This is a genomic window from Paenibacillus sp. QJM3NY_38 (assembly GCF_056173265.1).
In genome coordinates this window covers 7,136,544-7,251,886 of record NZ_CM149665.1, presented here as the reverse complement: position 1 = coordinate 7,251,886, position 115,343 = coordinate 7,136,544, and the positions used below count along the sequence as shown (strand labels likewise).

The following is a 115,343-nucleotide window of genomic DNA, read 5'->3' as shown; positions in this document are numbered from 1 at the left end:
TTCATTATATTCGAGGATCAGTTTGCAGTAGGCGACGTAATCAAGAGTGGTGAGTACCGGGGAACTGTCGAAATGATCGGACTTCGCACATCGCGAGTTAAGGGATTGAATGGGGAGACCTATATTATTCCGAACGGAATGATTACCAGCGTCACGAATTACTCCCTTTCCAATTCATTAGCCATTGTAGATTTACCCGTAAAGAACGACCAGCAGGTGAAGGATACGATTACGCTGATTCAGTCGGCCCTTACGGGAATCATGGACCGTCGCCCAGAGGTCCAGCGGACACCGGATGTATTAGGAATCCAGTCATTGAATACTTCTGAATATGTTGTTCGTATTGTGGCCGAATGCAATCCCAATGCAAGGGAAAACGTGGAGCGCCAGATATTTACGGATATCAAACAGGCTATTGAAGAACGGGATATGGGACAAGAACGCGTTCAGGCTTGATCTAATCGGTTATCCAATGATATATAATAGATAGAAGAAGTAATAGAAGTAAAAGGGAGCGATAGCCATGGAGCGCAAGGTATTTCAGTTAGGGGATATCGTTCAGATGAAGAAGCCTCATCCCTGTGGAAATAATGAGATGGAGATTATTCGCATGGGGATGGATATTCGGATCAAATGTACCAAGTGTCAGCATAGCGTGTTGATTCCCCGTGTAAAGTTTGAGAAGAATATGAAGAAGGTTTTGCGTTCGGCTCAGGAGACGGAAGGGGCGGGAGATACACCGTAATATCTCCTCTCCTAAGCGTTCCAAGCGGTCATTGAAATCCAAGGAACAGTGAGATCGACAAGCTATTGACCAGATAACGTTTCCATGATATAATCAATTCTGCTGTGGAAAGGTACCCAAGAGGCCCAAGGGGGCTGACTCGAAATCAGCTAGGCGTCGCAAGGCGTGCGTGGGTTCGAATCCCACCCTTTCCGCCACCAATCGTTTAAAGTTCCGCTGTTATGGATATAAACGATGTTTGATACATAAGTTAGGCATTAAGCTGTAAAGCGCCCTTGAATAAAACACCCTCATGCAGATCATCTGCATGAGGGTGTTTTTCGTTGCCAACAAGCCTGACCTAAACTCCCGAGCTTTGAACGAAAAAAGAAGGGCCCGATTGGGCCCTTCTTTCTGGGTAGGCGGTGCTTGTGAATTGGAATCATTTTATCAGCACTTCTGCGAACCTTGTCAATAGCTTCACTTGTCCAAGCGGTCAAGCATTCGGCTCATTTCCTCAGCTTGCAATCCGTGTGACGATCAGAAACCTCATGCGTCGTTCTGCTGCAACGTTCAACGGAACCACACCTCTCTCATGCACCGCCTGATTATAATGTGCGCATAAAGGTCGGTTTGTATACATGCGAATTTCACTGGATGAAAATCCCAACATTAAATGTTTAGTTTACATGGATTAGCTGACAGTTTTCAAGCCATGTTCTGACAACTCCCACCGCACAAGATGCCGTAGGCACGATGTGCAAAGGCTCCTGAGGCTGATCACTTCAGTGCTATTACTTAGGCTGCACTCGGCGTTTGTTTAACCATACACGATCATCATTTTGGGTTTCGGGAAAGGTGTCGCCCTTGCTCATTTTGATTTGACGCGGGTTCTCGATGCCCATGATGTGGTCTCTAACGCCCACTTCCATATAAATACCGTTGTTTGGGGCTTTGTCACCCGCACGAAATTCGGACTGTTCTCCCATTGTGGAATTCCTCCTCATTATGATGGATGGACTGCATGTATTATCATGCGCCATTGGACCCTAAATCATTGCAGGGAATGTGAGAAAGGCGCGGGAATAAAGGGAAGAGCGCAGATTCAGCACCGAAAAGAAACTTGCATCCGATCACCCGTTCTGATATAGTATTATGGTGCGAGTTAGACTCGCTCCTTGCTCTCAACAGAGATTGAGGGCCGAAGTCCATAAGGAGGTGAAACATATGCGCAAATATGAAGTGATGTACATTATTCGTCCTGACATTGAACAAGAAGCTGTTCAAGCTGCAGTCGATAAATTCCAAGGCATCATCTCCAACGGCGGAGAAATTACAAAGCATGACGTAATGGGTAAACGCCGTCTTGCGTATGAGATCAAGAAATTCCGTGATGGCGTCTACGTTCTGGTAAACTTCAACGCAACACCTGAAGTTGTAGCTGAGCTTGAGCGTCTCATGAAGATTTCTGACGAAGTTATTCGTTATCTCATCACGAACGACGTTGCTTAATACGTAAAAAAACTTTGTAATTGATTTCGTTCTAAGGAGGGGATTGGATTGTTGAACCGTGTCATTTTGATTGGCCGACTGACTAAGGATCCCGAGCTGCGATATACTCCTTCAGGTGTTGCTGTAACGCAATTTACACTTGCTGTCGATCGTCCGTTTACCGGACAAGGCGGGGAGCGCGAAGCGGATTTCATTCCGGTCGTGACCTGGAGACAGCTTGCGGAGACTTGTGCAAACTATCTGCGTAAAGGCCGTCTGACGGCTGTAGAAGGGCGCATTCAAGTGCGGAATTACGAGAATAACGAAGGTAAGCGTGTATACGTCACCGAAGTCATTGCCGATAATGTTCGCTTCTTGGAGTCAAACCGTGAAACAAGCGGTGGCGGAGGAAATCGTGAGGAATCATCGTTTAGCGGAGGAAGCAACAGCAATAGCAGTGGCGGAAACCGCGGAAACAATAACTACTCGCGAAACAACAATCAGGATCCTTTTTCCGATGAAGGAAAACCGATCGATATTTCGGATGATGATTTGCCATTTTAATACGGAAAGGACTGACAACACATGGCTTTTAAACAAAGAGAAGGCGGAGACAACGACAAAAGACCGGCACGCCGCGGCGGCCGTAACAAGCGTCGTAAAGTATGTTTCTTCACTGTGAACAAAATTACTCACATTGACTATAAAGATACAGACCTGCTCAAGAAATTCATCAGCGAGCGCGGCAAAATTTTGCCTCGTCGTGTAACAGGTACTAGCGCTAAATATCAGCGTGCCCTGACGATTGCGATCAAACGCTCCCGTCAAATCGCATTGCTTCCATATACAACTGAGTAATCATTTGTGTCAAAGCGGATCAGCCTAATCATAGGCTGGTCCGCTTTTTTATTATGGAAGAACCCAGGGTTGGCTTAATGAGAGATGTGATGAGAATTGTTAGAGACGAGGGCCATATAAGTAAAACCAAGCGTACCTCACAAGTATGAAAGCTCAGGGCTTTGAAGCAATATTCATTTCGGCGTTAAAAGGAGTTATCCAAATGTTGGGACGCACAATGTCTCCACGGAAGAATCGTGTCTCCCCAGAGTGTACACTAAAGAAGAATAATAGCTGCCGACAAATACAAGCTTGGTGTAAAGCTTTCCAGTTTTAAAGCCCTGAAATGGTGTCTTCTTTAAACGGACAGTGTCTATTGTAAGCAATACACTTTTATACATAACGGAGTACTCCATGTAAGAAATAAAAAACCGGTTATGAAGGTGAAAAAGAAGCAACCTGAAAAAATTCCTTCTATTATATATAGGTATGTACCAGCTCATCAAATGAACGCTGGGGCGATCTCCACTTTGAAAGTAATATACCCTCGAAAAGATGCCTAAGAAAAGAGAACGATTTATACAGCCCCCCATGCATACACACTCAAGAATGATGTCTATCGTATACAAACATGATAGAAAAACATTGCCACGACAGAGTGGTACAGAAAATTTAATATTGTGATTACATAAAACTTGCAGAAACCTTTCAATTTTATGATGTCCACTCCAGGGATACAAGCGTACAAGCAGTGGAAGCTCCATGTTGTTAGTCTTATTATGCATATTCCGCCTCCATTATCCAAACGATAAAGGAAAAAGGAGGTAGTTATATGTGTAGACGATTCTCGCTGTCCGCAGGGATCGATGAAGTGAATCAACGCTTTGGCATTAATCGGGTAATGTATTACTACAAGAGCCGGTACAACATTAGCCCTACCCAAACCATGCCGGTCATTATACAAGAACAGGGAGAACGAGTGCTTGATGAGTATCGATGGGGGTTAGTGCCCTATTGGGGTAAAGACGCAGTCAATGCTGATATTACAACCGTTGATCAAAATCCCACTTACCGTAAAGCGATTGACACAAGACGCTGTGTGATCCCTTGTAACGGTTTATATTACTGGCGAACGGTTGGTAAACGAAGTTATGCGTTACGGACCGTAATCGGGGATCATGAAATATTCGGTATGGCTGGTTTATACGAGACATGGCGCGATGCCAGGGGAAATGAAATGAGAACATGCACGGTTCTAATGACAGAGGCCAATGAAGCGATTCGAGAGTTCGAAACACGAATGCCGGCGATTCTGTCAGAGGAAAACATGGAAAAGTGGCTGAATCCGGAGATCCAAGGAAAACATGCGGTGCATCGGCTGCTTCATACGTATCGCGGGCAGATGCGAATGTACCCGGTGACGCCTTTAGTGGCTGACGATACGCATGATCACCAGCAGTGCATTGAAGAGATGGATTTAAAGCTCGCTTGGGTGAAGAATCTGTAGTTCGCAAGTATGAAAGAGCAAGGTTGATTTATCTGACATGGAATTCAACATAAAAGCAATCCGGACCACAGTCCTGGATTGCTTTTTTTAAGCGTTAACGCTGTAGGAGGCTAAACTATGAGAAAGCAGAAGCATAAATACACGTCATCTAATACCGAATTGAAGCATATCGCAAGGATAATATATTACATAAAAATGGTTTCTAGTTGTAATCAAGGAAGACAATCGTAGAATACGTAAAATAATATAACATATACATAACTTATATAACCCGACCAATGAAGAAATAGATAAAATTTTAGATTTTGTGTAATAAAATATTACACAAACACTATTAAACCACAAGTGATTATAGCTATAAATTGTAAATAAATCTTGATATTACATACATTTTCAGTAAACTAAGGATATACAACGGAGATAAACTTAATTATTAACCTCAAAAACGACGTTAAAAACATGATTTTTGAGAAATATGAAAAAAAGTAATTGACGTTACCTAAATTTACACGTATCATAACATTAATTTTATAGGCAAGAAGATTTTGCTAGAGACTTTGGCACTAATTGACCAATGGTATATTTTCTGTAAAACTTTCAAATTATTTCACATCATGCAATGACATCCTAGAGAACTTTAATACCGAAATTATTTAAGGATGATTTCAATATTCGTCCTGATAATTTATAATGCAACAACATTTTTTAAGAGGAGGATTCGCATGAAGAAAAGAATGTCACTCCTGCTTGCAATCATGCTTTTGGCCATCACGGTACTGGCAGCATGTTCGAGCGGAGGAACAGCAGAACAGCCAAGTCAAGGGGAGCAAACAGAGCAAACACCACCAGCTGAAGGCGACAAAGATACTACAGAACCGCCGGCTGAAACTGGAGACGACAGCCAGGGTTATTTCGAGGCAACAGATCCATCTGCTAATCCCGCGACTGCGTTGGCACGTAAAGACACACTCGTTGTTGGTATGACAGCACCTAAAGGGGTATTTAGCCCATTCTACTGGCAAACAGCGTACGACCGTTATGTTGTAGACGCAATTTTCGATTCTTTTTTCGCTCTGAATGGGGATGGAACTTACAGTAATCGCCTGGCTGAGAGCGTTGAAGTGTCGGAAGACAAATTAAAATACACGTTCAAATTGAAGCCGGGTGTGACATACTCCAATGGCGATCCGGTTACTGTAAAAGACTATGCTTTCGCCATGAAAGTTTTACATGACAAAAGCTATGACGGACAATCCGACATTCTGTCTGTTAACATTAAAGGCGGAAAAGATTATTACGATGGTAAAGCTGACGAGATTTCCGGTATTAAAATCATCGATGACAATACCGTTGAAATCGAAGTTACAGAAGCAAATGCCATGACCAAGGATAATCTGGGTACTGTATATTTTGTTCCAGAATCCATTTATGGCAAAGATTACAAGCAAGGAAACCTGGAGTACATGAAAGACCTGCATGCCAAACCAGTCGGCAGTGGTCAATATGTACTGAAAAGCTTCTCTCCTGGACAAGAAGTAGTATTGGAAGCTAATCCCAACTATTTCTTGGGCGCACCAAAAATTAAGAACGTCATCTACAAGACTACAACCGACGAAACCAAATTGGCTATGTTCCAATCCGGTGAAATCGATATGGATATGATTTCCGTGAGCGAAGATAACGTAGAAGCTGTTAAAGAAATGGGCTTCTTGGACTATAACATGTTCCCATACAATGGTTACGGCTATGTTGCACTGAACCATAAAAATCCTAAATTCCAAGATCCTAAAGTTCGTCAGGCTTTGATGTACGGTTTGAATCGTGCTGAAGCTGTTGAAATCATCTATGGTAAATATGCGAACGTAATTAATATTCCACAATCCAGCGAATCATGGGCTTACACGAATGAAGGTATTGAGCCGTACGAGTTTGATATGGAGAAAGCGAAGCAGCTTCTTGATGAAGCAGGCTGGGCTCCAGGTGCTGACGGAATCCGCGAGAAAGACGGCGAGAAATTCGAAATTCATTTCTCAGCAACTGCTGACAACCCGGTAATTGATGCTTTGATTCCGATTATGACAACGAACTACCAAGAGCTGGGCATCAAATTGACAGCTGAAACTTTGGACTTTAATGCAATCATGGATAAGAAGGATAAAGGCGAGTTCGATATGTTCTTTGCTGCTTGGGGCTTGACTCCAGACCCAGACTCCACGGTGTATATCACAGATGGACAGCAAAATGACCTCGGTTATTCCAATCCTGACTATGATGCAGCTATGAAGAAAGGTCTGAATGCCTTTGATTTGGAAGAGCGTAAAGTGGCTTATGCGGAAGCATACCAAATTCTGAACAAGGACGTTCCAGATCTTCCGATCTACCAAAGACGTGATATGTGGGCAATCAACTCCAGATTGAACGGCATTGACATCACACCTTACAAAAACTTCGTAGTTGACCTGTACAAAGCAGAAATTCAACAATAGCATCAAGAAACATATGCTCAGCTCGCAAGAGCTGGGCATATGCACTTATAAGCCGGGAGGAATATTATGAAGCAGTACATTATCCGGAGGCTGCTGCAGATCATCCCGACCATGATCGGGATTTCGATTCTCATATTTGCTATATCATCTTTGGTACCAGGTGATTATATCACTGCAGTGAACAACCCGACGATGACTGCTGAGAAAGCAGCTCAGCTTCGGGAAATTTATGGTTTGGATAAGCCGCCTGTTGAGCGTTATCTTACATGGGTCGGTAATATGTTAAAGGGTAATCTCGGAGATTCCCTTGTGCACAAACAACCTGTCACAACCGTAATGAATAATTACGTATGGAATTCCTTTTTTGTTGCGATTTTCAGTTTAATATTAAGTTGGATTATAGCTGCTTTTGCTGGCGTGTTCTCAGCGAAGTTTCAGTATTCGTTGTTTGATAAGATCGTAACTTTATTAGTCTTCTTGTGTATGTCACTGCCGTCTTTCTTTATCGGACTCTTACTTATCAAGTTGTTTGCCTTGGATTTAGGGTGGTTTCCTGTTGGCGGAATGAAGACTTCAGGACTGAACGGAAGCACATGGGATCAACTCATCGATATTGCATGGCATATGTTCTTACCAGTTACCGTACTTACGATGCTGAGCACAGGTAGTTTGACGCGGTATTTCCGTACAAGCATGCTGGAGGTTATCCGTCAGGATTACATCCGCACAGCCCGTGCAAAGGGATTGAAGGAGCGCACGGTAATATTTAAGCATGCGCTGCGCAATGCGATGCTTCCTGCTATTACTCTCATGGGTTTTGAACTTCCATCCTTGTTTGGTGGAGCCATCATCATGGAGAAAATCTTCATCTGGCCCGGGGTCGGTCAAGTTTATTTGGAATCGATCAGTATGCGGGACTATCCGTTCATGCTTGGGTTCACAGTATTCATATCCGTACTGACACTTCTGGGCAACCTGTTGTCTGACGTTCTATATGGAGCTGCAGATCCAAGAATTCGCTTAAAGTAGGAGGAGATTCACTTGTCCGCAGAGACTGCACCATTAAAAACGAATCTACCAGTTCCGAAGAAGCGGCCGGATTCCCCATGGCGAATTGCTATTCGTCGTTTTTCCAGAAACCGTCTCGCTGTCATCGGACTTTTCATAATTGTATTTATGTTTTTGTTGTGTTTTGTTGGCCCTGTATTTTCACCTTATTCCCTTTATGATTACAGTGTGCTTGACAAGAATTTGCCTCCAAGCTCGAAGTATTGGTTAGGAACCGATAAACTGGGACGCGACATTCTCCTGCGCATGATGCTCGCAGGTAGAATATCCCTTACTGTTGGACTTGTAGCCACAGGTATTTCCATTATTATCGGTGCTACCCTTGGCGCTTTGGCAGGATTTTATCGTAAATGGGTAGATACGCTGATTATGCGTATGGCCGACATCTTTATGGCATTGCCTACGCTCCCAATCCTCATCATCTTGGGCGCTATTTTGTCAGACTTGAAGGTAGAACCGTCAGATCGTATCTATTTCCTGATGTTAATTATCGGGGTACTCGGCTGGAGTAGTATATCCCGTCTCGTTCGCGGTCAAATTTTGGGGCTCCGCGAGCAGGAGTTTATGCAAGCGACCGAAGCTTTGGGACTTAAAGATCGCCGAAAAATCTTCCGCCATCTGCTTCCTAATACGATTCCAATCATCATTGTATCTGCAACCCTTGGTGTAGCAGGGGCTATCCTGTATGAATCGGCACTGAGTTTCCTAGGAATTGGGGTTGTTCCACCAACACCATCCTGGGGAAATATGATTTCTGCGGCAAACAACTTGATTGATTTCCGGAAGAGACCATGGCTATGGATTCCGCCAGGTATGTGTATTCTGGTTACCGTAGTTGCAATCAACTTGATCGGTGACGGGCTTCGCGACGCACTTGACCCGAAAATGAAGAAGTAGGAGATGCGAATATGGCAAAAGAATTAGTTGAATTCCGCAATTTAAAAACGCATTTTCAAACCTCCGCAGGCACCGTGAAAGCCGTCGACGATGTAAGCTTCAAAATCCGTGAGGGTGAAACACTGTGCGTGGTGGGTGAGTCGGGCTGTGGTAAAAGCGTAACAGCCATGTCTCTTATGCGTTTAATTGACACACCTCCAGTAGGAGGAGAGATTCTATATGAAGGCAAGGACCTGTTGAAGATGAGCAAGCGCGAAATGAGTTTGATTCGCGGTAACGATATCGCCATGATCTTCCAGGAACCGATGACCTCACTGAACCCGGTATTAACGATCGGGGAACAGATTGTAGAGCCGATTCTGTTGCATCAGCTCGTAAACCGCAAAGAAGCTAAACAACGTGCCATCGACCTCATCAATCTGGTAGGAATACCGCGTGCGGAGAAGATTTTCGACTCCTATCCGCATGAGCTCAGCGGCGGTATGCGCCAACGGATTATGATCGCGATTGCACTTAGCTGTAATCCCAAGCTTCTGATAGCTGACGAGCCAACAACAGCGCTTGATGTTACGATTCAGGCCCAGATTTTGGATCTGATGCGCGACATCAAGGGGAAGTTGAATACATCTATTATGCTGATTACGCATGACCTGGGTGTCGTAGCGGAGATGGCGGACTATGTTGTTGTTATGTATGCAGGAAAAGTTATTGAGGAAGCCCCGGTCATTGAGCTTTTCAAGCAGCCGAAGCATCCATATACCAAGGGGCTTTTGAAAGCTAAGCCCATCATTAATCAGACCCAGGAACGTCTGTATTCGATTCCGGGACAGGTACCCAATCCGGTAGATCTTGGAGACAACTGTCATTTCCATGATCGCTGTGAATCATGCATGCAGATTTGTAGAGAGAAGACGCCTCCGCTCGGTACGGATCCCAACGGCCATAAGGTCGCTTGCTGGTTGTATGAAGAGGAGGGGAAAGCGTAATGAGTCAAGCACTGATCGAAATCGATGGTTTGAAGAAATACTTTCCCATCACCGGCGGCATATTGCAGCGGACGGTGGGTAATGTAAGAGCAGTTGACGGAGTCAGCTTTTCCATTAACAAAGGTGAATCCTTCGGGCTTGTAGGTGAATCCGGCTGCGGCAAGAGCACCATTGGCCGAACCATTCTCCGTCTGCTGGAGAAAACGGAAGGTAAGGTTATCTTTAATGGTCAGGATATCCATACCTTGTCCAAAGAGAAAATGCGTGCACTGCGTCCGAAGATGCAGATCGTGTTCCAAGATCCTTTCAGCTCCCTAAACCCAAGAATCAAGGTTGGCGAAGCGATCGGCGAAGCACTCATTGACCATGGCTTAGTTAACCGTAGGGATCTTAAGGATCGCGTGATTGAAACACTTGAGATTTGCGGCCTTGCTGCCTATCATTATGATCGTTATCCGCATGAATTCTCCGGTGGACAGCGTCAACGGATCGGGATTGCCCGCGCATTGATTCTGAATCCAGACTTTATTGTAGCGGATGAGCCGGTTTCCGCGCTGGATGTATCGATTCAAGCGCAAATCATCAACTTGCTTAGTGATTTGCAGCGCGATAAACAGTTGACTTACTTGTTCATTTCACATGATCTCAGTGTTGTAGAGCATTTGTGCAACCGAATTGGGGTAATGTATCTGGGATCGATGGTGGAAATGGCCAGCAAGGAAGAATTGTTCCGCAACCCGCTGCATCCCTATACGAAAGCCTTGCTATCGGCTGTGCCAGTACCGGATCCAACGCTGAAGCGCGATCGGATCGTACTGCAGGGAGACATCCCAAGCCCGGCGAACCCGCCTTCCGGCTGCAAGTTCCATACTCGCTGTCCGCTGGCTTCAGACCTGTGCAAGCAGGAGATTCCAGAGTATCGCGATATGGGTAACAACCACTTCGTTGCTTGTCACTACGCTTAATATGACTCTTCATATCTAAAGTTTCTGACAGCAACCAGAGCGATTATTAGATAAAAATTTCTAGGGGGACTTCCTCCGTCTGCGGACGGGTGGGGGTCTTTTTCATTTCAGAGGACCAACGGACCATTTTACAAAAATTCCTAAATAAAATTTTCGAAAAAAAGCAGACCAAAAGCCCTTTTTATCCGTCTATTATTATGGAGGGCTAATTCTATGAAAAAATGGTGGCTTTGGTTGGTCATGATGTTGTTAATAATTGTCCCGATCGGGGCAATTGTCATAGGAAATATAGAACGAGCGGGGTTTAAACCGAAGGTGGACGCGCGAGCGATTGTCTTGATGGATTTAAACACCGGGCGTATTTTGCTCAGCGAAAATGGCGATATACCCTTACCGCCTGCAAGCATGTCCAAGCTGATGACCGAGTTGGTTATTCTGGATGATATTAAAACTGGGAGCAGATCCTGGGACGATGAAGTCAAGATAAGCGATACCGCAAGCGACGTAAGCGGCGTTAAAATCGCCTTGAAATCCGGCGAAATTGTGACGGTACGCGAATTGTTCCAGAGCATAACGGTTTATTCAGCCAATGATGCGGCCGTAGCGCTTGCTGAGCATTTTGCAGGCTCCGAGGAAGCGTTTGTCCGAAAAATGAATGCCAAGGCAAAAGAGATTGGCTTATCCAGCGCGACACGATTCGTGAATGCGTCGGGAGTCGAGCGAAACACAGCCAACGATCAAGCCTGGTCATCGGATGGAGAAACGGCGATGACCGCAGAGGATACGGCCAAGCTGGCAGCACATTTGATTCGAAGCCACCCGGATATTCTTAGCACCTCCAGCAAGACCCAAACCAAGATCAGCGGACGGAATTTATATTTAAGCAATACCAATTGGATGCTGCCATCGGTAGGAGGTCCTTATTCCTATGAAGGCACTGACGGATTAAAGACAGGGTATACGGCAAATGCAGGATACTGCTTCACGGGTACTGCGGAGAAACAAGGCAGTCGGCTTGTTGCCGTTGTCATGGGTACCGAGTCCAAAGAAGCAAGATTTGAAGAGACGCGAAAGCTATTTGACTACGGATTCGCCAAAACGTTAACATGGAGAGAGCGGCTGGATGACTGGTTTCAATATTCGGGGATCTCAGCCGCTCTTACGCATGATAAGAGACCTGTTTAGCAGATCGCTGAAGATTTGGTAGATTTATAGAACTGCCCGCGAAGGGTTCACATTTGACAATAATCTGGTTTACAATAGATGATGTGCGAAACTGGCCTACTGATATGAAGTGAGTCAACGGGAGGAGTTCCCGTTTAATAAGGAGAGGAGGGGGAGCCAAGTAGCTTGGGGTGCAAGCAAGGACCTTTAACGATCTGACTTATCTATTAATTTATTTTATAATAAAGAAGGAATTGAACTCATGAAGAGGAAATCAATATATATTACTCTCGCTTTGGTCATACTGCTTGGCTCAACCGCATTTTTGTTCAGAACGCAGCTAGCGGTTGTTGCATTTGATCTGTTTATGGCAAAGGATGTAGAGGAATCATTACAGAAATCGTATAAACCGCTCCAGAGCGACAAGACACCTGAACCAGTCGTACTTCAGAGCGAGCCGTTCTCGGTTATGCTGCTCGGGAGTGACCAGCGTGAGGATGAACCTGCGCGTTCGGACACGTTGATCTATGCGGTTGTGCGTCCCATGGAATCCAAAGTGCTCTTAATTTCGGTTCCAAGGGACACGTATGTCGATATTATTGGCAAGGACAAGAAAGATAAGATTAACCACGCGTTTGCATTTGGCGGTCATCAAATGGCCAAAGATACGATGGAGGCATTTTTCGAAGAAGAACTTGATTATTATGCTTCCATTAATTTTCAGGGCTTGAAGGATGTTGTTGATGCCATTGGGGGCGTGGAGCTGCCGATCGGCAAGGATATCGTCAACAAAGGCAGAGACCATGAGAAATTCACGATTGAAGCCAACAAACCGATTTATAACGGCGAAGAAGCTTTGAATTATGTCCGTTATCGGGAAGATAGCGACTTTAATCGTGCGAAGAGACAGCAAGTGTTTTTGGACGTAGCGGCCAAGCGGGTGATGAAGCTTGATCAGATCGGCAAGGTGCCTGAATTGATTGAGATCATGGGTGATAATTTCCAGACCGATATGCAGCCTAAGTTCATTATTGACCTGGCGAAGCAGATGCTGACTGGTGGCAAAGTGGAAATGACCAGCTATACGATCATGGGGGAAGGCATGAAAATCGGCGGCGTCTATTATAACGAGCCCGACATGGAAGACGTGCAGGAAGCCCGGGATCTAATTGACAATTGGATGAACCCCGATACGCCGGCTGACCAGCTGCTGCAGCCCAAAGATGCTGAGAAGCAAAAGTTGAAATAAATAAACACCGGTACACCCGGATGATGTCATAGTACGTTGCTTCATCTCAATCAGCAGTCGGATGGCTGCTGATTTTGTGCCCTATATAAGGAATCAGAATGACGAAGTTAACGTATGTATGAGTATGGATAGGGGAAGGAGTAACCTGCATATCTAGGCTTTAAATCAGGAAGGTTACTTAACATGACTTCAGAGGTTGGAGTCATAAGGAGGATAATGCATTATGAATATCGCTTTTTTTCTGTTACCGAAGCAGGAAGTGATCTGTTTAACACTGGATTCTACGCTCAGGCAGACGCTGGAACGGATGGAGTTTCACCGATATACAGCTGTGCCCGTACTGGATAAGAACGGCCAGTACGCAGGGACTGTAACGGAAGGTGATCTGTTATGGCATATGAAGAATTCGGAAGGCAAAATCACTTTTGAGAACGCTTCGAAATTTTTGCTGAAGGATGTTCCTTTTCGTATGGATATCAAGCCGGTGTCGATTGACGCCCGGATGGAGGATCTGATCAATCTGGCCAAGGTGCAGAACTTTGTACCTGTCGTGGATGATATGAACCGCTTTATCGGAATTGTACGCAGAAGCCTCATCATTGAATACTGTGAACGAATTGTCTCCAAGGAGACGATGGAGTCCCACGGGGCATCATAATCAAGCGGGCTTGAAAATAAACAAGGGCGTGGGACCACGATGACAATGTGGGTAACACGCCCTATTTTTATCGAAACGAGCTGCAGCGAAAAAGCGGGGAGGAATAACCGGGGCCCGAACGGAGTACAAAGAGAAGGTGGGTTATCGAGTGCGAACTGGGACTAAGGATGTACAGGGTGCATGGGCCTTTGTGTGGGCGGCTTTTTTTTATGCTATAATGGAGAATAAAGCTGTTTTCAGGGAGAGATGGATATGCCAAATATGCCGAAGGACTTGGATGTAGCTAAACGTGCCAAAGTGATTGAATGGCTCAAAACCGAAGTAATTGACAATGTATCCCGCTTATTCAAAGCTCTATGGGAAGGCAGCACTACAAAGGTTGGAGACAGTTTGGTAAGCCTGATGATGAGCTCATACATACTGGGCCGAAGGCTCGGCTTGACCTATCGGGATTTGGACGATCTCTTGTTAGAGAAATTGAAAAAGCATAAGCAGGAAGGACATCAGCTGGAAGATTGGTACCAGGATATTTCCGCGCTCGAAGAACATTTGCGTAAGAGGTGAACATATTGAAACTGCGCTGGACTACGGCGGTATGGAGCGTTATTTATTTGCTTCTGCTGCTATCATTACTCACACCCTTTTCGATCGTAACGGCTTTCTTATTAGTTCTACCGGTTGCGATTCTGTTTACGGCTTTGAATACAAAATCATTTATCATGCATGTGGTGCCAGTGTGGCTGATCGCGCTTCTGATTCACCCCATTTATGTGTTATTTGCGATCTATTTTGCCATTCCGGGGATTGTCATGGGGTATTTGTACCGGAAGCGGAAGGCAGCTATGCAGGTATTGAAGTATGGAATGGCTGTCATGCTGGTGGAAATGCTTCTTCTGCTCATGATCAGCACCGCCTTCTTCCAATTAAATCTGTCGGAGTATGTGGATGAGATTGTGAAGATGACGACGGCTCCGCTCACTGAGATGGGTGTAGAAGGAGGCCTGGGAGGACAGTTCCTTGGTACCGAACTCGATACACAGTTAATAAAAGATCAAACGATGCGCTTGGTTCCATTTGCGATGATTATCAGCTCATTCCTCATGACGGTGGTAACCCATGCTTTGGCTCGTCCTACACTGGGCAGTATGGGCTTGACCGTACCGCGCCTGAAGCCAGCTAGAGAATGGATGCTGCCGCGTTCCCTGATCTGGTACTACTTGCTCATCTTCTTCATCAACATAGCAACCGTTAATTCGGACAATACCTTCATGAAGATGATTGTGGCAAACGCTACGCCTTTGCTGCAGATCTGCTTCATGATTCAAGCGCTGGGGTTCTTCTACTATCTCACTCACGAACGGAAGTGGCATCCGATTGTACCGCTTTTGACGGCTATACCGATTGTGCTGTTCCCGCCGGCTATGATTATCGGAATCCTGGACCTGGCATTTCCACTTCGTCAGGCGTTTAGTAAAACCAAAAGATAGGGTGATGAGTCATGCCTAAATTTCTGCAGAAGCGCTGGCACGGCTATCATACCGTCTGGGCGTTTGCGCTGGTGCTTCTGCTTGTTATATTTCTGTCGTTCTACAATACCATTCTGGGGCTGGTCGGTCTGCTGCTTGCGGTGGCAGGCGGCTATGCCATGCTAAAGACGGAGATGAAATTCCGCCGCGAGCTGGTCGATTATATTGGGGATCTGTCATTTCGGATTCAGCGGGTCGAAGGCGAAGCGGTCAGCGTGCTGCCATTTGGCATTGTCCTGTACAGCGAGGACAAGACCGTGGAGTGGCATAACCAATTCGTGGTCAATATGTTTCCGCAGCAGTCGTTGGTCGGCGCATCCTTAGAGGAACTGTTTCCCCAGCTGGTTGTCGCGATAAAGGAAGCTCAAGAGAAGAAGGATAACAAGGAGAAGCTGCCGAAAGAAATTCGTCTGGAGATCTCCCACGAGGATAAGTTCTATGGAGCAACGGTCATTCCGGATGAGCGATTAATCTATCTGGATGAGATTACCGAGCTGGCCGTGCTAAGGCAGCGGTATGAGGATGAGCGATTGGCCTTGGGCATTATCATGATGGATAACATCGATGAAGCCTCGCAAGGGATGGATGATCAACAGCGGACGGCACTGATTGCGAAGGTAACCAGCGAGATTACCGATTGGGCGCGTGAATTTAACGTCTATTTACGGAGACTTTCCTCGGACCGTTATTTGATGATGCTCAACCACAGGTCGCTTGATGCGCTGGAGAACAGCCGTTTTCTCATCTTGGATGAAGTCCGGGAGATGACCGCCGATCTGAAGGTACCGCTGACGCTAAGCGTTGGTCTTGCTTTCGGTTCAGACGACATCACGGAGCTTGGGCAGTTGGCACAATCCAGTTTGGATATGGCACTGGGCCGCGGCGGAGATCAGGCGGCTGTCAAAGCGGGCCAGAGGCTCTCCTTCTATGGCGGTAAATCCAATGCAGTGGAGAAACGGACGCGCGTAAGAGCACGAGTTATCTCCCATGCGCTGCGTGATTTGATGCAGGAGAGCGACAAAGTGATCATCATGGGGCATAAGCTTCCGGATATGGACGTGGTCGGCGCTGCAATCGGTATACTGAAAGCAGCCCAGATGTATAAAGTGGAGGCTTATATCGTGATGGAGGGCATGAATCCGTCCATATCGAGGCTGATGGAAGAGGTCCGGAAGGACGAAGCCTTGATGAACCGATTCATCTCCACCGAACAAGCGATGCAGATTATGACAGAGCATACATTGCTCGTTGTGGTTGATACGCATAAAGCCTCCATGACGATGGAGCCGCGGCTGGTTCATCGCGCAAGCCGGGTCGTTGTAATGGATCATCACCGGCGCGGGGAAGAGTTTATTAACGATGCGGTGCTGATCTATCTTGAACCGTATGCTTCATCAACCTGCGAGCTGGTTACGGAGGTGCTGCAGTATATTCACGAACGGGTATCCCTTACGCCGGTTGAGGCAACGGCCTTATTGGCGGGGATCACGGTGGATACGAAGCATTTTGCCCTCCACACGGGATCGAGAACGTTCGAGGCTGCCGGTTTCCTGCGTCGTCACGGAGCCGATACAATGATGATTCAGCGGGTACTCAAGGAAGATCTGACAGAATTTATAGCGAAGGCAGAAATCGTGAAACATGCTAGAATGGTATATGACCATATCGCCATTGCGGTTTCGAAGAGCGGGGAGCCCATGCCGCAGCTATTGATCGCTCAAGTGGCGGATATGCTGCTGAATATGACGGATGTGCAGGCATCGTTTGTCATAAGCGAACGCACAGACGGCAAGATTGGCATTAGCGCCCGCTCCATGGGCAAGATGAATGTTCAGATGATTATGGAACGTCTCGGGGGAGGCGGACATTTAACGAACGCCGCAGTACAACTGGATACGACGCCTGAGAAAGCCGAGGAGAAGTTGATGGAAGTACTGAAGGACATCGAAGCGAAAGAGGGGTTATTTGAATGAAAGTCATTTTCATAAAAGATATGAAGGGTCAAGGCAAGAAAGGTGAAGTGAAGGAAGTTTCGGAAGGATATGCAACAAACTTCCTGATTCCGCGTGGGGTCGCTCGTCCGGCAACCGACGGCAACATGAAAACACTGGAGCAGCAGCAGGCTTCCGAGGAGAAGCGCAAGGCTCAGGAGAAGGAAGAAGCACAGGCGCTCGGCAAAAAGCTGGAAGAGATGACGGTTGTCCTGAAAGCTAAGGCTGGAGAAGGCGGCCGTCTGTTCGGCGCCATTACCAGCAAACAAATTGCTGAAGCGCTGGCAGGACAGAAGATCAAAATCGACAAACGCAAAATTGAACTTAGCGATCCGATCCGCAGTCTGGGTGTTACCCAGATTCCGGTGAAGCTGCACCCTGACGTCAAGGCGACGCTCAAGGTTCAAATTACGGAGGAGTAATATGGGAGGAGAACTCTATTTCGATCGGGTCCCCCCGCAGAACCTTGAGGCAGAGCAGGCGGTGCTGGGTGCCATTCTGCTGCAAAGTGAAGCGCTGATTACAGCGATGGAGCGGGTGCAGGCCGAGGACTTCTACGACAAAACGCATCAGATGATCTATGAAGTTATGGTGCAGCTCGGGGAAGGCAATCAACCGATCGATCTGGTGACCCTTACATCTCTCCTGCAAGATAAAGGGCAGTTGGAAGAGGTCGGTGGTGTCAGCTATTTAGCAAAGCTGGCCCATGCGGTTCCGACGGCTGCGAACGTGGATTATTACGCCCAGATCATCGAAGAGAAATCGATGCTGCGGCGGTTGATTCGTACCGCAACACAGATTGTCAGTGAAGGATATACCGGAGGAGAAGATGTATCCGGTATGCTCAGCGAGGCGGAGCGGCGCATTCTCGAAATTTCCAATCGACGCACGGGCAGCGGATTTATTGCGATCCGCGACGTGCTGATGGAAGTATTCGAGAAGGTGGAGGTTCTCCATCAGAACCGGGGGAATACAACGGGAATTCCATCCGGTTTTGTGGACTTGGACAAAATGACAAGTGGATTCCAGCGCAACGACTTGATCATCGTAGCTGCCCGTCCTTCCGTAGGTAAAACCGCGTTTGCATTGAATATTGCTCAGAACGTGGCCATTCGTGCCAAAGAAACCGTGGCGATCTTCAGTCTGGAGATGTCAGCGCCGCAGCTCGTACAGCGTATGATCTGTGCGGAGGCTAACCTGGATGCAGGGGTCATGCGTAACGGTGATTTCAAAGGTGATGAGGATTGGTCCAAGCTTACGATGGGCATCGCAGCCCTGTCGGAAGCCGAGATTTACATTGATGATACACCGGGTGTTACGGTTGCCGATATTCGTGCGAAGTGCCGTCGTCTGAAAAAAGAGAAGGGTCTTGGCATGATCCTGATCGATTACCTCCAGCTCATTCATGGACGCGGCAAGGCCGGGGAGAACCGGCAGCAGGAGGTATCCGAGATCTCGCGTACGCTTAAACAAATTGCCCGTGAGCTTGAAGTGCCGGTTATCGCGCTGTCACAGCTCAGCCGGGGCGTGGAGCAGCGTCAGGACAAGCGTCCGATGATGAGTGACCTTCGGGAATCCGGTTCTATCGAGCAGGATGCCGATATCGTTGCGTTCTTGTACCGGGATGATTATTACAATCAGGAAACCGAGAAGAAGAACATCATCGAGATCATCATTGCTAAACAGCGTAACGGTCCTGTAGGTACGGTGGAACTGGTCTTCCTGAAGAACTTTAATAAATTCGTCAATTACGAACGAACGCATGCCGATGCCTTTGCTGCCGGATGACGCGTTACAGATTAACCGACCAGGCAGACATCTGCCGCTGGTTGTAAGTAAAGGGCATTTCTTAAGATATCAAGTATAAACTTCGAAGCTTGGGCCTTCCTGATATCGTAAGAAAAGCTTCCTCTAACCGCGGTCTGTCTTCTGAGAAAGTACGTCGACAGTCGTTTTTCTTATGGCGGTTCCCCGAATAATGCGGCAATCATTCGATAATCTTGTCCTAATTCCGAACAATCGTACACACTGATGTGCGATTGTTCGTTTTTGTATTTGACTTTAAAAATGGGGACTGTTACACTGGTATTGCTGCTTTAGTGCAGTGAGGTTGAAATTTAATCAGTTTGTAAAGGTTATTTCACAGTGTTTCGCGAAATATTAAGGGTGTAACAGCCCGAGCGGAGGAATGAATATGTCAACGGTAGTCGTTGTGGGAACACAATGGGGAGATGAAGGGAAAGGGAAAATCACGGATTATTTAGCTGAAAGCGCTGACGTGGTAGCCCGTTACCAAGGCGGCAACAATGCCGGCCACACCATTCTGATTGACGGTAAAAAATTCAAGCTTAGCTTGATTCCATCCGGAGTATTCTATAAAGATAAAACCTGTGTGATCGGAAACGGTATGGTCGTTAACCCGGCTGCACTTATTGAAGAGATTAATTATATTCATGATAACGGGTTCAGCACGGATAATCTGGTAATCAGTGATCGTGCTCATGTTATCATGCCTTATCATATGGTATTGGATGCTCTGGAAGAGGACCGCAAAGGTCCGAACAAAATCGGTACAACCCGCAAGGGGATCGGCCCTTGCTATATGGATAAAGCTGCACGTAACGGCATCCGGATCGCAGATCTGATGGATGCTGAAGAGTTCGAACTGAGGCTTCGCCATCTGGTGAAGGAGAAGAATCAAGTCATTACCCAGGTGTATGGCGGGGAAGCACTCGATGTTGAAGAAATTTTAACGCAATACCTGGAATACGCCGAAATCATTCGTAAATATGTGCGTGACACTTCCGTCATCCTGAATGATGCGATCGATGAGAATCAAAAAGTATTGTTCGAAGGCGCGCAGGGCGTCATGCTGGACATCGACCAAGGCACGTACCCGTTCGTTACGTCTTCGAATCCTTCTGCCGGCGGTGTATGTATCGGCTCCGGTGTAGGACCATCGAAGATTCAGCAGGTGATCGGTGTGGCTAAATCCTATACGACCCGTGTAGGGGATGGACCTTTCCCAACGGAGCTGGACAATGAAATTGGGGCGTATATTCGGGAAAAAGGGCATGAATACGGCACGGTAACCGGACGCGCTCGCCGCGTAGGCTGGTTCGATAGCGTAGTTGTGCGCCATGCCCGCCGTGTGAGCGGAATTACCGGCTTGTCTCTGAACTCGCTGGATGTGCTGAGCGGTCTTGAGACCGTTAAAATCTGTACCGCATATAAATTCCGCGGCGAAGAGATTACGCATTACCCAGCAAGCCTGAAAATGCTTGCCGAGTGCGAAGCGATCTATGAAGAACTGCCAGGCTGGAGTGAAGACATTACCAGCGCCAAAACGCTGGAGGATCTGCCGGAGAACACCCGCCGCTACGTAGAGCGCGTATCCGAGTTGACCGGTATTCCGATTGCCATCTTCTCAGTGGGCCGCAACCGGGAGCAGACGAATCAAGTGCTTCCGATTTACGAGAAATAATCTAGCGTTGGACCAAGAGTAGAGAGACTAGAAGTTCAACTTTAATGATAAGATAGGTCTATGAACCTGCCGATGATAGTGTCGGCGGGTTTTTCTTTTTGGCAAAGAAGGTGGAGACCAGAACGCATCCTGCGATAACATTGATGCCTAAATGTGGAAGAATTTGTCCCTTCCTTTGAAGAATATTATCCCTTAGCCGGTTGTCCATCCACCCTATAATGGAGAGAGACATAGAGGACAGCACGCTGATAATTTGGAATTGGGGCTAAAGGCAGCGGGTATATGCAGTCAGATCAATATAGGGGGACAGAAACCATATGAACTCAATGAGGCGTGTGGCCTTCTTGAGAGCTGGACAAGGTACACGATCCAGCATAATAAAAACCGGATTCATCTACTAGGTTGCTAGGGATGGTTCCGGTTTTTTTATTTTGGAATGGGCCTATAACTAACGGAATCATGAAATATATCAAATGGAAGTAGAAAAAATGAGGGAAAGAGGATTGAAGCGATTCTGAGCCGTCAATACTGGAAAAAGAAAGCAATTATCGCCATGTCATTTCAGAGCATGTAGGAGGAAGGAGGAATACGAATGAAGTGGACGAAATGGCTGCTGAAAGTTAGCTTGACCGCCATCCTGGTGAGCACGCTCACGATTGTGACAACAGGCATCGTGGTCAATGCCTATATTCAATCGGTGTTGTCCAGTTTTAACATTCAGCTGGAGACGGAGCCGATGGGGGTTGGAGGTATCATGAAGTCGATGCTCGGTATGGGCTCCGGCACCAAGCCAGATGTCGGTAGTGTCAACCCCGCGGTGGATAACAATAGGGCAGAAGATAAGGATGCCACGTCTGATGAACCAACGCCAGGGAGCGGCTTGGATCGTGATGGAGGGGCACAAGAGGATGACGAAGCGAATTCGAACCCGGCGGGAACGACGGGTGAGCCGCCAGCTGATGAAGAGGCACCTGACAATTCCTTGCCGGTAATGGGCACGAACACGACAGAGCAGCCTAACGATTCCTCGCTGGAAGATCAGGAGATTGTGATGACGCCGGGGGAAATTGTGGATCGGAAGGACAGTTTGCCAACAGAGGAGAAAGAAGAGATTTTTACCCTGCTGATGAATAAACTGCCCCAATCGGAAATGCAGAAGATCTCTGCGGCGATGGAGGATGGACTGACTGCAGCGGAACTTGCGGACATCGAGCAGGGCATATCCAAATATTTGAATGCCGAGGAATTCGATAAACTGATCACCATGCTTAAAGAATAACGGTATAACGACTATCAGGCCCGTACTGTCACTGTTTTGTCACTGACTTGCGGAGGTTATAAAGTAGGGAAAATCAGGAAACCCGTGCCCAGCGCGGGTTTTTCGCTGTTTTCGTAAACTTGAAATGATTGTAATGGCTATGTTAAAGTATACGAAGATCGAAAAGGTTAAAATTTTGATACCTTTTGACATGTTGTGTCATAATCAATACTAAGTCAGCGAGTTCAAATGAACAGATTCTTACATATGAACAAGGCTTAAAGGAGAGAGACATGAAAGGTTCTAAGGGGAAACGGTGGATGGACAGCCTCTTGCGGAAGCAAGCAGCCGATCATTCTGCCCACAATAACAACTCGAATCGAGAGCCCTCGGAGCCGTCGAATCCACAAAAACGGGGATGGACTTCACCGCGCAGGTGGATTTGGATATCGGCAGGGGCATTGCTCATAGCAGGAACGATATATACGGGCGGAAAAGCGTATGTGAACGCGAATACGGTTCCGTTCTATCATGTGTATGTAGATGGAAAAGCGATCGGTACCATTCAAGATGATGCCCAGCTTGACCAGCTGCTCAAAGAGAAGCAAAAGGAGTATCAGCAGGAGCACCCTGACGTACTTATGGTGCTTCACACCGACGGCATTACAACGAAGGCTGATCGTTCCTTTAAACCAGAGGTGAACAGCGAGGAGACTCTCCAAAAGCTGGATAACATGCTGAAGGCATATGCCCGCGGCGTAGAGCTGAAGGTGAACGGCAAGACAGTTGCCATCGTGAAGGATCAGCAGGCAGCCAAAGCTGCCGTCGAAGCGGCCAAGCTGAAGTTCGCTCCCGCAGCTGCCCAGGAGGAGAAGACCCAGAGGGTCGCTTTCACGAAGACGTCCGCATCGGCATCGAGCAAGAAAAGCGATGACGGAAGCGGGCTTCAGTCCGTGGAGATTAAGGAGAAGATCTCGCTTGCCAACACGAAGGCCGACCCGAACAAGGTGCTGGACGTGGAAGAAGCGGTTAAAGTGCTTACGGGCACGAAGGACAAGCCGGTGGTATATACGGTGAAAGAGGGAGATACAATCTCCTCAATTGCGCAGCATTTTGGCATGAAGTCTGCTGACGTCATGGCGCTGAATCCCGGGCTGGAGGAGAAATACGTTCAGATCGGGGCCGAGCTGCAGGTAACGAAACCGGAAGCACCGCTGACGGTAAGAACGGTGGAGACGGTGTCGGAGAAGCAGCCAAGCAAGCCGGAAACGATTGTCCGCAAGAGCAGCGAGCTTCCTTTGGGGAAACGAAAGGTCGTTCGTCCCGGGCGGGATGGCGTCAAAACCGTGGATTACATCGTAACCAAAGAGAACGGCAAGGTCATCTCTAAGCAATGGACAGGCCAACAGGTGGTTCAGGAGTCCCTGCCGGAAGTGGTGTATAAAGGCACCAAGGTAGCGCCCAAGAAAAAAGCGGCAACGGTGACCCAGAAATCCAGCGGCAGCATGTTCGCATGGCCGGTCAGCGGGGCACGCATTACGAGTTCCTACGGTCATCGCTGGGGAAGAAGCCATGAAGGTGTCGATATGGTTGGCGGAAGCACGATTATGGCTGCCGCTTCGGGCAGAGTGGTCTTCGCCGGTCAGCAGAGCGGTTACGGCAATGTCGTCATTGTCGATCACGGCAATGGATACCGCACCCTGTATGGGCATATGAGCAGGATTTCCGTAAGCAACGGACAATCTGTTGGACAAGGCTCCAAGCTGGGCGTCATGGGCAATACGGGCCGTTCTACTGGAACTCATCTCCATTTCGAAGTACAAAAAAATGGAGTTGCTCAAAATCCGATGAATTATCTGTAGTTCTGTGTTATACTAGATAAACCAATGCGACATAAGCCATTATTGGTTCATATATCATAATAGTGAAGATGGCCGCTCCTTAACGGGGGCGGCCATCTTTGCGTCTTGCCAGAAGTTGTTGGGATGGGGATGTGGGGCAGAACGGGAAATATCTTTCCAGCCGCTGTTGTCCGCCCTTTGTCTGAATTGAATTTTATGAGGTAACAAAAGACTCCCAAAGGCGTCTTCCAAGATATTTTCCCTTATCTGTCGAATCCATCCCCGTCATTTCCGCCGGGAAGGGGGTGGCCGCCACCTGAATCGGGGCGGCAGTTGGGAGGTGGAGTGGATGGGACAGAACGGGAAATATCCGCAGTGGTGGCGCAAGCGGTTCCTTCTCCGTCGCTGTTGAATTCGGAAAATAGGAATGTTGCGTAAGCTGAGATTTTCCGAATCCAAAGGCGATCGCTGCCGCTCTCCGAATGACACCGCTCGCTGCTACCGAAGGTTTTCCCTTATCTGTCGAATCCATCCCCGTGCCTTCTGCTGCGGAAGCGGGTGGCCGCCCCCTGAATCGGGGCGGCAGTTGGGAGGCGGAGTGGGTAGGACAGAACGGGGAAATAGCTGTGGTGGTGGCGCAAGCGGTATCCTTCTCCGTCGCTGTTGAATTCGGAAAATAGGAATGTTGCGTAAGCTGAGATTTTCCGAATCCAAAGGCGATCGCTGCCGCTCTCCGAATGACACCGCTCGCTGCTGCGAAGGTTTTCCCCTATCTGTCGAATCCATCCCCGTCCTTTCCGCCGGGAAGGGGGTGGCCGCCACCTAAATCGGGGCGGCCGTTGGGGAGGCGGTGTGGGTGGGACACATCAATAAAAACTATTCTCTTCTATAGGCGTAGACTAGGAGATTAACCAACGATAGTATCGCTACTGCAATAAACATATTAAAGGATACAGCGTCGCCGCCGGTTCCCAATTCATCTGCAAGGTAACCTATTTGAAAGGTCAGATGAGCGGATACTGCCAAACTAATAAGGGTAATTATTGCGATTGTAAAACCATTGATTACTTTAGGGCGATTCCGAAAAATCATGATGAACAATGTAATGATCAGAATGAGGATAAACAAAATATATATGGGTCTAAAATGAGTAACTATATTTGTACTTTCCATCCAAACAACCCCTCCCTGTACTTATAGATTGAGCTCTCAATCTTAACTTAAATAAGATGGATGAACACCCTTCGAAAGCTATATTCCATCATAATCCAGTATAGTTATAAACTTCAACCGCTGAAAACCACCCACTGAATCGGGTCAGCTGTTAGGAGCGGTGGGTGTGTAGCGGCGGCAGGTGTGGTAAAATGGGAAGAAGGCCGTTTAAGTGTGAGTTCGAAGAGGGACTTTTAAACATCCTCTTTATGTGAAGGTATGAGGTGAACAGGACAATGCAGGGAACCATTCTGGTGGTGGATGACGAACAACCCATCGCCGATATTTTAAAGTTTAACTTGGAAAAAGAGGGCTATGAGGTCATCTGCGCTTTTGATGGCATTAGCGCGGTGGAGATTGCGCTTACGAAGCGGCCGGATTTAATGCTGCTTGATTTGATGCTGCCCGGAAAAGACGGAATGGATGTGTGCCGCGAGGTACGTGCCGCGAACCTGCAGATCCCGATCATCATGCTGACGGCAAAGGACGGGGAGATTGACAAGGTGCTTGGACTTGAGCTTGGCGCGGATGATTACGTGACGAAGCCGTTCAGCACCAGAGAAATATTGGCACGCGTGAAGGCGCATCTGCGCCGTCAGCAAAAGCCGGACAACTCAGCGGATAACACAGGCGGCACAAGTGCAGGCGGACAAGGCCTGCGGCTGTTTGAGCTGTTCATTGATACCGATATGTACATGGTATATAAAAGCGGGGAAGCGCTAGATCTGACGCACCGCGAATACGAATTGGTGTATTATTTGGCCCGGAATGCCGGTAAAGTGATGACTCGTGAACATTTGCTGCAGGCGGTATGGGGGTTTGAATATTTCGGCGATGTGCGGACCGTGGATGTTACGATTCGCCGACTTCGCGAGAAGATTGAAGAGAATCCGAGCAAGCCGGAATATATTCTGACTCGGCGCGGACTGGGCTACCTGATGCGCAGCGCTAAAAACGGAGGCTTGTAATGAAGTGGCTGTCCTTCTTCCGCACCATTCAGGCGAAGGTCATCATCATTTATGTCCTTCTTATACTGATCGCGATGCAGCTGATCGGGGTGTATTTTGTCAGTGCGATGAAGAACTCGCTGACCAGCAATTTCACGAAGGACTTGCAGGAACGCGCAGAGCTGATGTCGGTTCTGGCGGCCAAGACCCTTGGCGGCGAGAATGTTACGGAGGAGGACCCGTATGATAGCCTGCGCGTCATGGTGAACAATCTGTTCAATCTGAACGGAGCCGAGATTCAGGTACTGGATTCCACCGGACGGGTATTGACGACCTCGCTGCCCTCCCATGCCGATTACGTGAACACGAAGAACACGCAGACGGTTGTCAGCCGGGCATTGCAGGGTATACAGGATAATGAAGAGTATATTATCGATGATGATAACATCCGCAAAAAAGTGGTGGCCAAGCCCGTCATGTACAACGAGAAAATCGTCGGCGCGATTTATATCGTAGCCAGCATGAGCGAGCTGTACAGCACGATGCAGCGGATCAACAATATTTTTATATCGGGCATTCTCCTGGCCCTTGGCTTGACGGCGGTGCTTGGCGTCATCCTGTCGCATACGATCACCAACCCGATCAAGGAGCTGACCAAGCATGCCCGGGCCGTCGCGGACGGCCGGTTTACCGAGAAAACGCCGGTGTTCGGCAGCGATGAGATCGGCCAGCTCAGCCAGGCGTTCAACTATATGACCAGCCGTTTGCGCGAAGCCCTCTCGCAGAACGAAGAAGAGAAAGAGAAGCTGGCATCGATTCTGACCAATATGAGTGACGGCGTTATCGCAACCGATGAAGCGGGACGCGTCATCCTGATGAACCGGCGCGCCGGGGAAATGCTGGGCGTGGAGGGAGAAGAGCTGGCAGGACACGATATCGTTTCCCTCCTGGGTCTTGAGGAGTCCGAATCGGAGGCGCTGGCGCGCAGCGAAGGGCATGATTCCAAGCTGCTGGAAATTGTGCCGCGCGAGGGCAGCGAACCGTTCATGATGCGTGTGACCTTTACTCCGATTCATCGGCGGGAAATCGGCATCACCGGTACGATTGCAGTTCTGCAAGACGTTACGGAGCAGGAGAAGCTGGAAGCGTCGCGGCGGGAGTTCGTGGCGAATGTATCCCATGAGCTGCGTACGCCTCTGACCACCATCAAGAGTTATACCGAAGCGCTGGAGGATGGGGCGCTGGAGGATAAACAGATGGGGCCGCGATTTGTCGGCGTCATCCAGAATGAGACCGGCCGGATGATCCGGCTGGTAACGGACCTGCTGCATCTGTCACGGCTTGATTCCAAGGAGGCCGCTCTGCATAAGGAGCCGACGGACATTGTGGAGATGCTGGAGGACGTTGAGGACCGCTTCTCATTCCAAATGAAACAAAAGCATATCCGCACCATTATTGAGGTGAAACCGGGCGTATCGACAGCTATGCTGGACCGGGACGGTATTGATCAGGTTCTCGATAACCTGATATCCAATGCCCTTAAATATACGCCAGACGGAGGCACTATCACCATGGATGCAAGCATAACGGAGGAAGGCATGCTGTCCTTATCGGTAAAGGATACCGGGATCGGCATTCCGAAGAAGGATCTGGACCGGATCTTCGAGCGCTTCTACCGGGTGGATAAGGCCCGGACGCGCAATTTAGGCGGAACAGGCCTCGGTCTATCCATTGCCCGGGAAATTGTCAGGGCACATGGAGGTTTTATTACGCTTCAATCCGAGCTGGAGAAAGGCACCACGGTGACCTTCACCTTGCCCCTGGATAACGAGGGGAGGGCGTTAACGTGAAGGAGCGATTAAAGACCATTCTGTTGGTTGTGCTGGTCGTGGGCAGTTTGCTGCAGAGTTACGTTTTGATTTTCCGCTTTCCGGGCAGTGATTCGGTTGTGCAATCCAAGAACGCTTATATCCGAACCGAGGAAATGGGTCCGGAGGAAAAGGCAGAGAATCTGCTCTTCCCCGACAAGATGGTCATTCATCTGGGCGAAGATCAACACACGGTGTTCTATCCGAACGATACGTTCTACAATCTCGTGTATAACCGGCTCAAAGGCAGAACCTTTGACAATTTCCAGCGGCGGATGGTCAGCAACATCGACTGGGCCAAGGTTCGCTCGGAGAATCGGGGCATTGAGCTGAGCTTTGATTCGGGCATTCCGGTTACGCTGCTCCAAAGAGTGATGCAGATCGTCCCGGATACCCTGTTTGAAGGGGAAAGCATCAATAAAATATGGCTGTACAGCGTGGAAGGCGAAGCGAAGATCCATGTCATGTTTTTCAGTACAGAGGGCGATGTGGTCTACGAAGCCGCGCAGGCGGATTTGACCGTCCAGGATGTGGATCAGCTGGTGGACTTCGGGCTGAGCTGGACGCCGTATAAGATGGTGGATGGCCGGTATTATACCCCGGCGAAGGAACTGAATATGGTCAGCATGGAACTGCCCATTGGCGAATATACGGTAGAGCAGATGCAGCGGAGCCTGTTCTTTGACCCTAGCATCACGCGCAATATCCGGGAAAAAGACGGCTCGGAGATTTATACAGACAGTAAGCGGAGCCTGCAGGTGGATCAGGGGCAAAAATGGATCAGTTATACCGATCCGGCTGCGCCGCCATCCGGTGAGAGCAGCCCCGGCAAGGATGTGCTGTCGGCCATCGATTTCGTGAATCAGCACGGGGGCTGGAATGGCACGTACAGGCTGGCTAAGGCGGGTGAATCCGAGGATCGAACGCTGGTAAAGTTCCAGCAGTACTATGGCGGATTCCCGATCCTGAATACACCGGGCTTCCAGTATGGTGTCATGGAATTGGATTTACAGCAGGGGACGGTAACCTCGTATGAGCGCTCGCTGTTATATCTTGAGTCTGCTGCCTTGAAGAAACAGATGGTGAAGCTGACAGGTGGCGAGGCCTTGGAGGCGAAGCTGAAGCCTTATATGGAGGGAAAGAATGTGGTTATCGGTCTGGATCCTGCCTATTTACCGGTGCGTGCGGGAGAAGGGTTGCTGCTTAAGCCTGTATGGGCCTTGGAGCTCCAGAACGGGTCAGTTATCACATTCGAATAATGATAGAGATCGTTATTGAATAAGGAGGGAACATCATGGATTGGGGCCGTGCCAAAAATGTATTGATTTACGCGTTTTTGCTGCTGAATCTGGTGCTGGGCTATCAGCTCTGGATGGATTACCGCGAGCAGGTCGGCTCCAATCTGGATTTCACCTCGCTTTCCGAGAGCACGCAGCAGGTGATTGAGGAGAATAGGATTCAATTGCTGAGTCCGATTCCAACGGAAACGCCGCAGCTGCCCAAGATTAATTATATCTACAGCGCGGAAGCGCAGGGAGGGCCGGTAGGGCTGGAGCAGCCCATTGACACGGAGCTGATTTATGCCGATGAGAAGGAATTGCGGAATGCGCTGGAGGGCAAGATCAAGGATCTCGGGAATTATCGCCACGATCCGCAGTCGGATAAAGAGAATATCATCGTCTTCCGGCCGCTGGTGCAGAAGGAATGGCCGCTGTTCAATGTGGAGCTGGAGTTCATTTACGAATCCCAGAAGATCCATGCGTACCGGGAGCCGGTGTTTGAGATTATGCCAACCGACGATATGGAGGAACAAAAGGTTCTGCCCGCATCCAAGGCTTTGGAAACGCTCATTGAACGTAACTTCATCCCGCCTGATTCGGCGGTAAGGGACATTCAGCTGGGCTATTATGGACAGTTGTTTAATACGGAGGATCAGTTAGCAGCGCCAACCTGGCGGTTTACATTGGATCATGGCGAGATGATCTATGTACAAGGCATCAGCGGGGACGTGCTGACGCCAAAAAGCGATACGACAAAGGAGTAACAAGACTATGGGGATTTCATTTTCCGTGCTGTCGAGCGGCTCAACGGGCAATGCGACCATTGTCCGCAATGAGGATACGACACTGTTGATTGATGCGGGCTTAAGTGCACGGCGCATCGATGAGTTGTTGAAGGAACGCGAAATGATGGGGGAAGAAATCGACGGGATCCTGGTCACGCATGAGCATTCGGATCATATCCGGGGGCTTGGCGCGGTGGCGCGCAAATACAATCTGCCGATCTACGCGAATGAGAAAACATGGGAAGCGATGAGCAAGTCGCTGGGCAAGATTGCGGAAGAGAACCGGATTGTGCTGGAGAGTCATGAGGTCAAGGATTTTGGCACACTGCGGGTGGAGCCTTTTGAAATATCCCATGACGCTGCGGCACCGGTCGGTTATTGCTTCTATGACGGCGACGAGAAGCTGGGCGTCGCGACGGACCTCGGTTATGTCAGCGATAAGGTGAAGAAAGCGCTGGATGGATCGGATGTCCTGGTGCTGGAAGCTAATCACGATATCGAAATGCTTCGGATGGGACGCTATCCGTGGAATACCAAACGCCGGATTCTCGGCGATATGGGGCATTTGTCGAATAACTCGGCAGGCGATGCCTTAAGCGAGCTGCTGACGGGGGATACCAAACGAACGTATCTGGCCCATCTCAGCCTGGATCACAACATGATGGAGCTGGCGAGAATGACCGTCCGCGATACGATGGAGGACCGCGGCTGCTTCTTCAAGGATAGCGAGTTTAAATTGTGTGATACGTATTATGACCGCCCGACCCCTTGGGATAAGGTGGGCGAATAGGCATATGGTTCGACAGCCATCCAAGGCATGCCCCGGACATACACCGTACGCACAGGGAGTTTAGATAACGACATTTTTACCAATAAAGTATTCCTTCTTGAGCAATTTTATATTAGTTATCAGTATATAGGCATAACTAAAACAGCCCCACGATCATAGGGAATTATGACGTGAGGCTGTTTTGCTGTTTAAGGGATACTGAGTTCCGAGAGACGAGCCGTTCTAACGCTTGCTGAGACTCTCTTGTGCCATACGCACCATCTCCCGGACCATGGAACCGCCAATCGCACCGCCGACTTTACCGGCCTGCTCGGTGGTCAGGTCTCTGTTGTCGCCCGGTTTAAGGGGGACACCGAGTGACTTGGCCACCTCATATTTGACGTCCTGCTGTCTCTGCGGGTCCACTTGATAGCCTTCGTTCCGCATGACGTCGGTCATGAACTGCTGCATTTCGGGACTCCGGCGCCGTCTTGATCTTCTTGCCATCCCATAACCCTCCTTGCAATGGTTTCCCCTTCGTAACATTCCCTGAGGGGCACCGACAGATGAATGGATAACCTAACCAGTTCAATATGAGGGAGAGCTGAAGAGATTGAACCGAGGCATTCGAGTAGTGGAAACGGGATAGGCCGATCTTGTCTGTAGGAGCGAATCGTAAGGAGGCTGGAAGTATTTTTTCAATGGATGGTGTAGGAAGAATAAGTTGCGGGGAATCCAAATAGGAATGATGTGTGGGTTGCCGGAGATCCCTTCAACGTTGCGGTCAAACTGGATCGACTTCGTCATGAAAGACCGACAGTTTTGCCATTTTCTTTACACAATTGTCCGGTAGTATGTTAAGGGGGAATGCGCGAATGAGGGTGGCAGGCTGTGGGGAATAGCGGATATGCCGGAAGAGAAGAAGTTGGACCATTGAAGAAACTCCCTTCATAATGGAACCGTTTGGTCGTCTGTTACGTATACAAGGTTAATATGTTCATCCTGACTATTCGTTGTCATGGATTGAAGAATCTGTCATTGTACTGACTCTTAAAATTGCCATCAATTTGGCATTTGTTTTTATCAAAGAAAGATGACGTGAACCTCTGTTCGTGTGGTACAATAGGAACACTAGAAGGTCTGAATGCTTCTGTTAAGCACTTGCATCGAACAAGGCACTAGGCATTTTGCATTTTTAAAAGAAGGGTGGCCCAAGTTTTCCCATCTTTTTTTAGAAAAAACAGATGTTTCGCGCTTAAGTCGCCCTGTTTGTGGTAATAGAAGAATACAGGGTTTTTTTTGAACTGTCGGGTGGGAATACATACCTTTTATGGAACCAGATTTCAGGCAATGGATTGAAATATGGTTGGTAGAGCGATATTTCGATAAAAGTTCAAATAGAATGCTTAAAAATGCAACTTTTTGGGCCGCTGAATAGTCTTTACAGTAGAGAGATATTTAACAGGTGGCACGCTGCCGATTTCATAGGAAGCTAGATACACTCGGTACAGGGCAGGTTGTTATGACGACAAGATGATTTCATAGGTCAGTCGGTAATGGCGGAGGGTCTGAAGCTGGTAAAGTATCTTGACGCGTAGCAACCAAGGGGAGAGAGGGATCGCAATGGGATTATTTGACGATGATTTCTATTCAACTAAAATTTCCAGACGGAGCAAAAATACCAGCGAGGACCGACCTGAGCGAACGAAGTGGCGGACGACCCGCCGTAAAAAGGGTTTATCCACATTCCAGATTTCCGCGATCAGTTCTGTGTGCAGTGCTCTGATTGCGGTGATGCTGTTTAGCTTCATAACAGGCCATCCTGCGACCTCTTCACCGGTTACCTTGATTAATGGCAGCCATCAGCTATCCAAGTCCGATGGGGATCCATATGAACGGATTGTTAGCGTTGCTCAGAAGGTCCGACCGGTTGTTGTCAGTGTGCTGACACATAAAGAGACCGCAATGCCAGAAGAGGAAGGTCTTGAGGGAGAAGGGTTGGAAGAGGATTTCGGTGCCCTGCCAGAGGAAGAAGGGGATTTTGAGCTTCCGGAGGGATTCGACTTCGGTGAGGATTTTGATTTCGGAAATGATTTCGGCGGCTCACAGGAAGACACCTTGGGCTCTGGCGTTATCTTCAAGAAACTCGAGGGCAAAGCCTTTGTGATTACGAATAACCATGTGGTTGATGGTGCCGATTCCCTGGAGGTTGTGCTGGTAGGCGGCGAGAAGAAGAAGGCGACCTTGGTCGGCACAGACAAAGTTAGTGATATTGCCGTTCTGTCAATTGACAGTAAAGGCATCGGAGAAGTTGCAGAGTTTGGGGATTCCTCCAAGCTTCGCCTCGGTGAAACCGTCATCGCCATCGGCAACCCGCTCGGCCTGGGTGACACGCTCACATCCGGGATTGTCAGCTACACGAACCGCGTAATACCGGTATCCCTGAACCAGGATGGTATCTATGATTGGGAGCAGGAGGTCATTCAGACCGACGCCGCCATTAACGAGGGGAATAGCGGGGGCGCTCTAGTGGATTTGAACGGTAAAGTTATCGGCATCAATACGATGAAAATCGCGGACACCGGCGTAGAAGGGCTTGGGTTTGCGATTCCGGTCAATGAAATTACGGAGATTGTAACCGAGCTGATGCTGAAGGGGCATATTGCACGCCCTTATCTCGGCGTATATACCGTGGACTTGGGTAATCCGTATGCTCCGCTGAGCAAGAAAGAGAAAGAGGACCTCAAGCTGCCGAAGACGGTAACCGAAGGCGTGGTCGTGCTGGATGCGCTTGGACCTGCGCTGGATGCGGGTCTGCAGCTGAATGACGTGATCGTCAAGCTGGATGGCAAGCCGATTACGACGACGCTAGAGCTGCGCAAGCACCTTTACTATAACACGAAGGTAGGCAAAGACCTGGACGTGACCTTCTATCGTGACGGCAAGCTGCAGTCGCTGAAGGTGAAGCTGGAAGAAAAGCCTGGAGAATAAGGCAGGCTGGATCGGCTGACGTGGTTGGCCCTGAATCACTGCGGATTTTTTAGGGTGAACGTGCTTGTCCATTGTTTCGTGCATCATTTCATGGGTATATATAATGGTTAGCGTTGAATAGTATCCAATATAGAGAGATTTGAAAAAGGTTAGATACGAGCTGTGAAACGGCCGCGAAGAAGAGCGTGGATTACGCTCTTTTTTTGCTGTCCGCATAGAAATGATGGTGGGTCATAAGGACTTTTGATGTGAAATCCATGGATAGACAGGAAGCTTTTGTGGATTGAGATCCGGCCGGGATGAGCAAATGGGTTAAAAACATTTCTTTTTCTCGTAGAGTGTGGTAGAACAGAAGAGTGGCTATACTGGTTTGAAGATAAACACAACATGAGGCGAAAGATAGAAAGGATGCATAGAATGTACGTCGTATGCAAGGAACATGTGGAACTAGCGATCGAAAATTTCGTGGATGAATATGAGGATGCCCCGGATATTGTTGATCTGAAGGAGACCGAGTTTTCGGACTGGGACCCACCGGTGAAGTGCGCGGAGTGCGAGAAGCATGCTGAGTTTTTAGTTGTGTAACGTGAACATGTTAATTAAATAAATAATGCGAATGAGAAAGCGTGATGATTTCACGCTTTTTTTGTTTAGACTTTCTTGAGTCGCGGTTTCGTTCATGAACAGCCTTTTCATTGAGGGGGCAAAGAGGTAAATAATAAGTACGGCCAAACATTCCGATCATTGTCTCTGGAATGAGCAACCGGCTTCGTTGTACAGACCTTCATAGTGTATGATGGATGTATAGATTACAACGAGGCGCGATAACCTATCGTGAATGGAGACGATCAGAAATGGGTGACTACAGAAGATCATGGGAAGACGAGATCAGCCGGGCAGCTGATGAGGCCTATGAGAAGGAAATGGATGAAATCAACCGTCAGCTGAAGCAGGAAATTCTCATCGCTCTGATTGGTGATGTGAACACAGGCAAGTCCTCTACCATGAACCGGATCGTGGGTGAAGAGGTCGCTGGCGTCGGGGCAGAGCCTGGAGAAACGACGGAAATTAAACCGCATAAGTACAAGGAACATATTTACTTCATGGATACACCCGGGTTGAATGATGTGAACATCGCGAACTCGGAGATAACCTTGAAATACTATAAACAAGCGGATATCGTTCTATTCTTCCTGAACGCTGCCGGCACTGTCTTCTCCGAGGCGGAGAAGAAGTCCTTCGAGATGATTCAGGGCGTGAACACGAACATCTTGATCGTGCTGAACAAAATTGACGCTGCAGATGAGATCGACCGTCTGGTGGCGCGGATCAAGAAGGAGACCGGAGGGCGCTATGAGGTTGCGCCGGTATCCTCACGGACGGGTGAGAATATCGACCGGCTGCGAATCAGCATTCTGGAGATGCTTAAAAAAAAGTCTAAAGACATTCTCTTTGCCAAAAGCATCAAGGAGAAGTCGGCTACTGCCAACGGATGGATCATCGGAGCCTCGATCTCGGCAGGAGCGGTAGGCGCATCACCTATTCCGGGATCGGATATTATTCCGATTACCGGCATTCAGGTGAGCCTGCTTACCAGGCTTGCGGTGCTGTACAATAGGCCGATCAGCAAAGAGACGGCGAAGGAACTGGTCATCGCTACGATATTCGGCAATATCGGCAAGAGCATTTTTCGGCAGATCGTGAAGGTTTTCCCTGGAGCGGGATCGGTTGCCGGAGCGACGGTAGCGGGTGCCACCACCCTGGCGCTGGGATATGCGGTGAAATACGCGTACGAGCACAATATCGAGATCAATACGGCGAATATTACGAAGCTCTATAAGAAGTTCAGGGATAAGGCGGAGACGGAATCGGAATCCAAGTCCGAGTGAGCGTGGAGGATCATGTCATATGCCAGCACAGATGGCGAATGGAATAGAAAAAGGGGCCTTGGGGCCCCTGATCATAGCTGCGAGATAGCAGCGACATTATCATTGATTTACTTAATGGCAGCCGCGTAATCGGCTTTTGCTTGCTCCAGCATCGATTTCCAATCCGGAAAATCGGTTTCTCTTGAAACATGACGGTCAAACAGTTCATCCGGAATGTTATCGATATCTTCGTGCGTTTCCACTTGGAAGTTACCTTTTACGACAAAATCCCCAAAACTGCTGTGGGATGAATGTTTACGCATAAACGATTCATTGAACAGCTTTTCCAGAGAGATGTTATCCGGATCCTCCTGTACCGATTTTTGGCCTTGTAATTCCTTCAACAGATCATCAAACGACATGGGCTTTTGCTTTCTCAGAGTACCACTCCTATAACTAATATTTGTGTTCAGTATAACATAACCGGATTTCTCATATACATAGTCAGCTCCGGAAGGCTTGACGCGCTGTTATCGTCTTAATAACGAAGACCAGGTTTGTTCCAGCCAGTGATCAAAGTCAGCGCCTTTGTCACCTTCGTACGTATCGTAGATGTCGACCCTCATCTTTTTTAATTTCTCTTTGAAGTCTTCATACGTGTGGTCACGAGGAAGGCTTTTTTTGATGCGCAGCAGCACCTTTGAAACGTCCTTCATCAGCTCGCCTTTAGGTCTTTCAGGCATCTGCACGTCCTCACCAAAGTCCAGGAGTTTACGATAGGCTGCCTCTCGCACCTGATAAACCGCATCCGTATTCAGTCTATGCAGCAAAATATCAATGGATTTCTGATTTTTCCAATTTCCTAACGCTTCCACCGCATCTAAACGTTCTCTCCAATTGGCGTTCCGGTTGGCGGAGCTTTTGAGCTCCTCATAATTCTCGGGCATATCCGCTATCAATTCTTGATTGTCCAATCCGTTCATCTCCTTCATTATGATGTATCAGGTCGATCTGTACCATATGTTCATTATGGGGTACCTTTATGATTCTCGGCTTTCCGATGTACCGTCTGCCTGCTTGGCCCCTTTACTGGTATAAGGTTTAGGTTTACTCTTCGCTCTTCTCGCACTTGCATCCCAGCGGCTCCAGCCCTTCTTGCCCGTGCCTCTGCCTGTTCCGCCCTTGCCCTTGGATTTACTCAATCAATCACTCCGTTACGGTATATTCTTGTCCCTATATGCTGATTGTTTACCAGCACTGTTGAAATATACACTGTATTGGGCCATATGTATAGGATACCACGGAAATCAGCATAAGAATCGAAATATAAGGGCAAGAATTCCGGTATTGGTGTAGGCATGTCTTTCGGTTGACTAATTTTTCCCAGCGTGGTATCTTATTTTTGAACTGACCAGTCAGGACAAGAACGATGAACTGAAATATAGATGTGAAAGGGCCGATCCAACTGTGAGCAAAGATAAAATTATCCAAGCAGCCATTGAAGTATTCTCCGAGAACGGATATCACCGCGCAAGCATGGACGAGATTGCCGCCCGCGCACAGGTCGCCAAGGGGACTCTGTACTATAACTTCCCGGGTAAATCCCAGCTCTTCAAGACGGTGGTGAAACAGGGCTTCGAAGATATCATGCAGCGGACGGAGGCAGATCTGAATTCCTCCCTGCCGATGAAGGAGAAGATGGAGCGCACCATTCGCCATCATCTGGATCTGTTTCTCGAATCCCGCCATTTCTCGCACATCGTATTTAATGAGATCTCGAACGGCATCGAGCAGGATGTCCTGGATGAGTTAAAGGAGCTGAAAAGGAATTATTTAAGCTTTCTGGCAAGGATGATTGAGGAAGGACAGTGTGAGGAGAACCTGTGCCGTGCCGTTGATCCCGACTTGGCCGCTGCCAGCATAGTCGGTACGCTGGAGAGTACCTGCAATTATTACCTGAATCATCAAGATCGGTATTCGCGGGAGGATCTGGAGCGGTTTGCCTTCACGATGATTACCCAAGGCCTGTTTATATCGCTTGAATGAGCAGGGCCTTCTTTTTTTAATTATGTATAACTGACCAGTCAGTTCAAATTTTGCGATGGAAAGCGAAGGTGTTAAGCATGGAATGGAATAAGAACGGTTTACTCCCGCTGGAATGGTTCCGCCAGATGCGGACGAAATCTCCCGTAACGACGATGGATGGCAATGGAGCATGGAATGTCTTTAAGTACGAGGATGTCAAAGCCGTCTTCACGAATTACGAAGTGTTCTCTTCCCAAGGGGGCTCTTCTACCGATGATCCCATTGAATCCAGTGTTCTTCGGCAGGATCCTCCGAAGCACCGTCAGTTGCGTAAATTGGTATCCCATGCTTTTACGCCTCGCATGATCGAATCGCTTGCTCCCAAGATTCAGGAGATTACGACATCCCTGCTGGACGAAGCGGAGAAGAAGGGGAAGATGGATATCGTGGCCAATCTCGCAAGCCCGCTGCCGATCACGGTGATCGCGGAGATGCTCGGCGTATCGATGGAAGATCGGGAACGATTCAAGGCCTGGTCGGACGCGTTGGTGGGTGACAATGGGGAGGCTTACTATCAGTGTCAGCGGGAGATGAGCGAATACTTCTCTGAGATTGCCGAGGACCGCCGTCGCCATCCTCAGGAGGATCTGATCACGAAGCTGGTGGAGGCGCGTATCGACAATGAACACCTGACCGAACTGGAGATTATCGGGTTCTGTATTCTCCTTCTCGTAGCGGGTAATGAAACAACAACCAATCTGATCTCTTCGGCGGTGCTTGCCTTCGACAGTCTGCCTGAGGTCCGTGCAGAGGTGCTTGGAGACTCAGCGCTGCTTCCAGGGGCAATCGAAGAAGTTTTCCGTTACTTCTCGCCTGTTCAAGTGATGTTCCGCAGCGTGAAGCAGGACACGGTGCTGCGGGGGCAGGAGCTGAAGCAAGGGCAGTATGTTTATATCTGGATGGCCTCGGCCAACCATGACGAGGATGTGTTTGATCAGCCGGATGTATTCAACATCCACCGCAACCCGAACCCGCATCTGGGCTTGGGAAGCGGCATTCATTACTGCATGGGCTCCCAGCTGGCCCGTATGGAGTCCCGGATTGCCCTTCAGACCTTGCTGGACCGTTATCCCGAATTTCGTCGTGATCACTCGGTAGAACTGGCACGGATGGATAGCACGATGATGTTCGCGCTGAAAGAGCTGCCGATCATTTTAAAATAGATAGGAAGAGAAGAGCCACTCTTAGGGAGAGTGGTTTTTTTTCGATAATTGATGTAAGTTGGTCAAACTCGGTCGAGCAAGCTTAGAAGTAAACGAGTTGGCGATTCTCAAAACTCTAATGCTCTGCTGGATTGATTTTGTATTGAAAAGGAAATGTGGGAGCTTGCTGTAGGAAGGCGGGTCGGGGGCTGTGTATGTCCTTTAATTGGTGGCGGTACAATGTTAGAATGAACGACATAACAGCAGAGTTTAAGGAGCGAAAATACGCCATGAATATACAGATGGTATGCGTAGGCAAGTTGAAGGAGAAGTATCTGGTGCAGGGCATTGCCGAATACAGTAAGCGTCTTGCGCCTTACGTGCGCCTGTCCGTGCACGAAGTGCCGGATGAGAAAGCGCCAGAGAACATGAGCGAAGCGGAAATGCGCCAAGTGCAGGAGAAGGAGGGCGTGGGCATTCTCAGCCATATCAAGCCAGACACCCATGTGATCGCCCTCGCGATCGGCGGCCAGCTGTGGTCCAGCGAGGACCTAGCGGCCCATATGGACAAGCTGGGCACGTACGGGACCAGCAACGTGGCTTTTGTCATCGGCGGCTCTAACGGCCTCTCCGAGGACGTCTTGAAGCGCGCCCAGACGAAGCTTAGCTTCGGGCGGATGACCCTGCCGCACCAGCTGATGCGGCTGGTGCTGGTGGAGCAGATTTACCGGGCGGTGAAGATTAATCGGGGGGAACCGTATCACAAGTGATGGTACACACAATCAGAAAAGAAATAGTGTTTGATAGTAGCTATATCAGCAGATTAAGACGATAGTGACAATTGTCCGTCGAACAAAGACTATAGAATAAAGTCTTTGTTCGAGGCTATTTATGTTGAACTACAGAACCCCAGTTAGTTGAATGAAGTAATATTTTAAAATATTGAACTGTTAATTTCTCGCTATATCTTCGTAGTTCCTCATTTAAAATAATCATCATATTAAGCACGCACTACCTTCAAGAGAGCTTTGAGTGACAAAAACTAATCATTATCGGTCATTGTTGTTTAGTCATTTCTAATAATCGCTCAATTACTTTTTGCTTTAATTCATGATTTAGCTTTCCAACATTAAAAATTCCCGAATACCATAAGCCATCAATCGCTAATCTAATAATGGCAGCCTCTACAGGGTCTAAACCGTCCGTAGCCATCTCGTCAGATATTTCATGGTATTCTTCATCTATTTTTGAAAGAAAAACTGGATCTGTAAACAATGATGCAACATAAGCTGTAATGAGCTTGTTTGATGATTCCTCATCCTTTAGAGCGGATTCTAGATAAGCACGATGCCATTTTCCAATTGAATCGGATGCATCGTTTGATCTTGTTCGTACATCTTCAATAAAAGCTTTCGAATACTCATTTATCATACCTTTTATAAGAGCATCTTTACTTGGAAAATGATAAAGAAGTCCACCCTTACTAACACCAGCCTTATTCGCGACGGCTTCTAATGTTAAATTTTCCATTCCTTCATGCTCTACTAAATAGGAAGCTGCATCTAATAAATTTTTTCGTTTTGAATTACTTCTCATAATATATTGAAACTCCTTAATTCAAGTAACTAACTTGATTATTTTGAAGGAGAAGCAACTTTCCCTTTTCCCGATCCTTTTGAAAAGTTTAATAGTACAACCCCACCAATAATCAATAGTAAACCTAATGCAGTTACAATACCAAATGGTTCTTTCCATAAAAGTGCACCTACTAAAGCAGTTATGGCTGTTCCAACTCCTGCCCATACCGCATAGGCTAGACTTAAAGGTAAGTTTCGCAAACTTAATGTTAGAAAGAAAAATGCTCCCCCCATTCCAATAATCAACCCAATTACAGGACTAAGATTAGTGAAACCTTCGGTAAGCTTAAGCATTGTAGTACCAAAGACCTCACATATGATAGCTAAACTTAAATATAAGTATCCCTTTTTCATGATTTACCTCCCCAAATTAACCTGCTGCTAGTTTCATTACAACTACACCAACAATAATAAGTAAGATTCCCATTACTTTTTGAGTGTTTATTTTTTCCTTGTAAATTAAGACACCAACAAGTGTGGTAAGTGCAGTACCCACGCCGGACCATATAGCGTAACCTGTTCCCAATGGAATGGTATTAAGAGCCATAGATAGACAATAAAAAGCCAATCCCATGCCAGCAATCATTCCAATAGACGGCAATATTTTCTTAAAACCATTTGATAATTTCATCATGGAACTCCCAAATACTTCAGCAACGATTGCAACAGCTAAAAATACATAAGCATTCAATACAGAGTCCTCCTATTCGAGATGGCTTTATGATTTCTTTTTAAATACAAACTGAATCACTCCTTTCAAGTTAAGTGTACCGTACAGACGGTTTTTTGTGAAGGAAAAACTTTTTATTTTTTTCTGCTCAAAATTTGTTGCCGAAATTATAAATAAAACAACAGAATCATTTGTAAGACGGACTGCTGTTTAAATCTTTTATTCAACTAACCTCCCGTTACTTTAATGCCCGCTGCCAGTCTACAACTTTAATTTTGACTAAATTATAATCGCTGGGTTTACTTCTATAAGGAAGGGTCGTACACTGTACGTTGTACACAGTAACCAGCTATTAGTGATACAAACTTTACCAACCTTGACAATATAAACTTGACTACACTTAGAAGGCTTATTCCACTTGTTGAAATTGGAGTGAGCCTTTTTTTCATGCAGAAAATTTTAAGGAGATGAACAGACAATGGCAAAACGTGAACAGGTAGTATCGGGAGTAGCAGCAGGGGAAGCGGTGCGTTCGATTGCCCAGGCACAAACAGAGTACGAGAAGTTAGTGGACGAGGTACGGGGCTACTGTCGGAAGGCTAGGGAATTAAGGGAACAGGCGGCAGAGTTGAGGCGCTCAGGACGGGCGGATTCACATGTAGGGACAGAAATGCGGCAGTTATTAGATCACGCTGAACAGTATGAGTTGTTAGCTGACCAACAGGACGGACACCCAAGGCTAGAAGCAATTCGCCACATAGAAGGCTTACAGTGTGAAGCATCTGCATTGAGGGGAACTGTAAAACATAACCAAGGCGTATTAGACCGTCAGCGGAAGGAACTTGAAGAAGCAAAGGAAGAAGCGGTAGCAATGGTTCAAAGAGCGGAAGAGCGAGTACAGGAAACAGAACGTCTTATAGCTTACGAGATGGAGAAGCTTGCGGAACTGGAGGGGAATGGAGTTGAGTAATTCAATACCGAGCAAATGGGAGCAAACGTTGAAAGACCTGCATTCACGATTCCCTAGAAAGATAGCTCATGAGATTGTTACGGAGGATGGAGTGTTTAGATTAGACAAGCCCGAAGAAGAGTTGATAGAAGTAGTCGATGTTGAGGACGTAATTGAAATAGTAGACGACAGCGAATTAATTGAATTAGTGGAGGGTAAGGAATATGAAACAACTGAGCCTCGAAGCATTGGAAGCACGCCGCCAGCACGAAAGGGAGTACAGAAGAAAGTGGCGGCAGAAGCCGGAGAATAAACAAAAGGAAAAGGAGTACAGACGGAAATATTGGGAACGTAAGGCATGGGAAATAACGCAGTAATACGAGCACCAACGAGAAGGGGCAAAGATGCGTTGCATATAACTTGCACCGTATATTCTAGCCTCCTGACACTGAAACACGAAATAAACCAAACTTCACGGTTACAGGAGGGCATAACAAAGATGGACGAAATGACGGAGCATGAAAGGTTCCTGCTGGAAGAGCTACAAGCAGCAAATGATCTGCTTTTAAGAAACGCATACCTTTTAGATGACTATATAGATTACATCAATGCAGCAGGACTGCGTGAAGAGTTTGAAGCATTCAGGACAGTAAAGGCACAGCAAGAAGTAAGTAAAAGCAGCTAAAGTTGAAACATTGGATTGATAGATTGAATTGATAGATTGGACGGCTGGGGGCGTGTAGACCTCCCCCCCGGTCGGGGAAACGAACCCCATGTCATGAGGTTAGGCGGTGAGAGAATGGTGAAAAAGCTGTGCGGAGCTAAGACGAGAAACAGCGGACAATGTAAAAAAGCCGCTTTAGAGAATGGACGGTGTAGGTTACACGGTGGGAAATCCACCGGACCGAAAGACCGTACAAAGCTAGAGGGCAACAAAAACGCATTGAAACATGGACTGTATGAAACGATCTGGGAGGATACGTTGACGGAGGAAGAACGGGACCTGTTTGCCCAGGTATCAACTGAACCGACAGCGCAAGTTGAAAATGGGTTCAAATTATCGGATATACGCATACGGCGCATGATGCAACGTATTAAGCAAGAGGAACAGAAAGAAAAGCCGAACCCTGCGGTCATACGTGCCATTGAAGAAGCGATCACAAGAGTTGAAATGAACAAGGTAAGCCTTGTAAGGGAGGGTAGTAGGCTGTTAGAAGTGCAGGGCAAAAAAAGCGATGGGTCTTTAGATCAATTGGTTGAAATACTTGCCCGAGCAAGAAAGGAACATATACGCAGCTAGCAGAGGGAGCAAACAGGCGAGGGGGCTTGTTCGTTCCCCTTTTTAGTTTCCTCTTAGAACGACTGGACGGGTACACATAGGGAACAAGCATACATAAACCATTGATATGCAAGACTTTTTGGGTGTTTTTATTAAACTCTTATACATAGGAGTTTACGAATCGCCCGATAGGATCGTAAAGTATATTACAAAATACGACAAGGGGGAACGGTCATGGAAAAAGTATTTGGATATGTTCGTGTCTCAACGGAGACTCAAGCTGAGAAAGGCTATGGACATGAAGTACAAGAACAAGGAATTAGAGAATACTGTCAGAATAATAATTTGAAGCTGGAAAATATCTTTTACGACCTTGGTATTAGCGGAACAGAAATTGAACGGGAAGGGCTAAACGATATGATTGCCAGTTTTGGGGATGAAGTAAAAAGGGTTATTGTTATGAATACGAGCCGTCTTTGGAGAAGTGACACTCTTAAGGTTCTAGTAAAAAGGCAACTTGAAAAAGCAAAGGCCGACGTAGTGAGTGTTGAGCAACCGACTTATAGCATCTACACAAAAGACCCCAATGACTTTCTAATTAACGGAATGATGGAACTATTAGATCAATACGAACGTATGAGCATTAACTTGAAACTGGCTAGAGGACGGAAGCAGAAGGCAAAAACTGGTGTCAGAGGTTGTGGAAATACGCCGATCGGCTACAAGTGGAAACATGACGGTGTAGAAAAACCAATTGTGGTTTTAGACTTGGAGCAAGCTCACATCGTTCAAGACATCTTTAGTCGCTACTTAGAGTTCAAGTCCTTAACCAAGGTAAAGAAGCACCTAGACGCAAAAGGTCATAAAACACAGCAGGGCAAAGAGTTTTCAACTATGTCTATCGGTAATATATTGAAAAACCGCTTTTACATTGGTGAGGTTTCTCACGCCAGCGTGGTGACTAAAGGTCAGCATGTAGCAATTATCAACCCGATCACTTTTGGGAAAGTACAGGCTTTGTTGAAGCGCAATAATCAGAAGAGGGCTAGCTAGTGGACTGCAACAGATAAGTGAATTGAAAAAATATTGATTGGGAGGTTGGACAAATGGGTGAATTCAAAGAAGCAATGATGATGTGTTCAGAGGACTACGACGAAATGATAGACATGGCTCTAGCTTTGAAGGATAAGGATTGGTTTGAAGAGCTAGTCAAAAAGCAAAAGTGGTTACGTGAGCTGGAAATCCAAGCACGACGCGAGTTAGGCGTACTCGACTAGCACAGAGGGAACAAGTCAGAGACCAACGAGAACCGGGCGAGATGACGTTTTCAGTGGGTATTACCGTAAATTACACCGCAGCGGGATAGCAAAAGGTGAGAGCGTGGAATCTCGTTGTCATCCTCTATTGACACCTGTTTGGCAAGGTGTCATAATAATCTCACCAAATGGATTCAAAATGCTTTAGTCAGCATTGACTACTACTTGATAAACTTGTAACCAACTTTCGACTCTTAGAACACTTGTTTTGCCTGCACTGGGCGACAAGTGTTTTTTTACGTTTAAAGACCTGAAAACAAGCAAATCCCGATAATTATTAATTAGTCTATTAAGTCTTAAAAAATACAATCACAAGTCTTAAAAAGTGCATGAGCAAGGGAGGGCAACAAGCAATGAAAGCCAAGGTATCTATTGACAAATTCGTGGTGGAATATACGGATGTGCCGAGAAGCGTTTACTATGCTTTAGTGAAAAAGGCTGTTAAAAGCGGTGAATTGTTCAAACAGAAATTCAATTATCAGGGGTACGGGTATCAATTACATCTACGGAAGCGAAACGGTGCATATTTGCATGTGTTTTATAGAAACTGGAGTGAGCCGGAAGGCATGTTATACACGTTGCGGGTAGAGACGAGACCGGAATACTATTTTCACTTCAAAGAGGTGCTGGATACCCTACGCCGCATTTCCAGCGGCATTTACTTTGTTAGCTGTGATATTGCCTACGATGTAAAGACTTCAATGGACAATGTGGTGGTTATTCCTCATGATGGCCGTCGAAAATTGAGGGAATTCAAAGGGACACGCTATTTCGGGGAGAAGCATCAGCGAAAGACGAATGGACATTGCAAGATATACAACAAGCGGTTGGAGTTATATGAGAACCAGAATGTTGTGATTGATCATGAATTAACTCGAACTGAGAATGTGTACAAGCCAGACAAGAGGATACCGCTAGCGGAGCTACTCCAGTGTCCCCCAGAACAGAACGACGATTACTTTGCAGCGGTGATTACGGATTGGGGCACACTTCCAAAAAAACGGGTAGAACAGGCTCGTATGCTGATGAATGAGGAAGAGAGTAAGGATGTAACCCCGTATATACGTAAAAGGGTAAAAGAAACCCTTGCTCCCTCGTATCAGATAGACTTCAACGAGTTAGCAAGGGAAGCATGGGAGCCGCTATTAGAAGAACTGTGTGGGGTATTGCTTGGGCAGCAGAAACCACAAGTTCAAGAGCGACAGTTACAAATGGCAGTAACAAATACAGTATACGATGAACCGAAGGAAGAAAACGACAGTAAAAACGAAGGTTGTGCAGATTTTGGAAAGTATCGTATACTTCGCAACAATACAAGAGTACGCAAGCGACTAAACCAGCAAAGAATGACTGGTGTATTTGAGTTGAGAAAAAAGACAGATTCTCATTGGATTGTGCCGTCTTCAAGAGTCCAGCAAAAAAATTCAACTTTTTTTGTTTTCCCCTTAAAAAAACCGTCTCTTTTGATATATGTCTATTGCAAGCAAATATCATGAGGGAGGAAAAATCAATGAAGAAGCACCAAGACAAAGGGCATTATGTGAGGGAAGAGTACTTGAAGCAAAGGATTCAAGCGTTAGATGCTGCAATAGGGCATTTAGTGAGATTCAATCCAAAGATTGGCGGCGTAAATCTAGAGCTCTGTGATGTGGCGGATGTTGTTAATCTGTTAGACGAACATAAGGCTAAGGCTGAGCAAGAGCTTTACCATGTTAGACGTTGCATTCTTGACCGTCATTTTAGCTGAGAGGTGGCACCATGATTAAAGTTGATACTCAAATAATCAAGCCATCTGCAGAAAATGTCAAGAGAGCGGAAGTTGTTAGAGTTCTCGCCGAATTAATCAGAAAGTATGGTCATCGGAAATCAAAATAAAAGTTATTCAAGATGGGTAGGCGCATGATTATTAGCGCTTACCTATTTTCTCAAAAAAGAAATGCTGAGGTGGAAAATATGGGGGACGACAAGGTAGCGATCTATATTAGAGTCAGTACAGAAGAACAGAGAAATGTAGGATGTTCGCTAGAGGCACAGGAAGAAGAACTTCGTCGGTATGTTGCATCAAACGGACTTACTGTTTTCGATGTTTATTGCGATGGCGGATATTCGGGTAAAGACTTTAACCGCCCTGATGTCCAACGTCTTTTTTCTGACATGGCACAGAACAAGTTTCAAACAATCGTTGTATGGCGGCTCGATAGGCTTTCAAGAAGTAATCAAGACATATTAAACCTAATGGGTAATGAGTTACAGCCAAGGAATATGCGGCTGTTAGTTAGTACGTGCGGTATTGACTCTTCAACCATAGAAGGAAAAATGTTCATCAGTTTGCAGGGGACATTTGCCGAGTATGAGCGTAATGTAACAATCGATAGAGTGAAGTCGGGAATGAAAAAAAGAGCCAGTAACGGTGAATTTAACGGAGGCACATTACTAGGCTACGATATAGTGAATAAACAATTGGTTGTTAATGAGCAAGAGAGCGAGATAGTGAAAAGGATATTTGAGATGCGCGCTGAAGGAATGGGCTATAAAGCTATTGTGAACAGTCTTAATTCATATGGTTATAAAACCAAGAGAGGGAATAACTTCGGTATTTGTGCGGTTAGATTGATCTTACACAATAAAGATTACGTGGGAGTGAACACTTGGGGGAAAAAGGAGGACTGGAACCTTAAAAGAAGAAAAGGCACACTTGAAGAAGCACCTGAAAGAAACGGTAAGCATCCAGCAGTTATTTCAATAGAATTATGGGAGAAAGTCCAAGCAATTAATTGCCTGCACAAGAACTCCTTTACAGCAATCAAATCTCATAGTGGGAATTACTTTCTAGCTGGTGTTGTTAGGTGTCCGAAATGTGGGGCAGGTATGGTTATGCACAAGAATAAAATCCGAGGGACTAACGACTACCGAAGATACTATATGTGTCAGGCATACCACCAAAAAGGCAGGTCAGAATGTTCCTCAAATTTAATTAGGGCTGATTGGATTGAACAAGAGGTTCTGCATGTGTTAAGGGAATCTGTAAACAGCATGGATTTGGTTGATGAAGTGTTGAACAAGATTGAGGAAGATGTTTCACAAGACAAGCAGCCATTAGGACTACGTTATAATGAATTGAAGTTACAAGTGGAAAACAGAACCAAACAGGTTGATTTGTTAGATGAAAGGTATTTGAATGGAGAGATAAGCTCCGATAATTATAATCGGCTCATAACCAAGGCGCAAAGTGAACTAGATGAAGTAAATGAACTCCTAGCAAAGACCGAACGCAAATTAGCCAGATTAGATTATGGGAGCCAGATCAATTCACAAATGGTTGTTGAGATACTAAAGGACTTTGACTCATTATTTGAGGTAGCGGACGATCAGGAAAAGAAAGTATTGATTCGTTCTGTAATTAAGTCCATCCATGTTTCAACTGACAGAAAGAAGCTGGAGAGAATATCCCTTTGGATTGGTGATGACTTATGTGTACCAGCAAGTTGTGAGCGCAGAGCCGTATCATAAGTAACGGCAAGTTTTTGTTGTACAGTAATACGTTTCAAGGGAGCAGTCAATGAACAAAATAGATCGTTTGTCGGCCATCGTGATGGAGCTGCCCAAAGAATGCTAAAACGCTACTGACATAACGTTGTCAGTAGCATTTTTTTATAATTGGACATGTAAATGTAAAGGAGATAGATAAGGAAAAAGTATGTTTTACAACGGCTGTGGGACACAGCCAAACCTATTATTAGGAAGGATGATATCTTGTGAATTTCGCTTCTGTACGCATCATTACGGACGACGTGGATCGTCTCGTCGAGTTCTATGAGAAAGTCATGGGGGTATCGGCGGAGCGACCCGCGCCCGTATTTGCCGAACTCGCCTTGCCATCATGCACCCTTGCAATCGGCCACTCCCAGACGGCGCAGCTATTCGGCGCCGGTTCCGTAGTGGGGGCAAATAATCGCACTATCATTATTGAGTTCCGCGTCGACGATGTCGAAGCCGAATATGTGCGCTTGAAGCCATTTGTCGATCATTGGGTAAAGGAACCGACCATGATGCCGTGGGGGAACCGTTCTATGCTGTTCCGCGATCCCGATGGCAACCTTCTTAACCTCTTTGAGCCGGTGACCGAGGATGCGATTAAACGGTTTAGAGGTAGACATTGACGGGCAGTAAAGGATGGCCTTCAAACTTGCCGTTGTGTAATTTGTGAAATCAACGGTGTGCCTGGAATACGATTACGTTTGATTATTTACAGGATCAGCTTCAAACGTTTATGTCGTGATGAATCCGGAAAAGTTGTCGCATTTTAATAAGATGAAGTAACCGAGCATTAATTAGTGGAGCACCTCTGAATTTGACGAAACACATTTCAGGGGTGCTTTTTGATTTTTTCAGAGAAAGGAACTAATTTGGACGATATTTTGAGAAAAGGTCGGTCCAATTGTCGATCATACCGTCACTAATTCGTTGTATTAACAGAGCGAACGAAATCATGCCGTACAAGGCACAGAGTCGTAGATCGAATTGAGGTGTGAATGAATTAATCTTCGCGGACTTATGGCAAACGTATTAAATCAAATGATAAGAAGCGCTAAAGATGAACGAAGAAGTAACCTGTAAATCAAATATAAAAAGGAGGTTTACGTATGCAACTCAAGTTCGAGCCTAACAAGAAGCACAAGAAGCCGGCCTCAAAGCGATTGTTGACCGCCGGCGTGATCTCCGCACCTTTTTTCTATTTCGTGTCGGTCGTTCAGATCTTTACGCGGACTGGCTTCGATATCCGACGGTATGCAATCAGTACGCTTACGCTCGGAGATTGGGGGTGGATCCAAAGCATCGCATTTATCATTACCGGTCTTCTGGCATTGTTGGGTGCTGCGGGTATGCGATCATTATTGCGCAGTGAAACAGGAGGATTGTGGGGGCCGATATTGATCGGACTGTATGGAGCTGGCATGGCGCTGGCCGGCTTATTCCGCCCAGATCCGGGACTCGGATTCCCTGAGGGTGCTCCTGAAGGGATCCCAGTTACAATGAGTCCGGAGGCAGCGATCCATTCCTTCGCATTCTTTACGGCTTTCATTTGCCTTATAGCGGCCAGTATTATACTCTCCATTCGATTCGCGCGTTTGGGGGAGAAAAGGTGGCAGTGGTATTCGGTTGCAACGGCGGTAGTTGCGCCGCTTCTAATTGCGGGAGGAATGGGGACAGGGGTGTGGACCGGTGTCATCATGGGGTGCGCAGGACTGGTTGCGTTCGGATGGGTCTCGGCATTGTCAGGTAAACTTCTTAACGAACTCGCTTGATTGATATGCCATTGCTTAATTATTCATAATCATACTAGAGGACGAGGAGATTGGATGGTTGGTTTACAAAATCTAAGAGATCATAAAAGGCATAGAGATATGAGTTGAACAACAGTCCCCTCTGTAATTGTGCAGAGGGGGACTGTTGTTATTTGTAGTCCAGAAGTCAAGGATACAAACATTAATGTCGGACCTAAATAAACGTAAATAATGGATAAGTAGAAAAACTGAAGGAATTTGGCATCTATCGGTCAATCGCATATCGCAGCTGAACGACATCGCTGCCGAGAGGTTTGCAGTCTAGCAATCGCACAGCATTGAAACGGTAATTGTCCTTGTCGATTAGGAGATTTAACCCTTTACCCTCTAATACAGGCGCCACATTGAAAATCACTTCGTCTACAAGACCTTGTTCTAAAAACGAATTGTGAATATCCGCACCGCCGCCAATGAGAGCGGTTAGGTGTCCTTTCTGTGAGAGGTAGCTTATTGCTTCTTGTGGCGACTTTACCACCGTTACGCCGGGAATGTTCTCAATGTTCTTAGACAATACAACGATGTCGATCCCCGCGAAAGGACCTTCCGTGTTTTCCTGTTCCTCTTGGGAGACTCGGCTTGGGTCTGACATTTCCTGAAACGTCTTACGTCCGACAATGAAATTTCCTGCTGCTTTTGCTTGTGCTGCGAAGTCTTCCAACGCTTCCTTTTTCGGTGGGTTATCCGGGCTAGATTGTGCATAATTGCCGTTCGCAGTTAGGGTTGCCCATAAAGTGGTTTTCATTAAACGTCCTCCTCATTTTCGATTCTGTTAACTTCAGGTTAGCACGATTCCCCGATTTGGATGTTCGTATGGCTTCAGGGTCTCACCTTTCCATTCACATGGTAATCGATTTATGGTACATTTGAAAAGTAGTTACATTTATGTGCAATAGTTTCAAAAAATGAACTATGGAGTGATCACGATGATGGATCGTACCTGCCCTGGCACTGTTGAACCGATTCTGGAGATTTTGGACGGAAAGTGGACGCTCCTACTTTTATTCGAATTATTTAACGGAACCAGGCGTTTCGGGGAATTACGCCGGAGGTTGCAGCCCATTAGTCCGAAAACTTTGACAGATCGCTTGCGACTGTTAGAGGAAAAAGGAATCATAACACGTACGCTCTACCCAGGCATACCACTACATGTCGAATATGAACTTACGGAGAGTGGGCTGGGTTTGCAGCCGATTTTCGCCGCAATGTGGACGTGGACACAGGAGCATGGCGCATATTTACGGAATAAGACTGATGAAAAGGGCCAAGGTGATAATGAAGTAATGTGATTATGCTAACAAGTATTAGAAAGGGCTGAATTTGGAATCGATTTCCTGCCCGGACTTGCGTGAACCGTGTGGCAATCTCTATAGTAGAGGGGAACGATCGAGCGGGAAATTGCTGCATCCGGCTAATATTGCGGATAATCCGGCGAATATGCGGCAGGAGAACGAGAATAAATCTGACCGATGTTGGCCGAGAACCTCGCGTCGGGAGTCGCGAGAGGTTCCCGATCTAGCGACTGAGCCGTCATTTTATACTTACATGTCTGCAATATGATACGGCACGAAAAAGAGCTGGCGGTACGTTTCCGCTAGCTCATTTTTAATGCTTTTATTCCCCATGACATGGCCGCCACCCTGGCATAAACGTCCGGCTCCCGGCCGAAAAATCCGTATCCGTGCAGCGTTTGAGCGCTGCCCATGGGATCTTTATTATGAGGGCTGAATGGAGCCGATCAGTGCATTCAATTCCGACTGTAGTTGCAGATGGAGTTTCTCTACGATCGAAAAATCGGTGGCCGCAACATAGTAGGCCTTAATCTGAGAATCGATGGCTTCGGCTTCCGCCAGATGGGAGGTAGCCTCTTTCATTTTTGCCGAATAGCGTGCTTTGATACCGGCTATTTCGGCAGCATAGGCTTCATCGGTACCAGGGGCTATCGTCCGTGTGTACATATCTAGGATCTCATCCCCGTCCCGATCGGGGAAGTATTCATGCGGAGCGGTACTGTCGAAGATCGCTGTTTGAAGCTCCGGGAATATCAGCATATCCAGACTGTTCGGATCAAAGCCGCAATGAAACACTTGAACGTCGATTCCTTTCTGTTCGGCAGCGGAGGCAAGCTTTTTCAGCAGCGTTGATTTGCCGGATCCCGCCCTTCCTTTGATGAAAATCCGCCTTTCCAGCTGAGCGGTCAAGCTTTGAATAAAATCGAATGCTCCCCTCGGAGTCGCAGCTCCGAAGAATAAGTGACGCGAAGCGATTGCCGAATCGCTCTCATGACCGGCGTATAATTCTTGAATCAATTCCAGCGCAATCTGGTCGGCCTTCGCGAAATCCATGTTATCGATATAAAATTTTTCCCACTCGTCATGAATCCGTAGGGCCGTTGCGAATGTTTCATACACATTTGAATAGGCGTTCTCAAGCTTGCCGCTAAGATCTTCTATCGTGATGAAGTCTCCCGGTGAAATAAGGCTGTTATCGAACGCTTCCCCAAAATCGATAAAGACGATGTCACCGGCCCCGCTATCCGAAATCCCCTTACAGACTCGCCCGTCGACAATACCAACCTTCAATTCCGTAAAAATGATGCCATCCAGTTCGTCGGGACGGAGAGGGGAGTGGAAGCATTGTACATGCAAGCCTTGGTCCAGCAGGCTATCCGCCAAGCTTTGCATGACCGTCGATTTCCCCGTGCCTTGGGGCCCCGCAAGGACAAATATTTTGTTCAGCCCACCAAATGCGGACTTATACAAGAAATGAGCCCCGCGCGCAGTGTTGCCGTGAGCAAAATAGTGAGATGATGTTAGTACCAACCTAAACCCTCCTTTGTGCCTATTCCGATTCGCAAAGTTTACAGAATAAGCATGATTGGGATAGTGCCTATTCATTTGTATATTCCGCATTGTAACAAGTGGTGTTCGTCCTCTCCCATGATTTTCGCTATTTGTTGAAGGGACTACAGAAGTTAAAAGATCAAGCCTGCGATAAATGGGGAGATTTCACTTGCCCTGCGCAGGTTTTTCTGTTAGTTTGATAGTAACAAAGTGTTATTAACAAAATAGTACTAAGTGTAATTATGTGTCTTCGTTCTATAAATAAGTGGAGAAAGCGGAGGGATGTAATGTGAAAAAGGTTGCGCGTGGCTGGAACCTGTTCGAAATAGCGTGGTTGGCACTGTTTACCTCGATTGCTGTGGGGTTTACGGTGATTTCTAAGGACTCTTTATTCGGTTTTACCGTTTTTATTACTGGGGTGCTATGCGTGGTGCTTGCGGCGAAGGGCAATCTGATGAGCTATGTTTTCGGCATGTACAATACCGTCGGTTACGCTTATCTAGCCTATATTAACGGGTTGTTTGGAGAGGTTATGCTGAATCTGCTATTCTTCGTTCCGATGAACGTCATTGGCTTCTACACGTGGAAAAATCATCGCCAAGACGGCAAGCTGATCATGCGCCAAATGGAACTTAAAGGTCTGCTTCTCGTTGGGACAGTTTGCGTTTTAGGCTGTTTGCTGCTGGGATTTGGGCTTTCGTTCATCCCGGGACAGAACTCGCCTTACATCGACGCTACTACGACGGTGCTGTCCGTCGTGGCCACCTTTTTAATGGTCCGGAGATTCAAGGAACAATGGCTGGTCTATATTGTGTTGAATTTGTTTACGGTGCTGCTGTGGGCGATTCGATTGCTGGAGGGCAGCAGCGAAGGCATGCTGATGATCGTCATGTGGAGCGCGTATTTGGTTAATGCGGTATACGGCTATTACAATTGGAACAAAGGGGCCAAGGAGGTGGCGGCATGAAAACGCTCGGATTAACGCTGGGGAAGTTTGCCCCGCTGCATAAAGGGCATCAGTTCATGATCGAAACGGCACTGCAGGAGGTCGATGAGTTAATCGTGGTCATTTACGAGACAACGGTCACGCCGATCCCGCTTCATATCCGGGCGAATTGGATTCGACGACTATACCCGGCAGTCCGGGTCATCGAAGCTTGGGACGGACCGGATGGGTATTCGGATGACAGGGAGCATGAGATTCGGGAAGAACAGTATATCCTCCGTTTACTGAACGGGGAGCAAGTAACGCATTTTTATTCGAGCGAGTTTTACGGCAGGCATATGAGTCTTGCTTTGGGCTCGGTCGACCGGCGGGTCGATGAAGCCCGCGAGCGGGTTCCGATCTCTGCAACGATGATTCGTTCCGACCCATATAAGTACAGGGAGTTCATAAGCGATATCGTGTACCGGGACTTAATCACGAAGGTGGTATTTGTCGGGGCGATGTCGACGGGGAAGTCGACGATCACCGAAGCGCTGGCACGGCGGTATAACACGACCTACGCGAGTGAATACGGGCGCGATTATTGGACCGAGCATCAGGTGGACCGCAGAATAGGCCTGAAGGCGTTCGATGAAATCGCTCTGGGCCATATCGAGCGTGAAGAGCAGGCTTTGCTTGCGGCGAACCGATTTCTGTTTGTCGATACCAATGCGATTACGACGTATATGTTCGCCATGGATTACCACGGCCGTGCGCCTGAGCGATTAACGCGGATTGCCCTAGAGAACGCGCAGCGCTACGATCTGTTCTTCTTGTGCGACGACGATATTCCTTACGACGATACGTGGGATCGAAGCGGGGATCAGAAGCGGCATGTTTTTCATAAACAGATTATCGCGGATTTGAAGGAGCGGCGCATTCCCTACATTACGCTGCGGGGGAGCCTGGAAGAACGTATACGCAAGGCAGACGAGGTGCTGGCGAAGTTCGAGCCCTATCGAAACTATTTCGGGGAGCTAAAACGGTTAGAATTAGATGCAGGCAGGGAGTAAAATGAACCCATAACCACAACCCATTTAGAATCAAAAAACAAGGAGGCGCCCCCATTGGACTTGTTGGATCGGGACGGACTTACGGAACGCGAATTTTTGGAGCAGTACCGGGCAGGAGATTACGAGCGACCTTCGGTGGCAGCCGATATGGTGATCTTCACGGTTACGGATGAGGCGGCTGACAGTTATCGGAAACTACCCGAAAAAGAGCTCCGCATCCTGCTCATCCGCCGGGGAGGTCACCCCTTCCTGGGTAAATGGGCGCTGCCTGGCGGCTTTGTCCAGCCGAGCGAGACGACTGAGCAGGCTGCGGCAAGGGAACTGCGCGAGGAAACCGGCGTGGACGACGTTTATTTGGAACAGTTGTATACGTTCAGTGATATCGGGCGAGATCCCCGCACCTGGGTGATGAGCTGCAGCTACATGGCCCTGATCAACAGCGATAAGTTGGAGCTTCAGGCTGGAGACGATGCGGCCGACGCCGCTTGGTTTAAGGTCTCCTATCGGCTGCAGCGGGAGCAGAAAGAGCTGATGGAAGACGGATACGTCAAGACGCTGGAGTATGAACTCAAGCTAAGCGGTGAAGAGGAGCTTTCGGCGGTCGTGGCAAGGACGTTGACCGTGAAAACGACATCGACCAGCACGGATTATAAGATCGTATCGAATAACGGTTTGGCCTTCGACCACGCGAAGATTATAGCATGCGCGATCGAGCGGCTGCGGGGAAAAGTGAATTATACCGATATTGCGCTGCACTTAATGCCAGAGCTTTTTACCTTGACGGAGCTGCAGCAGGTTTATGAGGTCATTTTGGATAAAGAGCTATTGAAGGCAGCCTTCCGGCGTAAGGTGGCCGATCTCGTGGCGGAGACCGATCATTACACCGAAAATGCGGGACATCGGCCATCCCGGTTGTATCGGAGAAAACTGGAGGAATAACGGATGATTTACAATCTCGATGAGCTAAGAAAAGCTTATAACGAAGGAAAAACGTTCAAGTATGTATTCTTTTGGGGCCATACGCCGCCTAAGGACGGGAGCGTCGACAAAAGCTGCTTCAGCCAGTGGTGGATGTGCCCGTTCACGGTAGAGGGGACGGAGTATTCCTGTGCCGAGCAGTTTATGATGGCTGAGAAGGCAAGGCTGTTCGGCGACAACGAAATGCTGGAGTCGATCCTTACGGCTAAGCATCCCAAGGAGATGAAGGCTTATGGGCGCGCGGTCCGAAACTTTGACAAGGATACTTGGGACAAGGAATGCTACGACATCGTCAAAAGAGCCAGCTTGGCCAAATTTTCGCAGAATGCGGAGCTTGGCGACTATCTCAAGTCGACGAAGAACCGTATCCTCGTCGAAGCCAGCCCGCAGGACCGCATTTGGGGGATCGGCATGAGCCAGTCCAATCCGGATGCGGAGAATCCCGTGAAATGGCGGGGCCAGAATCTGCTGGGGTTCGCGCTGACCGAAGCGCGGGATGAGTTGCTGCAGAGGTAGTTTTTTGGCAGGATTGAGGATGACTGTTTGAAAGTCATTTTTGAGAGTGAGATTACGGTACTTAATGACCTTATCATAAGTGACGGCAAGTTGTTCGATTGACAGCAATTAGAATACGTGATAATTTCACGGTAGGATAATAAAGGCAATGCAACCTTCGGGTTCAACCTCGCTGAGAAGTGGGTTGGACCCTTTTTGCATTCCAAAACAAGGGAGGATTCGTAATGTTGAGAACAGAATCGCTGTTACAGCGGCTGGGCGAGATCGGCAAGTCGCTCGAACGCAAGGGGGGAGCTCTTTTATTACTGGGAGTTGGTTCCGTTGGAGTCGAGACAGAACGGTTGGATGAATATTCGGATTTAGATTTCTTTGTCATTGTAAAGCCCGGGGAGAAAAACAGATATATAGACCGGTTGGATTGGCTCGAGGACGTACACCCTCTTGCCTATTCATTTAAGAATTCGGATGTTGGCTACAAAGTCTTGTTCGAGGACGGTATTTTCGGGGAATATGCTGTATTCGAGGAATGGGAGCTGGCGAACGCCACCTATACGGAAGGCCGGGTCATTTGGAAGGACCCCATGTATGCCAATACGGCAATCGCCAAACCTTCCAACCCGGTCCCCAGCCTAAAAGTGGATTCCTTGAACTTTCCTTTGAATGAAGCCTTAACCAATCTATACGTGGGGCTCGGTCGGTATGCTAGGGGAGAGCGTCTATCCGCGACGAGGTTTGTTCAAGGATACGCAGTGGACAGGATTCTATCCGTGCTCCATCTACTGGAGCAAGAGGTGGACTACTATCCCGACCCATTCGGCAATGAGAGGCGGTTAGAGCGGAGATACCCGCGTTTTGCGGAAATCATAGGAGACATGATACAGGGATACGATCAAGTTCCCGAATCGGCACTTCGCATTTTAAATTTCATAGAAGAAGTGTACCCGGTCAATCGAAGGTTAAGTGACGAGATACGGCGACTGGCTGATCTAACTTTCCGAGTTGATACGCAAACGGAATCGACGCACTAGCGCACAAAAGCGTCTACTAGGGGTAATAACAGCGTACTGTCGATATGGGCGAAGGATATGGATAACAAAGAAAGAACTCTCCGAGTCTGGAGAGTTCTGTTTATTGCGTACGATCGACGTATCCATTTTAGGAATGACATCCAAAAACGGGGTCAATTAAAGAGATAAAGTATCCAGCGGTATTTCAAATGCGCGTTTAATAACTAACCCGGCAGCAAGCTTGGTTTCATCCGGTTTGTTATAAAGGTAGATCAATTGTACGTTATTAACTGTTACAGGCAACTGGTGCATGACCCTGGCTCTAATCTCGTTGAACATTTCGGGACTGATGGTATGAATGACTCGGCCTGTTATAAGCAGACTGTCTGGATTTATAAATGTAATGATATTGGTAACGGCGATCGCGATGCCATCGACAATTTTTTCGTATAAGCTAAGGAACTTAGGATCTCCTGTTCTTATGCCTTCTGCGAACTCCTCTAGTGTGCATTTGATGGAAACACTAAGTCCGCTGCTGGAAGCCAGCGTCGTTAAGCATCCGGATCTGCCGCAATGGCATGGATAGGCATCTTCTCCATAGAAGCCTTTATAATGCCCGAATTCACCTGCAACAAAGCTTGATCCTGCAATAATTTGTTTATCATGGACGATCGCGCCGCCTGTACCATAATCAAACTTGATGGTGATATTGTTATGGGAATCCTTCAAGCTGCCGTTCATATTCTCGTTGACGGAGAGAAGATTGACATCGTTCTCGATATACACAGGGATGTTATATTGGTCTTCAAGCAGCTGCTTGAGCGGCAGGCGATGAACGCCTATGCCGGGTGTCCGCAGAACGATGCCATGCTGAGAATCTACCAGGCCCTGCATACTGATTCCGATCCCTTTTACTTTGGAGGTGTTGGGCACCTGGGTGAGCAGCTCGTCGATAACTTCATGCAACAGCTGCATCAGCACATCGATAGAACCATATTTGTTGCTCGTGCGTTCTGCGGATGCAACAGCTTCTTGACGCAGGTTGAACACTTTTCCGCGAATGTATTTGCCGGCGAGCTCAAGCCCAATGGCATAAAAATGGCCGCTGTTGATATGAAGGCCGACTCTTTTCCTTCCGCTGCCTGCCTCCAAGTCGATAAGCTCCCCTGTCACGATTATTTTTTCCTTCAACAGGCGATTCACGATATTGGTTACCGTTTGTCTGCTTAGTCCAGTCTTTTCCGCAAGCTCTACGCGAGAGATCGGCCCCTCTGAATAAATGAGAAAAAGAACCTTCTGCTGATTAATTGATTTTAATAACATATGGCTAGTTTGTTTAACCGAATCACTCACAATATGCATCCTCTTTCCAACAACGTTTTATATAATATAGATTCAAAACATTTGACAAATTAGGAACATACTTTGCTTCAAGTGTAGCATTAATACGAGGCGAATAAAAGTTGCAAGTTCGTTTAATTCAACGAGCATATCATTTAAATTTTCATAAAAACGACGATAGACGGCGGTATTATGCAGCAGAATACAATCAATGAGGAAAGTTTTATTCCAAAAATACTTAAAAAACGAAACAGATTGTATTGACATTGTTATAAAAAAAGATATCATATTTGTAAAATGATTTGATTAAATACAGAAAATGACGCCTAGAGGAGTAAGTAATGGTATGGATCGGATGGATAATTGCAATCGCAGCGATGACGGTGCTGGCTTACATATGCTGGCTGCATGCAGTTATATTACAACCTGGTAAAGCAGATGCGATTATTGTACTTGGCTATGTATCTAAAAACGGCCGAATAAACCCTTTGCTTAAGGAAAGACTGGATGAGGCTTACAAACGATTTCAGCAGTATGGGCACAAATACATCATTGTATCGGGGGGAGCTGTTGGTTCACGTCGCTCGGAGGCAGAACTGATGAAGAAGTATCTGGTTGAGAAGGGCGTTCCGGCGAAAAGAGTATTAAAAGAAGACAAGTCACACAACACCGTTCAGAATTTAATTTTTAGCAAGCAATTGATGGAGCAGTACCAGCTAAAATCTTTTATGATCATAACCAATTTATTTCATGTCCGCCGCACCAAGTATATTATGCATCGTCTTGGCATGAATGGCGGTTTCAGCGCTAATCGAAGCCTTAGAAGCATTGTGGGATTCCAGCTCAAATTAACATTTTTGGAAATTCGGGCGTTTCGATTAACGCTCCCCATTATCAGGCGAGAAATCAATGATCAAAACAATTGACAAAGTGGTTGACAACTGGCCGATAAGTGATTAGAATGTAAGCGTTTGCAGAATATATGGGAGGTGAGGCTTAAGTGGCTATAGGCCAAAAGTTGTTTACAAATTATTTACCCGGACTTGATTGGTAATTAACAAAACATAATTATGCTTAAATAGTTAATCCAATTTATTTATTAATTAACGGGGGCGAAATAATGTTTAATGGAAAAATGAAACGATTCATGAGCACGGGTGTTGCAGCGGCATTATCTTTAGCTATGCTGGCTGGTTGCGGTGGAAACAGCGGGAAGAACGAGGCTAGCCCAAGTACAACTCCTGCTGGGTCGGATAAGCCAGGTGTATCTGCAGAGGTAGAGACTTACGAGAATGGATTGCCGAAGAATGAGGAAGTAACGCTAAAGGTAGGCTTCTTTGTAGGAGGATATGGCCGGGAGTGGTTCGATTATGCAGTTGAATCGTTCACAGCCAAGTATCCAAATGTCAAAATAGACATCACGGCTTCAGCCGATATGAAGACGATTCTTTCTACAAAAATCTCTGCAGGCAATGATAATGACATGTTTGATCTATTTAATACGGATCCAGCGGGAGGTATTGTGGGGCTCGCTGAAGCCGGCAAGCTTGAACCAATGGATGACATTTGGGAATACCCTCTTCCAGACGTGCCGGACAAAAAGGTCAAGGATCTTATGATGCCGGGCATGTACGAGTCAACGCAACTAATCAATGGGAAAAGGTATGAATTTACGACGGCGAGCAGCTTTGGCGGGTTGTTTTTTAACAAAAAGCTATTCGAAGAGCATGGCTGGAACCAGAACCCGAACACATGGGATGAATTTAAAGCACTTCTAGCAGACATTAAAGCGGACGGCATTGCTCCCATAACGTTCCCGGGTATTCATCCAAGCTACCATAACTGGGCTTTCGGAACAGCCAAAAATTTTGAGCTGGCTGATATCAATGGCCATGTCGATGAATTTATCGAAAATTATAGAACCTATGGTCTGCCGCAATACACAAATCCGGAGACGGTTGAAACCTGGACGCGCATCTACGAGCTTGGCCAACAAGGATATTTTGCAGAAGGACTTCCGGCATTGAACCATACGCAATCGCAAATGCAGGTTATTCAGGGGCAAGCGGCGATGGTATCGACAGGGACTCATGTCGAGAATGAGATGAAGGAAGCAACACCCGAGGATTTCGATTGGGGCTTCATGGCTGTTCCTTTCAGAGATGACACCAATCAAACGCTTTGGATTCGAAGCGGAACTTCAAACTTCAACTATATCTGGGCAGCTAAGCCGGAGCTTAACAAAAAGTGGGCCAAAGAATTGATCACATGGATGGTTACGCTTGAAAATCAACAATTCGCTGCTGAAAAAGCAGGCGCTTTGCCAATGCGCAAGGATTTGACGGAAGACCCTGCCAGAACAGCTAATCTTTCCAGCTCCGCCCAATCTGTTCTGAAATACATTGCGGATAATAATGCTCAAACTTATAAAGCAAGCCGGTCTATCAGTATTTCGGATCCGAATCTTGCTCAAGCGGAAAAATTATTGAATGAGAATATTGTTAAATTTGCTATGGGTATGCAGGATCCGAAACCGATTCTGGAGCAAGCTGAAGAACTGCTGAAGAAAGCAGTAGAGGCAGAAAAGAAAAAATAAGACGTGATGGAGCGGGGAGGATTCATCTCCGCTCTTCCGTTTTAACTTCTGCGACCTATAGGCTACACGCTGAAAATGACTTATAGTACGTGTTCAAAAAGTCGGATTTTCAGCACCGAGAAGGTTGGATGAAGCTAGGGAGTGAGGAGCGGAGCGTACGTTCTGGGTACGTGAGCACCGGAAGGCCCGGCTGAATTCAAGATTCGATGCCGAGTTACTTCTTGACTCACTTCGTGATCAAAAGGCGATTTTTTGAACAACCTCTTATAAACGTCTAGTAAGATAGGAGTTGACCTCTCGTGTCAGATTCAACCGTTGTGACGACACCAAAAGCCCCTATGCGCAAGCGTATGGGTCTAGATAAAGCGAATACGCAGAAGTGGATATTTCTGTTCATAGCCATCGTGCCTCCCTTTGGCGGATATTTGCTTTTTACGTTGTTTCCGAACATTTTATCCGTTTATTATGCGCTGCTCAATTGGGACGGGTTTACGGATGCAACGTTTGTGGGGCTGTCCAATTTCGTCACCGCATTTCAAGATAAATACGTGTGGCGCGCGCTTACGCACAACTTGATTTTAATGATAACGGTGCCCTTCTTTGTTATTATCATCTCTTTGATACTTGCCTATTTAATTACAAATAAATCGTATAAAGAAAATAAGTTTTTGAAGATATTGTTTTTCTTTCCGAATGTGTTATCTACGGTCGTAGTCGCGCTCCTCTGGGCTTTTATTTATGACGGATCGTACGGTTTGCTGAATGGGCTTCTAAAGTTCATTGGCATTGATACCGGTAATTTCTATTGGCTGGGCAATGAAAACACGGCGCTTGCAGCGATTATCCCGGCATGGGTATGGGGCGGCGTCGGCTTGTACGTCATTATCTTTGCCAATGCGATGCTGGCGATTCCAAAGTCATTGTACGAGGCGGCGATTCTTGAAGGGGCCGGACATATGTCGCGCTTGTTTAAAATTACAATGCCGCTTGTTACGCCAATTATTCGGGTCAGCGCTTTGTTTCTGATCGTTGGCACGATGAAGGGCTTTGAAATCATCCTCATTATGACAAATGGGGGCCCATTCGGGTCGACGGATGTCATCGGCCTCTACATGTTTAACTTGGCTTTTGGCGTAGAGTATCGGAATTACGGCTACGCTTCCGCAGTCGGTATGATCCTGTTCGTCATATTAGTAACGGCAAAGCTGTTAATCGATAAATTTGTGCCGAACAAAGGCTACGAGTATTAGTTTCCATATGAAGTTCGGAGGGATAAAGTTTGAAGGAAAAACGAACGTTTATGGACGTTGTGTGGCGTGTGCTGCTTTATGCTTGGTCGTTGACCATATTATTTCCTTTAGTCTGGGTTATCTATGAATCGTTAAAAAGCAATCCTGAGTTTTTTAAAGATATATGGGCGCTGCCTTCGGAACCAAGATGGCAGAATTATTCGAAGGCTTGGAATCAATACGGTTTTGGGCAATCACTCTTAAATACCCTTTATTATGTCGGCGGAAGTCTGGTGCTTGGGCTTTTCTTTACGACAATTAACGCCTATGCGCTTACTCGAATGCAATTCAAAGGTAGAAAATTGATTTGGGGCTTGATTATGTTGTCCCTGTTCCTGCCTGGCATCAATGCGCTTGTACCCCAGTATGTAGTGATGAGGGAACTGAATTTAACCAATAGTTTGACCGGATTAATTCTCCTGTCCAGTCTGGGGGAAAGCGTGTTCTACCTTATGCTGCTCGGAGGGTTTATGAGCTCTTTGCCGATGGAGCTTGAGGAGAGCGCAACGATGGATGGCGCTACATTATTCCAAAAGTTTTGGCGTGTTATTGTTCCTTTGTCTACACCGGGAATTGTAACCGTTGGCGTATTCAAGTTCCTAGGGTTCTATAACAATTTCTTAGCGCCGTTTATCTATTTGAGCGATCCCAAGAAATATCCCATTGCGGTGCAAATGTATTCTGCGAATAAGCAAATGGAGTTTACTGCGGATTGGGTAACTTTGTTTGCCGGTGTAACCATTGCGATGGTACCGTCCATTATTATTTATATCTTATTCCAAAAGCTTCTGATGGAAGGCGCGACCATGGGAGCGGTGAAGGGATGAATACGGTGCAGCAAGTGAAGGCGAAATATAAGCTGATTGCCTTGGACCTTGATGGGACTCTTCTGACGGATGAAAAGCGCATTACGGAAGAGACCAAAAAGTGGCTTCAATATGCCGTAGATCAGGGCGTTAAAGTGATGTTCTCCACCGGAAGAGGCTTGCAAACCGCACTGGGCTTTTGGGATGAGCTGGGGCTTGATTCCCCGATGGTGCTGCTCAATGGCGCGGAAATTTGGGAGGGGCCGGGGAGGCTTAAGAAGCGAGTCTTCCTCCCGCGGGATACGGTCCGCCATATGCACGCCATTGCTGCCGAACGGGCCGAGTGGTATTGGGGCTACAGCGTGGAAAGCCTGACGGGGGACAAGGATTGGACGCCGGAGATGTTCGAACGAGATTGGATGAAATTCGGCATCGGCAGCCATGATCAACAGAAGCTCGCGGAAATTAAGGAGGTTCTGCTCCGTTGGGGGACGCTTGAAGTTACCCGTTCGGCCCCTACGAATATGGAGATATCAGTTAAAGGAACTACCAAGGAAAGTGGAGTGCGTGAGGTTTGCCAGATGCTGGGCTTCTCCATGTCCGATGTCATTGCGATGGGAGACAGTGATAATGACGCGAAGCTATTGAAGGCGGCAGGTCTCGGCGTGGCGATGGCCAACGGTGAAGAGCATATCAAATCGATTGCGGACGTAATCACGGCTACCAACAACGAAGACGGTGTTGCTCAGGCGATTCGGAAATTTGTATTTCAAATGTGAGGGAGTAGAAATAGATGACCGTTCAATCGAAAGAGATAAACTTAGATCAACTGGGCGGAACGATATACCCTAAGACAATCAATGGCGAACAGCTGAGATGGCATTCTCCGCTTGAAGCGCCCTTTCACATCGCGGGCTTCCCTTGGCTTGCGCAGGATGGGATATACAGACGCCTGCCCTTGGCTTCAGGGGCTGTCTTGCCGCCTGCAGTTGATACGCTTGCTTATTGTACGGCAGGTGGGCAAATTCGCTTTCGCACCAATTCTTCAAGGCTGGTCGTAAGGGTGCGTCTTGCCGGACCGGCCAATATGTATCATATGCCGCCTACAGGGCAGTGCGGGGTTGACTGCTATCTTGGAGAGCCGGGAGAGCAGAGCTTTATCACCACGGCTAGATTCAAACCAACGGAAAGTGAATATGAATCCCAGCTTTATCAGTGGGATACGAAAAAAGATGTAGCCGTCACCTTAAACTTGCCGCTCTACCAAGGGGTAGAAGAGGTATGGATCGGTGTAGATAAGGATGCTGTCATAAGCGATGCACCTGCCTATGCAAGCAGTAAACCCGTCATTATATATGGAACTTCGATTACGCAAGGAGGATGCGCCTCCCGGCCGGGTATGGCTTATTCTAATATTCTTAGCCGTATGATTCCGGTGGAGTTCGTAAATCTAGGCTTTTCCGGGAGTGGAAAGGGCGAGCCGGAGCTCGCGCAGATCATGTCGGAAATCGATGATCCGGCGTTATTCATTCTTGATTATGAAGGGAATACGGGCGAGGCTGGAAACATCGCACGAACGCTGCCTGCCTTCATCCAAATTTTAAGAGATCGGCATCCCCAAGTTCCTATACTAGTAGTCTCAAGGATTAGCACTGCCGAGGACCAGTTCTATATGGAGAGGAGGGAGCTTAATGATCGCCGCAGGCTGATCCAAATTGAAAATGTGGAACAGAGACGGACAGAAGGAGACCGTAATATTCATTTCGTTGACGGCTTGAAGCTGCTGGGCGATGACTTCGTCAATGATTGTACGGTAGATGGAACACATCCAACGGACCTCGGATTTTTGCGCATGGCACAGTCGCTTGCACCTATCATTAAGCCATTGCTGCGACTGTGATGAACAAGATAGATGTTATGAACAGCCTTCAGACTGCATTTTTTGGTTAGGGGCTGTTTGTCTATCAGTCAGACACCTGTATTACCATTAAGCCGAAAAAGGAGAGGATTTTGATTGAAGTCCCAAAGAAGAAGTCTGCCTTTTATTGTGATGGCTTGTTTTATAGCGGGGGTTATTAGTCTTTGTTACAGCATTAATGTATCCGCGTCTTCAGATAAAGAAGAAGGTGTTTCTCAAAAAGAGAGGGCTAAGTACTCAGGAGCTTCACTCTTCAAAGGTCACATGCATTCCCATACATCTCTCAGTGATGGGATATTGTTGCCCAATGATGCTTACGATTTTGTGAAGGCTAATACAGACTTTGATTTTTTTGCAGTGACTGAACACGACGTGACTTATGACATCAGTACGGGCAGTGATTTTATTACGAATGTTCAAGACTCTTATTCAAAAGAATACAAGCTGCTGCATGAGCAATCCGATGCTCACAATCGTGATAACGAATTTATTACGCTGCCTGGTACGGAGGTGACCTGGTATGATGAATCGGGTCATATCAACCTATTTAATGCCCCATGGTTTGCAAGAACACATGGAGTAGGCGCGGATGGCACTTGGGGCTGGAGCGACATCAAATATGATTTGCCAACCTTTTACGCAAGACTTGCCCAAGATCCTCATGCGATTGCTCAGTTTAATCATCCACGCTTGTCAGGCAATTGGAGTTTCAATGAATTTAAACATTATAACCGAGACGTTGACAGAAACCTTAATATGATCGAATACAAATCCTCCAATGATTTTGCAGTCTATACCAAGGCATTAGATCAAGGCTGGCATGTTTCTCCTGTGTTTGGCGGAGACGAGCACAAAGGAAATTGGGGAATGGTTCAGCCCCATGTGACCGGTATGTGGGGAGATAACCTGACAAGAGAAGGTCTTTACGAGGCGATGCGAAACCACCGCACCTATGTATCATTTGATCGGAACCTAGAAATGGCGGTTTCCGCAAAAGGTCAGATGATGGGGGCGATCCTTCCAGCAGATACAAAAGAAATCAATCTTTTCGTACGCATGAATGACCCTGATGATAGCGATGTTTTGGATAAAGTCGTTATTTACAAAAACAGCGGAGAAGTTCTCAAGGAGTACCGCAATATTGCCAGTCATAAATTTGAAAAGGAAGTAACCTTAGCAACTAAAGATGGGGATTATTTCATCGTTAGAGCTTTTCAAGCAGACGGTGAAGAAGCTATAAGTGCCCCAATTTGGATTGGTGATGAAACGAGGGGCACGGTGCACGCGCCTGAAATTACGGTTCATGGGCAATATCCGGACACCATTCAGCTTGGGGACCAAGTAGAAGTGCTGGGCGCTTCGGCGACGGATCATCGCGGTCAATCTTTATCGGTGGAAGCCATCGTTTTAAATGATAAAGGAGAAGTAGCCGCTCTAAATCAGCATTTCAAGGTCGATATGTATGGAGACTATTTCATTAAGTATGTAGCGACCGACGCTCAAGGAAATACGCGTGTTGAACTTATTCGATTGCTTGTTGATCAACAAAAGCTGGACGCTGATAACATTTTGAATGAATTCCAACCCATGGTTAATGTAGGTGCAAGCGAACGTGAAGTAGGAGTAAATCTAGTAACGGATAAGGCGTTAGAAACGTCGTATGTTCAGTATAAACTGGAGTCGACGGCGACATGGGACCATGCGGAAGTGGTACAAGCGGGAGTCTCTTATTTTCAAGTCGCCTATGGTGATACGTATGATAAGAGTAACTATCGGGTGCTTGCAGCTCATGAAGCGAATTTAACAGATCTCGACTTAGGGACTACGTATGACTATCGGTATGGAATGTCACCGACTGGACCTTGGAGCAGCAGCTATAGCTTTAGGACCGCGCCAGCTTCAGAGGAAGCCGTTATGTATGTGATGGGGGATCTTGGAGTTCCGGATCGAAATCCGGAAAGCTTCCAGCTCTTTAACAATATGCTGGACGTTCTGCGGGAGAAAAATTCAAACGGACAGACGGTGATCCAAGTCGGGGACTTGGTCGAGAACGGCGGCAATATGTATGCTTGGGATGATGTGTTTAAGAACATTTACAACAACGATATGGGACTAGTTTCTGCTCACATTGTCGGGGACCGTGAACGTGCGACGGAACGGAAGCTCGTGCCGTTCTCCGGGTTTTTCAACCTGCCGAAGAACGGTGAAGGCAGTTACCAGGAAACGAATTATTCGTTTGATTATGGCGATATGCACGTTGCTGTTCTGAATTCTGTGGTGGATTTCGACAAGCAGCTGTCATGGCTGGAAAAAGATTTGCGGGCAACCGACAAGAAGTGGAAAATCGTTATGGGGCATTATCCTTATTATGGCGGTCAATCCGGCGATGAGACCGGTATGGACATGATGAGAGTGAAATTGTCTCAAGCATTTGAACGCCTTGGCGTTAGTTTGTATATTGGGGGTCATGATCATGTGTATAAACGGACAACCATACGAGACGGTGTAAAGGATACATCGGAAGAAGCGATGAATTTAGGAACAACGTTTGTGACCGTTGGTTCATCAGGTCCAACGTTCTATGATAACAAATCATTTGACTGGGATCATATCGTATATGATGAAAATAAGCAGACGGGTGTTATTTTAGAATCAAACGATCAATCGCTCACCTTGAAAGCTTACAACAGCGACGGTGTTGAGATTGATTCATTTACGATGAAACAACCTGCTAATTATTTGGAATTAACGAGCGCAATTGTGGAAGATAACGTCTTAAAGGGCGTTGGGGTCTTGAATTACCCGAGCTCGCTTGAACGTGTCACCGTGATCGGGGAAAAGCGGGATCATACAGGTGAACAGCTGTTGGAAACGGTTATTCAAGAAGCAAGGCTAGAACATCTCGGACGAGAACAAATCATCTTATTTGATAACCCTCTTGCATTTGGCGATGAACATACGATCGTCGTAAGATTGGTTAATAATCCAATCGATCAAGAGCCGTTAACGGAACCGTTCATAGCGAAAGAAGGAACGCTGGGCGATGGTTCGGAAGGCAACCCCTATCAAATCAAAAGTGCCAATGGACTTTATAAAATGCATGAATTCCCGAATAAACATTTTATTTTAGATCGGGACATTGATGGGAATGGTGTGTTTATCGAGGCCATTGGCGCGAATGGCACTCCATTTACGGGTACGTTTGATGGGCAAGGGCATACGATTACAGACGTTATGATCTCTTCAGGCGGCGCAGGCCTCTTTGCCATTAATGAAGGGACGATTCGAAATGTAGGAATCATCCATGCAGACATTGATGTTCGCCGGAGCAATGTTGGAATCCTGGTTGATCAGAATGATGGGATCGTGGAATATGCCTACAGTACCGGATCTATTCGAGGCAATTCTACAGTTGGCGGTCTTGTGGGCTACTCGAACGGTATCGTTAGAAACAGTTATTCAACAGCTCGAGTCCATGCACGAGGCAAGCAAGCCGGCGGTATGATCGGGATTACGAATAGGGGGAGTACAACAGAACAGGTCTATGCCATGGGAGCCGTCATAGCAGAAGAATCCAATGCTGGCGGCATCAGCGGATACGGTTATAACAATACGGTCATTCAAAATAGTATGGCATTTAATCCATCGATTGTTACAGGTACGGCATCGAATCGAATTGTCGGCAGAGTGCTAGCTGGGGAGAAGGCAACTTTAGTCAATAATTACGCCGATGAAAATATGTTTGTTAGCAGTGAGAACGTTACGGTTCCTGATCCAAACAATGAAAAAGGTCAGGGGGTGGGTGCAGAAGCATTCACGAAGCCGGCTTTTTTCATGGAGACCCTTGGTTGGGACTTTGATTCGATCTGGATCTGGAATGAAGATGCCAAGCGTCCATTACTGCAAAGTAATTTGGAGCAAATTAACGAAGATCATATTCCAAAGCCGAAGCTGGATCGGAATGAAGATGGGTACTACATCATTCGTTCGATTCAAGAATTAGAGACGATATCCGAATTCCCAAATGAAAATTATATACTAGAGAATGATCTTGATTTTGAAGGAAAGCTGTTTGAGCCCTTATTCAAGGGCACGCCTTTCCTTGGCACGTTTGATGGGAACAATAAATCCTTAACCAATTTCAAATCAGAAAATGGCGGCTTATTCCATCTCAATGGCGGAGTGATTAAAAATATAGCTATGATCGATGCCAGCGTCACTGGCGGGAGCCGAATAGGCATACTCGTCAATACGAACAATGGCGAGGTAGAGAATAGTCTCTCAACAGGCTCCATTACAGGCTCCAGCACAGTGGGGGGGCTAGTAGGCTATTCTAATGGTATCGTAAGAAACAGCTATTCAACCGCCGATGTGACCGCTCAGGTAAGTCAGGCCGGAGGCCTAATCGGAATTACGAACTCAGGCAGCCTAACAGAAGACGTGTATGCGTCTGGAACCATTCGAGCGATGACAAGCAATGCGGGCGGAGTGACTGGATACGGATACAATGATACGGTCGTCAGAAATGTCATTGCCCTGGGCCCTTCGGTTACGGCGCCAACGATGGCAAACCGGGTGATGGGACGAGTTCTTGCGGGGCACACCGCTACGCTCGAAAATAATTATGCATTTGACGGCATGATAGTGAAAAAAGAAGGTGTCGCTGAAGGAGCATTAACAACCCTTAAAGGATTAGGCCTAACTGAAACTGAAATAAAGACTCCATCCACCTATACCGACAGGCTAGGGTGGGACTTTAACGCGATTTGGAGATGGGACGGTATGGCTAAACGACCTGTTTTACAATCGGTATCAGAAGGTAATGAAGAAGAGCCGGTTAGCCTGATTGAGCTTGAGCTCGAAGGAATGTCTACACTGGTCGTTGGCGAGAGTGATCATACGGTGACTACCGCAGTATATAGCGATGGAAGCCGTGAAAAGGTAGGGACAAACGTCATCTATACAAGCAGTGATCCAACTATAGCGGAGATCAGCGCTAGCGGTGTAGTAACGGCGATTTCGGAAGGAACCGTACTCATCACGGCAGAGTATGATGGCTTGACTTCATCCTATGAGCTAACCTTGACTCAGAAGCAAATCGATATGGAGGGGGTCAACCAAGGCATGGATGCGGAAGTCACGCTTCCGTTCACATCTTCGACCTTTGTCGGAACGGGGGAGCGGTGGATCGCGAACCAGATGCCGCACCCTCCTGGACCGCCTGAAGTGGCGGTCATTTCAGGCGGTAGCGAGCTTCTCGTATCCGTGTCGAAACCTTTAATGAAATAGAGGCTGCTCCACCTGTGAAGTGACCTTAAATGGCCAGATATCATATGTATTGGGCAGTTTCATGAAATGAGTCCGGTATTTATACCGGGCTCATTTCGATTTATGTCTGCAAGTTATTTATATTGGTGGGTACAGCGTCCTTTCTAGATCTGAAATTTATTTAGGAGGGATCAGGTCAGTTGTTTACTTTGATACAGGAAGGTTCCGGGCCTCAACCCTTCGATAACGTGCAGCCCCAATTAGCATTGGAATGGAGATCAGAAGACTGATTACAACCGGAACAATGGAACCTTCAAGTCCAAAATCGCCCCCTGTGAGAAGTGCGGCACCGTTCACCTCTACAGTAAATAGACCGGGAGCTGAGTGTCCGGAAACAGGAATGCCTAGCACTCCTTCAATGGCATTCCATGCAAAATGCAGCCCCATGGCAAACCATAAGTTCCGCCGCCACAGGAAGGCCGCTCCGAGCAGAACACCTGCTTCCAGGGCTATGGCGAACCCGCTCCATAATGTTGCCCCTGGATTGCCAAGATGGGCAATTCCAAAGAATAGTGAGGTCACGGCGAGTGCGAGCGGTTTCCCTCCCAATTTATCAATGGCTTGAAACATAAGTCCACGAAAGATAAGTTCCTCGATAATGGCTGCTCCTAAAGCTGCTCCAATGGAGGATATTATAACAGAACCCGCATTCGCAGAACTTGCCCACTGAAAGGAGTACCCTCCCAGAGCCATAATAATAATAGCGGACCCTGCGATAAAGATTGTCCCGGTAAGTACGCCAAGGACAGCTTCAATCCCTGCGCGTTGTCTAGCTATCTCTGGAGTGGAACGCCGGGCCAGGTATCTCAGCGTGAGCTTATAGACCAAGATGGCCAGAAATCCCATCACTAGTGTAGAAATAAGGGAAACCATCCCCTCTGCTCGCTCTGTCAGCTGTCGGAACAACGTATCGATAAGAACAATACTGATAGCTCCCACAAGCATCCAGACGATTGGAAAACGCCAAAATGAACTCCAAGCACTTAACTTCCTGCCATTCTGCAGCAGCTCTTTATTTTTAGACATTTTTTTCTTCATGTCTTTCATCGCCTCCTCTGTTGTTAGATGCTATGAGTATAGGCTGAAAAAGTCATAAAGAGACAGTGCGCTTTTGTCATAATTTATTCTATGGCTATATTCATAAAAAGCCGGCAACCCTAATAGGTTACCAGCTTCTTGGGGATCGGCTTTTTAATGATCCATAAATCCCGAATCTCGGGCTTTACGGGCGGCCTCCCGCCTTCCTTTCACATTCAGCTTCGAATAAATCGTGGAGATATAATTTTTGACCGTCCCTTCACTAAGATACAGCGCCTCGGCAATGTCTTGATTACGCAGGCCAGCAGCCAGCTTATGCAGCACTTCGACTTCACGGGCAGTGAGCCCAAATTCATTATTTTTCGCAGGGGTGGTATTGTTCATGTTCTTGATCATTTTACTCGCCATTTCCTGCGAAATTAAGGTCCCTCCCGCATGGACCACCCGTATGCCTGCAGCCAGGTCTCTGGGATGAATGGCTTTGAGTAGATATCCTTCTGCTCCATAGCTTAAAGCCGCTAACACATGTTCTACTTCCTTATGGGAGGTCAGCATGATGATTTTGGTTGCAGGTATCCGCTCTTTAATCAGGGCCGTTGCAGCGACGCCGTCCATGACAGGCATGTTGACATCCATCAACACAATATCCGGCATAAACTGCTCGCAGCCCTTTATGGCTTCTTCGCCATCCTTGGCTAAACCGACAATTTCCAAATCCGGTTCCATGGACAACACGATATGTAAGCTCTCGAGAATTAACTCTTGATCATCAGCCAGCAGCACTTTAATCTTCACCATACGGCATCACTCCTTTCAGCGGAATCTCGCATCGGACTTCGGTTATCACTGGAGTTCCCTCCACAGATGATAGGTGTAGGCTGCCTCCCAACCGCTCAACCCGATGTTTCATCGTGGTCAAGCCGAAACCATAATTTAGCTTGTCGATCGGTTTGCCGTTATTTCGAATGGACAATTGCAGATGGCTCTCAGAAAATCTAAGCTCCAGATGCAGTTGAGACGCCTTTCCATGTTTTAGTGCATTTGTAAAGGACTCCTGGATAACCCGAAGGATCGCTTGCCGTACCTCAAAACGTATGGAGCACTCTGTCTCCGGCAGACTCCATGTCAGGGCCGTACCCGTGTGCTCCCGGAAACGGACCACTAGGGATTCAACCTGTCGGATCAGACTGGATTCCTCTTCTTCCCCCATCTCGTGTACGATGTTCCTCATTTCGTCCAGATTTTTCTCTGCCAATGTTCTTAAGCGAATTAACCGATCTTTGGCTTCGGCAGGCTTGCTATCCATAAGGGCAATAGAAGCATCGAGGCTCAGAATGAGTGAGATAAAGGAATGCCCCAGTGTATCATGAAGCTCTTTGGACATGCGGTTGCGCTCTTCAAGCAAAGTCATTTTCTCGATCTCGGCCGAGTAGTGAGTTAACAGTTTATTTTGATGCTCCACTTCGGCTGCCAGTTTATTCTTCTGATCATACGCATTGGCTACGAAGCTTGCCCACATACCAATGAAGCAGAACAGCAGATTGTCTGTTCCGATACTTAGGGTTTGCTCCCAAGATAATCTTAGGAAAGACTGAAAGGAAAAGGGAATAAAAACAAGTAAGGGAATGATCCAAAGGGTTTGCTTAGTCAATAAGTACCCCATTGTAAGACTCGGCAGCAAATAGTCCGCTTTTGAAGTCAGATCCGGATGAATGACAGAATTCACATAATAAGAACCGCCAAGCAATAGCTCCAGTATGCAAAACCAGACCTTGTTCATCCGGCGCCCAGGAAACCAGAACAGCAAAGGGACGACAAAAGCTATGCTCAGCCAGATCACGTTTAATAATGTTCGGTTCGAAAACTCACTTACTGCCAGAACCCGGGACAACAGCAAAATATAATGGTATGAACGAAGAGCGAATATACCCCAATCCATGAAAGATAATATTCTTTTCATAACATCATCATACAGGAAATCTAAAAAACTTGGGTGAAGATTCAAAAGAAGGTTGCATCGATTCATATCGAAGGAAGACGAAAGAAGGTCGACATTTACGTGAGGCTTTTTTTAAGGCTTCTTTTGATCCAGTTTAGGAGGCACCCATTTAGGTGGCCATTATTTTCGCCGATTGCTCCGTTAAGGTGAACCGTGTCATAAGTAATGGCAAGTTTTTTTGTGGCTATCCTTGCGGGTACCTCCGTTCTGATAACTGAGATCGCTTCAGGAATACTCCCTCCCTCATGATAACTCTCCCAATCTATTATTGAGATTTGTAAAGAGAAGGTAAATCTTCACGTTGTAGAGATTTTGTAGAGATTAGGTTTTTAAACTATGAGAAAGATAGTGTGGAAATCAGGACTAAGGTAGGAGGTGTAAAGGAGGGGAACTCCGCAAGATTTCGATGATGCAAAGGGCTGCCGGGATCAAGCAAATAGAAGATGTCTATCCGGTTGAGTTTTATCGGGTCGATGATCTTACTATCGCTAAAAATTTCAGCAGTTTCGGGAATGGAGGAGAAATGGATCTTGAAACGAAAACGCAGCATAGGTAAAGCAATACTCTCTTTCTGCCTGGCAATTATGCTTGTCTTGCAGACAGTGGCGTTCTCTGTCACGGGGTATGCGGATAGCGCGCCAAGCGATTCCGGGGCGGCGACCGTTAGCGAAGCCGATTCGCCGAGCGCGGACGAACCGCCGTCAGTAACTAAGGCGGTGTACGATGTGCCGAATAATTTCTTAGTGATGGCAGCAGCACCGACGGATAAAACGGCGGTGTTTATGAATGCTAATTCAACCTTTCCGCTGGAAGTGAAGCAGGGAAATGCTGTTATTGATCCAAACGGAATTATCCAGGGTAGACAGCAATTCACGCTCAAGTCGGAAGGTCTCAAGGTACCAGTCAACGGTGATGACGCTAATCCGACAAATGCGAATCCCGACCTATACATTCAGAAGGGTGACTGGATCGAGCTAAGAAGGGATGACTACTTCAAGGAAGTGGGGCTGCCGACAGCTACTAAAACCCTGAATGCACTGACTGATTCAGGCATGAAACAGCTCGGCACCGCCTATTTCACGCCGAATAGCATCAGGATTGTATTTGATGGTGATGATGGGTTTTTCAATGGTATTGGACGAGCGGTTACCTTCGGCTTTGAAACCACTGCCAATTCGGATGTAACGGGCATGAATTACGGCGATACGAAGCCTATCAGTATCTTTGGTGGTGCTTATCAGCTAGAGAACCCAAACATAACACCCGCTTACGCAATTAATATGAGATCGATGAGTAACAATCAGCCAGACTACTGGAGATATAGCCGGGGCAATACGGAGATTAAGAGGTCCGATTTTCTAGAGGGTGTTATCCAATGGAAGGCGGATGTTTCCGCTAGTGACAAGGATGATGTTACAATTCCAGTGCCGCTTGACGGGACGATGTTTTCAAATGATTTAACCAACGTTGGCGTTTATGTAGAAAATTCCCTTCAGGTACTGGATTCTGTAGGGAATCCTGTGTCTGCAACGCCGATTTACAGTGGCGGTAGGTTGAACTATACATTCCCTGCCGGCTTCGGTGACAAGGCAACGATCACCTTCAAGACTTGGATTCCTAAGAAGGCGTATTACTACGAGTACAGGGATACGGAATGGGGCAATCGTCAAATCATCTATAACTTTTCACAACTGTATGACAGTACGGATCAAGAATTGGTGAATAGTAAGAAAGCCTACCCTGAAGACAATGGGTGGGGTGTTGGCATCAAACCTGACTGGATTCAAGCCAGCGCCTCGTATGACCATCCTAATGAAACAATCACATGGAAAGTCACTGTTAACCAATATAATAAAAAAGGGTTAAAGGACTTTACTATCACAAATGTATTACCTGCTGGACTGGACTTTATATCAGCTGAATGGCAGACATGGGTGGATGGCGCTTCATCTGGAGGAACACCAATTACACCAGATACGAACGGCGTTTATTCCCTTGGGGATATTAATGGTGAAGTAGAATTAGTGATTAAGAGCAAGGTAACAAGCGGCTCAAGTTTCAAAATCGAGCCACGTGCCAACTGGAATTTGGATACACCAGGCGGTATTCAGAACAATGATGTAACTTCCGGAAAATATCCTGTTGCCGTGACTGATGAAGCAACTGTCACCGTCGGGGCTCACACTTTTACAAAAACAGGCTCTATTTCGATGGAGGATTATAACCTGGGCGGCATTACATGGACCGTTAATCTAACACCACAGTATGCCCTGCCAAATGCGGCGGTATATGATGTACTCGTGCATGGCGGAGATTTGAACGTCTTGGATAGCGCAGTGGATGCAACCGATGAGGTAAGTCCGGAAACCATTGCAAAAATAAAAGCGAATGTAACCACAGCACAGCTGTGGAAGAAGTATGATACTGGAACCTTGAAGGGTGTGAACAATGCAACCGGCTTGACCTTGGATGCTATTCCTTTAACCGTGAACGGTGAAGTGGTAGCGGATTTGATTAAGGTGACTGGATACAACACCGACAAAGCTACATCCTTTAGCTTCCGTGCAATTGAAACAGATCCAAGCTTTCTATTTAAGCAAGATATTAATGTAGGAAAAGGGAAAACGAATCGAGCATTATTGTTTGATGGTGAAACTGTAAAACCTGCACAAAATACAACGAATCTTCACTCTCGTATGCTGAACAAAGATATGCTCTTTGCGTCGAAGCCATTGAAAGCAGATGGTACACCTGAAAATGTTAACCCGAATAATGTTAGCAGTTACATTAGAAACGATAACAATGAAGCATGGACGATTTCTGCCTATGACAGGACAACCAAGACGGTCACATTCCGTTTAGGTGTAAATATGCCTGGATATAACACAGAAGAAATGGCTAAGGACGGCGGTAATCGAGTCATTAGCAATATCAAACTAGTGGACACACTGCCCGAGGGCTGGGAATTTGTTCCGTTTTCTGAAGCTAAGGACTTTGAGCTTTGGAAAGGGTTTTCGGACAATGGTTCAGGTACAGAATATGGTGTTAGAAACGATGCTAAAACACTTATTGAACCAAGTGCTAGTGCTCATGTAGTAAGTTTTTCCCATAGTGGAAACGTGGGAACTTTCACCTTTTCTAAATTGGAAAGTCCTTATGTCATTTTGGTAAAGGCAAGACCATCCAATGCGGCATTAGAGGAATATTTAGAGGAATACACCACCAACGGCACAGACAAGCAGGTGCTTTATAACAAAGCCGATCTTCACATGACATGGGGTAGCGAGGAAAAGGTCGTCACAGAACAACGTAAGATTATTGTACCTATTCAGACCCTGGGCAAGTTGGTAACTAAGCCAGTTCCAGGGGTGCTGGAATGGACGGTGAACTATACCCCGCCATTCAACATGGAACAGGGCGTGTTTCTACAGGATACGATAGGTGCCAACATGAACCTTCGATATGAAGAAAACGGAAAGCTTGTGCTGACAGCGCCTAGTATGGCAGTCTATCCTGCTAAACTGTCTGCTAGCGGTGCTCTGGAAAGAGAGGGCGCAGCGCTGGACCTCAGCGACCCGAATGGTGAAATTCAGGTGGAAGCCAAACCGGGTGCTGATGGCAAGACGATCCTAACCATTAAGATGGACGACCCGAACCAGTTCTACCAGTTTGTGTACCAGACTGAGGTGGACAATACCAAAGCAAAAGCTGGCGACAAGATGGGCAACGAGGTTAAGCTGGTGGGCGATGACAAGCTAAAATCTGTCAGCGCCACGAGCGAAAGCACTCTTGATAATTCAGATGTAGCCGGCAGTTCAAGTTCCAATGCTCTATTACCATTGAAAAAGGTTGATCCTGACGGTAAGTTGCTGCAGGGTGTACAGTTTACACTGTATAAGAAGAGCGATGGAACGAAAGTTGCAGAAGGAACAACCGATAGCGGAGGGAAACTCAATCTGCTGTTCCCGGATCCGGGTTATTACGAGCTGAAGGAAACCTACATTGATCTGAATACCTGGCTGCCGATCACCCATGTGTATCAAGTATATGTAGGAAACACGCCAGGGAAGCCTATCTGGGTAGATGGCGTAAAAGTAACCTCTGATAATCCGCTAGTCGTGCCCACACCGGCCCAAGGTAAGCTGACCATCAGCAATAAGGTGGAAGGCAACGGCAGCGATCCGGACAAAGAGTTCGAGTACACCGTGACCTTCACCGGCGAAGGCAAGGACGGAGAGTACACCTATAAGAAGCCAGATAATACGTATGGCAAGATCAAGAGCGGAGACAAGATTACCCTGAAGCACGGGGAATCTGTGACGCTCCCGACATTGCCTGCGGATCTGGTCTATACCGTAACCGAGGCAGATTATACGACTGTTGACGGTTATACAACTGTGCCGGGGACGCGTGAACTCTCTGACAAAGTCGTGTATAAAGGCGACCACAAGGCGGATTTCGTCAACAAGCGATACGTTAGCAATCTGACGATCAGCAATACGGTCATGGGCAATGGCGGCGACAAGACGAAGGCGTTCGAGTACACTGTCATCTTTGAAGAAGCAGGCAAGGATGGAAGCTACGCGTATACGAAGTCGGATGGCGCGACGAGTACACCGGGCACGATCAAATCGGGTGAATCCTTCACACTCAAACATGGAGAGACACTGGATATTTTGGGTCTGCCTATTGGTCTGAAATACACAGTTACCGAGAAGGACTACACCGCCGACGAATACGTGACCAACCCTGAGGAACGGTATTATACCGGAGTCATGGAAGGCAACGACGAAAACGCCCCGTTCACGAACGTGCGAGTCATCGAAGGCGGCCTGCTCATCAGCAACACGGTTAAAGGCAAAGACGACGACAAGTCGAAGCCGTTCCAGTACACGCTCACCTTTACAGGCGAGGGATCGGACAAATCCTACGCCTATGAGAAGTCGGACGGCAGCAAGGGAACGATTACGAGAGGAGACACCTTCGAGCTTACCGACGGCCAGACGATCGTTATAGAAGGTCTTCCGACGTATCTCAAGTATACGGTGACCCAGGATGATTATACGAAAGACGGCTATGTGACGGATCCTGAAAGTCTCGTTCGCACAGGTACCATTCCGGAGAAAAGAGTGGCTGAAGCGCACTTTGTCAATACCCGCCCGTATCTGGAAGGCGTACTGCGTGACAACAACACAGGAGAAGTCATTCCGAGCGCGGAAATCATCGTGACGAACAAGAAGAACAACGAACAGCAGACGGTTTGGACGAATGAGCAGGGTGAATATTTCGTCCCTGCCGAGGCGGATACCGACTATACGATCACGTATACGAAGGTGTATCGGGTAGGCGGGAAGGATGTTCCTGTCGAGTTCACGCAAAAAGCAAAAGTAGACGGCAGCGTGACGGATGAGATCGTTCCGGCGGACATTACGGCGGTAGGGATCGTTCTGTTCAAGCAGTTGGATGGAACAACAGCGCTATTCAACAATTCGTTTGCCAGCCAGATGCATATCTATTTGAAGGACAAGGACGGCAATTATATTCAGGAGAACGGTCGTCCCAAGGCGTTTCCGATGGCTTCCAACGGAACCTTCTCCGTGGAAGGGCTAAGCGAGCAGAAGTACACCATGGAAGTTCGCTATAAAGCCGAGACCGGCGAAGAATTGCTCCTCAAAGTGACGCAACTGGACGTGAAGGCTAACGGAGAGCTGAATATTTCCGAGGAATTGGTCGACCCTTACGGTACGGTTTATGATGAAACGACAGGAGATGCTAACACTGGCAAGAAAATTGCCGGAGCCAAAGTTACACTGTATTATGCGGATACGAAGCGGAATAGAGATAACGGCCGTATTCCGGATACGAAAGTAACGCTTCCTTCAGTTCCGAATTTTGCTCCGCACGACAACAAGAGCCCGGAGCAAGATAGCGACGCAAATGGCTTCTATGCGTACATGGTGTTTCCTGAAGCGGATTATTATCTGATCGTCACGAAGGACGGATACGAGACGCACAGAAGTGATACGATTTCTGTCGATTTTGACATTGTAAGATACGACGTGCCAATGAAGCCGATAAACACCGGCGGCGGACCGGGCCCTGTTAACCCAACACCAGAGCCGGAGAATCCGGGCCCTGGTAACCCAGCACCAGAGCCGGAGAATCCGGGCCCTGTTAACCCAGCACCAGAGCCGGAGAACCCAGGTCCTGTCAGCCCAGCACCAGAGCCGGAGAACCCAGGTCCTGTCAGCCCAGCACCAGAGCCGGAGAACCCAGGTCCTGTCAGCCCAGCACCAGAGCCGGAGAATCCAGGCCCTGTCAACCCAGCACCAGAGCCGGAGAACCCAGGTCCTGTCAACCCAGCACCAGAGCCGGAGAACCCAGGCCCTGTTCCTGACCAACCTGGCTCCGAGCCTGGCAACGTCAACAATGGGAATAACAACATCGACAACGTGCCTGATGTCAGCGACTTAGCCGATAAGGGTGCGGGCAATGGAAATAACGAACTGGACGATGCTCCGGAAACCGGAGACAACAGCGTATCGCCAATCTTCTATATGGCTTTGGCGCTGATGTCCTTGATGACAATCGGGTTCTGTCTACTCGGTAACAAGAAGAAAAAGCACATCCAATGATCGGAAAGGCGGTAAGAAAATGAGCAAAACCAAAAAAATTCTTATCGCCGTTTCTTTCCTTGTGTTGGTATTTTCTCTCGTCAATGTTGCGAGAATTTTCCTGCGGGATTATGCTGAGAAGCAGAAAATCGAAGAGCTGGCAACAGCTTGGGAGGAAGGATCGGACAAAGGCGGAGGGGCTGCATCCCCCTCCGTTTTGTTCAATAAGGCGAATGAGCCGGTCATGCTTCCCGAATTTCGAGAACTTTACGAGAGGAACTCGGACATCGTCGGCTGGCTGAAGATGGACGGCACCCGAATTGAGTACCCGGTCATGCAGAATCCACAGGATGCGGAGTACTACCTCAATCATGATTTCGATAAAAAGGAAAACAAAGGCGGCCTCCCTTTTATGGACGCGCATAGCCGGACCAAAGGTTCGGACATTATGCTGATTCATGGGCATCACATGAAAAGCGGCTGGATGTTTAAAGATTTAATGAAGTACAAGGAAGAAAGCTTTTATAAAGAGCATGCAACGTTCCAGTTCAGCACGCTTTACGAAAAGGAAGAGTATGAGATTGTTGCCGTTATTCTGTCAAAAGTTTATCGCAAATCGGACAACGTTTTTAAATACTACCAGATTGAGAATGTAAGCACGCCCGCCGAGTTCGAATCGTATGTTCAGAACATCAAAAAACTCGCTCTTTATGACACGGGCGTAACAGCCCGGTATGGCGACAAGCTTATTGTATTGTCCACGTGCGAGTACTCGACCGAAAACGGCCGGTTAGCGGTGGTCGCCAGAAAACGTTCATGACGATGTTGAAATACAGAGTGAAGCTGTTTTATATCGCGTTCTCCTTTGGAGGACGTGATTTTTTTAGGCTTTATTCTGACGCAGAAAGGGCGGATGCTTGTCAGAAGGCGCCGAATCGGCTACCTGCGGCCACGTCCTTGGGGGATATACGTTCAATCTCCGCCAGATCGTCAGCTGACAGCGTCACTTGCAGCGCTCCAAGGTTCTCTTGCACGCGGTCCAATCGTTTCGTTCCCGGAATCGGCACGATTTGCTCGCCTTGTGCCAGGAGCCAGGCTAGACTCAATTGGGCGGGAGTGCAGCCTTTTTGAGAGGCCATTTTCTCGATCAAGGAGACCACCTCAACATTCTTGGCGAAGTTCTCGCCTTGGAATCGCGGGTAATAGCGCCGATAGTCGTCTTCCGGCAAATCCTCAAATTTCTTGATCTGGCCGGTCAGGAAGCCGCGGCCAAGCGGGCTGTAAGGGACTAGACCGATACCCAGCTCCTTAAGAACCGGGAGAACTTCGTCCTCCACTTCCCTGCTCCATAGGGAATATTCGGTTTCGACTGCGGTTAAGGGATGTACCGCATGAGCCCGTCGGATAATATCGACTGGCGCCTCCGACAATCCGATGTATCGAATCTTCCCTTGCTTTACGAGGTCAGACATCGTGCCGACTGTTTCCTCGATAGGGGTATTGGGGTCGGGGCGATGCTGATAATAGAGATCAATGTAATCCAGTCCCAGACAGTAGAGGCTGGCATCAACGGATTTCTTGATGTAGGCGGGATCCCCTTTCGGACCTTGACCATGTGTAATTCCGAATTTGGTGGCGATAACGGCCTCATCGCGCCGAGCTTTAAGTGCACGTCCGACAAGCTTCTCATTTCCCCCAAACCGCCCGAGCATGTATTCCGTCCCATAAAGGTCGGCTGTATCAAACATCGTCACGCCCATGTCCAATGCTCCCTGAATCGTACGCACGGATTCGTCGTTGTCAGGCATCATCATCGTCCCGAGGCTGATGGCCGACACTTCAAGTCCTTCTTCTCCTAGTTTTCTTTGCTGCAGCATAGGTACCCCTCATTTCTGGCGTTAGGATTATTCGAATATGAGCCCATTCTAATCGATCCTTACCAAGGCAACCACACAACGTTTTTACTAGTAAAAATATTAACGGTCAGAACCCGGATCCTCTGTAGCCGGGGTGTAAATGCAGATGTGGATATCCGGGCGGTCAGACAAATTCACCAAGGAATGGATATCATAAGCAACAGGTTGATGGGTACCGGGGGGCTGCAAAACAATCCGATTGACCTTTTTGAGTTGAACATCGTATTGTCCCCACAATCGATCGAATTCGGGGCTGTTCTGAGTAAGATGCTCTACTGCCGTCTCAAACCAAGGATCATCGCGGTGTTTATCGTAATAAGTTCGGAACACGCCCACCGAATATCTCGAGAATTCTTCTATATTCACGATGCGATTGCGCATTTCCGTATCTTCGAACAACAAACGCATGAAATAACGATCTTGGACAGGAATGGAAGCAAAGTCGGTGAACGTCTTCTGAGCTGCCTTGTTCCAAGCTAGCACTTCGCTTCTCTCATTGGTGATGTGAGAGGGGTATGTCAATTGATCTATAATCTTCTGCATATGCGGATCTACGACGGCTGGGCCCGCAAAAGGCGTCTCGAATGCATGCGGGTTCCAGAGCTGATATAAATGACTCTTCTCGGCTGGAGATAATCGGAGTGCTTGGGCGATGCTGTCGACCACATCTTTAGACGGAGTTAAATCTCGCCCTTGTTCCAGCCACGTATAGTAGGTGACGCTCACGCCCGCTAGTAAGGAGACTTCCTCGCGCCGCAGTCCGGGCGTCTTCCGTTGTCCGCTCGCGAACTCCAGGCCCGCATCCTCCGGTGAAAGTCGTTCTCTGCGTGATTTGAGAAACGCTCCCATTGCTTTTGCTTTGCTGTTAGTCACAGTCATAGATCGATCACCACCTGAATGTTGGGTATTGAGCTTCATTTGATAACAAATAATCGCTGTAGAACTACGATAATATTTTACTATATATAGACTCTCGATGTGGTTGATGAAGGTGTTGCAAAAATAATCGGGAATAAAAGCTTAACTGTCGCCAAGGCGAAGTATATGGATAAAAAAAGAAAGAACTCTCCGCGTCTGGAGAGTTCTGTTAATTGAGTACGATTGACTTATCCACTGAAGGAATGACATCAAAAAACGGGGTCACGGCCTAGGTGGCTTACCAGACGCGGAAGACCCTGTTTTTGTACTCTCCGCAAGCCTGGTAATCGACTCAATGTCTTGATCAGTTAAATGATCAAGGAAATATTTGCGTATTGCCTTGGAAACTATGGGACGGGCACCATCCAATGCCGCTTCTCCAACGGATGTGATGATGACTTGAACACCGCGATCCGTGTCTAACGGTTTCCTCATCACAAGTCCGCGTTTTTCCATCCGCGTCAGATGGTGTGACAGTCGACTCTTGTCCCAGTCCATCGAGTCGGCCAATTCCTGTTGGCGAAGGTTGCCATTCCCCAAAAGGGCTAACCGATCCAATACCCCATAATCACCCTCTGACAGTCCAGTCTGCTCAGACATCTCTTTTATTACGCGACCGAAGATGCTCTGAAAGGAGCCTTTCCACATATGCCATATTCGCATTTCCTCTTGGTTTAGCTCGTTCTTGTTCATAGGAACATCATAGCATGGTTGACGCGTCAACTACAATATGCTACAGTTGACCTAGGTTGACGCGTCAACCTAAATACCGGTTTTATTTCAGGAACCTGCTTGACCGCTTCCTCTCCGTAACGGTCTGGCTAAATCTTTTTCCAAGAAAGGAACATTTATTATGAAAATTAAAATTAGTGTGCCTGCTCCAGTCGTTTCGGTGAAGCCGGTAGTCCTATCAGCCCCGGGCCGTGGCGAAGATCTGCAAGTGCGAGTGTCTGCGCCCGCCATAGGGAATAAATTGCCTATTATCGTTTTCTCGCACGGCTTTGGCTGGTCGTTGGACGGCTACGGTCCGTTGGCCGACTACTGGGCTGCTCACGGCTTCGTGGTCATTCAACCTACCCATCTTGACTCGAGGAGGCTGAACCTTCCTCCTGAAGATCCCCGTACGCCACGGATCTGGCGTTTCCGAGTTGAGGACATGAAGCGCATCCTCGACCAGCTTGATCACCTTGAAGCCTCCGTCCCCGGTCTCAGTGGACGCCTCGATCGAAGCCGTATCGCCGCAGCCGGACACTCCTGGGGAGGCCAGACGGTGAGCATGCTGCTCGGCGCACGAGTCCTCGATACCCACGGCGAGCCGGGAGAGGATATGTCCGACTCAAGAATCAAGGCGGGCGTGCTGCTTGCCACGACTGGCAAGGGTGGTGCTGACTTGAGTCCGTTCGCGGCAGAGCACTTCCCCTTCATGAACCCGAGCTTCGCCGAGATGAGCACGCCGACCCTCGTGGTAGCGGGAGATCATGACCAGTCCCAACTGTCCACTCGGGGGCCGGACTGGTTCACCGACCCGTACTTCCTGAGCCCAGGCAGCAAGAGCCTGCTCACCCTCTTCGGAGCCGAGCACTCGCTTGGCGGGATCCCCGGCTACAGCGTCGCGGAGACGACGGACGAGAGCCCCGAACGAGTCGCCTTGATCCAGCAGATCACGTTGGCCTATCTTCGAAATGAGCTCGGCCTCGACGATTCCAGCTGGCAGGCAGCTCGCGCGGCTCTAGAAGAGAGCGACATCCAGCTGGGGCGCATCGAGTCCAAATAAGGGACTGACGTTCGCATCGACCCGTCAGGCCCGCCCTTATAGCAGCCGTGGATGAAGAGGAACGTCGGTGGCGTATACGGTCATTGAAGGACATGCTCAAAGGAAATGCCAGAAAAGAAGTCGTTACCAGATAGATTGTTAAATATTTTTAACAATATAACGGAGGAGCTGCCGCAGCAGCTCCTTTCGCAATTTTATGATGATAGGCTCATTAAGCTGAGCCAGATTATGAATAATGCGACATGGCTCCCACAATACCCATGTCTCTGTCTCCTCAGGTTACATTCAAACTTTTGCTGCGCATGTACTCAGTCATTCCACTTAGAGGGGATTTCATCTTTAGGAAGTCGATGTGCTGCGCGACCAGCCGTTATCGCGGGTGCTCTCGTTGCGAGCTTGTAGTGACATTGTATGTCGCTGTCATAAGCTTGGACCAATAGCTTGTGTTCAAAAATTAGAGAACAAAAAAATTCTGGCAGAGCGCCTCGATTTTACTTGAACCTTACGTAACGTAACGTTTTACAATAGAGCTACCGGTACATAGCTAGCGCCAAAGAGTGGGGATGGTTCAGAAGCGACATTGGAAGGTCGGGCGCCTTGCCAAGCTGACGAGGCTTACCGTACGAACCTTGCGGTTTTATGATCAAATCGGGTGGTTCACTCCGTTGGGACAAACGGAATCCGGCCACAGGCCAAGGTGCTTTCTTTGACGAACATGATACGCCGGAAATACGAGAGCACGGTACATACAACATGTTGGACACACTGAGCATGATAGTAGAAGGGGAGGTAAGAACATTGATATTAGGTGAAAATGAACTTATGGCTTCACGCGAGTACGATGTCTCACAGGAGCTTGTGTTTCGGGCATGGACAACCCCAGATTTATTAGCAAAGTGGTGGGGACCGAAAGGCTTTAAGAATACGTTTCACGAGTGCGATATGAGGCCGGGAGGTACGTGGAAGTTCACCATGCACGGACCGGATGGCGTGGATTATCCTAACCATAATGTCTTTGTTGAGTTCGTGCCGACGGAGCGGGTCGTGATTGATCATCTAAACGTTCACGAATTTCGGGTAACGGCTACCTTCGAGGACATCGATGGCCGGACCAAGGTCACCTTCCGTCAACGTTTCAAGAAAAAAGAGGAGTTTGAAAAAGCTAAGCGCATCTGCATAGAAGCTAATGAACAGCAGCTTGACCGGCTTGGCAAGGTGCTGGCGGAACTGGCCGATAGCTTTGTAAAGTGATCTCTGCATTTACCCAAAAAGGCTGCTACATAAGTAGTGACTCTAAAATTGTCGCCGTTCACGATCCCTGCCGGGAATCGGACGGCGATTTTTGTTATGCTGGATCCAGAGAAGTTGATAGGGGAGGCGGACAGGGCAAGATGAAAAAGATACTGATCGTAGATGATGAAGCCGATCTTCGCAAACTGCTCACGGATTACTTTGAAATAAACGGGTATTTTGTGATGAAGGCGAAGGATGGTAGTGAGGCGCTGCGGCAAATAGAGAATCAACCGGATCTTGTGTTGCTGGATATTAATATGCCGGAGCTTGACGGTCTGGAATTATGCAGGGAAATCCGGCATTTTGTGTCCTGTCCGATCCTGTTTCTAACCGCCCGCGGCGAGGATGCGGATAAAATATCGGGATTTCAGGCCGGAGGGGATGACTATATAGCCAAACCGTTCAGTCTTCATGAGCTGGGCGCGAGGGTAGAGGCACATTTGCGCAGGGAGATGCGAAGCCAAACGAAAACGTCCGTAAGGTTTAGCGAAGATTTGGCCATTGATTATTCGGCTCGCGCGCTTTACATCCACGATGTACAAATTCCCTTGGCCAAAAAAGAGTTCGATATTATAGAGCTATTGTCCATGCATCCCGGAATGGTGTTCGACAAAGAGCGTATTTTTGAAAAAGTGTGGGGACTGGACGGCGAAGGCGACAGCGCCGTAATAGCGGAGCATATCAGGCGAATTCGTATCAAATTGAAAGAGTATGGCAGCGGCGACAGGATTGAAACGGTATGGGGAGTGGGTTACAAATGGCGAAAATGATAAACTGGCTGAGCCTGAAGCGGTTAACCTTGCTGCAATCGTTCATCCTATTATGCTGCCTTACGCTCATCGCCGTTCTAGTCGTCATCACATTGGAGTTTAGATGGGCGGAAAGTATACGGTTGCGGTTTGCCGGCTATTCTTCCGTGAACGATTGGTTGCTGCCTTCCCTCGTTGCGGTTGTCCTGTTAACGGTTGCCGTCGGCATCGTCCTGATGGGCAGCTTGTTTTATCGGTGGAAACTGAAAAAACCGCTTGAGATCCTGATGCAGGCATCGGAGAAAATTTCGGCGAACGATTTGGGATTTCATATTTCTTACGACAGCCGGGATGAGATGGGGGAATTATGCCGTGTATTTGAGAACATGCGCGGTCAGTTGGAGAAAAACCACCAAACGCTTTGGCGATCGGTCGAGGAACGGAAACAACTTAACGCTATTTTTGCCCATGATCTGAGAACGCCCCTATCCCTTCTGAAAGGGTACTCCGAGTTTCTGACCGCTTACTTGCCGGAGCGCAAGATATCCGAGGAGAAACTCTTGGACACGATTCAAACAATGCAGGCGCATATCGTCCGTCTTGAAAGCTACACGGAGGCGATGAATTCTATTCAGAAGCTGGAGGATATGCCGGTACAGAGCCGTAGGATTGAAACGGATGAACTCATCTCCTTGCTGAATGACAGCGCGCGCCAAGTTACCGGACGAAATGGTAAGACTTTCGGTTCATCCATTGCCGCGGAAGCGAACGAAATAACCGTCGATGTCCATTTGGCGATGCAGGTTTTTGAGAATTTGATCGTAAATGCAGCGCGATATGCCTCTAGTCACGTAAGCGTTCATTATAACGTCGGCAAGGGCTTCTTTTCTATAACCGTCGCGGATGACGGCGCAGGTTTTTCCGAAGTGGCGCTCCGCAAGGCCGTACTTCCTTTTTATCGAGGAGAGGTATGGGATGCCAATGAACATCACGGACTGGGGCTTTACATTTGCAAAGTTCTTTGCGAAAAGCATGAGGGTAGTCTGCAGGTAGCCAACGGCCTCCATGGCGGTGGAAACGTAACGGCAAGTTTTTTGTACGGAGTTGATAAATAGTTGAAAAAGATCGATTAGCATTTTCCTTAACATGAATTAAGGAGTGTTGGTATGAGAACCGTAGAGAAGAAAATGTGGCTGGTCTTGAGTTGTTTCCTGCTATTGATGGGCATCCTGGCCAGACCCGCTTCCGCCGTTGAAGTCCGAAGCAAAGCCGAAGTCCAGCAGGAAATCGATCAGTACGTCAAAAAAACGATGAGGGCCAATCATATTCAGGGTGCGGCCCTTGCCATCGTTCATAACGAAGAGGTGTTCTATACGCAAGGATACGGCGCTATGTCAGATGGCCGTGATATAAACGACCGCACCCCCTTTCCTATTGCTTCGTTAAGCAAATCTTTTACGGCACTGGCTGTCCTTCAGCTGGTGGACAATGGACTAATCGAGCTTGATGCGCCGTACGCATCTTATTTTCTCGACTTTGCACCTAAGGACGAGCGCATTCGGGATATTACCGTTCGGGATTTGCTCAACCAGACAAGCGGTCTTAATGACAAGGTGAATCCCGACATGACCCGTTCGTCCCCATATCAATCGCTCCGACAGGTTAACGAGTCGTTGAACACGGTTCAGCTGGCGAATGATCCTGGAGCAGCCTATAGCTACCACAACCCGAACTATCAATATTTGGCTTTATTGGTCGAGACGATGAGCGGACAGAACTTCTCCGATTACTTGGAGGATCATATCTTTGAGCCTCTGGGAATGAGAGATACCTTGAATGTAAGCAACACACGGCAGATCAATGAGAATTCCGCCATTCCGCGAGGGCATTATGTATTGCTAGGCCATCCTGTAAGCCAGTCTGAACCGTCTTGGTTCGTTGACGGGCCCGCCGGTATGATTTCGACTGCCGAAGATATGGCCAAGTGGATGCTCGCCCAATATAATGGCAGGCTTCTTACGCCAGAGCTGATGGAGCAGTACCAAACGGCCGGACAGAAGGGCCCGTATGGAATGGGGTGGCTTGCAGAAGAGGATGAGCAGGGGGGCCGGACGATTTCCCATAGCGGAATTTTATGGACGTACAAGGCGGAAGAGACGATCTTTTTGGATCAGCGGCTGGGCATTGCGATGATGTTTGACTCCGGTTTAAACGCCTTTGTCGATTATTCGGCGTTTGTCGACGGAATCGCAAAGATTATGAAGGGAGAAAAGACCGAATCGACGATTGTCAACAGCAAAAGCATGGAGGCAGTTATGATTCTGCTGGTGCTTGCGACGATTGCTTGGGGGATATATAGGCTCTATCGTATCCATCGAAGCAAAAAGGCCATGACAACCGGGAAATGGATTGTTTCATTAGCCGGAGGACTGCTCCCTGTCTTGATTCTCTTGTTTCTGTCGCCGTTAGCTACATTTATTGGCGCCGGGCGAGTATTGCCTTGGTATGGACTATGGACTGCCATGTCATCGCTGATCATATGGCTGGTTGTATTATCGCTTGTGAATATAACGGTTATGGTATGCCGACTCAGATTGTATTATCAGGCAAAAAAGATGAAGGGAATAACCACTTTACCTTATCCAGAAACCCTCCAAGATAACCCTGCGCAACCATAGGTGAGGGCTAGAAGTTCACATTTTTACCCGTGCAAAGGTCATTTCCCCAAATTCAGGTGAAAAGTAGCTAGACTCAGGACAAACGATCTCTATAATGGACATTATAGATCTCATCGAACCAGGTGGGAGGCAACCCTGGGGACTGGGACAACATGAAGCGAGGGGAATAGGTGAGACGCATTGAAAGCAAACCGGATGGAAGCATTCAGCGATGGCGTGCTGGCCATTATTATTACGATCATGGTGCTGGAATTCAAAGTGCCGGAAGGCCATGACTGGCACGCGCTAATCGAGCTTGGCCCGAAAGTTGTCAGCTATATCTTCAGTTTCGTGTATATCGGCATCTACTGGAACAATCATCATCATCTGCTGCATATGGTTCGAACAATGAACGGGCGGTTGATGTGGCTTAACTTGCTGCTTCTCTTCTGGCTATCCCTTGTGCCGTTCACGACGGCTTGGATGGGGGAAAGCCATTTTGCACCTACTCCGACAGCGCTGTACGGTATTATTCTACTACTAGCGGCGTTATCATACTGGCTGCTTCAGCGTATGATTATGAACCAGCACTCCGGTGATTCCTCATTCGTCGCAGCAATGGGTAAAGATTGGAAGGGGAAACTATCTCCTTTACTCTACTTGACTGCTGCCTTGACCGCATACGTGAGTGTTTGGATATCCGGTTTCTTTTTCGTGCTCGTTGCCGTGATCTGGTTCATGCCGGATAAGCGAATCGAGCATGTCCTGAGAAGCCGCTAAAAAAAGTTCTTCGATTCTCGCATAAAAGCGGGCTTCGAAGAACTTTTTTGGTTGATAGAGCGGATTTTTTTGAAAACTCGATAATATCTCTAAGGTTTTATGAATCACGGCTTATTTCACATGGCTATGCATTAATAGCACTGAAATATAGAAAGTTTCTTTTTCAACAATAAGTTCTGTATGCGCCACACTGTAATGGGTACCTTCCATCGTTATTCCGTTTACTAATTTTGTGATACGAAGAAATTCTCCAACTTCGGATACGTAAATATCCGTCGTTGAGTTGTCAGGGAATATACATAGCACTCTAATGGGACTCATTCCTTTCTTAAAGCTCCATGTAGCCTTATTTCGGGCCATTGAGTTATATTTTTTGGAAAAAGGGCAATCTTATTATAACAATTTAAAATCCCTATAGGGTATTTTTTAAAAAATTAAACACTATAGTATCTTGGAGTAATGATATGGCTGGTCTATGGTTTGCTTAGGGTGATCGCTGTGAGTGATTTGATGAAGATGGTAGGGGAAGGCATTCGGCACTTCCGAAAACTACGTGGACTAAGCCAGGAGGAGCTTGCAAGTAAGGCTGAGGTACACGAAACTTATATTGGTAAGCTGGAGCGTTCCGAAAAAGTTTGTTCCATTGTGGTACTGAATAAAATTGCGAATGCGCTCGATCTTTCGATGGTGGAGTTTTTTAATTATATCCAGCCTGTTAGCGAAGAGGCGAGCAAGTCTACACTTGCAGAAATTGTGAACAAGCTCCGAAGCAGAAGCGAAAATGAGCAAAAAAAGATATTGAAAGTCATCGACGCAATGTTGGACGATCAGTTGAATTAAGCGGGAAATCATTAGACCGCCGAAATTTGGCTTAGTTGAAAATAGACTGTTATGAGTAAGGAAGGAGCTGCCGAGGCATGCTCCTTCCTTATTATTTCCAATCAACACATTAAGTTAGATTTCTTGGTCGAGACGCTTCTTTTACCGGTTCCTCAAATACCTGTTGCTTAACTCATCTGTTCGTATCAGTACCCAAAGACAATGTTCAATAACTGAAAATGGCTAAAAAGACCGGGCCTCCAGGCTCGGTCTTTTTAATGCTTTCTTACAAGTTCCTAACCTGTACAGTTTTTGTACAGAATGGAATGATACAATTCGCGAGGGGGTTAGAACCCTAGGTGCAGATGCTCTTTTTGGCATATGGGTTTACTCCTGAGTGAATGGAGGTTATGCGGTTTGAACATGCGAAGTGGACACAAAGTCTTATGGATAGGGCTTGCTATATTGTTAAGCGCCGCCTTGGGAATCGGGGGATACTTGATCCAGGCCAAGGGGGATATTTCAACGAAACGTTTTATTACGATGAACATGACCAACCCGAATGGCACGCTGGCCACCTATTTACAGGAAGCCCAGTCGGTCAATCCTGATTTGGCAGCAGGGAGAGAGGCGCTCTCCGAATCTCTTGGGTTTTGGATGCAGGCAGCGCTGGAAAGCCGCGATCTTGCCGAGTTTGAGAAGAGTTATGACATATTAACCCGCTATTTTATCGCGGATCGCCATTATATTGCGTGGAAACTCAATCCCGAAGGAAAGGCCCAAGTCAGCACGAACGCGCTTGGCGACGATTTGCGGATTATCGGGGCTCTGCTGGAAGGTGCCCGGATATGGAAGGGCCATTCCGAATGGACGGAGACGGCCAGGGAGCTTACGGATACCTTGCTAAACAGGTCCCAAAATAACGGATATCTGGTGGATTTCTACGATTTCTCCAGGCAGGAAACGCCCGATACGCTGAGTCTGCCCTATGTGGATCTCCCGGCACTACAAGGGCTCCTGCAAGAAGGACTACTGGAAGAGGAAACGTACATTCGATATCATTCCCTGCTTCGGAACATGCCGGATGACGGTGTGTTCTATCCCAAGTCCTTTAATGTAGTGACCAGGGAGTATACCTATGAAGCTAAGGTGAATTTAATCGATCAGCTGCTGATTGCGATGTATGCCGGGGAAACGGGAAGGGACCAAGCGCCGCTGCACCAATTCCTGAAGAAGGAGTTCGAGCAGGCCGGGAAATTGGCGGGACAGTATACACGGGCCGACCGAAAGGCCGCGGTAAATTACGAGTCTCCGTCGGTGTATGGCCTTGCGATCAACTTTGCGCTTCAAAGGGGAGACAGGCCATTTGCAGTAAAACTGTACAAACGGATGCAGACCTTCAAGGGAAAGGACGCCCGTTATCCCGGAGGATATGTATTCGGAAAAAATACGCATATTTTTGATAACTTGCTTCCTTTATTAGGCGAATATGCTTTTCAACGAGGTGGACATGGAAAATAACAAATTGATCCAGCGCATGGTCTGGGGATACGTACTGCTGATTGGTTTAGCGCTCCTGCAGGAGCTGTTGCTCTATATTAATGTCTTTAGAGACTCGTCTTTTACGCTGCTTGAACTGGGATTCAGTGTCGGATGCCTTGCGGCTCTGCTGCTCGGTTTCTTGGTTCCTCCCGGGGTCTCGGTCGTTAGTATTTTTGTTTATATCGTTGCTTATTTTGTATGGCTTACGACGTATGCCGAGGTCGATGTGCTGTCCATCTCCTGGCTATGGCTGCTGCCGGCCAACGTGGCCGCGGCTACGTTTATCAAATCCGGATTGATTCGCAATAAACGGCTGATGGAGCGGCTTGAGGAGCTGCAGCGAAGGAACCCGGAAGTGGACTTGGCAACCTCGCTGGGCAATAAGGAAGCCTTTAAAGAAACGCTGATCAAGCAGTCCAACTTGGCCAATCGTTATTCGGATACGTATAACTTCTGCCTGGCCATGTTTAAAATCGAATTTCTGCCGATGGTGCGGGAATCCCTCGGTTCCCAAGGCTACGCTCAGCTGCTCGCTTCCTTATCGGAAGGGATACGGAATCATATTCGTTACGAGGATTACAAGTTTGGCCTTGACGAGGGACGATTTGTCGTGCTGCTCCCCATGACGAACCAGGAGTATCTAAAGGCATTGACGGATCGGATCAAGCACGCGCTGATGGACATGCCGTTTCAGGACCGGAAAGGCGGGGAGCTGAAGCTGGTAATCCGTACGGGAGCGCTGGTGTTTGCTAAGGAGCAGTTCAGTAAATATGAAGATGCGGATGCCGTCATTGCCGCACTCGAACGCAATACGGAGACCGATTTGATCGGAGAGTATATATAAATCATGGCCAATATAATTAGTTAAGCGGCAGGAGGAGGAAGAAATGTCTTACAGCGAATGGTTTATTCCGCTTTGCAAAATCGTCAGCCTGATGTTTACCCTTGCGGTGCTGGGGCTGTTCATTGCAACGATGGCCCTTCGAGTTCGCGTACATCGAAAATACGACCGGAGGAAGATTCGTGGCTGACTTATTATTAATGTTTTGTATTGTTAGCATTTGGGCTGCCGTGTTGGAGTCGATCCTGATTATGGGGGGAGCGGTCCGGTTTATTTTCAGGCAGAGCCGCAGGGAATGGACCATTCCCGATGTGGATGAGATGGAGCATTTCCCTAAGGTAACCGTCATGGTGCCTGCGCACAATGAAGAATTGGTGATCGCGGCAACGGCGGAAAATATTTTGCGGCTTAATTACCCGAAGGATAAGGTGCAGCTCATTGTCATTGCCGATAACTGCAGTGATGAGACTGCCGGTAAATTGAAGGCTTTGAGAAGCAAGGAAGCGTATCGCGACCGGGACTTTATGATCTTTGAACGTACAGGAACGGGCGGCAAGTCCGGAGCGCTTAATGATGCGCTGGAGTATGCGAAGAACGAGTGGATTTGTATCTTTGACGCGGATGCGGCACCGGAGCGGAACGCCTTGTACTTCTTAATCGAAAAAGCAATGGAAGACCCTGAAACCTACGGAGCGGTATTTGGACGGAACAAGGCCAGAAACCGCGGGCAAAATTTCCTCTCCAAATGCATTAATCTCGAGCTTGTGACCGCGCAGCGAATCTATCATACCGGATTGTGGGAGCTGTTTAAGCTGGGGACGATTCCGGGAACGAATTTTATTGTGAAAACGGGGCTGATGCGCGAGATCGGCGGCTGGGATACGGAGGCCATTACAGAGGATACGGCCATCTCGTTCGAGATTATGACAAGGGGACAACTGATCGCCCTGGCACCTCAGGCGGAAGCTTATCAGCAGGAGCCGGAGCAGCTCAGCGTGTATTTGAAGCAGCGGGAACGATGGGCCAAGGGGAATTTTTCGGTCGTGATCGAGAACATCCATCATTTGTTTAATCGGTCAAGCTGGCGGATCAAGCTGCAAGTGCTGTACTACGCGGCGAGTTATTTCTGGTTTTTATTATCCATTATCGTGTCGGATATCATCATCGTTGTCAACTTGGCCTACTGGGTGATTGCGCTGTTCAATCCGGATGTGGTGTCACCGTTCCAGTTTGCCGATGATGTATACGTCTACCTGATGGTGGCTTGGGGATTGATGTATTACCTATTTGTGCTGCAGATTAATCTGGCGCTGGCAACCGATGTCGGGCAAAGCACAACCCAAAATTTCATTCTGTCCTGCCTATCGTATTTCACGTATGCTCAGCTATTTCTGCTCATTTCCCTGCGCGCGCTCTATTCGTTTGTTGTAGACAAAGTAACAGGGAGAAAAGCCAAGTGGTACAAAACGCAGCGATTTGGATAAGGGAAACGATCCCGATTCGGAAGAGGATCGGCGAACGTAGGGTTGAAAAGGCGAGCGATTTCGGATTTACACTATTTCAAATGTCATGGTTAAACCTAGCGTCAAATCATAGGAAAAGCCACTCCTATTAAGGAATGGCTTTTTTTGTTCATATCCTGCTGCACGGATAGTTCGTCAAAGAACCTTGTTGCTAACTACGATTGCTTTTGTTCGATCTTGGTTTTGTTTTTCATAGGCATAAAAAATGTGATAACAAATGCGATGACGGCCAGAATCATCATGAAGGAATAGGCGTCGCTTGCCCCTATGATGGATGTAAGGGATTTAAGGAGCTCAGCAGTCGTTGTAGGATTGTTCTGCATCACATCAGCTGCATGGCTTGTTGCCTGCACGGTATAAATCGTAATCACGACGGCAGTACCAATGGCGCCGGCAATTTGGCGAACGGTATTATTCACCGCGGTACCGTGCGTACCGAGGTGTTTGGGCAGCGCATTGAGTCCGGCCGTATTGAGTGGCATGGTGATGAAGCTTAATCCGATTCGCAAGCAAATGGTACGAATCATCAAATACATATACGTGGTTGACTCAGATAAATCTGTTACCGCCCACATCGATGGAATAATAAACAGCAAACCAATGATGAACAGCGGCCTCGCACCGAAACGGTCATATAACCTGCCGGTGACCGGTGACATCAGCGCATTGACAACCGCACCCGGCAATAAGAGCAGTCCTGCATCGAATGCCGTAAAACCGCGACCATCCTGCAGATAAATAGGCAGTAAGATCATGTCCGCGTACATCAACATCGTGACTAATACGTTAATAAGAGACGTTAACGTAAAGATTTTGTTTTTGAAGACAGACAGGTTCAACAGGGGATCATCGGACCTGACTTGCCGCATACAGAATATGGCCGTGACCACGATCCCGATGGCTAAGGACAGGATGACCATGGCATCGTCCCAGCCTTTACTGCCTGCACTGCTGAAGCCGTATAAAATAAAGCCGAATCCAACGGTTGATAGAAGAACGCTGCCTACATCAAGCTTCGACTTGGCCGCTTCGGAGACATTGACCAAATACTTGAATGCCAATGCGATGACCATGATGACAAGCGGGATGAGACCGATAAATAACCACCGCCAAGAGTGGTATTCGACAATAAATCCCGAGAGCGTCGGGCCGATGGCCGGAGCGAAAATCATGGCCAGTCCCAGCAGTCCCATAGCGCTGCCGCGTTTTTCCACGGGAAAGATGGCGAGAACAACACTCATCATGAGCGGCATGACAATTCCCGCACCGGCAGCTTGAATCATCCGTCCTAACATGAGCACAACAAAGCTTGGCGCCGCCGCGCAGATGATTGAACCGATTAATAAAAACAACATGGCGCTTATAAATAATTGACGCGTAGTAAAGCGTTTCATTAAATAGGCCGTAATCGGGATCAATATCCCGTTAACCAGCATAAACCCCGTTGAAATCCATTGTACGGTGGCTGCCGTGACATCAAATACACCCATTAGATTGCTCAAGGCTACATTTAACAGCGTCTGATTGAGCGTGGATAAGAAACAACCAAGGATCAAGATGGTTAGTAATATCCCTTTATTTATTTTCTTTATGTCTTCTTGCATGGTGCTGTCCTCTCTTCATTGCTTTTTCGACATAGTGTCAATAAAATATATCTTATCAGTATCGAAGAGTGATTCCTATTTGCAATTCTGCTGAAATTGTCGACTATACGACAGAATGGGAAGATCGGTCGATGAAGTGACAAATAAACGATAATCGAGGGATGACATGCCTGAACATAAAAGGATGGATCCACGAGCCATTCGCTCCAAAAAGCTGCTGAAGCAGGCCGTTTTTTCATTACTGGCCGACAATCTGGAAATCTCTCAATTGACCGTCCGAAAAATTGCAACTCGCGCAGAGCTAAATCGTGCCACGTTTTATTTGCATTATGAGGATATTAACGATTTGCTGCGTCAGATCGTGCATGAGATCTTTGACGACCTGTCCAAGAAAGTCGAGCCGCTATTACAAGTGAAGAGCCGAAACGAACGGGAGCAGCTGATAGCATTTTTAAATTATTTTTATGAATACCGGAAAATTTTCGCTGTATTGGTTGAGCATACGGGCTTCAAAACCCACTTGTCGAACCTGTTGAAAAATACGATCAAACAACGCAGAGACGCAAGAAACATCCATTCCACAAGTCGAGTTGCCTCCGTTGATATTGTGGCATCATCACTTCTCGGGATTATTATGTGGTGGATTAAGGATGGTACCGAGCATAGCGCAGAATATATAGCGGATCAAATTACCCTGATGTATAGAAGAAAGTATTTGTAACCGATTAGGCGTAAAGAGGCGAAGCTGGCAACTTTGGAACCAATATTCATAGAAACATTGAAAATATCCCCACCCCTCTATATCATGGACGTATCTTAAGTAAAAAGCCTATCCAATGGAGAGTTGATGGGTGATCACCATTTATGAGGAACAGCGGCAAGGAGCTGTGGCGCACACGGTCGAGCATGCTCATGCATCGCTTCAGCAATTATTAACCGATACATCCGCCGAGCTGCACTGGGAAATCATCGAAAAATAATAGTGGCAGCCAGTTTTTGATATCCTGGCGTGGAAGGAGAAGAACATGTATACATGGGAAAGCTTAATGAAGCAATTAGAGCAGCTGGGCATTGACGGCAAAGGGACGCTCTTGGTCCATTCTTCCATGAAGAGTATGGGGCCGGTCGAGGGTGGCGCGGACACGGTTCTCGATGCACTCACAGCGTATATGAAAGAAGGGCTGCTGGTGCTGCCCACCCACACGTGGTCTTATATCAATGCGGATAATCCGAAATTTTACGTGGATCAGTCACCTTCTTGTGTGGGGATCTTACCCGAGCTTTTCCGCAAACGGCCTGGTGTGGTGCGTTCGCTGCACCCTACTCATTCCGTGGCGGCATTAGGTCAGGATGCCATCCCATTCACAAGTGACGATCATCGTTTCGACACGCCATGCGCCAGGGGCTCCGCTTGGGGCAAGCTGCTCGATCGAAAGGCGACCATCTTGTTAGTTGGGGTTGATTTAAAGCGCAACACCTTTATTCATGGAGTCGAAGAGTGGATGGACATTCCGGGCAGGTTAACGGATGACCATGAGAAGCTGTACACGGTGTTACCGGATGGGACGGAAATCCCCGTGCCTTCACGCAGACATTGCGGGTTGTCGTGGTCGGAGCATTTTTGGAAGGTGGATGAAGTTCTGGAGAGTCGGGGCGCGATGTATAAGGGGCATCTTGGCGATGCCGTTGTCCGGATATGCGATGCGGCCGCGGTGGCGGATGTCATTACGGACATGCTTAAGGACAATCCGGATTTGTTCTCGGATAATCATCCCTTGGACCATACAATGAATAAGGTTTAGATCAAATTTAACTTCGATGGATGGGAAGACGGATGTTAAGAATAAACCAGCCGTCCTGCAGCGCTGCATCCATTTTCCCGTTCATCTTCTCAACTAACTGTTTAGACAGATAGAGGCCGATCCCGCTGGATTCCGTGTTCGTTCTGCTGGCGACCTCGGTATAGAAACGCGTAAACACCTTTTCGATGGCAACTTTGCTGTCGGGTTTGATATCGTTTTTAACGCTAAATATTAGATCGTTGCCCTCATCCCGGTAACGGATCACAGCTTGACTGTTGGCATAACGAAGGATATTTTGAACGATATTTTGGATGACACGCGTCATCAATAACGGGTCTGCAATGATATGACGGTCATGGGTTGGTTCGGGAAATTGGAGATCAATCTGCTTTTCCTCAAATTGTTCATAGAAGGACAGGAAGATTTCTTCAGCCAGGTTGGAGAGAGAGAGGGAAGACCATGCCAGTTCCTTTTGATTCATTTCAATGCGTGCCAGGTCGTAAAAGTGGTCGGTCATTTCTATCAGACGCCGTACAGAATGCTCGATAATCTTAAGATAATGCGCCTTCTTTGTCTCATCTGTGGCTGCATGGAAAAGCTGAACATAGCCGTGGATGGATGTGAGCGGCGTCCGTAAATCATGAGAGAGCCCTGCGATGGATAGCTTCACATTCTCTTCCATCCGCTTAGCCTCACGATTTTTTTCTTCAAATGCATCGATCATCTGATTCAATTCATCGACCAGCTCCATGATTGCCTTTTGGCGAAAATCTACATAAAGTCTGGAGCCATAGCTGGCGTTCGTTGGAATCTCTTGGACCGCATGTTTTAATTTCCGCAGTTCCCGCTTTAAGAAGTAAATATAAAGAAGAAACGCAAAGGCCAAGAAGACAAAGATCCATCCCCACACCCCATTCACGTCCCTTCCTCTGAATCGAATTTGAAGCCGATACCCCATACGGTCTTAATGTAATTCGTGTCATCCAGGTTCAGCTTGTTCCTTAAATTGCTGATATGCATGTTAATCGTTTTATCGCTGCCCCAAAATGGCTCGTTCCACACACTTTCGTAGATATTGGCGCGGCTGAATACTTTTTGCGGGTGCTCTAAGAATAACAGAAGTATGGCGTACTCCCGTCCAGTAAGATGAACCGCCTGCTCATTGATTGTCACTTCACGCGTGTCTAGGTTTACGCTGATATTCTTGTAACGGATTTCATCCATAGGGCCGGCTGAAGCTTTGGCTGCATGGCGCAATTGGATGTGAATTCGTGCAAGCAGTTCCTTCACATCAAAAGGCTTCGTGATGTAATCATCGGCCCCGTGCGTCAACAGCTCCAATTTCGAATGCTGGTCATTTTTTGCGGAGATCACAATTACGGGCGTATTTGAATTTTGCCGAATGTGCTCCAGAAGTTCATCTCCATCCATCCCCGGCAGCATCAAATCCAGGAGAACCAGATCAACCTGATGGTGCTCAAACAGCAGCTTCCCTTCTGTTCCGGAATAGGCGCTTTGCGTTTGAAAACCATGCAGCTCCAAGGCTTCCTTGATGAGTGAATGAATGGCCGTATCGTCTTCAATGATTAATATCGCTGGCATACATATCGACCTACTTTATGTCAGTTCGTGTAAACCGAAGAATTCCTATAGCTGATGATAACACGATCGTGATGAGACTGACCAATATCATCTCAGGGAACTTGCCGATATCCGCCGATTTGGCGAAATCGGAATAGAACAAGAAGGATAACGAAAACCAGTAGGTGAGCTGCTTGAAATGCTCGGTTTGCAGGAAGATGGGAGCGCCAAAGCCAGTCGCAATCGTATAAATAAAAGTCCAAATCAGCGAGATGCCGCTATTTTTGGTTAAGAAGCTAATCATCATATAGATCGATACGTTAGACAGAATTAATACGTACAGCGTGAGAAACGCTTGGATCGCATAGCTGAAGTAATGGTTAATCCCGGCAACTTCGCCGAAACCAAACGCGATGGAAAAGCTGACCATGCCAAGCGCGGTCAATATGATGACACCAACGAGCGAGAGGATCGCGGCTACCACCAATTTTGACAAATAATAATGCGTGCGGCTGCGTCCTAAAGAAAGCGCATTTCGAATCGTCCCATTCTGAAATTCTTCCCCAATCAAGAAACTGATAAAAGCGCCAATGACGAGTAAAATCGTTAATCCATTCTTCTCGATCATCAGAATGCCTGTCGCTCCATTAATGACGGTATCAACGGGCTGGACGAGCTCGTTGCCATAATGCACGGCCGTCAGGCTATTTGCGACCTGGAAGATCGGAAGCAAAGATAAAATGCCCAGGACGATCCACAGTTTCTTGCTTCGGCGCAATTTGATTTTTTCGGCGGTTAGCAGATTAAGCATGGGGGGCACCTCCTGTTAATTGCAAGAAATATTCCTCGAGTTTTTGTCGGGTTGTACCGATTCGCAAAACGTCCACGTCAGCCAAAACCAGCGAGCGGTTGATGGCGGCAACGTCATCGAGGCGTTCGTAGATATTAATTTCGGTTCCGTTGATGACTTCATAGTCCCGGATCCCTAATCCGTCCAGCACCACGACGGCGGAATGGACTTCCGTTGTTTCCAGTTCAATGTATTGGCGAGTTTCGTTTGCCAGCTCCTCTCGTGAAAATTCACGGATAAGTTTTCCGTCATGCAAAATCCCGTAATGCGTAGCCACCTGTGAAAGCTCATCCAGCAAATGACTGGATAGCAAGACGGTCATCCCGCGTTCGGTCACCAACCGCTGAATGATTTCGCGCATTTCAACCATTCCTGACGGATCGAGACCGTTCGTCGGCTCGTCCAGGATCAAGAACTCGGGGTTCGTAATCAGGGTGGAAGCAATCGCCAGCCGTTGGCGCATGCCTAAGGAGAAGTTCTTGGCTCTCTTCTTGCCGGTATTCCCCAGGTTCATCAAGCGAAGCAAATCGTCGATTTCGCGTTCGCTTACGCCGCCGTTTGCCGCTTGGACTTGCAGATTCTCCCGAGCCGTTAATTCCGGATAAAGTGCCGGCGTTTCAATGGATTGCCCCATTTTTCTTCGTGCACGCTGCAATCCCTGATTGCCTGTTGCTCCAAACAGTTCGATGCTGCCCTCGTTAATGGTGATGAGTCCCATGATGAAGCGCATAAACGTTGATTTTCCCGCACCATTCTCCCCGATCAAGCCGTAGATCATCCCGCGCTTAATCTCGATTGATACTTTATCAAGGGCTTTGTGTTTGCCGTATATTTTGGATATGTTTGCTGCTTTCAGAATGGTATCCGACATCCGTGATCATCCTTTCGATGTTGATGAGTTTAGGATAAGCAGCAGGTATAAATATTTGGACCAGAAAAGTATAAAGAAAGTGTAAAGAATGGACGCGGGCATGCCCGTACGAGGGCGAACAGGGGTCATAACAGGGCCATTCATCGGATAGGGAAAGTGAGATGGGGGAATGTGGCACTAACACAATACGGTTGATCGGATATACGCGAGGGGATTTTTTACATTAGGTGACAGGTGGGCATAATGGAATCATTGTGTGCGACAGAAAGGAATGAATTACATGTCTACGGAAATGAATCATCCCTGCGTCATCTTGCCAGAAGAGCAAGCGCCCGAAGATATGCAGCATTGTGAACGCTGCGAATTGTGCAAACAGCGGAATCGCGTCATTTGGGGGGAAGGTAATCCGCAAGGCACGTTGATGATGATCCTGGATAACCCGGGAGCCAGGGAGGACCGGGAAGGAAATCCGTTCTTGTGCGGGACCCGGGAAACCCTTCAACTCGGCATGAAGGAAGCGGGCATGGATATAAACTCGGTTTACGTCACCTATTTGTTGAAGCGCCGGCCCATCCGTGCTTACGATAAACCCGCAACCCGAGCGGCATGCCTTCCGCATCTTCAGTCACAGCTCCTTCAGAAGCAGCCGCTCGTACTATTTGGATTTGGGAATGTCGTAGTCGAAGGATTGTTCCCCGAGAAGGAGAACGCCACCGTCAAGGAGCTGCGGGGAAGTTGGCATGAGTTCCAGGGCATCCCGATTAGCTTTACCTATCATCCGCTGGCGGTAAGAAGAAGACCCAATTTGCTAAGGTTCTTTATCGAGGATTTGAAAGGGTTGAGAGAGAAGTGGGAGGAGAGAGCAGCGAGGGAAACATAAAGAGGAGCGAACGCACCCGGCGTTCACTCCTTATGCTGCAGCTTATTTCATCAAGGTCTCCATAAAATGCTCCTGGAACCGCTTGGCGTCGACGCCGGTGCAGACATTGACATTCGGCTGGTCGGTACAACGCGGACGCAGATCGGCAATGGTTCTGCCATAGGAGTGGATGCCTTCCAGATCGACCTGGAGCACCATCGGCTGGACCTCAACCAAGGTCGGGTCGATCGCCACGGCTACCGCCAGTGGATCATGCAGGGCACAGCCGGTCCGGTCGCCATAGGCTTCCTGGTAGCCTTCAATATAGTAGGAAGTCATGTCGGCCAAGAAGCGGGTCAGGTCCGAATCCAGGTCTCTCCAGTGCTGAATATCCTTCAGACTGAGCTCGGTCTGCATGGTCACATCCAGTCCGACCAGCGTAATCGGAGCTCCCGATTGGAAGACGAGCTGGGCCGCCTCCGGATCGGAGCATACATTCGCTTCCGCATGCATCTGGCGGTTGCCCGCCACGCCCACGGCTCCGCCCATCACGATAATCTGACGTACCAGCGACGATATCTCCGGCGCTTGCAGAATGGCTGCGGCAAGATTGGTCAACGGGCCGACGCAGATCAGCGTTACCTGCCTCGGATACCGCCGGATCTGATCCACCATAAAGGCAGCGGCAGACGTGGAGACCGGTTTAGCTGCCGGATCGGGGAATGCCAAGTTGCCGAGTCCATTCTCGCCATGAAACTGGACGGGATACGACTTCATCGAGGGATGGAACAAGGGGGCGGCTTCCCCCATGGCAACAGGAATCCCGGCTGCGCCAAGCCGCTCCAATACATGGAGCGTATTTCGTGTGGCATGCTCCACCGGTACGTTTCCGAAACAAGTCGTTATTCCAAGGATATCGAGAGCCGAAGACCGGACAGCGTAGGCAATCGCCAACGCGTCGTCAACGCCCGTATCCACATCCAATACGATTCGATGCATCAATCATGCTCCTTCCTCTGACGGTTATGACAGCACCGTTTGAATATAATGCTGCAGGAATGCCTCTTCACGGACCTGCATGCAGACAGAGGCATTGGTCCGTAACTGCGGACGTCTGAAGTCTACCAGCGTTGCACCGGAGGATATCTGTCCTTTTGTCTCGATATAGACGTAATAATCCTCCGTCTCCACCAGGGAGGCATCCTCAACGACAGCTAGTGCAAGCGGATCATGCATCAGCCGGTATCTGCCCTCGTTCAAGCGGTCGCTTGCCTCAAAGCTGAAGGTGAAGATGTGGTGCATGAAAGCTTTCAACTCTGCCTGTTCCTCCGTGAAGCCGCTCATGAGTTGTTGAAAATGAGCCTCGCTGAACTTGGCCTTTCCGGTCACGTCCAGACCTACCATCGTAATCGGAATCCCGGACTCGAACACCCGATGCGCCGCTTCGGGGTCGCCGTGGATGTTGGCTTCGGATACGGGCGTTGTATTGCCCGGCACTTTGATGGCGCCTCCCATCAGCACCAGCTTGGCTTTCTGAGCGATCGACGGGTCCTTGGCGAGCGCCACCGCTAAATTGGTCAGCCTGCCAGTGAAGACCAGCGTAATGTCATGCGCCTGTTCCCGCACCTTCCGCACGATGAAATCGGATGCCCTCTCGTTCACCGGCGTTTGGCGCGCCTCCGGCAGTTCATATCCGGCCAGGCCGTTGGCTCCATGAATGGCGGTTACGTTCTCCCTGCGAGGGCGAAACAAAGGGGCATCCGCTCCCATGGCAACGGGAATGTCGTACCGGGGCTGAGCCAATTCGAGCACCTGGAGCGTATTCTTCGTCGCCTGCTTCACGTCCACGTTGCCGAATACCGTTGTAATGCCTTCTATATGCAGCTTATCGGACTTCACGGCAAAGATGAGCGCCAGGGCATCATCCACGCCGGTATCGACATCCAAGAGGATGTGTTTAACCTGCTCCTGCTCCATATCGTTGTCACTCCCTTATTCCCTCACTTATGCTTGGCAAGCTCGTCCGCAAGCTCCGGTATCGCCAGAATGTTATGGCCGATATCCAGGGAGTGGCTGAGCCTGCTGATATGCGGCTGCTTCAGCATCGCCTGCTCCAGCACATCCAGATTCCAGAAGATGGCCCGCTTGTCGTCATCCGCAATGACCTGACGGTTCGCCATGACGATGACCCGCTGGAAGTTGTTCACGACAAATTCCATATCATGCGTGATCGTAATGATGGTTTTACCTTCCTGGTTTAATGCCTCAATCAGATGGGCGAGCCGCGCCATAGCCGGAAGATCCTGGCCTGCCGTCGGCTCATCCAGAATGATGACGCTGGAATCCATCGCTATGACGGAGGCAATCGTTACGAATTTACGCATGGAGTAGGGCAGGTTGTACGGATTGTCCTTAAGAAACGGGACGACGCCTGCCAGCTCCGCCGCTTTCATGACGTTTGCTTTGACCTGTTCTTCCGGTAGGCCCAGCTTGCGGGGACCGAATTCAATCTCGCTGTACACGTCGTTATGAAAAATCTGGTCGTCTGGGTTCTGGAATACATAGCCGACCTTTCTTGATATTTGGGCGGTAGTATAATCCCGCGTGTTCCAGCCGTCGATGACGACATCCCCTTCGGAGGGCTTGAGCAGCCCGTTCATCATTTTGACGGTGGTCGTTTTACCCGCCCCGTTCTGGCCGACAATGGCAACGGATTCGCCCTTTCGGAAGGACATGTTGACGCCGTCCACCGCTTTGTAGCCGTTTGGGTAGGCAAAGGAAACATTCGTCAAAGTCAGAAAGCTCATGCATTAACCCCCTTCTTCATCCATGTCTTCACGGCATCCATGGCTTCTTTTTCCGTTAACGGGATGCTGCCGAGATCCATTCCCCGCTTGCGCATATCCAGGCCGAACAGCGAATATTGGGGAAGCGCGGCTCCGAACGCTAGTGCACGCTCATCGGTAAGAATCTCCTTCGAGCTGCCTTGCATGGCCACCTCCCCCTCGTTCAGCAGGATGACATCGTCGGCATATTCGGCAATCAGCTCGATTTTGTGCTCGACGAGAATAATGGTTTTTCCCTTATTCTTCATCAGCTCGATAATCTTGAACACTTCTTCCGTTCCCTTCGGATCAAGCTGCGAGGTCGGCTCGTCAATAACGAGCACATCTGGCTCCATGACGATGATGGAAGCGAGCGCAACCCGCTGCTTCTGACCGCCGGAGAGCTCGAACGGGTTTTTGTCCCGCAAATAATCGATCTCCAGCATCTTGATGACCTGGTCCACCTTCTCCCGGATAAGTCCGGGCTCCATGCCCAGATTTTCCAGGCCGAAGGCAATCTCTTCAAAGACGTTATCCTTCACGCCGCTGATCTGTGTAAAAGGATTCTGGAACACATAGCCGATTTTTTGGGAGAGCTCGCCCATTTCCCATTCGCGGATATCCTTGCCTTCGATCAGCACCTCGCCGCGCAGATCTCCCTTATAGAAGTGGGGGATAAACCCGCGGATGACGTTGCACAGGGTCGTTTTTCCGCCTCCGTTGGCTCCGATCAGCGCATACAGCTTGCCTCTTTCGATCGTTACGTTCACGTTCTTGAGTGCATCGGACTCGCTGATCGGATATTGGTAGGATAGATTCTTGATCGTAATGATACTCATAGCGCAACTCTCCAGACGATTAAGATAGCAAGCAGTACGACCAGCAGCATTCGAACCAGCCGGTCATGCTTTGTTTTCTCCAGTTTGTAGATGCTGCTCTTTTTGACATTGGCCGAGAAGGCTCTCGACTCCAGCGTCAGTACCCGTTCCTCCGTGCTGGCCACGGACCCGAGGATGAGTGGACTAAGGGTGGGCAGGAAGGCCTTCATGCGGACAAGCAGCCTGCCTTCGGTTTCAACGCCTCGTGTTTTTTGGGCATCCATAATGACGTGGGTCAGCTTTTTCATCTCCGGAATGAGCTGTAAGGTCGACAAGATGACATAGGTTACTTTGGACGGCAGGCCGATCTGTTCCAGGGAATGGACCAAATCCTTGACCTTGGTGATGCGGAAGAACAGAATGAAGGCCGAGGCCACCGCCACGATTTTGGATGTCAGGAACAGGGCGAACTCCAGTCCTTCCCGCTTGATGGAGAAGATGCTCCAGCTCCACAGAATGTCGTTGCCAGGGTAGAAGAAGCTCTGCAGGATAAAGATGAACACAACTATCATCAGCAGTGCCTTGATCGCCAGATTGGAAAACTCCTTGAAGCTGCCGGCAAAGTAGGCCAGGACCATACAAATCGGCAGAATCGCGTAGCTGAACCCGTAGCCGGGCACGATAAATGCGGCCATACATAAAGCGATGGTAATCATAAACTTGGTTGTTGGATAAAGACGGCTTAACAGGGACCGTTCGTTATTCACAAAAACCCCTCCCTTATGAAAGCGTATCCATTATGGACTATACGTCATTTCTTTTTGATAAAAGCTGCACCGTAATTGAGCTTGGACAAGTATCTTGGGGACATCTTCATCACGATGACAAAGGCAATGACGTTGCTGATGATTTTGTCGACGCTTTCCACCAGGATTTTGGTTGAGAATACCGCTGTCCAAATCTGCTGACCGGAGGCCAGGAATGTAGCAACCACGGCATCCGAAGAGTTGCCGGTCGCCCCGCCGAACATCAGCACCTGGATCGGAGAAGCCACGATCAGAACCGTCAGTACGACAGCGAATGAAGACAAGATGACTTTCCACAGCTTCGTATACATGCCTCTCATCGAGAGCAGGCCGACCACTAGACCGACGGCCATTTGTACAGGCGTAAATGCGAACGAGACCGGGTTCGTTATGCCGACAACAAGATTGGTGCTGGCCCCCGTAATCATACCGACCCAAGGACCGGCGATCATGGCCGTCAGAATCGTTCCGATGGTGTTCAGGTATATCGGCAGCTTGAGCAGCAGAATGATTTGGGCCCCGACAAAGTTGATGGCGATCCCGATCGGGATCAACAAAATGGCCAACAACGAAAAATCATATTTAAATCCGCGTTTGATTCCCATTGATTTTTCCCCCTAGAGCAAAGTTTGTTAAGATATCCGAACGTTTTTGTTATGCAAGCAATCCTGCGGCAGACTATTCGTCCGCTAAAATGGTATGGAGCGCGACCTCGACCATGTCGTGGAAGGACTTCTCGCTGTCTTGATGGGACGAGCGTTCATTGGTCAGCAGATGACTGCCTACCGTCAATATGGACAGGGCCCTGACGCCGTACTTAGCAGCCAGCGTGTATAGGGCGGCGCTTTCCATCTCGACCGCGAGCACGCCGAACTCCATGAATTTATGAAGACGGTCGAAAGTTTCCCTATAGAATTCATCGGAATTATAGATATTACCGACAAAGACATTCACCTGCTTCTCCTGAGCCAGTTGATGCGCTTTGCTTAACATGCCGTAATCGGCGGTTGGCGCGTAATTGCAGCCATGAAATATTTTTTCCATCAGATTGCTGTCCGAGGATACGGCTTGGGCTAGTACGATGTCGCGGACCTGAAGTTCTTTTTGCATGGCGCCGCAGGTACCGATGCGGATCAGCTTTTTGACCCCGTAATCCTGAATCAGCTCCGTCGCATATATGCTCATGGTCGGGTTGCCCATTCCCGTACCTTGGACAGAAACGGGAACGCCTTGATAAAGGCCGGTGTACCCGTACATGCCTCTCACTTCGTTGTAACAATATACCTCCTCCAAAAAGTGCTCTGCCACAAACTTCGCCCGCAGCGGATCGCCGGGCAGCAGCACGCGTTCTGCGATATCTCCCTGTTGTGCTCCCAAATGTATGCTCATCTTGCTCCTCCTGCTTACTGGCCTCCCTTTTAAGAAAGCGCTTTATTCTCGATCTGTCTTCATCATAGTCAGAATCGGAGGGATAACCAAGTCCAGAAAGTTACGGAGCTTAACGGAAAAATGCAACCATGAGGTCTCATGGTTGCATTAATTCCTTGCGGATATTTTGCAAATCCCGTTTGGTCGGTATTGTTGAAATAATGACCACGGGCACCGTATGCAGCTCAACGGGGAACGTGCTGATCACAAAATCGATGCCGTGCTTCTGAATCATTTCATCGGTAAGCCCCTCCATAATGGAGGTGTTGATGATCAGCTCGTCGCCGATTTCATTCTTGATGAGCTTGGCGACGTAATGGCGGATGGAGAATTCCCCGCCGATCAGCAGGAAAGCCTTTTTGCTGTTATAGCGCAAGCTGGAGCTGATCAACAGCGTCAGCTTCGTCAGATGATAGTCGTTATACTGAATGCCCGGGTAACGCTGGCTCCATTCCTGCATGCAGCTCTTTACGCTTTGATACATGGGGCGGCAATCCCTTTGGACATATTCCGTCAGGCTGCTTGCCGAGATGGCGATTAGGTCGGGAAGCGCATTTTCCAGCCGGAGCTTCTCGAAGAAATCCCCGATTTCCCAGATGAACCGGTCGTTCATATCGATCGCAGGGAACGCGGCAAGCGCCAGCATGAGGAAATGATTGATGATTTGATATTGTTCCTCCCCGATTTGCATGAGATTCGCTTTCTCTCTCGATAACATCGCGCTGACTTTCGCTTCATCATAATAATTGTATTGGCCCAAGCTGAACATGGCCTGCAGAAACCGAATTTCGTCCAGCGGCAAATGAATGGCGTACCGCTGTTCCAGCGCTCTGGCTAACGCGGCAACAGAGGCATGAAGCATATGGCTCTCCCAGTCATATGGTCCGCTCGGAACATCCGCATATTTGCCCTGCAGCACTCGGGTAATCATGATTGCCGCCAGAAACGACAAGCTGCGCTTAGCATTAAGGAAATACACGATGTCATTCTCCGACTCAATTGCCGTAATGTACTCATGGATCTGGGCTTGGTCGATGTCGGTAAATGGCCAGCCGGAGAATTCAAAGGCATCGTAAAACATTTTCCAGTAAAAATAACGAATACTGATTTCACTGCCTTTGACCTCTGGCATGGAATACGCAATGCGCAAATGGTATCGCTTCAATTCATGGTTGTTCAGCCGGATGATCAGCTTTTTCAGCGAAGAAGAGCTCATATACAGCTTGTCGGCCAGCTCTTCCAAGGAGTAGCGCCCCCCCTCGGCGAATAGCACATCGAGCAGCTGGTAGAAGGTTCTCTGTCTGTACATGGAGGAGATGACCTCGCCAATCGCGACATTTCGTTTATCATAGTGGAGAATGACGCCTTTTCCACGCGAAATTTCAAAATGAATGGAAGGAGGAAGCTCCTGCTTGGCTTCATCGATAATTTTACGGATGGTTTTGTCCGATACGCCAATCTGCTCTTCAATCTCGGCAAGGGTGAACCAGCGATATTCGGAATCGAGCAGGGTCAGCAGCTTGTGCGTCAGTATGAATTCCTTTTCCATGTGTCTGCATTCCCCCTTACTAACGAGTCGGTTAGAGACATTCGTCTCACCTGTTGATAAACCTAAGTATGGGACGGATGTTCGTATTTATAAACAGCCGCACAAAACGTTCAGAAGGCATCCCGTTTCACGCGGCTTACAGGTCAATGTGCTTTTTCTATTTGGAGGATAGCTATGCCTCGGGACAAGTATCCTTATAAGTAATCGTAATAGGCTTTGGGATTTTAATCAATCGGTATATCAGAAACTTAACGCATGTTGGCGTAAAACGCTTGATGACCTAATGATCAGCGAAATGTTGGTCGCACAGCCTATAGCAAGATACGCCATGAAAGTCTTGCATTCCAGACAGGTGAGTGAAGAGGCGAGTGTACATTCGTAATATTGAGCTTATGCAAAAAAATATGATGACAAGTCAATCAGCTAACCAAACATAGCTGATCAACTGAAGAAAGGCCGTCGATGATGTCGACGGCCTTCTGTTTGCCCTGATTTCATTGACATTGCGCGATTGCAACCCGGAGCAGGCACCGGTTTACCTGCAGCGCCATGTCTGTCAAAGCTTCCCCGGTTTACTCCGGTGTTCCTTGCGTTACCCCATGAACATACGTCAGCCAAGGCGTGTCCAGTGCTCCTTGCCCCGGGTTATAGGTAAAGAAGTACTCGACGGTATCCCCATGCTTCAGGTTGTTGACAGGGTACGTATAGTTGCCGTTTCCCGTTGGGGCCATGGCTACGTTTAATTGCCCGCCATTATTGATCTTATAATGTAAATCGGCAAAGGTCGCGCCATTGACATAGAACAGCAGGTCATCTCCGATCTTCTTCAGGCCCTTCGCCTCATCACCGATGACGATCACGGTGGATGGTGCCGGTACAACGGTAATTGCGGCGCTGGCTGTTTTATTGCCGTCAGCGGTTGTCGCCGTGACGTTTGTCGTGCCCGGAGCGAGCCCGGTCACGAGACCGCTTGCACTCACGGATGCGATGCCGCTGCTCGCAACCGACCACGTGACCTGCTTATTCGTTGCATTGGACGGCGCCACGCTGGCGTTTAGTTGAACGCTCTGCCCGACTTCCACCTGTGCCGTGGTCGGATTCACCGTTACGCCGGTAACAGACACGTTTCCTGGATTCTGGCCACCGCCTTGCCCTTCTTTATAAACACGGACATAGTCCACCTGCATCGTTGCAGGGATATCGGACGGATCCGGGGTCCGGCCGCCGTCAAAGGTACCGCCGATTGCCAGGTTCATAATGAGGTAGAACGGCTGATCGAACGGGGCGTTCGGATTGTTCGGCGCAGCTGCGGAATACCATTGATCGCGGGTTACCTTAAAGAAGAACTTGCCATCCACATACCATTTAATATTGTCTTCTTCCCAGACGACCGAATAGACATGATAGTCATTGGCAAAGGTTTGCCCTTCAGGGAAGTGATACTCACCGGAAAGATGCCGGTTCGTCGGCCATTGGCCACCAAAGTGTACGGCGCCGCTCGTCGCACCTGGCAAGCGTCCTCTTGCTTCCATCACATCGATTTCGCCGGAGGCTGCCCACGTCCCATACACATGATCCTGCGGAAGCATCCAGAGCGCTGGCCAGATGCCGTTGCCGGTAGGCAGCTTGGCACGGAAATCCATTCGGCCGTACGTGAGGGAGAAATGATCTTTGGTGTTAATTTTGCCAGAGGAGTATTGTGCATACCTACTAGGATCCTGCGGGAAGGATTTTGGCTCGTTCAAGGCCTTGATATTAAGCTTTCCGTCCTGTACAAAAACATTTTGCGCACTATTGGTATAGTGCTGCAGCTCCGAGTTGCCCCAACCCCAGGTATTCGGATCATCATTGAGATAATACCCTGTTTCATAATTCCATTTGCTGTTATCGAGCGTCGTCCCGTTAAACTCATCCTGCCAGATGAGATTCATGCCCTCGATGGCAGTGTCGCTTGGCGTTCCGATCGGAATATCCTCCTGGTCGGTTACATCCGGGCGCGGAGCATCCGGGTTGCCAATCAAGGTATAGTTGACAAAATTGCTGCCCACACTTCCACCTGCCTGCCCATTTAGCGGATAGCCGATACGGATTTGCATATCCTCCTGGATCGGCTGGAACCATAGGCCATAGATATGGTCGGCCCAATACCCCCACTGATTGGCAGCGGACATGTTATTGTAGCCGTTTGCCGAGTATACAAATCCGCTCTGGCTTGAATTGTCCAGATCCACCCATTGCCCGTTGATGTTAATCTGGTATACGAAATTGCCAAGCTCGGTGCCGATTGGGGCGCCTCCATCTATCTTAGGCAGCGGGATGCCGATAGCACCGCTCGCATCGGCTGTAAAGGTCGTTCCTTCATAAGGCGTAAGGACATAAGAGCTTCTTACCGGCTCATTAAAGGTGATGGTATACACGATGTTAGCTGAAGAGGTTTTCGATTCTAATTTGACGTTAATCGATTCCGTGACGTTAAACCAGTAGCCGCCGCCTCCATCGGTAAATTGACCAAAGTTCTGATCATAGATCCAGCCGCTGGCTGCATTGTTGTCGATATCGATCCATTGGCTGCTGTTGACGGGCTTTACATACACCTTCAAATCGTCCGCGACGGCCGCATAGGTTATGGCCGGATCATGATTGAATATCGGATAGGTAAAGCCGGCACCGCCCGTAAACCCTGACGTAATTTGCGGTCCTTGCGTCGGGGTCATCGCCGTGATGGTTGTTTTGTTGATGTGTTCAAAGACGAGTGAATATTCAAGCGTGACCCCATTGGCTTTGGAGTACAGCTGAATCTCCGTTGTTGCGGAGAGCGTGAACCAATAGCCGGTAAAGCCGCCGTCGTTCCAGTGGCCCCAGTTCTGGTTATAGACAAAGCTGCCGACACTGTCGATATCGACCCAGCTGCCATTTACTTTCACCTTTACTCCCAGGTCCTGGGCAACATCATTCCAGGTGGCAGAGCCTCCGTTGAATAGCGGCATGACAAAACCGTAGCTGGCCTCCCCGACTCCTGATTTTGTGATGACAGGTCCGTCCGCAGCTGAAAAATAAGACATCGAGGTGATGGTGGTTCCAGCAGCGTCAGCTGCCTGAACCTTCGAAGCCGGCAAGAAGCCGATGCCAGACAGCATCATGACCGCTAAGAACAAACTCAATACCTTTTGCCTATACCGCCTTTCCGAAATTTGAGATCGCTTCATAAATACCCTCCCTTAAAAAATTTTCGATTCTCCCAGACTATGCGCGTAATGGAAAACGCTTACACCTGAAGAACATCTTTATTCTATCGAATTTCATAATCAGAAGGATAGGTACCATTTTTTTGGTTGGGCCCCATAATTTCGGGTTTATATAATATTGGCTATATACTAGAGCCTATGGCAGCGTTAGTCCCAAGACGGTCAGAACGAGCGCAACAGTCATCAAGATCCAGCTGGGATGAAGGCGACGCATTACCCAAAATGAGATGATTGCACCGAACAGAAAAGAACTGCCGGCGAGCAGACCCGTCACGAGCCTTGCCTCCTGCCCGAACCAGATCGCGGCTGCAATCAAAAAGAGCCCGCTGAGCAACCAGTTGAATGTGCTGAAATGTAAAAGCAGCATCCCAAGCTTTCGCAGCGGCACAGATATTCGCCCATCCGCTTCAAAAACCGTCTCCATCGGCTTAATGATCACCCGTTTCATGAGAATGCCGTGTGCCACCGCCGTGCCGCCGCCGATGACACCGGCCGTCGTCAAGACTATACTATTCCAATCCATATCCATGCACCTCCAATAACATATTAATACGATTTCGTAGTAAAGACTGGAAATCAATGTAACACTGAGAATGAAGTGCTGTCAATCGTAGGTTTTACCTGCTAATAAAAACATCGTATTAAAAAATCGGCAGGTGATTGATATTATTACGAAATCGTATTAAAATAAGCGCAGACGTATTATTGCGAAATCGTACGAAAAGGAGTGACCGGTATCCAACACCTATATGACCTTTTCCTCAAGACCGGTCTGCGTCCGTTTGCTTTTATGACCGATACGCTTCAGCTCGAACAAAAAGTGACTCGCTCCGATATGTCAACGCTGCTTATTTTGCTCCTCCGTGGAGATTTGACGATGTCGCAGCTGGCCTCCGAGATGGGGGCACCTTTAAGTTCGATGACAAGCATAGCTAAACGGCTTGAACGTAAAGGCTTGATTGCACGGGCTACGTCTGCACAAGATCAACGGGTTAAGCTCGTCACGCTGACGCAGGAAGGTCTGCAGCTGGCAAAAGAATGGGAGCAAATCATGATGGCGATGCTGAGCAGATTGGAGACGGCATTTACGCCTGAGGAAATGGAGCAATTCACGACACTACTGTTCAAGGCAGCCAGAGTCTTCCAGGATGGGGGACCTGTAACGCTTCAAGAAAAGAAGCGTCACTCTGTAAAGATTCAGATTGAGGAATAACCGGTTCAAGCCGGATTTTCTCGGTTATTTACTACGAAATCGTACTAAAAGGAGCGGATGGATATGAGGATCATCATCTACACAGGCAAAGGTGGCGTCGGCAAGACAAGTATTGCGGCGGCGACGGCGGTGAAAATGGCCAAACAAGGCAAACGGACCCTTATTCTCAGCACAGATGCGGCACATAGCTTAGCAGATTCGCTGGCGGTACCGATCGGACCGGATCCCGTCCAAATCAGCGACAACTTGTGGGGGCAGGAAGTGAACGCCATCCGCGAAACGGAGCGGAATTGGGGAACCGTCCAGGGCTGGATCACGAAATTACTCGACAAAGCGCAGCTTAAAGATGTCACCACAGAAGAAATGCTCGTGTTCCCAGGCATGGAGGAGCTTTTCAGTTTACTGAAAATCAAGGAACACGCTGAAAGCGGGCAATATGACGTACTGGTGGTCGATTGCGCCCCGACGGGAGAGACGCTGCGGCTGCTGAGCTATCCAAACGTATTGAATTGGTGGCTGGAGAAGATATTCCCGACC

111 protein-coding genes, 1 tRNA gene and 1 pseudogene (2 of these 113 cut by a window edge) are annotated in these 115,343 nt (G+C 47.9%); 79 read left to right on the top strand and 34 right to left on the bottom strand.

Annotated features, from left to right (window positions below; translation table 11 throughout):
- The 3 genes from AC0VZ8_RS33680 to AC0VZ8_RS33670 form a co-directional block, all read left to right on the top strand.
- On the top strand, window positions 1-456 hold the 3' portion of the coding sequence (locus tag AC0VZ8_RS33680; RefSeq protein WP_475485669.1) for a mechanosensitive ion channel family protein. The gene continues 441 nt to the left of window position 1, outside the view; the window shows 456 of its 897 coding nt (coding positions 442-897); the start codon falls outside the window, past its left edge; the stop codon is at window positions 454-456.
- A gap of 67 nt (window positions 457-523) precedes the next feature.
- On the top strand, window positions 524-745 hold the full coding sequence (locus AC0VZ8_RS33675; RefSeq protein WP_071219319.1) for a DUF951 domain-containing protein: 222 nt from the start codon (window positions 524-526) through the stop codon (window positions 743-745).
- 106 nt (window positions 746-851) lie between these two features.
- Window positions 852-942 (top strand) — tRNA-Ser (locus tag AC0VZ8_RS33670).
- Window positions 943-1,518: 576 nt separating this feature from the next.
- Here the strand turns inward: AC0VZ8_RS33670 and AC0VZ8_RS33665 are convergent.
- Window positions 1,519-1,713 (bottom strand): YjzC family protein, encoded by a 195-nt coding sequence (locus AC0VZ8_RS33665; protein WP_071219336.1) that lies wholly within the window; start codon window positions 1,711-1,713, stop codon window positions 1,519-1,521.
- A gap of 238 nt (window positions 1,714-1,951) precedes the next feature.
- Here AC0VZ8_RS33665 and rpsF point away from each other — a divergent pair, with 238 nt between their 5' ends.
- From rpsF to AC0VZ8_RS33565, 20 genes are all read left to right on the top strand, one after another.
- Window positions 1,952-2,236, top strand: a complete 285-nt coding sequence (gene rpsF, locus AC0VZ8_RS33660; RefSeq protein ID WP_009591503.1) for a 30S ribosomal protein S6 — start codon at window positions 1,952-1,954, stop codon at window positions 2,234-2,236.
- Between the two features lie 48 nt (window positions 2,237-2,284).
- Complete coding sequence (gene ssb / locus AC0VZ8_RS33655; RefSeq protein ID WP_071219337.1) at window positions 2,285-2,779, top strand: single-stranded DNA-binding protein; 495 nt, start codon at window positions 2,285-2,287, stop codon at window positions 2,777-2,779.
- Between the two features lie 21 nt (window positions 2,780-2,800).
- Window positions 2,801-3,073 (top strand): 30S ribosomal protein S18, encoded by a 273-nt coding sequence (gene rpsR, locus AC0VZ8_RS33650; RefSeq protein ID WP_006207333.1) that lies wholly within the window; start codon window positions 2,801-2,803, stop codon window positions 3,071-3,073.
- A gap of 811 nt (window positions 3,074-3,884) precedes the next feature.
- On the top strand, window positions 3,885-4,559 hold the full coding sequence (locus AC0VZ8_RS33645; RefSeq protein ID WP_475485668.1) for an SOS response-associated peptidase: 675 nt from the start codon (window positions 3,885-3,887) through the stop codon (window positions 4,557-4,559).
- A gap of 722 nt (window positions 4,560-5,281) precedes the next feature.
- Window positions 5,282-7,045, top strand: a complete 1,764-nt coding sequence (locus tag AC0VZ8_RS33640; protein WP_475485667.1) for an ABC transporter substrate-binding protein — start codon at window positions 5,282-5,284, stop codon at window positions 7,043-7,045.
- 66 nt (window positions 7,046-7,111) lie between these two features.
- A complete protein-coding gene (locus AC0VZ8_RS33635) occupies window positions 7,112-8,074 on the top strand; it encodes an ABC transporter permease (protein WP_220687052.1) in 963 nt (320 codons plus the stop codon).
- Between the two features lie 12 nt (window positions 8,075-8,086).
- A complete protein-coding gene (gene opp4C, locus AC0VZ8_RS33630) occupies window positions 8,087-9,010 on the top strand; it encodes an oligopeptide ABC transporter permease (protein WP_475485666.1) in 924 nt (307 codons plus the stop codon).
- Window positions 9,011-9,021: 11 nt separating this feature from the next.
- Entirely contained in the window at window positions 9,022-9,996 is a 975-nt protein-coding gene (locus AC0VZ8_RS33625) for an ABC transporter ATP-binding protein (protein WP_071219342.1), read from the top strand.
- Window positions 9,996-10,961, top strand: coding sequence for an ABC transporter ATP-binding protein (locus tag AC0VZ8_RS33620; RefSeq protein WP_220687054.1), 966 nt, complete (start codon window positions 9,996-9,998; stop codon window positions 10,959-10,961). Before AC0VZ8_RS33625 ends, AC0VZ8_RS33620 begins: the two co-directional genes overlap by 1 nt.
- Window positions 10,962-11,174: 213 nt before the next feature.
- Window positions 11,175-12,146 carry a D-alanyl-D-alanine carboxypeptidase family protein gene (locus tag AC0VZ8_RS33615; protein WP_475485665.1) on the top strand — a complete coding sequence of 324 codons (972 nt, stop codon included), beginning with the start codon at window positions 11,175-11,177 and terminating at the stop codon, window positions 12,144-12,146.
- A 241-nt stretch (window positions 12,147-12,387) separates the two neighbouring features.
- A complete protein-coding gene (locus AC0VZ8_RS33610) occupies window positions 12,388-13,374 on the top strand; it encodes an LCP family protein (protein WP_475485664.1) in 987 nt (328 codons plus the stop codon).
- Between the two features lie 223 nt (window positions 13,375-13,597).
- Window positions 13,598-14,032, top strand: coding sequence for a CBS domain-containing protein (locus AC0VZ8_RS33605; RefSeq protein ID WP_071219346.1), 435 nt, complete (start codon window positions 13,598-13,600; stop codon window positions 14,030-14,032).
- A 261-nt stretch (window positions 14,033-14,293) separates the two neighbouring features.
- Window positions 14,294-14,596, top strand: a complete 303-nt coding sequence (locus AC0VZ8_RS33600; RefSeq protein WP_174819218.1) for a MazG-like family protein — start codon at window positions 14,294-14,296, stop codon at window positions 14,594-14,596.
- Window positions 14,597-14,601: 5 nt separating this feature from the next.
- Window positions 14,602-15,519 (top strand): DUF2232 domain-containing protein, encoded by a 918-nt coding sequence (locus AC0VZ8_RS33595; RefSeq protein WP_071219347.1) that lies wholly within the window; start codon window positions 14,602-14,604, stop codon window positions 15,517-15,519.
- A gap of 11 nt (window positions 15,520-15,530) precedes the next feature.
- On the top strand, window positions 15,531-17,531 hold the full coding sequence (locus AC0VZ8_RS33590; RefSeq protein ID WP_475485663.1) for a DHH family phosphoesterase: 2,001 nt from the start codon (window positions 15,531-15,533) through the stop codon (window positions 17,529-17,531).
- On the top strand, window positions 17,528-17,971 hold the full coding sequence (gene rplI, locus AC0VZ8_RS33585; protein ID WP_071219349.1) for a 50S ribosomal protein L9: 444 nt from the start codon (window positions 17,528-17,530) through the stop codon (window positions 17,969-17,971). Before AC0VZ8_RS33590 ends, rplI begins: the two co-directional genes overlap by 4 nt.
- Window position 17,972: 1 nt before the next feature.
- Entirely contained in the window at window positions 17,973-19,337 is a 1,365-nt protein-coding gene (gene dnaB, locus AC0VZ8_RS33580) for a replicative DNA helicase (protein ID WP_071219350.1), read from the top strand.
- A 406-nt stretch (window positions 19,338-19,743) separates the two neighbouring features.
- Window positions 19,744-21,033: an adenylosuccinate synthase gene (locus AC0VZ8_RS33575; RefSeq protein WP_475485662.1), complete on the top strand. Its 1,290-nt coding sequence runs from the start codon at window positions 19,744-19,746 to the stop codon at window positions 21,031-21,033.
- A 592-nt stretch (window positions 21,034-21,625) separates the two neighbouring features.
- Window positions 21,626-22,312 carry a hypothetical protein gene (locus AC0VZ8_RS33570; RefSeq protein ID WP_071219352.1) on the top strand — a complete coding sequence of 229 codons (687 nt, stop codon included), beginning with the start codon at window positions 21,626-21,628 and terminating at the stop codon, window positions 22,310-22,312.
- A 272-nt stretch (window positions 22,313-22,584) separates the two neighbouring features.
- Window positions 22,585-24,153, top strand: a complete 1,569-nt coding sequence (locus AC0VZ8_RS33565) for a M23 family metallopeptidase (RefSeq protein ID WP_071219353.1) — start codon at window positions 22,585-22,587, stop codon at window positions 24,151-24,153.
- A gap of 193 nt (window positions 24,154-24,346) precedes the next feature.
- Here AC0VZ8_RS33565 and AC0VZ8_RS33560 read toward each other — a convergent pair whose 3' ends face one another.
- Window positions 24,347-24,664: a hypothetical protein gene (locus tag AC0VZ8_RS33560; RefSeq protein ID WP_475485661.1), complete on the bottom strand. Its 318-nt coding sequence runs from the start codon at window positions 24,662-24,664 to the stop codon at window positions 24,347-24,349.
- A 4-nt stretch (window positions 24,665-24,668) separates the two neighbouring features.
- Here AC0VZ8_RS33560 and AC0VZ8_RS33555 point away from each other — a divergent pair, with 4 nt between their 5' ends.
- Window positions 24,669-24,812 (top strand): hypothetical protein, encoded by a 144-nt coding sequence (locus AC0VZ8_RS33555; RefSeq protein ID WP_475485660.1) that lies wholly within the window; start codon window positions 24,669-24,671, stop codon window positions 24,810-24,812.
- A gap of 196 nt (window positions 24,813-25,008) precedes the next feature.
- On the opposite strand, the gene AC0VZ8_RS33550 is transcribed toward AC0VZ8_RS33555, so the two are convergent.
- Window positions 25,009-25,305, bottom strand: a complete 297-nt coding sequence (locus AC0VZ8_RS33550) for a hypothetical protein (RefSeq protein ID WP_475485659.1) — start codon at window positions 25,303-25,305, stop codon at window positions 25,009-25,011.
- A gap of 275 nt (window positions 25,306-25,580) precedes the next feature.
- Between AC0VZ8_RS33550 and yycF the strand changes: the two genes are divergently transcribed.
- From yycF to AC0VZ8_RS33525, 5 genes are read left to right on the top strand one after another with little or no spacing between them, the layout of a single operon-like run.
- The gene (gene yycF / locus AC0VZ8_RS33545; protein ID WP_071219355.1) at window positions 25,581-26,312 is read left to right on the top strand and encodes a response regulator YycF; all 732 of its coding nucleotides are present in this window, start codon (window positions 25,581-25,583) and stop codon (window positions 26,310-26,312) included.
- Window positions 26,312-28,141 (top strand): cell wall metabolism sensor histidine kinase WalK, encoded by a 1,830-nt coding sequence (gene walK, locus AC0VZ8_RS33540; protein WP_071219356.1) that lies wholly within the window; start codon window positions 26,312-26,314, stop codon window positions 28,139-28,141. Before yycF ends, walK begins: the two co-directional genes overlap by 1 nt.
- Entirely contained in the window at window positions 28,138-29,418 is a 1,281-nt protein-coding gene (locus tag AC0VZ8_RS33535; protein ID WP_260064483.1) for a YycH family regulatory protein, read from the top strand. Before walK ends, AC0VZ8_RS33535 begins: the two co-directional genes overlap by 4 nt.
- Before the next feature lie 35 nt (window positions 29,419-29,453).
- Window positions 29,454-30,203: a two-component system regulatory protein YycI gene (yycI, locus tag AC0VZ8_RS33530; RefSeq protein ID WP_071219358.1), complete on the top strand. Its 750-nt coding sequence runs from the start codon at window positions 29,454-29,456 to the stop codon at window positions 30,201-30,203.
- Between the two features lie 7 nt (window positions 30,204-30,210).
- A complete protein-coding gene (locus AC0VZ8_RS33525) occupies window positions 30,211-31,014 on the top strand; it encodes an MBL fold metallo-hydrolase (protein WP_071219359.1) in 804 nt (267 codons plus the stop codon).
- A 222-nt stretch (window positions 31,015-31,236) separates the two neighbouring features.
- On the opposite strand, the gene AC0VZ8_RS33520 is transcribed toward AC0VZ8_RS33525, so the two are convergent.
- Window positions 31,237-31,500, bottom strand: coding sequence for an alpha/beta-type small acid-soluble spore protein (locus AC0VZ8_RS33520; protein WP_194540257.1), 264 nt, complete (start codon window positions 31,498-31,500; stop codon window positions 31,237-31,239).
- A 1,116-nt stretch (window positions 31,501-32,616) separates the two neighbouring features.
- Between AC0VZ8_RS33520 and AC0VZ8_RS33515 the strand changes: the two genes are divergently transcribed.
- The 3 genes from AC0VZ8_RS33515 to AC0VZ8_RS33505 all read left to right on the top strand — a co-directional run bounded on the left by AC0VZ8_RS33515 (window position 32,617) and on the right by AC0VZ8_RS33505 (window position 35,873).
- Window positions 32,617-33,984: a S1C family serine protease gene (locus AC0VZ8_RS33515; RefSeq protein WP_071219360.1), complete on the top strand. Its 1,368-nt coding sequence runs from the start codon at window positions 32,617-32,619 to the stop codon at window positions 33,982-33,984.
- A gap of 417 nt (window positions 33,985-34,401) precedes the next feature.
- Window positions 34,402-34,569, top strand: a complete 168-nt coding sequence (locus AC0VZ8_RS33510) for a CxxH/CxxC protein (protein WP_006207301.1) — start codon at window positions 34,402-34,404, stop codon at window positions 34,567-34,569.
- A 269-nt stretch (window positions 34,570-34,838) separates the two neighbouring features.
- Window positions 34,839-35,873 carry a GTPase gene (locus AC0VZ8_RS33505; RefSeq protein WP_475485658.1) on the top strand — a complete coding sequence of 345 codons (1,035 nt, stop codon included), beginning with the start codon at window positions 34,839-34,841 and terminating at the stop codon, window positions 35,871-35,873.
- Between the two features lie 107 nt (window positions 35,874-35,980).
- Here the strand turns inward: AC0VZ8_RS33505 and AC0VZ8_RS33500 are convergent, their stop codons facing one another.
- The 3 genes from AC0VZ8_RS33500 to AC0VZ8_RS33490 all read right to left on the bottom strand — a co-directional run bounded on the left by AC0VZ8_RS33500 (window position 35,981) and on the right by AC0VZ8_RS33490 (window position 37,054).
- Window positions 35,981-36,274: a hypothetical protein gene (locus AC0VZ8_RS33500; RefSeq protein ID WP_071219362.1), complete on the bottom strand. Its 294-nt coding sequence runs from the start codon at window positions 36,272-36,274 to the stop codon at window positions 35,981-35,983.
- A gap of 108 nt (window positions 36,275-36,382) precedes the next feature.
- Window positions 36,383-36,835, bottom strand: coding sequence for a HEAT repeat domain-containing protein (locus AC0VZ8_RS33495; RefSeq protein ID WP_475487803.1), 453 nt, complete (start codon window positions 36,833-36,835; stop codon window positions 36,383-36,385).
- A gap of 57 nt (window positions 36,836-36,892) precedes the next feature.
- A complete protein-coding gene (locus AC0VZ8_RS33490) occupies window positions 36,893-37,054 on the bottom strand; it encodes a DUF3934 family protein (RefSeq protein WP_074961815.1) in 162 nt (53 codons plus the stop codon).
- Between the two features lie 265 nt (window positions 37,055-37,319).
- Between AC0VZ8_RS33490 and AC0VZ8_RS33485 the strand changes: the two genes are divergently transcribed.
- From AC0VZ8_RS33485 to rlmH, 3 genes are all read left to right on the top strand, one after another.
- On the top strand, window positions 37,320-37,898 hold the full coding sequence (locus tag AC0VZ8_RS33485; protein WP_113058505.1) for a TetR/AcrR family transcriptional regulator: 579 nt from the start codon (window positions 37,320-37,322) through the stop codon (window positions 37,896-37,898).
- Window positions 37,899-37,975: 77 nt separating this feature from the next.
- On the top strand, window positions 37,976-39,100 hold the full coding sequence (locus AC0VZ8_RS33480; protein ID WP_475485657.1) for a cytochrome P450: 1,125 nt from the start codon (window positions 37,976-37,978) through the stop codon (window positions 39,098-39,100).
- A gap of 269 nt (window positions 39,101-39,369) precedes the next feature.
- The gene (gene rlmH, locus AC0VZ8_RS33475) at window positions 39,370-39,849 is read left to right on the top strand and encodes a 23S rRNA (pseudouridine(1915)-N(3))-methyltransferase RlmH (RefSeq protein WP_071219366.1); all 480 of its coding nucleotides are present in this window, start codon (window positions 39,370-39,372) and stop codon (window positions 39,847-39,849) included.
- Window positions 39,850-40,135: 286 nt separating this feature from the next.
- Here rlmH and AC0VZ8_RS33470 read toward each other — a convergent pair whose 3' ends face one another.
- Genes AC0VZ8_RS33470 through AC0VZ8_RS33460 form a run of 3 tightly spaced genes read right to left on the bottom strand, consistent with a single transcriptional unit; the run spans window position 40,136 to window position 41,407 of the window.
- Window positions 40,136-40,675, bottom strand: coding sequence for a TetR/AcrR family transcriptional regulator (locus AC0VZ8_RS33470; RefSeq protein ID WP_028598058.1), 540 nt, complete (start codon window positions 40,673-40,675; stop codon window positions 40,136-40,138).
- A 38-nt stretch (window positions 40,676-40,713) separates the two neighbouring features.
- Entirely contained in the window at window positions 40,714-41,070 is a 357-nt protein-coding gene (locus AC0VZ8_RS33465; RefSeq protein ID WP_084136805.1) for a DMT family transporter, read from the bottom strand.
- 16 nt (window positions 41,071-41,086) lie between these two features.
- Window positions 41,087-41,407 carry a DMT family transporter gene (locus AC0VZ8_RS33460; RefSeq protein ID WP_084136808.1) on the bottom strand — a complete coding sequence of 107 codons (321 nt, stop codon included), beginning with the start codon at window positions 41,405-41,407 and terminating at the stop codon, window positions 41,087-41,089.
- A gap of 457 nt (window positions 41,408-41,864) precedes the next feature.
- Between AC0VZ8_RS33460 and AC0VZ8_RS33455 the strand changes: the two genes are divergently transcribed.
- The 11 genes from AC0VZ8_RS33455 to AC0VZ8_RS33405 all read left to right on the top strand — a co-directional run bounded on the left by AC0VZ8_RS33455 (window position 41,865) and on the right by AC0VZ8_RS33405 (window position 50,236).
- The gene (locus AC0VZ8_RS33455; RefSeq protein ID WP_084136811.1) at window positions 41,865-42,356 is read left to right on the top strand and encodes a hypothetical protein; all 492 of its coding nucleotides are present in this window, start codon (window positions 41,865-41,867) and stop codon (window positions 42,354-42,356) included.
- Window positions 42,349-42,648, top strand: a complete 300-nt coding sequence (locus AC0VZ8_RS33450) for a hypothetical protein (RefSeq protein ID WP_475485656.1) — start codon at window positions 42,349-42,351, stop codon at window positions 42,646-42,648. The genes AC0VZ8_RS33455 and AC0VZ8_RS33450 overlap by 8 nt, the downstream gene beginning before the upstream one ends.
- Window positions 42,649-42,834: 186 nt before the next feature.
- Window positions 42,835-43,020, top strand: coding sequence for a hypothetical protein (locus AC0VZ8_RS33445; protein ID WP_028598059.1), 186 nt, complete (start codon window positions 42,835-42,837; stop codon window positions 43,018-43,020).
- Between the two features lie 114 nt (window positions 43,021-43,134).
- Window positions 43,135-43,635: an HGGxSTG domain-containing protein gene (locus AC0VZ8_RS33440; protein WP_127464566.1), complete on the top strand. Its 501-nt coding sequence runs from the start codon at window positions 43,135-43,137 to the stop codon at window positions 43,633-43,635.
- A gap of 213 nt (window positions 43,636-43,848) precedes the next feature.
- On the top strand, window positions 43,849-44,667 hold the full coding sequence (locus AC0VZ8_RS33435; RefSeq protein ID WP_084136814.1) for a recombinase family protein: 819 nt from the start codon (window positions 43,849-43,851) through the stop codon (window positions 44,665-44,667).
- Window positions 44,668-44,720: 53 nt separating this feature from the next.
- Window positions 44,721-44,891 (top strand): IDEAL domain-containing protein, encoded by a 171-nt coding sequence (locus AC0VZ8_RS33430; protein WP_156876692.1) that lies wholly within the window; start codon window positions 44,721-44,723, stop codon window positions 44,889-44,891.
- Window positions 44,892-45,283: 392 nt separating this feature from the next.
- Window positions 45,284-46,426 carry a replication initiation protein gene (locus tag AC0VZ8_RS33425; protein ID WP_174817706.1) on the top strand — a complete coding sequence of 381 codons (1,143 nt, stop codon included), beginning with the start codon at window positions 45,284-45,286 and terminating at the stop codon, window positions 46,424-46,426.
- 14 nt (window positions 46,427-46,440) lie between these two features.
- Complete coding sequence (locus AC0VZ8_RS33420; RefSeq protein WP_028598060.1) at window positions 46,441-46,677, top strand: hypothetical protein; 237 nt, start codon at window positions 46,441-46,443, stop codon at window positions 46,675-46,677.
- Window positions 46,678-46,829: 152 nt separating this feature from the next.
- A complete protein-coding gene (locus AC0VZ8_RS33415) occupies window positions 46,830-48,440 on the top strand; it encodes a recombinase family protein (RefSeq protein ID WP_475485655.1) in 1,611 nt (536 codons plus the stop codon).
- A gap of 245 nt (window positions 48,441-48,685) precedes the next feature.
- Window positions 48,686-49,090 carry a VOC family protein gene (locus tag AC0VZ8_RS33410; RefSeq protein ID WP_260064514.1) on the top strand — a complete coding sequence of 135 codons (405 nt, stop codon included), beginning with the start codon at window positions 48,686-48,688 and terminating at the stop codon, window positions 49,088-49,090.
- A 483-nt stretch (window positions 49,091-49,573) separates the two neighbouring features.
- Window positions 49,574-50,236, top strand: a complete 663-nt coding sequence (locus AC0VZ8_RS33405) for a DUF998 domain-containing protein (protein ID WP_475485654.1) — start codon at window positions 49,574-49,576, stop codon at window positions 50,234-50,236.
- A gap of 244 nt (window positions 50,237-50,480) precedes the next feature.
- Here the strand turns inward: AC0VZ8_RS33405 and AC0VZ8_RS33400 are convergent, their stop codons facing one another.
- Window positions 50,481-51,017, bottom strand: a complete 537-nt coding sequence (locus AC0VZ8_RS33400; protein ID WP_475485653.1) for a dihydrofolate reductase family protein — start codon at window positions 51,015-51,017, stop codon at window positions 50,481-50,483.
- Window positions 51,018-51,177: 160 nt separating this feature from the next.
- On the opposite strand from AC0VZ8_RS33400, the gene AC0VZ8_RS33395 reads away from it, so the two are divergent.
- Window positions 51,178-51,561 (top strand): winged helix-turn-helix transcriptional regulator, encoded by a 384-nt coding sequence (locus AC0VZ8_RS33395; protein WP_475485652.1) that lies wholly within the window; start codon window positions 51,178-51,180, stop codon window positions 51,559-51,561.
- Between the two features lie 426 nt (window positions 51,562-51,987).
- On the opposite strand, the gene AC0VZ8_RS33390 is transcribed toward AC0VZ8_RS33395, so the two are convergent.
- On the bottom strand, window positions 51,988-53,094 hold the full coding sequence (locus tag AC0VZ8_RS33390; protein ID WP_475485651.1) for a PRK06851 family protein: 1,107 nt from the start codon (window positions 53,092-53,094) through the stop codon (window positions 51,988-51,990).
- A 310-nt stretch (window positions 53,095-53,404) separates the two neighbouring features.
- Between AC0VZ8_RS33390 and pnuC the strand changes: the two genes are divergently transcribed.
- The 5 genes from pnuC to AC0VZ8_RS33365 all read left to right on the top strand — a co-directional run bounded on the left by pnuC (window position 53,405) and on the right by AC0VZ8_RS33365 (window position 57,635).
- The gene (gene pnuC, locus AC0VZ8_RS33385) at window positions 53,405-54,082 is read left to right on the top strand and encodes a nicotinamide riboside transporter PnuC (RefSeq protein WP_475485650.1); all 678 of its coding nucleotides are present in this window, start codon (window positions 53,405-53,407) and stop codon (window positions 54,080-54,082) included.
- The gene (locus AC0VZ8_RS33380; RefSeq protein WP_475485649.1) at window positions 54,079-55,113 is read left to right on the top strand and encodes an AAA family ATPase; all 1,035 of its coding nucleotides are present in this window, start codon (window positions 54,079-54,081) and stop codon (window positions 55,111-55,113) included. Before pnuC ends, AC0VZ8_RS33380 begins: the two co-directional genes overlap by 4 nt.
- A gap of 54 nt (window positions 55,114-55,167) precedes the next feature.
- Window positions 55,168-56,052 (top strand): NUDIX hydrolase, encoded by an 885-nt coding sequence (locus AC0VZ8_RS33375; protein WP_475485648.1) that lies wholly within the window; start codon window positions 55,168-55,170, stop codon window positions 56,050-56,052.
- Window positions 56,053-56,055: 3 nt separating this feature from the next.
- Complete coding sequence (locus AC0VZ8_RS33370) at window positions 56,056-56,607, top strand: NADAR family protein (protein WP_475485647.1); 552 nt, start codon at window positions 56,056-56,058, stop codon at window positions 56,605-56,607.
- 224 nt (window positions 56,608-56,831) lie between these two features.
- A complete protein-coding gene (locus AC0VZ8_RS33365) occupies window positions 56,832-57,635 on the top strand; it encodes a hypothetical protein (RefSeq protein WP_475485646.1) in 804 nt (267 codons plus the stop codon).
- A 156-nt stretch (window positions 57,636-57,791) separates the two neighbouring features.
- Here the strand turns inward: AC0VZ8_RS33365 and AC0VZ8_RS33360 are convergent, their stop codons facing one another.
- Window positions 57,792-58,976 (bottom strand): ROK family transcriptional regulator, encoded by a 1,185-nt coding sequence (locus AC0VZ8_RS33360; RefSeq protein WP_475485645.1) that lies wholly within the window; start codon window positions 58,974-58,976, stop codon window positions 57,792-57,794.
- A gap of 320 nt (window positions 58,977-59,296) precedes the next feature.
- On the opposite strand from AC0VZ8_RS33360, the gene AC0VZ8_RS33355 reads away from it, so the two are divergent.
- From AC0VZ8_RS33355 to AC0VZ8_RS33325, 7 genes are all read left to right on the top strand, one after another.
- Window positions 59,297-59,881 (top strand): YdcF family protein, encoded by a 585-nt coding sequence (locus AC0VZ8_RS33355; protein ID WP_475485644.1) that lies wholly within the window; start codon window positions 59,297-59,299, stop codon window positions 59,879-59,881.
- Window positions 59,882-60,075: 194 nt separating this feature from the next.
- Complete coding sequence (locus tag AC0VZ8_RS33350) at window positions 60,076-61,551, top strand: ABC transporter substrate-binding protein (protein ID WP_260064526.1); 1,476 nt, start codon at window positions 60,076-60,078, stop codon at window positions 61,549-61,551.
- A gap of 299 nt (window positions 61,552-61,850) precedes the next feature.
- Window positions 61,851-62,801, top strand: coding sequence for a carbohydrate ABC transporter permease (locus AC0VZ8_RS33345; protein WP_071219380.1), 951 nt, complete (start codon window positions 61,851-61,853; stop codon window positions 62,799-62,801).
- Between the two features lie 29 nt (window positions 62,802-62,830).
- On the top strand, window positions 62,831-63,667 hold the full coding sequence (locus tag AC0VZ8_RS33340) for a carbohydrate ABC transporter permease (RefSeq protein WP_071219381.1): 837 nt from the start codon (window positions 62,831-62,833) through the stop codon (window positions 63,665-63,667).
- Complete coding sequence (locus AC0VZ8_RS33335; RefSeq protein ID WP_475485643.1) at window positions 63,664-64,425, top strand: Cof-type HAD-IIB family hydrolase; 762 nt, start codon at window positions 63,664-63,666, stop codon at window positions 64,423-64,425. Before AC0VZ8_RS33340 ends, AC0VZ8_RS33335 begins: the two co-directional genes overlap by 4 nt.
- A gap of 14 nt (window positions 64,426-64,439) precedes the next feature.
- Entirely contained in the window at window positions 64,440-65,546 is a 1,107-nt protein-coding gene (locus AC0VZ8_RS33330; RefSeq protein WP_475485642.1) for an SGNH/GDSL hydrolase family protein, read from the top strand.
- 318 nt (window positions 65,547-65,864) lie between these two features.
- Window positions 65,865-70,853: a metallophosphoesterase gene (locus AC0VZ8_RS33325; RefSeq protein WP_475485641.1), complete on the top strand. Its 4,989-nt coding sequence runs from the start codon at window positions 65,865-65,867 to the stop codon at window positions 70,851-70,853.
- Window positions 70,854-71,036: 183 nt separating this feature from the next.
- On the opposite strand, the gene AC0VZ8_RS33320 is transcribed toward AC0VZ8_RS33325, so the two are convergent.
- The 3 genes from AC0VZ8_RS33320 to AC0VZ8_RS33310 form a co-directional block, all read right to left on the bottom strand.
- Entirely contained in the window at window positions 71,037-71,930 is an 894-nt protein-coding gene (locus AC0VZ8_RS33320) for a lysostaphin resistance A-like protein (protein WP_475485640.1), read from the bottom strand.
- A 153-nt stretch (window positions 71,931-72,083) separates the two neighbouring features.
- Window positions 72,084-72,728: a response regulator transcription factor gene (locus tag AC0VZ8_RS33315; RefSeq protein ID WP_071219385.1), complete on the bottom strand. Its 645-nt coding sequence runs from the start codon at window positions 72,726-72,728 to the stop codon at window positions 72,084-72,086.
- On the bottom strand, window positions 72,715-73,890 hold the full coding sequence (locus AC0VZ8_RS33310) for a sensor histidine kinase (protein ID WP_475485639.1): 1,176 nt from the start codon (window positions 73,888-73,890) through the stop codon (window positions 72,715-72,717). The genes AC0VZ8_RS33315 and AC0VZ8_RS33310 overlap by 14 nt, the downstream gene beginning before the upstream one ends.
- Before the next feature lie 569 nt (window positions 73,891-74,459).
- On the opposite strand from AC0VZ8_RS33310, the gene AC0VZ8_RS33305 reads away from it, so the two are divergent.
- Window positions 74,460-80,564 (top strand): DUF7601 domain-containing protein, encoded by a 6,105-nt coding sequence (locus AC0VZ8_RS33305; RefSeq protein ID WP_475485638.1) that lies wholly within the window; start codon window positions 74,460-74,462, stop codon window positions 80,562-80,564.
- A 19-nt stretch (window positions 80,565-80,583) separates the two neighbouring features.
- Window positions 80,584-81,363, top strand: coding sequence for a class B sortase (srtB, locus tag AC0VZ8_RS33300; RefSeq protein WP_475485637.1), 780 nt, complete (start codon window positions 80,584-80,586; stop codon window positions 81,361-81,363).
- Window positions 81,364-81,463: 100 nt separating this feature from the next.
- On the opposite strand, the gene AC0VZ8_RS33295 is transcribed toward srtB, so the two are convergent.
- From AC0VZ8_RS33295 to AC0VZ8_RS33285, 3 genes are all read right to left on the bottom strand, one after another.
- On the bottom strand, window positions 81,464-82,417 hold the full coding sequence (locus AC0VZ8_RS33295) for an aldo/keto reductase (RefSeq protein WP_475487802.1): 954 nt from the start codon (window positions 82,415-82,417) through the stop codon (window positions 81,464-81,466).
- 102 nt (window positions 82,418-82,519) lie between these two features.
- Complete coding sequence (locus AC0VZ8_RS33290) at window positions 82,520-83,338, bottom strand: helix-turn-helix transcriptional regulator (protein WP_475485636.1); 819 nt, start codon at window positions 83,336-83,338, stop codon at window positions 82,520-82,522.
- Window positions 83,339-83,599: 261 nt separating this feature from the next.
- Window positions 83,600-84,040, bottom strand: coding sequence for a MarR family winged helix-turn-helix transcriptional regulator (locus tag AC0VZ8_RS33285; RefSeq protein ID WP_475485635.1), 441 nt, complete (start codon window positions 84,038-84,040; stop codon window positions 83,600-83,602).
- Window positions 84,041-84,230: 190 nt separating this feature from the next.
- Between AC0VZ8_RS33285 and AC0VZ8_RS33280 the strand changes: the two genes are divergently transcribed.
- The 12 genes and pseudogenes from AC0VZ8_RS33280 to AC0VZ8_RS33225 all read left to right on the top strand — a co-directional run bounded on the left by AC0VZ8_RS33280 (window position 84,231) and on the right by AC0VZ8_RS33225 (window position 95,316).
- Window positions 84,231-85,151 carry an alpha/beta hydrolase family protein gene (locus tag AC0VZ8_RS33280; RefSeq protein WP_475485634.1) on the top strand — a complete coding sequence of 307 codons (921 nt, stop codon included), beginning with the start codon at window positions 84,231-84,233 and terminating at the stop codon, window positions 85,149-85,151.
- A 563-nt stretch (window positions 85,152-85,714) separates the two neighbouring features.
- Window positions 85,715-85,843, top strand: a pseudogene (locus AC0VZ8_RS33275) (MerR family DNA-binding transcriptional regulator); the annotation flags it as partial.
- Between the two features lie 106 nt (window positions 85,844-85,949).
- Window positions 85,950-86,402, top strand: coding sequence for an SRPBCC family protein (locus AC0VZ8_RS33270; protein ID WP_475485633.1), 453 nt, complete (start codon window positions 85,950-85,952; stop codon window positions 86,400-86,402).
- A gap of 140 nt (window positions 86,403-86,542) precedes the next feature.
- Complete coding sequence (locus tag AC0VZ8_RS33265) at window positions 86,543-87,214, top strand: response regulator transcription factor (protein WP_475485632.1); 672 nt, start codon at window positions 86,543-86,545, stop codon at window positions 87,212-87,214.
- The gene (locus AC0VZ8_RS33260; protein WP_475485631.1) at window positions 87,202-88,308 is read left to right on the top strand and encodes a HAMP domain-containing sensor histidine kinase; all 1,107 of its coding nucleotides are present in this window, start codon (window positions 87,202-87,204) and stop codon (window positions 88,306-88,308) included. Before AC0VZ8_RS33265 ends, AC0VZ8_RS33260 begins: the two co-directional genes overlap by 13 nt.
- Before the next feature lie 51 nt (window positions 88,309-88,359).
- Entirely contained in the window at window positions 88,360-89,871 is a 1,512-nt protein-coding gene (locus tag AC0VZ8_RS33255) for a serine hydrolase domain-containing protein (RefSeq protein ID WP_475485630.1), read from the top strand.
- A 180-nt stretch (window positions 89,872-90,051) separates the two neighbouring features.
- Window positions 90,052-90,630 carry a TMEM175 family protein gene (locus tag AC0VZ8_RS33250; RefSeq protein WP_194540211.1) on the top strand — a complete coding sequence of 193 codons (579 nt, stop codon included), beginning with the start codon at window positions 90,052-90,054 and terminating at the stop codon, window positions 90,628-90,630.
- A gap of 498 nt (window positions 90,631-91,128) precedes the next feature.
- Entirely contained in the window at window positions 91,129-91,470 is a 342-nt protein-coding gene (locus AC0VZ8_RS33245) for a helix-turn-helix domain-containing protein (RefSeq protein ID WP_194540210.1), read from the top strand.
- 402 nt (window positions 91,471-91,872) lie between these two features.
- Entirely contained in the window at window positions 91,873-92,970 is a 1,098-nt protein-coding gene (locus AC0VZ8_RS33240) for a glycosyl hydrolase (protein ID WP_475487801.1), read from the top strand.
- Window positions 92,960-93,835 carry a GGDEF domain-containing protein gene (locus AC0VZ8_RS33235; protein WP_475485629.1) on the top strand — a complete coding sequence of 292 codons (876 nt, stop codon included), beginning with the start codon at window positions 92,960-92,962 and terminating at the stop codon, window positions 93,833-93,835. The genes AC0VZ8_RS33240 and AC0VZ8_RS33235 overlap by 11 nt, the downstream gene beginning before the upstream one ends.
- Window positions 93,836-93,878: 43 nt before the next feature.
- On the top strand, window positions 93,879-94,022 hold the full coding sequence (locus AC0VZ8_RS33230; RefSeq protein WP_181469756.1) for a hypothetical protein: 144 nt from the start codon (window positions 93,879-93,881) through the stop codon (window positions 94,020-94,022).
- Entirely contained in the window at window positions 94,015-95,316 is a 1,302-nt protein-coding gene (locus tag AC0VZ8_RS33225) for a glycosyltransferase family 2 protein (protein WP_475485628.1), read from the top strand. Before AC0VZ8_RS33230 ends, AC0VZ8_RS33225 begins: the two co-directional genes overlap by 8 nt.
- A 194-nt stretch (window positions 95,317-95,510) precedes the next feature.
- On the opposite strand, the gene AC0VZ8_RS33220 is transcribed toward AC0VZ8_RS33225, so the two are convergent.
- Window positions 95,511-96,959: a DHA2 family efflux MFS transporter permease subunit gene (locus AC0VZ8_RS33220; protein WP_220687100.1), complete on the bottom strand. Its 1,449-nt coding sequence runs from the start codon at window positions 96,957-96,959 to the stop codon at window positions 95,511-95,513.
- A gap of 166 nt (window positions 96,960-97,125) precedes the next feature.
- Between AC0VZ8_RS33220 and AC0VZ8_RS33215 the strand changes: the two genes are divergently transcribed.
- From AC0VZ8_RS33215 to AC0VZ8_RS33205, 3 genes are all read left to right on the top strand, one after another.
- Window positions 97,126-97,680 (top strand): TetR/AcrR family transcriptional regulator, encoded by a 555-nt coding sequence (locus AC0VZ8_RS33215; protein ID WP_194540205.1) that lies wholly within the window; start codon window positions 97,126-97,128, stop codon window positions 97,678-97,680.
- Window positions 97,681-97,810: 130 nt separating this feature from the next.
- Window positions 97,811-97,939, top strand: coding sequence for a hypothetical protein (locus AC0VZ8_RS33210; protein WP_475485627.1), 129 nt, complete (start codon window positions 97,811-97,813; stop codon window positions 97,937-97,939).
- A gap of 45 nt (window positions 97,940-97,984) precedes the next feature.
- Window positions 97,985-98,761 (top strand): AAC(3) family N-acetyltransferase, encoded by a 777-nt coding sequence (locus AC0VZ8_RS33205; protein WP_475485626.1) that lies wholly within the window; start codon window positions 97,985-97,987, stop codon window positions 98,759-98,761.
- A gap of 7 nt (window positions 98,762-98,768) precedes the next feature.
- On the opposite strand, the gene AC0VZ8_RS33200 is transcribed toward AC0VZ8_RS33205, so the two are convergent.
- From AC0VZ8_RS33200 to AC0VZ8_RS33185, 4 genes are read right to left on the bottom strand one after another with little or no spacing between them, the layout of a single operon-like run.
- On the bottom strand, window positions 98,769-99,680 hold the full coding sequence (locus AC0VZ8_RS33200; protein ID WP_475485625.1) for a sensor histidine kinase: 912 nt from the start codon (window positions 99,678-99,680) through the stop codon (window positions 98,769-98,771).
- Complete coding sequence (locus tag AC0VZ8_RS33195; protein WP_194540202.1) at window positions 99,677-100,363, bottom strand: response regulator transcription factor; 687 nt, start codon at window positions 100,361-100,363, stop codon at window positions 99,677-99,679. Before AC0VZ8_RS33195 ends, AC0VZ8_RS33200 begins: the two co-directional genes overlap by 4 nt.
- Before the next feature lie 10 nt (window positions 100,364-100,373).
- A complete protein-coding gene (locus AC0VZ8_RS33190) occupies window positions 100,374-101,153 on the bottom strand; it encodes an ABC transporter permease (protein ID WP_475485624.1) in 780 nt (259 codons plus the stop codon).
- On the bottom strand, window positions 101,146-102,063 hold the full coding sequence (locus AC0VZ8_RS33185; RefSeq protein ID WP_475485623.1) for an ATP-binding cassette domain-containing protein: 918 nt from the start codon (window positions 102,061-102,063) through the stop codon (window positions 101,146-101,148). The genes AC0VZ8_RS33190 and AC0VZ8_RS33185 overlap by 8 nt, the downstream gene beginning before the upstream one ends.
- A gap of 280 nt (window positions 102,064-102,343) precedes the next feature.
- On the opposite strand from AC0VZ8_RS33185, the gene AC0VZ8_RS33180 reads away from it, so the two are divergent.
- On the top strand, window positions 102,344-102,943 hold the full coding sequence (locus tag AC0VZ8_RS33180; protein WP_475485622.1) for a uracil-DNA glycosylase: 600 nt from the start codon (window positions 102,344-102,346) through the stop codon (window positions 102,941-102,943).
- A 42-nt stretch (window positions 102,944-102,985) separates the two neighbouring features.
- Here AC0VZ8_RS33180 and AC0VZ8_RS33175 read toward each other — a convergent pair whose 3' ends face one another.
- The 10 genes from AC0VZ8_RS33175 to AC0VZ8_RS33130 all read right to left on the bottom strand — a co-directional run bounded on the left by AC0VZ8_RS33175 (window position 102,986) and on the right by AC0VZ8_RS33130 (window position 114,116).
- Window positions 102,986-103,921, bottom strand: a complete 936-nt coding sequence (locus AC0VZ8_RS33175) for a nucleoside hydrolase (RefSeq protein WP_475485621.1) — start codon at window positions 103,919-103,921, stop codon at window positions 102,986-102,988.
- Window positions 103,922-103,945: 24 nt separating this feature from the next.
- Window positions 103,946-104,899: a nucleoside hydrolase gene (locus AC0VZ8_RS33170; RefSeq protein WP_475485620.1), complete on the bottom strand. Its 954-nt coding sequence runs from the start codon at window positions 104,897-104,899 to the stop codon at window positions 103,946-103,948.
- Window positions 104,900-104,922: 23 nt separating this feature from the next.
- A complete protein-coding gene (locus tag AC0VZ8_RS33165; protein ID WP_260064563.1) occupies window positions 104,923-105,729 on the bottom strand; it encodes an energy-coupling factor ABC transporter ATP-binding protein in 807 nt (268 codons plus the stop codon).
- A complete protein-coding gene (locus tag AC0VZ8_RS33160; RefSeq protein ID WP_260064564.1) occupies window positions 105,726-106,586 on the bottom strand; it encodes an energy-coupling factor ABC transporter ATP-binding protein in 861 nt (286 codons plus the stop codon). Before AC0VZ8_RS33160 ends, AC0VZ8_RS33165 begins: the two co-directional genes overlap by 4 nt.
- Window positions 106,583-107,332, bottom strand: a complete 750-nt coding sequence (locus AC0VZ8_RS33155; RefSeq protein WP_074961816.1) for an energy-coupling factor transporter transmembrane component T — start codon at window positions 107,330-107,332, stop codon at window positions 106,583-106,585. The genes AC0VZ8_RS33160 and AC0VZ8_RS33155 overlap by 4 nt, the downstream gene beginning before the upstream one ends.
- A gap of 44 nt (window positions 107,333-107,376) precedes the next feature.
- Complete coding sequence (locus AC0VZ8_RS33150) at window positions 107,377-107,976, bottom strand: ECF transporter S component (RefSeq protein WP_015738050.1); 600 nt, start codon at window positions 107,974-107,976, stop codon at window positions 107,377-107,379.
- Between the two features lie 73 nt (window positions 107,977-108,049).
- Window positions 108,050-108,760, bottom strand: a complete 711-nt coding sequence (gene deoD, locus AC0VZ8_RS33145) for a purine-nucleoside phosphorylase (protein ID WP_475485619.1) — start codon at window positions 108,758-108,760, stop codon at window positions 108,050-108,052.
- 136 nt (window positions 108,761-108,896) lie between these two features.
- A complete protein-coding gene (locus tag AC0VZ8_RS33140; protein WP_475485618.1) occupies window positions 108,897-110,348 on the bottom strand; it encodes a helix-turn-helix domain-containing protein in 1,452 nt (483 codons plus the stop codon).
- A gap of 572 nt (window positions 110,349-110,920) precedes the next feature.
- Complete coding sequence (locus AC0VZ8_RS33135) at window positions 110,921-113,554, bottom strand: family 16 glycosylhydrolase (protein WP_475485617.1); 2,634 nt, start codon at window positions 113,552-113,554, stop codon at window positions 110,921-110,923.
- A gap of 175 nt (window positions 113,555-113,729) precedes the next feature.
- A complete protein-coding gene (locus AC0VZ8_RS33130; protein ID WP_475485616.1) occupies window positions 113,730-114,116 on the bottom strand; it encodes a hypothetical protein in 387 nt (128 codons plus the stop codon).
- 204 nt (window positions 114,117-114,320) lie between these two features.
- Between AC0VZ8_RS33130 and AC0VZ8_RS33125 the strand changes: the two genes are divergently transcribed.
- Together AC0VZ8_RS33125 and AC0VZ8_RS33120 are read left to right on the top strand one after the other, a co-directional pair.
- Entirely contained in the window at window positions 114,321-114,806 is a 486-nt protein-coding gene (locus AC0VZ8_RS33125; RefSeq protein WP_233354695.1) for a MarR family winged helix-turn-helix transcriptional regulator, read from the top strand.
- Between the two features lie 63 nt (window positions 114,807-114,869).
- On the top strand, window positions 114,870-115,343 hold the start of the coding sequence (locus AC0VZ8_RS33120; RefSeq protein ID WP_475485615.1) for an ArsA family ATPase. It continues 726 nt past the right edge of the window; only the first 474 of its 1,200 coding nucleotides appear in the window; it begins with the start codon at window positions 114,870-114,872; the stop codon falls past the right edge of the window.

Excerpts from the sequence above, each read along its gene's own strand:
- AC0VZ8_RS33675 (WP_071219319.1), top strand. The coding sequence starts at position 524 with ATGGAGCGCAAGGTATTTCAGTTAGGGGATATCGTTCAGATGAAGAAG.
- AC0VZ8_RS33665 (WP_071219336.1), bottom strand. The coding sequence starts at position 1,713 with ATGGGAGAACAGTCCGAATTTCGTGCGGGTGACAAAGCCCCAAACAAC.
- rpsF (WP_009591503.1), top strand. The coding sequence starts at position 1,952 with ATGCGCAAATATGAAGTGATGTACATTATTCGTCCTGACATTGAACAA.
- rpsR (WP_006207333.1), top strand. The coding sequence starts at position 2,801 with ATGGCTTTTAAACAAAGAGAAGGCGGAGACAACGACAAAAGACCGGCA.
- AC0VZ8_RS33645 (WP_475485668.1), top strand. The coding sequence starts at position 3,885 with ATGTGTAGACGATTCTCGCTGTCCGCAGGGATCGATGAAGTGAATCAA.
- AC0VZ8_RS33640 (WP_475485667.1), top strand. The coding sequence starts at position 5,282 with ATGAAGAAAAGAATGTCACTCCTGCTTGCAATCATGCTTTTGGCCATC.
- AC0VZ8_RS33635 (WP_220687052.1), top strand. The coding sequence starts at position 7,112 with ATGAAGCAGTACATTATCCGGAGGCTGCTGCAGATCATCCCGACCATG.
- AC0VZ8_RS33625 (WP_071219342.1), top strand. The coding sequence starts at position 9,022 with ATGGCAAAAGAATTAGTTGAATTCCGCAATTTAAAAACGCATTTTCAA.
- AC0VZ8_RS33620 (WP_220687054.1), top strand. The coding sequence starts at position 9,996 with ATGAGTCAAGCACTGATCGAAATCGATGGTTTGAAGAAATACTTTCCC.
- AC0VZ8_RS33615 (WP_475485665.1), top strand. The coding sequence starts at position 11,175 with ATGAAAAAATGGTGGCTTTGGTTGGTCATGATGTTGTTAATAATTGTC.
- AC0VZ8_RS33610 (WP_475485664.1), top strand. The coding sequence starts at position 12,388 with ATGAAGAGGAAATCAATATATATTACTCTCGCTTTGGTCATACTGCTT.
- AC0VZ8_RS33605 (WP_071219346.1), top strand. The coding sequence starts at position 13,598 with ATGAATATCGCTTTTTTTCTGTTACCGAAGCAGGAAGTGATCTGTTTA.
- AC0VZ8_RS33600 (WP_174819218.1), top strand. The coding sequence starts at position 14,294 with ATGCCGAAGGACTTGGATGTAGCTAAACGTGCCAAAGTGATTGAATGG.
- AC0VZ8_RS33590 (WP_475485663.1), top strand. The coding sequence starts at position 15,531 with ATGCCTAAATTTCTGCAGAAGCGCTGGCACGGCTATCATACCGTCTGG.
- rplI (WP_071219349.1), top strand. The coding sequence starts at position 17,528 with ATGAAAGTCATTTTCATAAAAGATATGAAGGGTCAAGGCAAGAAAGGT.
- dnaB (WP_071219350.1), top strand. The coding sequence starts at position 17,973 with ATGGGAGGAGAACTCTATTTCGATCGGGTCCCCCCGCAGAACCTTGAG.
- AC0VZ8_RS33575 (WP_475485662.1), top strand. The coding sequence starts at position 19,744 with ATGTCAACGGTAGTCGTTGTGGGAACACAATGGGGAGATGAAGGGAAA.
- AC0VZ8_RS33570 (WP_071219352.1), top strand. The coding sequence starts at position 21,626 with ATGAAGTGGACGAAATGGCTGCTGAAAGTTAGCTTGACCGCCATCCTG.
- AC0VZ8_RS33565 (WP_071219353.1), top strand. The coding sequence starts at position 22,585 with ATGAAAGGTTCTAAGGGGAAACGGTGGATGGACAGCCTCTTGCGGAAG.
- AC0VZ8_RS33560 (WP_475485661.1), bottom strand. The coding sequence starts at position 24,664 with ATGGATTCGACAGATAAGGGAAAACCTTCGGTAGCAGCGAGCGGTGTC.
- AC0VZ8_RS33550 (WP_475485659.1), bottom strand. The coding sequence starts at position 25,305 with ATGGAAAGTACAAATATAGTTACTCATTTTAGACCCATATATATTTTG.
- yycF (WP_071219355.1), top strand. The coding sequence starts at position 25,581 with ATGCAGGGAACCATTCTGGTGGTGGATGACGAACAACCCATCGCCGAT.
- walK (WP_071219356.1), top strand. The coding sequence starts at position 26,312 with ATGAAGTGGCTGTCCTTCTTCCGCACCATTCAGGCGAAGGTCATCATC.
- yycI (WP_071219358.1), top strand. The coding sequence starts at position 29,454 with ATGGATTGGGGCCGTGCCAAAAATGTATTGATTTACGCGTTTTTGCTG.
- AC0VZ8_RS33525 (WP_071219359.1), top strand. The coding sequence starts at position 30,211 with ATGGGGATTTCATTTTCCGTGCTGTCGAGCGGCTCAACGGGCAATGCG.
- AC0VZ8_RS33520 (WP_194540257.1), bottom strand. The coding sequence starts at position 31,500 with ATGGCAAGAAGATCAAGACGGCGCCGGAGTCCCGAAATGCAGCAGTTC.
- AC0VZ8_RS33515 (WP_071219360.1), top strand. The coding sequence starts at position 32,617 with ATGGGATTATTTGACGATGATTTCTATTCAACTAAAATTTCCAGACGG.
- AC0VZ8_RS33510 (WP_006207301.1), top strand. The coding sequence starts at position 34,402 with ATGTACGTCGTATGCAAGGAACATGTGGAACTAGCGATCGAAAATTTC.
- AC0VZ8_RS33505 (WP_475485658.1), top strand. The coding sequence starts at position 34,839 with ATGGGTGACTACAGAAGATCATGGGAAGACGAGATCAGCCGGGCAGCT.
- AC0VZ8_RS33500 (WP_071219362.1), bottom strand. The coding sequence starts at position 36,274 with ATGTCGTTTGATGATCTGTTGAAGGAATTACAAGGCCAAAAATCGGTA.
- AC0VZ8_RS33495 (WP_475487803.1), bottom strand. The coding sequence starts at position 36,835 with ATGAACGGATTGGACAATCAAGAATTGATAGCGGATATGCCCGAGAAT.
- AC0VZ8_RS33480 (WP_475485657.1), top strand. The coding sequence starts at position 37,976 with ATGGAATGGAATAAGAACGGTTTACTCCCGCTGGAATGGTTCCGCCAG.
- rlmH (WP_071219366.1), top strand. The coding sequence starts at position 39,370 with ATGAATATACAGATGGTATGCGTAGGCAAGTTGAAGGAGAAGTATCTG.
- AC0VZ8_RS33470 (WP_028598058.1), bottom strand. The coding sequence starts at position 40,675 with ATGAGAAGTAATTCAAAACGAAAAAATTTATTAGATGCAGCTTCCTAT.
- AC0VZ8_RS33465 (WP_084136805.1), bottom strand. The coding sequence starts at position 41,070 with ATGAAAAAGGGATACTTATATTTAAGTTTAGCTATCATATGTGAGGTC.
- AC0VZ8_RS33455 (WP_084136811.1), top strand. The coding sequence starts at position 41,865 with ATGGCAAAACGTGAACAGGTAGTATCGGGAGTAGCAGCAGGGGAAGCG.
- AC0VZ8_RS33445 (WP_028598059.1), top strand. The coding sequence starts at position 42,835 with ATGGACGAAATGACGGAGCATGAAAGGTTCCTGCTGGAAGAGCTACAA.
- AC0VZ8_RS33440 (WP_127464566.1), top strand. The coding sequence starts at position 43,135 with ATGGTGAAAAAGCTGTGCGGAGCTAAGACGAGAAACAGCGGACAATGT.
- AC0VZ8_RS33435 (WP_084136814.1), top strand. The coding sequence starts at position 43,849 with ATGGAAAAAGTATTTGGATATGTTCGTGTCTCAACGGAGACTCAAGCT.
- AC0VZ8_RS33430 (WP_156876692.1), top strand. The coding sequence starts at position 44,721 with ATGGGTGAATTCAAAGAAGCAATGATGATGTGTTCAGAGGACTACGAC.
- AC0VZ8_RS33425 (WP_174817706.1), top strand. The coding sequence starts at position 45,284 with ATGAAAGCCAAGGTATCTATTGACAAATTCGTGGTGGAATATACGGAT.
- AC0VZ8_RS33420 (WP_028598060.1), top strand. The coding sequence starts at position 46,441 with ATGAAGAAGCACCAAGACAAAGGGCATTATGTGAGGGAAGAGTACTTG.
- AC0VZ8_RS33415 (WP_475485655.1), top strand. The coding sequence starts at position 46,830 with ATGATTATTAGCGCTTACCTATTTTCTCAAAAAAGAAATGCTGAGGTG.
- AC0VZ8_RS33405 (WP_475485654.1), top strand. The coding sequence starts at position 49,574 with ATGCAACTCAAGTTCGAGCCTAACAAGAAGCACAAGAAGCCGGCCTCA.
- AC0VZ8_RS33400 (WP_475485653.1), bottom strand. The coding sequence starts at position 51,017 with ATGAAAACCACTTTATGGGCAACCCTAACTGCGAACGGCAATTATGCA.
- AC0VZ8_RS33395 (WP_475485652.1), top strand. The coding sequence starts at position 51,178 with ATGAACTATGGAGTGATCACGATGATGGATCGTACCTGCCCTGGCACT.
- AC0VZ8_RS33380 (WP_475485649.1), top strand. The coding sequence starts at position 54,079 with ATGAAAACGCTCGGATTAACGCTGGGGAAGTTTGCCCCGCTGCATAAA.
- AC0VZ8_RS33370 (WP_475485647.1), top strand. The coding sequence starts at position 56,056 with ATGATTTACAATCTCGATGAGCTAAGAAAAGCTTATAACGAAGGAAAA.
- AC0VZ8_RS33365 (WP_475485646.1), top strand. The coding sequence starts at position 56,832 with ATGTTGAGAACAGAATCGCTGTTACAGCGGCTGGGCGAGATCGGCAAG.
- AC0VZ8_RS33360 (WP_475485645.1), bottom strand. The coding sequence starts at position 58,976 with ATGCATATTGTGAGTGATTCGGTTAAACAAACTAGCCATATGTTATTA.
- AC0VZ8_RS33355 (WP_475485644.1), top strand. The coding sequence starts at position 59,297 with ATGGTATGGATCGGATGGATAATTGCAATCGCAGCGATGACGGTGCTG.
- AC0VZ8_RS33350 (WP_260064526.1), top strand. The coding sequence starts at position 60,076 with ATGTTTAATGGAAAAATGAAACGATTCATGAGCACGGGTGTTGCAGCG.
- AC0VZ8_RS33335 (WP_475485643.1), top strand. The coding sequence starts at position 63,664 with ATGAATACGGTGCAGCAAGTGAAGGCGAAATATAAGCTGATTGCCTTG.
- AC0VZ8_RS33330 (WP_475485642.1), top strand. The coding sequence starts at position 64,440 with ATGACCGTTCAATCGAAAGAGATAAACTTAGATCAACTGGGCGGAACG.
- AC0VZ8_RS33320 (WP_475485640.1), bottom strand. The coding sequence starts at position 71,930 with ATGAAGAAAAAAATGTCTAAAAATAAAGAGCTGCTGCAGAATGGCAGG.
- AC0VZ8_RS33315 (WP_071219385.1), bottom strand. The coding sequence starts at position 72,728 with ATGGTGAAGATTAAAGTGCTGCTGGCTGATGATCAAGAGTTAATTCTC.
- AC0VZ8_RS33310 (WP_475485639.1), bottom strand. The coding sequence starts at position 73,890 with ATGAAAAGAATATTATCTTTCATGGATTGGGGTATATTCGCTCTTCGT.
- srtB (WP_475485637.1), top strand. The coding sequence starts at position 80,584 with ATGAGCAAAACCAAAAAAATTCTTATCGCCGTTTCTTTCCTTGTGTTG.
- AC0VZ8_RS33290 (WP_475485636.1), bottom strand. The coding sequence starts at position 83,338 with ATGACTGTGACTAACAGCAAAGCAAAAGCAATGGGAGCGTTTCTCAAA.
- AC0VZ8_RS33285 (WP_475485635.1), bottom strand. The coding sequence starts at position 84,040 with ATGCGAATATGGCATATGTGGAAAGGCTCCTTTCAGAGCATCTTCGGT.
- AC0VZ8_RS33280 (WP_475485634.1), top strand. The coding sequence starts at position 84,231 with ATGAAAATTAAAATTAGTGTGCCTGCTCCAGTCGTTTCGGTGAAGCCG.
- AC0VZ8_RS33265 (WP_475485632.1), top strand. The coding sequence starts at position 86,543 with ATGAAAAAGATACTGATCGTAGATGATGAAGCCGATCTTCGCAAACTG.
- AC0VZ8_RS33260 (WP_475485631.1), top strand. The coding sequence starts at position 87,202 with ATGGCGAAAATGATAAACTGGCTGAGCCTGAAGCGGTTAACCTTGCTG.
- AC0VZ8_RS33255 (WP_475485630.1), top strand. The coding sequence starts at position 88,360 with ATGAGAACCGTAGAGAAGAAAATGTGGCTGGTCTTGAGTTGTTTCCTG.
- AC0VZ8_RS33240 (WP_475487801.1), top strand. The coding sequence starts at position 91,873 with ATGCGAAGTGGACACAAAGTCTTATGGATAGGGCTTGCTATATTGTTA.
- AC0VZ8_RS33235 (WP_475485629.1), top strand. The coding sequence starts at position 92,960 with ATGGAAAATAACAAATTGATCCAGCGCATGGTCTGGGGATACGTACTG.
- AC0VZ8_RS33230 (WP_181469756.1), top strand. The coding sequence starts at position 93,879 with ATGTCTTACAGCGAATGGTTTATTCCGCTTTGCAAAATCGTCAGCCTG.
- AC0VZ8_RS33220 (WP_220687100.1), bottom strand. The coding sequence starts at position 96,959 with ATGCAAGAAGACATAAAGAAAATAAATAAAGGGATATTACTAACCATC.
- AC0VZ8_RS33215 (WP_194540205.1), top strand. The coding sequence starts at position 97,126 with ATGCCTGAACATAAAAGGATGGATCCACGAGCCATTCGCTCCAAAAAG.
- AC0VZ8_RS33205 (WP_475485626.1), top strand. The coding sequence starts at position 97,985 with ATGTATACATGGGAAAGCTTAATGAAGCAATTAGAGCAGCTGGGCATT.
- AC0VZ8_RS33195 (WP_194540202.1), bottom strand. The coding sequence starts at position 100,363 with ATGCCAGCGATATTAATCATTGAAGACGATACGGCCATTCATTCACTC.
- AC0VZ8_RS33190 (WP_475485624.1), bottom strand. The coding sequence starts at position 101,153 with ATGCTTAATCTGCTAACCGCCGAAAAAATCAAATTGCGCCGAAGCAAG.
- AC0VZ8_RS33185 (WP_475485623.1), bottom strand. The coding sequence starts at position 102,063 with ATGTCGGATACCATTCTGAAAGCAGCAAACATATCCAAAATATACGGC.
- AC0VZ8_RS33180 (WP_475485622.1), top strand. The coding sequence starts at position 102,344 with ATGTCTACGGAAATGAATCATCCCTGCGTCATCTTGCCAGAAGAGCAA.
- AC0VZ8_RS33175 (WP_475485621.1), bottom strand. The coding sequence starts at position 103,921 with ATGCATCGAATCGTATTGGATGTGGATACGGGCGTTGACGACGCGTTG.
- AC0VZ8_RS33170 (WP_475485620.1), bottom strand. The coding sequence starts at position 104,899 with ATGGAGCAGGAGCAGGTTAAACACATCCTCTTGGATGTCGATACCGGC.
- AC0VZ8_RS33165 (WP_260064563.1), bottom strand. The coding sequence starts at position 105,729 with ATGAGCTTTCTGACTTTGACGAATGTTTCCTTTGCCTACCCAAACGGC.
- AC0VZ8_RS33160 (WP_260064564.1), bottom strand. The coding sequence starts at position 106,586 with ATGAGTATCATTACGATCAAGAATCTATCCTACCAATATCCGATCAGC.
- AC0VZ8_RS33150 (WP_015738050.1), bottom strand. The coding sequence starts at position 107,976 with ATGGGAATCAAACGCGGATTTAAATATGATTTTTCGTTGTTGGCCATT.
- deoD (WP_475485619.1), bottom strand. The coding sequence starts at position 108,760 with ATGAGCATACATTTGGGAGCACAACAGGGAGATATCGCAGAACGCGTG.
- AC0VZ8_RS33140 (WP_475485618.1), bottom strand. The coding sequence starts at position 110,348 with ATGGAAAAGGAATTCATACTGACGCACAAGCTGCTGACCCTGCTCGAT.
- AC0VZ8_RS33135 (WP_475485617.1), bottom strand. The coding sequence starts at position 113,554 with ATGAAGCGATCTCAAATTTCGGAAAGGCGGTATAGGCAAAAGGTATTG.
- AC0VZ8_RS33130 (WP_475485616.1), bottom strand. The coding sequence starts at position 114,116 with ATGGATTGGAATAGTATAGTCTTGACGACGGCCGGTGTCATCGGCGGC.